At 52.2% G+C, this 101,133-nt stretch carries 98 protein-coding genes, 6 tRNA genes and 1 other RNA gene (1 of these 105 only partly in view); 46 read left to right on the forward strand and 59 right to left on the reverse strand.

Going from position 1 to position 101,133, the window contains the following annotated elements; genetic code table 11:
• Positions 1-319: the final stretch of an AraC family transcriptional regulator gene (locus tag ACJHWK_RS01270; RefSeq protein ID WP_001520966.1), read on the forward strand. Its footprint begins 539 nt before the window's first position; the window shows 319 of its 858 coding nt (coding positions 540-858); its start codon lies beyond the left edge, outside the window; the stop codon is at positions 317-319.
• Positions 320-321: 2 nt separating this feature from the next.
• Here the strand turns inward: ACJHWK_RS01270 and ptsP are convergent, their stop codons facing one another.
• The 6 genes from ptsP to glk form a co-directional block, all read right to left on the reverse strand.
• Positions 322-2,817: a phosphoenolpyruvate--protein phosphotransferase gene (gene ptsP, locus ACJHWK_RS01275; RefSeq protein WP_001520967.1), complete on the reverse strand. Its 2,496-nt coding sequence runs from the start codon at positions 2,815-2,817 to the stop codon at positions 322-324.
• Positions 2,818-2,841: 24 nt separating this feature from the next.
• Positions 2,842-3,879 (reverse strand): aminopeptidase, encoded by a 1,038-nt coding sequence (ypdE, locus tag ACJHWK_RS01280; RefSeq protein ID WP_001520968.1) that lies wholly within the window; start codon positions 3,877-3,879, stop codon positions 2,842-2,844.
• Complete coding sequence (gene ypdF, locus ACJHWK_RS01285) at positions 3,879-4,964, reverse strand: aminopeptidase (RefSeq protein WP_001520969.1); 1,086 nt, start codon at positions 4,962-4,964, stop codon at positions 3,879-3,881. Before ypdF ends, ypdE begins: the two co-directional genes overlap by 1 nt.
• A gap of 14 nt (positions 4,965-4,978) precedes the next feature.
• A complete protein-coding gene (locus ACJHWK_RS01290; protein WP_000985321.1) occupies positions 4,979-6,226 on the reverse strand; it encodes a PTS fructose transporter subunit IIC in 1,248 nt (415 codons plus the stop codon).
• A 21-nt stretch (positions 6,227-6,247) separates the two neighbouring features.
• Entirely contained in the window at positions 6,248-6,574 is a 327-nt protein-coding gene (locus ACJHWK_RS01295) for a PTS fructose transporter subunit IIB (protein ID WP_000038456.1), read from the reverse strand.
• A 218-nt stretch (positions 6,575-6,792) separates the two neighbouring features.
• Positions 6,793-7,758 carry a glucokinase gene (glk, locus tag ACJHWK_RS01300; protein WP_000170351.1) on the reverse strand — a complete coding sequence of 322 codons (966 nt, stop codon included), beginning with the start codon at positions 7,756-7,758 and terminating at the stop codon, positions 6,793-6,795.
• Positions 7,759-7,961: 203 nt separating this feature from the next.
• Here glk and ACJHWK_RS01305 point away from each other — a divergent pair, with 203 nt between their 5' ends.
• Together ACJHWK_RS01305 and ypeC are read left to right on the forward strand one after the other, a co-directional pair.
• Positions 7,962-9,218, forward strand: coding sequence for an ion channel protein (locus tag ACJHWK_RS01305; protein WP_064186613.1), 1,257 nt, complete (start codon positions 7,962-7,964; stop codon positions 9,216-9,218).
• 114 nt (positions 9,219-9,332) lie between these two features.
• A complete protein-coding gene (ypeC, locus tag ACJHWK_RS01310) occupies positions 9,333-9,659 on the forward strand; it encodes a DUF2502 domain-containing protein YpeC (RefSeq protein ID WP_000490072.1) in 327 nt (108 codons plus the stop codon).
• Between the two features lie 141 nt (positions 9,660-9,800).
• Here ypeC and ACJHWK_RS01315 read toward each other — a convergent pair whose 3' ends face one another.
• Positions 9,801-11,039, reverse strand: coding sequence for an Nramp family divalent metal transporter (locus ACJHWK_RS01315; protein WP_000186369.1), 1,239 nt, complete (start codon positions 11,037-11,039; stop codon positions 9,801-9,803).
• 335 nt (positions 11,040-11,374) lie between these two features.
• Here ACJHWK_RS01315 and nupC point away from each other — a divergent pair, with 335 nt between their 5' ends.
• A complete protein-coding gene (nupC, locus tag ACJHWK_RS01320; protein ID WP_000376337.1) occupies positions 11,375-12,577 on the forward strand; it encodes a nucleoside permease NupC in 1,203 nt (400 codons plus the stop codon).
• Between the two features lie 50 nt (positions 12,578-12,627).
• Here the strand turns inward: nupC and ACJHWK_RS01325 are convergent, their stop codons facing one another.
• The 3 genes from ACJHWK_RS01325 to ACJHWK_RS01335 all read right to left on the reverse strand — a co-directional run bounded on the left by ACJHWK_RS01325 (position 12,628) and on the right by ACJHWK_RS01335 (position 15,215).
• Entirely contained in the window at positions 12,628-14,817 is a 2,190-nt protein-coding gene (locus ACJHWK_RS01325) for a sensor domain-containing phosphodiesterase (RefSeq protein ID WP_170886220.1), read from the reverse strand.
• Positions 14,818-15,024: 207 nt separating this feature from the next.
• Positions 15,025-15,100: transfer RNA gene (locus tag ACJHWK_RS01330), tRNA-Ala, on the reverse strand.
• Between the two features lie 39 nt (positions 15,101-15,139).
• Positions 15,140-15,215: transfer RNA gene (locus ACJHWK_RS01335), tRNA-Ala, on the reverse strand.
• 220 nt (positions 15,216-15,435) lie between these two features.
• Here ACJHWK_RS01335 and ACJHWK_RS01340 point away from each other — a divergent pair.
• Both ACJHWK_RS01340 and ACJHWK_RS01345 read left to right on the forward strand, forming a co-directional pair.
• On the forward strand, positions 15,436-15,795 hold the full coding sequence (locus ACJHWK_RS01340; RefSeq protein ID WP_000472021.1) for a YfeC-like transcriptional regulator: 360 nt from the start codon (positions 15,436-15,438) through the stop codon (positions 15,793-15,795).
• Between the two features lies 1 nt (position 15,796).
• Positions 15,797-16,189 (forward strand): MerR family transcriptional regulator, encoded by a 393-nt coding sequence (locus ACJHWK_RS01345; RefSeq protein ID WP_410234790.1) that lies wholly within the window; start codon positions 15,797-15,799, stop codon positions 16,187-16,189.
• Between the two features lie 50 nt (positions 16,190-16,239).
• On the opposite strand, the gene gltX is transcribed toward ACJHWK_RS01345, so the two are convergent.
• Positions 16,240-17,655 (reverse strand): glutamate--tRNA ligase, encoded by a 1,416-nt coding sequence (gene gltX, locus ACJHWK_RS01350; protein ID WP_001520972.1) that lies wholly within the window; start codon positions 17,653-17,655, stop codon positions 16,240-16,242.
• 258 nt (positions 17,656-17,913) lie between these two features.
• Here gltX and ACJHWK_RS01355 point away from each other — a divergent pair.
• From ACJHWK_RS01355 to ACJHWK_RS01375, 5 genes are all read left to right on the forward strand, one after another.
• Positions 17,914-17,989, forward strand: a tRNA-Val gene (locus tag ACJHWK_RS01355).
• 44 nt (positions 17,990-18,033) lie between these two features.
• A tRNA-Val gene (locus ACJHWK_RS01360) sits at positions 18,034-18,109 on the forward strand.
• A gap of 46 nt (positions 18,110-18,155) precedes the next feature.
• A tRNA-Val gene (locus ACJHWK_RS01365) sits at positions 18,156-18,231 on the forward strand.
• 4 nt (positions 18,232-18,235) lie between these two features.
• Positions 18,236-18,311: transfer RNA gene (locus ACJHWK_RS01370), tRNA-Lys, on the forward strand.
• Positions 18,312-18,341: 30 nt separating this feature from the next.
• Positions 18,342-18,467: non-coding RNA, RtT sRNA (locus ACJHWK_RS01375), on the forward strand.
• A gap of 110 nt (positions 18,468-18,577) precedes the next feature.
• On the opposite strand, the gene xapR is transcribed toward ACJHWK_RS01375, so the two are convergent.
• The 4 genes from xapR to xapA are packed head-to-tail and all read right to left on the reverse strand — an operon-like array spanning position 18,578 to position 21,863.
• Entirely contained in the window at positions 18,578-19,462 is an 885-nt protein-coding gene (gene xapR, locus ACJHWK_RS01380; protein ID WP_001520973.1) for a DNA-binding transcriptional regulator XapR, read from the reverse strand.
• A 40-nt stretch (positions 19,463-19,502) separates the two neighbouring features.
• Positions 19,503-19,661: a DUF1427 family protein gene (locus tag ACJHWK_RS01385; protein WP_000651752.1), complete on the reverse strand. Its 159-nt coding sequence runs from the start codon at positions 19,659-19,661 to the stop codon at positions 19,503-19,505.
• A gap of 52 nt (positions 19,662-19,713) precedes the next feature.
• Positions 19,714-20,970 (reverse strand): xanthosine/proton symporter XapB, encoded by a 1,257-nt coding sequence (gene xapB, locus ACJHWK_RS01390; protein WP_001520974.1) that lies wholly within the window; start codon positions 20,968-20,970, stop codon positions 19,714-19,716.
• A 59-nt stretch (positions 20,971-21,029) separates the two neighbouring features.
• The gene (gene xapA, locus ACJHWK_RS01395; RefSeq protein WP_000283882.1) at positions 21,030-21,863 is read right to left on the reverse strand and encodes a xanthosine phosphorylase; all 834 of its coding nucleotides are present in this window, start codon (positions 21,861-21,863) and stop codon (positions 21,030-21,032) included.
• A 248-nt stretch (positions 21,864-22,111) separates the two neighbouring features.
• Between xapA and ACJHWK_RS01400 the strand changes: the two genes are divergently transcribed.
• Positions 22,112-22,876: an outer membrane protein OmpK gene (locus ACJHWK_RS01400; protein WP_001520977.1), complete on the forward strand. Its 765-nt coding sequence runs from the start codon at positions 22,112-22,114 to the stop codon at positions 22,874-22,876.
• A 38-nt stretch (positions 22,877-22,914) separates the two neighbouring features.
• Here the strand turns inward: ACJHWK_RS01400 and ACJHWK_RS01405 are convergent, their stop codons facing one another.
• Entirely contained in the window at positions 22,915-23,841 is a 927-nt protein-coding gene (locus ACJHWK_RS01405) for a LysR family transcriptional regulator (protein ID WP_001109809.1), read from the reverse strand.
• A gap of 89 nt (positions 23,842-23,930) precedes the next feature.
• Here ACJHWK_RS01405 and ACJHWK_RS01410 point away from each other — a divergent pair, with 89 nt between their 5' ends.
• Entirely contained in the window at positions 23,931-24,929 is a 999-nt protein-coding gene (locus tag ACJHWK_RS01410; RefSeq protein ID WP_000765603.1) for a bile acid:sodium symporter family protein, read from the forward strand.
• Here ACJHWK_RS01410 and ACJHWK_RS01415 read toward each other — a convergent pair.
• The 3 genes from ACJHWK_RS01415 to zipA form a co-directional block, all read right to left on the reverse strand.
• Positions 24,926-25,144 (reverse strand): DUF3820 family protein, encoded by a 219-nt coding sequence (locus tag ACJHWK_RS01415; protein ID WP_000410201.1) that lies wholly within the window; start codon positions 25,142-25,144, stop codon positions 24,926-24,928. The genes ACJHWK_RS01410 and ACJHWK_RS01415 overlap by 4 nt on opposite strands.
• A gap of 1 nt (position 25,145) precedes the next feature.
• A complete protein-coding gene (gene ligA, locus ACJHWK_RS01420; RefSeq protein ID WP_001520978.1) occupies positions 25,146-27,161 on the reverse strand; it encodes an NAD-dependent DNA ligase LigA in 2,016 nt (671 codons plus the stop codon).
• A 70-nt stretch (positions 27,162-27,231) separates the two neighbouring features.
• Entirely contained in the window at positions 27,232-28,230 is a 999-nt protein-coding gene (zipA, locus tag ACJHWK_RS01425) for a cell division protein ZipA (RefSeq protein ID WP_001520979.1), read from the reverse strand.
• Between the two features lie 229 nt (positions 28,231-28,459).
• Between zipA and cysZ the strand changes: the two genes are divergently transcribed.
• The 5 genes from cysZ to crr all read left to right on the forward strand — a co-directional run bounded on the left by cysZ (position 28,460) and on the right by crr (position 33,340).
• Complete coding sequence (gene cysZ, locus ACJHWK_RS01430) at positions 28,460-29,221, forward strand: sulfate transporter CysZ (RefSeq protein WP_170886219.1); 762 nt, start codon at positions 28,460-28,462, stop codon at positions 29,219-29,221.
• Between the two features lie 184 nt (positions 29,222-29,405).
• On the forward strand, positions 29,406-30,377 hold the full coding sequence (gene cysK, locus ACJHWK_RS01435) for a cysteine synthase A (RefSeq protein WP_000034402.1): 972 nt from the start codon (positions 29,406-29,408) through the stop codon (positions 30,375-30,377).
• A gap of 383 nt (positions 30,378-30,760) precedes the next feature.
• Entirely contained in the window at positions 30,761-31,018 is a 258-nt protein-coding gene (gene ptsH, locus ACJHWK_RS01440) for a phosphocarrier protein Hpr (protein ID WP_000487600.1), read from the forward strand.
• 44 nt (positions 31,019-31,062) lie between these two features.
• Positions 31,063-32,790 carry a phosphoenolpyruvate-protein phosphotransferase PtsI gene (ptsI, locus tag ACJHWK_RS01445; protein WP_000623136.1) on the forward strand — a complete coding sequence of 576 codons (1,728 nt, stop codon included), beginning with the start codon at positions 31,063-31,065 and terminating at the stop codon, positions 32,788-32,790.
• Positions 32,791-32,830: 40 nt separating this feature from the next.
• Entirely contained in the window at positions 32,831-33,340 is a 510-nt protein-coding gene (crr, locus tag ACJHWK_RS01450; RefSeq protein WP_000522247.1) for a PTS glucose transporter subunit IIA, read from the forward strand.
• 41 nt (positions 33,341-33,381) lie between these two features.
• On the opposite strand, the gene pdxK is transcribed toward crr, so the two are convergent.
• The gene (pdxK, locus tag ACJHWK_RS01455) at positions 33,382-34,233 is read right to left on the reverse strand and encodes a pyridoxine/pyridoxal/pyridoxamine kinase (protein WP_000096660.1); all 852 of its coding nucleotides are present in this window, start codon (positions 34,231-34,233) and stop codon (positions 33,382-33,384) included.
• A gap of 104 nt (positions 34,234-34,337) precedes the next feature.
• Between pdxK and ACJHWK_RS01460 the strand changes: the two genes are divergently transcribed.
• The gene (locus tag ACJHWK_RS01460) at positions 34,338-34,706 is read left to right on the forward strand and encodes a YfeK family protein (protein WP_001520980.1); all 369 of its coding nucleotides are present in this window, start codon (positions 34,338-34,340) and stop codon (positions 34,704-34,706) included.
• A gap of 2 nt (positions 34,707-34,708) precedes the next feature.
• Here ACJHWK_RS01460 and cysM read toward each other — a convergent pair whose 3' ends face one another.
• The 7 genes from cysM to murR all read right to left on the reverse strand — a co-directional run bounded on the left by cysM (position 34,709) and on the right by murR (position 41,513).
• A complete protein-coding gene (gene cysM / locus ACJHWK_RS01465) occupies positions 34,709-35,620 on the reverse strand; it encodes a cysteine synthase B (protein ID WP_001306253.1) in 912 nt (303 codons plus the stop codon).
• Between the two features lie 133 nt (positions 35,621-35,753).
• Positions 35,754-36,851, reverse strand: coding sequence for a sulfate/thiosulfate ABC transporter ATP-binding protein CysA (gene cysA / locus ACJHWK_RS01470; protein ID WP_000021036.1), 1,098 nt, complete (start codon positions 36,849-36,851; stop codon positions 35,754-35,756).
• Positions 36,841-37,716 (reverse strand): sulfate/thiosulfate ABC transporter permease CysW, encoded by an 876-nt coding sequence (cysW, locus tag ACJHWK_RS01475; protein WP_000852686.1) that lies wholly within the window; start codon positions 37,714-37,716, stop codon positions 36,841-36,843. Before cysW ends, cysA begins: the two co-directional genes overlap by 11 nt.
• On the reverse strand, positions 37,716-38,549 hold the full coding sequence (cysT, locus tag ACJHWK_RS01480; RefSeq protein WP_000458420.1) for a sulfate/thiosulfate ABC transporter permease CysT: 834 nt from the start codon (positions 38,547-38,549) through the stop codon (positions 37,716-37,718). Before cysT ends, cysW begins: the two co-directional genes overlap by 1 nt.
• The gene (cysP, locus tag ACJHWK_RS01485) at positions 38,549-39,565 is read right to left on the reverse strand and encodes a thiosulfate/sulfate ABC transporter substrate-binding protein CysP (protein ID WP_000290240.1); all 1,017 of its coding nucleotides are present in this window, start codon (positions 39,563-39,565) and stop codon (positions 38,549-38,551) included. The genes cysT and cysP overlap by 1 nt, the downstream gene beginning before the upstream one ends.
• A gap of 170 nt (positions 39,566-39,735) precedes the next feature.
• Positions 39,736-40,527 carry an SDR family oxidoreductase UcpA gene (gene ucpA, locus ACJHWK_RS01490; RefSeq protein WP_000517443.1) on the reverse strand — a complete coding sequence of 264 codons (792 nt, stop codon included), beginning with the start codon at positions 40,525-40,527 and terminating at the stop codon, positions 39,736-39,738.
• Positions 40,528-40,655: 128 nt separating this feature from the next.
• Positions 40,656-41,513 carry an HTH-type transcriptional regulator MurR gene (gene murR / locus ACJHWK_RS01495; RefSeq protein WP_001520981.1) on the reverse strand — a complete coding sequence of 286 codons (858 nt, stop codon included), beginning with the start codon at positions 41,511-41,513 and terminating at the stop codon, positions 40,656-40,658.
• Positions 41,514-41,676: 163 nt separating this feature from the next.
• Here murR and murQ point away from each other — a divergent pair, with 163 nt between their 5' ends.
• From murQ to pbp4b, 3 genes are read left to right on the forward strand one after another with little or no spacing between them, the layout of a single operon-like run.
• Positions 41,677-42,573, forward strand: a complete 897-nt coding sequence (murQ, locus tag ACJHWK_RS01500; protein WP_001520982.1) for an N-acetylmuramic acid 6-phosphate etherase — start codon at positions 41,677-41,679, stop codon at positions 42,571-42,573.
• Between the two features lie 3 nt (positions 42,574-42,576).
• Positions 42,577-44,001, forward strand: coding sequence for a PTS N-acetylmuramic acid transporter subunit IIBC (gene murP, locus ACJHWK_RS01505; RefSeq protein WP_001040492.1), 1,425 nt, complete (start codon positions 42,577-42,579; stop codon positions 43,999-44,001).
• A gap of 4 nt (positions 44,002-44,005) precedes the next feature.
• Positions 44,006-45,307 carry a penicillin binding protein PBP4B gene (gene pbp4b / locus ACJHWK_RS01510; protein WP_001520983.1) on the forward strand — a complete coding sequence of 434 codons (1,302 nt, stop codon included), beginning with the start codon at positions 44,006-44,008 and terminating at the stop codon, positions 45,305-45,307.
• A gap of 57 nt (positions 45,308-45,364) precedes the next feature.
• On the opposite strand, the gene yfeX is transcribed toward pbp4b, so the two are convergent.
• The 4 genes from yfeX to ACJHWK_RS01530 form a co-directional block, all read right to left on the reverse strand.
• Positions 45,365-46,264, reverse strand: a complete 900-nt coding sequence (gene yfeX / locus ACJHWK_RS01515; protein WP_000084590.1) for a porphyrinogen peroxidase — start codon at positions 46,262-46,264, stop codon at positions 45,365-45,367.
• Positions 46,265-46,359: 95 nt separating this feature from the next.
• Positions 46,360-46,935 (reverse strand): RpoE-regulated lipoprotein, encoded by a 576-nt coding sequence (locus tag ACJHWK_RS01520; RefSeq protein ID WP_001520984.1) that lies wholly within the window; start codon positions 46,933-46,935, stop codon positions 46,360-46,362.
• A gap of 60 nt (positions 46,936-46,995) precedes the next feature.
• Positions 46,996-47,445, reverse strand: coding sequence for a DUF2919 domain-containing protein (locus ACJHWK_RS01525; protein ID WP_170886218.1), 450 nt, complete (start codon positions 47,443-47,445; stop codon positions 46,996-46,998).
• On the reverse strand, positions 47,432-47,857 hold the full coding sequence (locus ACJHWK_RS01530; protein ID WP_000406000.1) for a GNAT family acetyltransferase: 426 nt from the start codon (positions 47,855-47,857) through the stop codon (positions 47,432-47,434). Before ACJHWK_RS01530 ends, ACJHWK_RS01525 begins: the two co-directional genes overlap by 14 nt.
• 213 nt (positions 47,858-48,070) lie before the next feature.
• On the opposite strand from ACJHWK_RS01530, the gene amiA reads away from it, so the two are divergent.
• Complete coding sequence (amiA, locus tag ACJHWK_RS01535; RefSeq protein ID WP_000102892.1) at positions 48,071-48,940, forward strand: N-acetylmuramoyl-L-alanine amidase AmiA; 870 nt, start codon at positions 48,071-48,073, stop codon at positions 48,938-48,940.
• Between the two features lie 3 nt (positions 48,941-48,943).
• A complete protein-coding gene (gene hemF / locus ACJHWK_RS01540) occupies positions 48,944-49,843 on the forward strand; it encodes an oxygen-dependent coproporphyrinogen oxidase (RefSeq protein WP_021523196.1) in 900 nt (299 codons plus the stop codon).
• A gap of 5 nt (positions 49,844-49,848) precedes the next feature.
• On the opposite strand, the gene eutR is transcribed toward hemF, so the two are convergent.
• From eutR to eutB, 5 genes are read right to left on the reverse strand one after another with little or no spacing between them, the layout of a single operon-like run.
• Complete coding sequence (eutR, locus tag ACJHWK_RS01545) at positions 49,849-50,901, reverse strand: HTH-type transcriptional regulator EutR (protein WP_000753709.1); 1,053 nt, start codon at positions 50,899-50,901, stop codon at positions 49,849-49,851.
• A 45-nt stretch (positions 50,902-50,946) separates the two neighbouring features.
• The gene (gene eutK / locus ACJHWK_RS01550; protein ID WP_001314924.1) at positions 50,947-51,447 is read right to left on the reverse strand and encodes an ethanolamine utilization microcompartment protein EutK; all 501 of its coding nucleotides are present in this window, start codon (positions 51,445-51,447) and stop codon (positions 50,947-50,949) included.
• A gap of 12 nt (positions 51,448-51,459) precedes the next feature.
• Complete coding sequence (gene eutL, locus ACJHWK_RS01555) at positions 51,460-52,119, reverse strand: ethanolamine utilization microcompartment protein EutL (protein ID WP_001111038.1); 660 nt, start codon at positions 52,117-52,119, stop codon at positions 51,460-51,462.
• A 9-nt stretch (positions 52,120-52,128) separates the two neighbouring features.
• A complete protein-coding gene (gene eutC / locus ACJHWK_RS01560; protein WP_000372328.1) occupies positions 52,129-53,016 on the reverse strand; it encodes an ethanolamine ammonia-lyase subunit beta in 888 nt (295 codons plus the stop codon).
• Between the two features lie 20 nt (positions 53,017-53,036).
• Positions 53,037-54,398: an ethanolamine ammonia-lyase subunit alpha gene (eutB, locus tag ACJHWK_RS01565; protein WP_000769965.1), complete on the reverse strand. Its 1,362-nt coding sequence runs from the start codon at positions 54,396-54,398 to the stop codon at positions 53,037-53,039.
• A gap of 188 nt (positions 54,399-54,586) precedes the next feature.
• Here eutB and ACJHWK_RS01570 point away from each other — a divergent pair, with 188 nt between their 5' ends.
• From ACJHWK_RS01570 to ACJHWK_RS01625, 12 genes are all read left to right on the forward strand, one after another.
• Positions 54,587-55,792: a tyrosine-type recombinase/integrase gene (locus ACJHWK_RS01570; protein WP_170886217.1), complete on the forward strand. Its 1,206-nt coding sequence runs from the start codon at positions 54,587-54,589 to the stop codon at positions 55,790-55,792.
• Between the two features lie 248 nt (positions 55,793-56,040).
• A complete protein-coding gene (locus ACJHWK_RS01575; protein WP_248422603.1) occupies positions 56,041-56,799 on the forward strand; it encodes a helix-turn-helix domain-containing protein in 759 nt (252 codons plus the stop codon).
• Positions 56,800-57,647: 848 nt separating this feature from the next.
• Positions 57,648-57,920 carry a helix-turn-helix domain-containing protein gene (locus ACJHWK_RS01580; protein ID WP_311395804.1) on the forward strand — a complete coding sequence of 91 codons (273 nt, stop codon included), beginning with the start codon at positions 57,648-57,650 and terminating at the stop codon, positions 57,918-57,920.
• Between the two features lie 37 nt (positions 57,921-57,957).
• Entirely contained in the window at positions 57,958-58,353 is a 396-nt protein-coding gene (locus ACJHWK_RS01585; RefSeq protein ID WP_170886216.1) for an HNH endonuclease, read from the forward strand.
• 17 nt (positions 58,354-58,370) lie between these two features.
• Positions 58,371-58,634, forward strand: coding sequence for a hypothetical protein (locus ACJHWK_RS01590; RefSeq protein ID WP_001533176.1), 264 nt, complete (start codon positions 58,371-58,373; stop codon positions 58,632-58,634).
• 17 nt (positions 58,635-58,651) lie between these two features.
• Positions 58,652-59,194 carry a hypothetical protein gene (locus ACJHWK_RS01595; RefSeq protein WP_170886215.1) on the forward strand — a complete coding sequence of 181 codons (543 nt, stop codon included), beginning with the start codon at positions 58,652-58,654 and terminating at the stop codon, positions 59,192-59,194.
• A 138-nt stretch (positions 59,195-59,332) separates the two neighbouring features.
• Positions 59,333-59,620: a hypothetical protein gene (locus ACJHWK_RS01600; RefSeq protein ID WP_001373377.1), complete on the forward strand. Its 288-nt coding sequence runs from the start codon at positions 59,333-59,335 to the stop codon at positions 59,618-59,620.
• A gap of 38 nt (positions 59,621-59,658) precedes the next feature.
• The gene (locus tag ACJHWK_RS01605; RefSeq protein ID WP_000806590.1) at positions 59,659-59,889 is read left to right on the forward strand and encodes a hypothetical protein; all 231 of its coding nucleotides are present in this window, start codon (positions 59,659-59,661) and stop codon (positions 59,887-59,889) included.
• Between the two features lie 288 nt (positions 59,890-60,177).
• On the forward strand, positions 60,178-62,361 hold the full coding sequence (locus ACJHWK_RS01610) for a hypothetical protein (RefSeq protein ID WP_170886214.1): 2,184 nt from the start codon (positions 60,178-60,180) through the stop codon (positions 62,359-62,361).
• A 735-nt stretch (positions 62,362-63,096) separates the two neighbouring features.
• Complete coding sequence (locus tag ACJHWK_RS01615; protein ID WP_137467961.1) at positions 63,097-63,285, forward strand: hypothetical protein; 189 nt, start codon at positions 63,097-63,099, stop codon at positions 63,283-63,285.
• A 19-nt stretch (positions 63,286-63,304) separates the two neighbouring features.
• The gene (locus ACJHWK_RS01620; protein ID WP_137467960.1) at positions 63,305-63,535 is read left to right on the forward strand and encodes a helix-turn-helix transcriptional regulator; all 231 of its coding nucleotides are present in this window, start codon (positions 63,305-63,307) and stop codon (positions 63,533-63,535) included.
• A gap of 152 nt (positions 63,536-63,687) precedes the next feature.
• The gene (locus tag ACJHWK_RS01625; protein WP_087935141.1) at positions 63,688-64,308 is read left to right on the forward strand and encodes a hypothetical protein; all 621 of its coding nucleotides are present in this window, start codon (positions 63,688-63,690) and stop codon (positions 64,306-64,308) included.
• A 473-nt stretch (positions 64,309-64,781) separates the two neighbouring features.
• On the opposite strand, the gene eutA is transcribed toward ACJHWK_RS01625, so the two are convergent.
• The 13 genes from eutA to maeB form a co-directional block, all read right to left on the reverse strand.
• Complete coding sequence (gene eutA, locus ACJHWK_RS01630; RefSeq protein WP_001097497.1) at positions 64,782-66,185, reverse strand: ethanolamine ammonia-lyase reactivating factor EutA; 1,404 nt, start codon at positions 66,183-66,185, stop codon at positions 64,782-64,784.
• A complete protein-coding gene (gene eutH / locus ACJHWK_RS01635; RefSeq protein WP_000512386.1) occupies positions 66,182-67,408 on the reverse strand; it encodes an ethanolamine utilization protein EutH in 1,227 nt (408 codons plus the stop codon). Before eutH ends, eutA begins: the two co-directional genes overlap by 4 nt.
• Before the next feature lie 169 nt (positions 67,409-67,577).
• On the reverse strand, positions 67,578-68,765 hold the full coding sequence (eutG, locus tag ACJHWK_RS01640; protein ID WP_001521012.1) for an ethanolamine utilization ethanol dehydrogenase EutG: 1,188 nt from the start codon (positions 68,763-68,765) through the stop codon (positions 67,578-67,580).
• The gene (eutJ, locus tag ACJHWK_RS01645) at positions 68,755-69,591 is read right to left on the reverse strand and encodes an ethanolamine utilization protein EutJ (RefSeq protein ID WP_001521014.1); all 837 of its coding nucleotides are present in this window, start codon (positions 69,589-69,591) and stop codon (positions 68,755-68,757) included. Before eutJ ends, eutG begins: the two co-directional genes overlap by 11 nt.
• A gap of 10 nt (positions 69,592-69,601) precedes the next feature.
• Positions 69,602-71,005 (reverse strand): aldehyde dehydrogenase family protein, encoded by a 1,404-nt coding sequence (locus ACJHWK_RS01650; RefSeq protein ID WP_001075662.1) that lies wholly within the window; start codon positions 71,003-71,005, stop codon positions 69,602-69,604.
• A gap of 11 nt (positions 71,006-71,016) precedes the next feature.
• A complete protein-coding gene (gene eutN, locus ACJHWK_RS01655) occupies positions 71,017-71,304 on the reverse strand; it encodes an ethanolamine utilization microcompartment protein EutN (protein ID WP_000762196.1) in 288 nt (95 codons plus the stop codon).
• A gap of 106 nt (positions 71,305-71,410) precedes the next feature.
• On the reverse strand, positions 71,411-71,704 hold the full coding sequence (gene eutM, locus ACJHWK_RS01660; RefSeq protein WP_000387713.1) for an ethanolamine utilization microcompartment protein EutM: 294 nt from the start codon (positions 71,702-71,704) through the stop codon (positions 71,411-71,413).
• A 38-nt stretch (positions 71,705-71,742) separates the two neighbouring features.
• Positions 71,743-72,759, reverse strand: a complete 1,017-nt coding sequence (gene pta, locus ACJHWK_RS01665; protein ID WP_000582995.1) for a phosphate acetyltransferase — start codon at positions 72,757-72,759, stop codon at positions 71,743-71,745.
• A complete protein-coding gene (eutT, locus tag ACJHWK_RS01670; protein WP_000651312.1) occupies positions 72,756-73,559 on the reverse strand; it encodes an ethanolamine utilization cob(I)yrinic acid a,c-diamide adenosyltransferase EutT in 804 nt (267 codons plus the stop codon). Before eutT ends, pta begins: the two co-directional genes overlap by 4 nt.
• Positions 73,556-74,257: an ethanolamine utilization acetate kinase EutQ gene (gene eutQ / locus ACJHWK_RS01675; RefSeq protein ID WP_000733922.1), complete on the reverse strand. Its 702-nt coding sequence runs from the start codon at positions 74,255-74,257 to the stop codon at positions 73,556-73,558. The genes eutT and eutQ overlap by 4 nt, the downstream gene beginning before the upstream one ends.
• Complete coding sequence (gene eutP / locus ACJHWK_RS01680) at positions 74,232-74,711, reverse strand: ethanolamine utilization acetate kinase EutP (protein WP_000820771.1); 480 nt, start codon at positions 74,709-74,711, stop codon at positions 74,232-74,234. The genes eutQ and eutP overlap by 26 nt, the downstream gene beginning before the upstream one ends.
• A gap of 12 nt (positions 74,712-74,723) precedes the next feature.
• The gene (eutS, locus tag ACJHWK_RS01685; RefSeq protein ID WP_000356956.1) at positions 74,724-75,059 is read right to left on the reverse strand and encodes an ethanolamine utilization microcompartment protein EutS; all 336 of its coding nucleotides are present in this window, start codon (positions 75,057-75,059) and stop codon (positions 74,724-74,726) included.
• A 292-nt stretch (positions 75,060-75,351) separates the two neighbouring features.
• Positions 75,352-77,631 carry an NADP-dependent oxaloacetate-decarboxylating malate dehydrogenase gene (gene maeB, locus ACJHWK_RS01690; protein ID WP_000342645.1) on the reverse strand — a complete coding sequence of 760 codons (2,280 nt, stop codon included), beginning with the start codon at positions 77,629-77,631 and terminating at the stop codon, positions 75,352-75,354.
• Positions 77,632-77,919: 288 nt separating this feature from the next.
• Between maeB and tal the strand changes: the two genes are divergently transcribed.
• Both tal and tkt read left to right on the forward strand, forming a co-directional pair.
• Positions 77,920-78,870: a transaldolase gene (gene tal / locus ACJHWK_RS01695; RefSeq protein WP_001003734.1), complete on the forward strand. Its 951-nt coding sequence runs from the start codon at positions 77,920-77,922 to the stop codon at positions 78,868-78,870.
• Between the two features lie 19 nt (positions 78,871-78,889).
• A complete protein-coding gene (gene tkt, locus ACJHWK_RS01700) occupies positions 78,890-80,893 on the forward strand; it encodes a transketolase (RefSeq protein WP_170886212.1) in 2,004 nt (667 codons plus the stop codon).
• A gap of 102 nt (positions 80,894-80,995) precedes the next feature.
• Here tkt and ACJHWK_RS01705 read toward each other — a convergent pair whose 3' ends face one another.
• From ACJHWK_RS01705 to aegA, 3 genes are all read right to left on the reverse strand, one after another.
• On the reverse strand, positions 80,996-82,039 hold the full coding sequence (locus ACJHWK_RS01705) for a DUF1176 domain-containing protein (protein ID WP_001270526.1): 1,044 nt from the start codon (positions 82,037-82,039) through the stop codon (positions 80,996-80,998).
• Positions 82,040-82,164: 125 nt separating this feature from the next.
• Positions 82,165-82,740: a GDP-mannose pyrophosphatase NudK gene (gene nudK, locus ACJHWK_RS01710; RefSeq protein WP_001389740.1), complete on the reverse strand. Its 576-nt coding sequence runs from the start codon at positions 82,738-82,740 to the stop codon at positions 82,165-82,167.
• Positions 82,741-82,807: 67 nt separating this feature from the next.
• The gene (gene aegA / locus ACJHWK_RS01715; protein WP_170886211.1) at positions 82,808-84,787 is read right to left on the reverse strand and encodes a formate-dependent uric acid utilization protein AegA; all 1,980 of its coding nucleotides are present in this window, start codon (positions 84,785-84,787) and stop codon (positions 82,808-82,810) included.
• A gap of 205 nt (positions 84,788-84,992) precedes the next feature.
• Here aegA and narQ point away from each other — a divergent pair, with 205 nt between their 5' ends.
• Positions 84,993-86,693 (forward strand): nitrate/nitrite two-component system sensor histidine kinase NarQ, encoded by a 1,701-nt coding sequence (narQ, locus tag ACJHWK_RS01720; protein ID WP_001307936.1) that lies wholly within the window; start codon positions 84,993-84,995, stop codon positions 86,691-86,693.
• 163 nt (positions 86,694-86,856) lie between these two features.
• A complete protein-coding gene (gene acrD, locus ACJHWK_RS01725) occupies positions 86,857-89,970 on the forward strand; it encodes a multidrug efflux RND transporter permease AcrD (RefSeq protein ID WP_001521020.1) in 3,114 nt (1,037 codons plus the stop codon).
• A gap of 98 nt (positions 89,971-90,068) precedes the next feature.
• On the opposite strand, the gene ypfM is transcribed toward acrD, so the two are convergent.
• Positions 90,069-90,128, reverse strand: coding sequence for a protein YpfM (ypfM, locus tag ACJHWK_RS01730; protein WP_001386977.1), 60 nt, complete (start codon positions 90,126-90,128; stop codon positions 90,069-90,071).
• Between the two features lie 380 nt (positions 90,129-90,508).
• Here ypfM and ACJHWK_RS01735 point away from each other — a divergent pair, with 380 nt between their 5' ends.
• From ACJHWK_RS01735 to ACJHWK_RS01745, 3 genes are read left to right on the forward strand one after another with little or no spacing between them, the layout of a single operon-like run.
• The gene (locus tag ACJHWK_RS01735; RefSeq protein WP_001521022.1) at positions 90,509-90,865 is read left to right on the forward strand and encodes an ArsC family reductase; all 357 of its coding nucleotides are present in this window, start codon (positions 90,509-90,511) and stop codon (positions 90,863-90,865) included.
• 3 nt (positions 90,866-90,868) lie between these two features.
• The gene (dapE, locus tag ACJHWK_RS01740; protein ID WP_001277801.1) at positions 90,869-91,996 is read left to right on the forward strand and encodes a succinyl-diaminopimelate desuccinylase; all 1,128 of its coding nucleotides are present in this window, start codon (positions 90,869-90,871) and stop codon (positions 91,994-91,996) included.
• A 27-nt stretch (positions 91,997-92,023) separates the two neighbouring features.
• Complete coding sequence (locus ACJHWK_RS01745) at positions 92,024-92,224, forward strand: YpfN family protein (RefSeq protein WP_000383836.1); 201 nt, start codon at positions 92,024-92,026, stop codon at positions 92,222-92,224.
• A gap of 80 nt (positions 92,225-92,304) precedes the next feature.
• Here ACJHWK_RS01745 and ypfH read toward each other — a convergent pair whose 3' ends face one another.
• The 6 genes from ypfH to dapA all read right to left on the reverse strand — a co-directional run bounded on the left by ypfH (position 92,305) and on the right by dapA (position 98,993).
• Positions 92,305-93,003, reverse strand: coding sequence for an esterase (ypfH, locus tag ACJHWK_RS01750; protein ID WP_001521023.1), 699 nt, complete (start codon positions 93,001-93,003; stop codon positions 92,305-92,307).
• A gap of 73 nt (positions 93,004-93,076) precedes the next feature.
• The gene (gene tmcA, locus ACJHWK_RS01755; protein WP_001521024.1) at positions 93,077-95,092 is read right to left on the reverse strand and encodes a tRNA cytosine(34) acetyltransferase TmcA; all 2,016 of its coding nucleotides are present in this window, start codon (positions 95,090-95,092) and stop codon (positions 93,077-93,079) included.
• Positions 95,093-95,106: 14 nt separating this feature from the next.
• A complete protein-coding gene (locus ACJHWK_RS01760) occupies positions 95,107-95,970 on the reverse strand; it encodes a neutral zinc metallopeptidase (RefSeq protein WP_001267498.1) in 864 nt (287 codons plus the stop codon).
• A gap of 167 nt (positions 95,971-96,137) precedes the next feature.
• Positions 96,138-96,851 carry a phosphoribosylaminoimidazolesuccinocarboxamide synthase gene (gene purC, locus ACJHWK_RS01765; protein WP_001295467.1) on the reverse strand — a complete coding sequence of 238 codons (714 nt, stop codon included), beginning with the start codon at positions 96,849-96,851 and terminating at the stop codon, positions 96,138-96,140.
• Between the two features lie 212 nt (positions 96,852-97,063).
• Positions 97,064-98,098, reverse strand: a complete 1,035-nt coding sequence (gene bamC / locus ACJHWK_RS01770; RefSeq protein WP_001297320.1) for an outer membrane protein assembly factor BamC — start codon at positions 98,096-98,098, stop codon at positions 97,064-97,066.
• 16 nt (positions 98,099-98,114) lie between these two features.
• Entirely contained in the window at positions 98,115-98,993 is an 879-nt protein-coding gene (dapA, locus tag ACJHWK_RS01775) for a 4-hydroxy-tetrahydrodipicolinate synthase (protein WP_001295469.1), read from the reverse strand.
• 145 nt (positions 98,994-99,138) lie between these two features.
• Between dapA and ACJHWK_RS01780 the strand changes: the two genes are divergently transcribed.
• The 3 genes from ACJHWK_RS01780 (at position 99,139) to hyfA (ending at position 101,036) form a co-directional block, all read left to right on the forward strand.
• Positions 99,139-99,711, forward strand: a complete 573-nt coding sequence (locus tag ACJHWK_RS01780; RefSeq protein ID WP_000176187.1) for a glycine cleavage system transcriptional repressor — start codon at positions 99,139-99,141, stop codon at positions 99,709-99,711.
• Positions 99,711-100,181 carry a thioredoxin-dependent thiol peroxidase gene (gene bcp, locus ACJHWK_RS01785; RefSeq protein WP_001068682.1) on the forward strand — a complete coding sequence of 157 codons (471 nt, stop codon included), beginning with the start codon at positions 99,711-99,713 and terminating at the stop codon, positions 100,179-100,181. The genes ACJHWK_RS01780 and bcp overlap by 1 nt, the downstream gene beginning before the upstream one ends.
• A gap of 252 nt (positions 100,182-100,433) precedes the next feature.
• On the forward strand, positions 100,434-101,036 hold the full coding sequence (gene hyfA, locus ACJHWK_RS01790; protein ID WP_101218078.1) for a hydrogenase 4 subunit HyfA: 603 nt from the start codon (positions 100,434-100,436) through the stop codon (positions 101,034-101,036).
• Positions 101,037-101,133 lie beyond the last annotated feature (97 nt).

The raw sequence follows: 101,133 nt of genomic DNA on the forward strand, positions 1-101,133 counted from the left end.
TTTTCTCTATCACAGCATTTGTAACTGGGTTCAGGATAATTATGCCCAGCCGCTCACCCGCGAGAGCGTGGCGCAGTTTTTTAATATCACGCCCAATCATCTGTCAAAACTGTTTGCCCAACATGGGACGATGCGTTTTATCGAGTATGTTCGCTGGGTGCGAATGGCGAAGGCGAGGATGATTTTGCAGAAATATCATCTGTCGATTCATGAAGTGGCGCAGCGTTGCGGTTTTCCGGATAGCGATTATTTTTGTCGCGTCTTCCGGCGTCAGTTTGGTCTGACGCCGGGAGAGTACAGCGCCCGCTTTCGGGGCTAACTTCAGAAGGTTAATTCCGTTTCCAGCAGCGTCAGGATGCTTTGCGCATCTTGCGCGGCGAACAGCGACTGGCGGAAGTTTTTATTCACCAGTTTACGCGCCAGCTGCGAGAAGACTTTCACATGATTCATCCCTTCGTTAGCGCCCAGTGTCAGCATGATCACCAGTTCGACTTCGCCCATTTCTGACTGCCAGTCAACCGGTTTCACCAGCCGGGCAATGCTGATACTGGAATGACGGATCCACTGAGATTTGGTGTGCGGGATCGCTACGCCAAAACCAACGCCGGTGGTAACAATCTCTTCCCGCTGCCAGACATCCTCTTCCAGCTCGAACGGATGTTCAGTACGCCCGTTAACGCCGAGGTTGCCGCACAGAAACTGGATCGCCTGCTCTTTATTACTAACGGCCTGATCAACGAAGATATTCTCCAGCGCCAGCAGCGGGCGAACGTCTTCTTCCGGCGTAAAGGCGGTGAGTAACGCTTCAATTTCCTGCGCGCTGCGACATTCACACGCCTGACGTGCCAGTTCCCGACACGCCTCGCTATCCAGTTGACGAAGCTGGCTTTTCACCGCCGGAATGCGCGGGCTACTCATACTCAGCTCATCCAGGCCCAGCCCAAGCAGTAGCGGCAGATAACGGCTTTCACCGCCCAGTTCACCGCAAATTCCTACCCATTTGCCCCGCTGATGCGCAGTGGTAACTATTTGCTGCAACATGCGCAGGAACGATGGCGTAATCGGGTTATATAGCGGCGATACACGCGGGTTATTACGATCGACCGCATACAGATACTGGGTCATATCGTTAGAACCGATACTGAAGAAATCGACCTCATCGCAGAAGTGATCGATGATGTAGCACACCGATGGCACTTCCACCATGATACCCAGCGTAATCGTCTCTGCATGACGCAGGCCATCGCGCTTAAGCTCAACGATCGCTTTTTGGATCTCGCCCTTCACCCATAAGATCTGATCGAGGCTGTGGACCATCGGGATCATCAACTGGGCGTTGCCGAAACTGGCGGCGCGCAAAATAGCCCGCAGTTGAGTGCGGAACAGGCCAGCAAATTCCGGGTAAATTCGTACCGCACGATAGCCGAGGAACGGGTTCTCTTCCTGGGGAATGTTGAGGTAAGGAATGCTTTTATCGCCGCCGATGTCCATTGTGCGGAAGATAATCGGCTTGTCGCCCGCGGCCAGTAGCACCTGCTGGTAGGCTTCAAATTGCTCCTGCTCGTCCGGCGCGCTGTCGCGATCCATATAGAGCATTTCGGTACGGAACAGCCCGACGCCTTCCGCGCCGTTGGCAAACGCGCCAGGCGCTTCCAGAGCGGTGCCAATATTCGCCGCGATATCAATACGCTTGTTATCACGGGAATAAGCCAGCTGCGCGGCAGCCTGCGCCTGTTGTTTTTGGCGTTTATCCGCCAGCGTCTGCGCGACCTGATAATAACCGCTCACCGCGTCATTCGGGTTAATCGCCAGCACGCCGCACTGGGCGTCAAGCACTGCCGGTTGCCCGGCATAACGGGCAATCGCATCCAGCGGCAGGCCGCTCAGTACCGGGATCGCCGAGGCGCGGGCCAGAATCAGGGTATGCGAGGTGCGCCCGGTTTTCTCCAGAATCATGCCCGCAAGATTTTTTAAATCGAGGCTCAAAAACTGGCTTGGGGTTAAATCTTCAGCCACCAGAATAGTCGGTTTTTCAAGCACCAGATTATTGCGCGGTTTTAGTTCCGGCCAGGTGATATGCAGTAACTGTTCGCTGATATCGCGAATGTCGCTGACCCGCTCGCGCAGATAATCGCTGGCAGAAGCAGAAAGTTTGGCACAAACCTGCTCCATATTGCTGATGATCGCCGCCCCCAGCCCCTGATGCTGTTCTGCCATCAGGTGACGGATATTGCCTGCAAATTCATCATCCTGAATCAGCGACAAATGGGCGCTGAGGATAGTTTTGCTTTCGCCGTCACGCTCACGCAGCTGCTGGTTCAGTTGCTCGGCAAGCGTTGCCAGGCTGTGCTCCAGCCGGGTGGAGTCTTGCGCACTGGCCGGGATGGCCCGATAACTGTCGAGGCTGTCGCTCTGTAACAGGGTCAGCGTACCCACGCCGACGCCGCTTGCCAGCACATTGCCGTACAGTAAATCAGGATTCAGACGGCTTAATGAACGCGGCAGCGGATGCGCCGTCAGTTCTGCCTGTGTTGGCTGGATGCTGTCGCTGTCGATAAAGCGCACCTGGATGTACTCTTCCAGCACGCGCCGCGCCTGCTCTTCATCGCTGCCGCTAATGTTCAGGCTGCAACTGTCATTAAATAAAGTGCCGGTGCCAATCAGCGCCAGCGAACTTTTCGCATCGGCCTTTGCGTTCTGGCGATGGTTAATAAAAGTGATTTCGCTTTGCCACTGGCTGCACTGTTCTTTAAGTTCCCACGCCGGACGAGCATGAATACCGTTAGGCAAAGGACAGAGAAATTGAATCGTTAACATAACCGCTCCGGGTTAATCAGGAGATCATCTGAAATCCGTCAGTTGAACAACCGTCTCACGCGTAAGACGTTGAATAAGGGCAGATAAAAGTTGCTGCATCTGCAAAATGTCGCGGCAATCGGCAATCGATGCCGCACAATGTCCGTGGCGCGTCGCTGGCCCCATCACCACCGTGGGTACGCCGGTGCCAGTTAAATGCACCGCTCCGCCATCTGTGCCGCCGTTGCTGAACATATCCGCCTGCAACGGTACGCCAATTTCTGCCGCCACGGTTTCAATCCACGCGGTAAGTTTTGGCGGCGCAATCAGCGACTTGTCGCTTAATACCAGCATCGGCCCGTTACCAATCTGGCGATGGTTAGCCGCGCCATAATCAAAGTTTTTCGCCCAGCAGGCGGTATCAAGCACAATGGCGACATCCGGCGACACCGCGCGGGTGGCAGTTTTCCCGCCGCGTAATCCCACCTCTTCGCTGGAACTTGCCACCAGCCACACTTCCGCAGGCAGTTCGGCGTCGTGCAGCTCACGCAGTAACGTCACCAGCAGATAGCAACCGAGGCGGTCATCAAAGGCTTTCCCCATCACTCGCTGGTGGGGTAGAACCTGAAAAGTTGTATCAAAGGTGACGCGATCGCCTGGACGAATTCCCGCCTGCATCACTTCGTCATACGAGCGAGCGCCAATGTCCACGCGCATGGTGCTGACGTCATTTCCCTGCCGGTCGCCATCAAGCAGACCGGGAATTTTGCACTCTTCACGGGTGGTGATGCGCACCGGCTGCAGCTGGCGGGCAGCCATGCGCACGTTACCAACTGGCAGCACATCAATCGCCCCTTCGCGGGAGATGCTGCGCACCATAAATCCCACTTCATCCATATGCGCACAGATCATCACCTTCGGACCTGTCGATTCATTGAGGCGGATCAGCACCGATCCCAGACCATCAAATCGCACCTCCTTTTGCAGGCGATCCGCTTCTTCCAGCAGGATCTGCCGCACTTCCTGTTCCGAGGAGGCGATCGCATCTGCCTCGCTCAACGCTTTTAATAGCGATAAATCCATTATGCCTCTCCCGTGAGCAACACTGTTTTCGGCATGGCGTAGAGCACTTCTGCGCCTTGCGGGGTGACCAGCACAACATCCTCGATGCGCACGCCCCCTTGCCCTGGCAAATAAATCCCCGGCTCCACGGTCAGTAACATGCCTGGCTGTAGCGTCGTGGTGTCCCGCGGTGAAAAACGCGGATCTTCATGGACTTCAATGCCGATAGCATGACCGGTGTTATGACCGAAATAGTCGCCATAACCGGCTTCTGTAATCACCCGGCGCGCGGCGTCGTCAACCTGCTGGCAACGCACGCCGGGGCGAATCGCGGAGATTGCCGCGAGCTGTGCCTGCAAAACAATCTGATAGACGTCAAACAGCGGGTGAGATTCGGCGCTCACCCCTTCGCCATTCACCAGCAAGGTACGCGTCATATCAGAGCAGTAGCCCTGATACAGCGCACCGAAATCGAGAGTGACAAACTCGCCCGCTGCAACAATCTTGTCGCTGGCTTTGCCGTGCGGTAGCGCCCCACGCCAGCCGCTGGCGACAATGGTATCGAAAGAGGCTTTTTCTGCGCCCTGCTGGCGCATAAACCACTCCAGTTCAGCGGCTATCTCGCGCTCGCTCATCCCCGCCTGAATAAAGCGGCGAATATGCTCAGCACCGCGATCGGCAATCCCACAGGCGAGGCGGATTTTCTCCACCTCCTCTGGCGTTTTGATTTGCCGCAGCACATCCGGCGTGGCGCTAACCAGTTTCGCATTGAGTTCAGACTGCCAGCGGTGCGCGGTTTCCCAACATACCTGCTGGCCTTCAAAACCGAGCGTTTGCAACTGCTCATCGGCAATGATTTGATTGACGATAGTGGTAAGCGTGTTCGTCGCGTCAAGCAAATGCAGCTGGTAGCCTTGCGTGCGGGCTTCTACATCCGCGTAATAGCGCGAGTCCACCAGAATGTGCGCACTTTCACGGCTAATCAGCACATAGCCTGATCCGGTGGAGATCCCCAGATGCGGCTGTTTGTTCTGCCGTGAGGAGAGAAGCACCGCATCCAGTTGTTGCGCCTTAAGCCAGTCACGCAGCGAAGCGAGTAATGTCATCTGGATTTTCCTTCTTACAGGCTATCGATTAACAATTTGCCTTTACGGAACATCATCAGACGCAGGAACACCACCATCAGCGCAGTTATGACTGCCCCCAGCGCGATCCCCGCCATGTAGACGCCGAGGTTAGTGACCAGCGGCCATGCCCAGATAGCGGACTCCGGGAACCATTGCACTGCGCCCAGCCAGACTGCAGCGGTTGAGCCGACAATCGCGCCGACCATATAGGACGGAATGGCGGTGATGGGGCTTTCCAATGCAAACGGAATCGCACCTTCACTGATCCCCATAAAGGCCAGGAACATGGCGGTTTTACCCTGCGGATAAAGCTGAGCGTTGAACAGGCGTTTGCCGGTTAAACGGCGGTCGATAATGGTCGCCAGACCCAGACCAATCGGCGGAATAACGATAGCGATAGAACGTGCGGTGACCGGTAATACGTGGTCCGTGGTAAAGCTGAAGGCAACGAAACCAGCTGCTTTGTTGATCGGGCCACCAAGGTCGATTGCTGTCGCCGCGGCGATCCCCATCGCGTACATCAGCGCGCCCTTCTCACCTGCGGCAGTCAGCACGGTACGGATACCGCCGTTGATCCAGCCGCCAAAGGGGGTGATGACGTAGTACATCGCCAGCATGACAAAAATGGCGGAAAGAATCGGTAGCAAAAAAGTGGTTTTGAACGCTAACAGGAAATCCGGTAACTGGATTTTCTGGTTCATCCATTTCACAAGGTAACCAGCAACGATAGAAATAATCAGGGCACCAATGAAGGTGGACGGCACCGGCGAAGAGGTCGCCCATTGCATAGTGCTGGGATCGAAGTTCAGCAGTTGCGTCGGCTGGGTAGACATCAAGCCGCCGATAAAACCAGCCGGGAACGCCAGTTTGCCACCGATAGAGTTCGCCACAAATGCAGCAAACATCGGAATGGCGAAACCAAACAACACGCCGCCGAAGGATTGCGACAGCCAGGCAAATTTCAGTAAGGAAAGGTCGAAACCGGAGAATTTCCCGCTATTAAGAGCATCCATGATGCCGATATCAGCAGGAATTTTAAGCCAGCTATAAGCAATCAGCTGGCTGAAAGCGAGGATCACACCGCCCATAATTAAGGTCGGCACCATGCGTGAAATCCCTGACATCACATGCTGCGGGAGTTCACCCCAGAAGCTGCTTTTAGAGGCCTGCGGATTCTTAACTGCCGCTGCCGCACCGGATGCGCCAGGCACAACGGTTGCACTGCGTTTTTTAATGGCCATAACAATTATCCCTGTCGAATATTACTGTTGTTCAGAGGCAATCATCTCTTCGATTTCTTTGATGATGCCCGCAGCGTTTTTAATTGCGTCCTGCAAAGTGATTTCATAAACGTCGCGTGATTCGAAACGTTCGTTATCTTCCGGGGTAACCGCCACGGAGTGGATGATGATGGTCGCTTCGGCGATATCCTGCGCGGTCAGACGATTCTGGATACCGTCCGCACCCTGGGTTTCAATTTTCACTTCATAACCGGCTTCTACCGCCGCTTCTTCCAGCGCCTGAGCGGCCATAAAGGTGTGAGCCAGGCCCATTGGGCAGGCACATAAGGCAATCAGTTTCTTACTCATCGTTAATTCCTCGTTCAGTGATAGTTGACGAGTGAAATTATGAACGTGCAAAACAAATCGCCGTTACCAGACAAATAATGCATTTACTGGAGAATTAATCCCGCTGCACGGAAGTGTGACGCAGGTCGGCCTTGTGAGGGGACACAAAGGAAAATTGAATTAACTGTATGATTTAAAAGATTATCGGGAGAGTTACCTCCCGATATAACAGGAAGGAGTTACAGAATGTGGCCTAAGGTCTGGCGTAAATGTGCGCCGGAACCGAGAAGGCCCGGATTGTCATGGACAATGAGATACACCGGAATATCATGGACATATTCTTTAAAGCGCCCTTTATCCTCAAATGCGGCACGGAAACCGGAGGCTTTGAAGAACTCAAGGAAACGTGGCACGATGCCACCTGCAATATAAACCCCACCGAAAGTTCCCAGCGTCAATGCAAGGTTGCCGCCAAAACGACCCATAATCACACAAAATAGCGACAACGCGCGGCGACAATCGGTGCAGCTGTCAGCCAGCGCGCGTTCAGTAATATCTTTTGGCTTGAGATTTTCTGGCAGGCGGTTGTCGGCTTTCACAATCGCGCGATACAAATTCACCAGCCCAGGACCAGAAAGCACGCGCTCTGCCGAAACATGACCAATTTCTGCACGCAGTATTTCGAGGATAATGGCCTCTTCTTCACTATTCGGCGCAAAATCAACGTGACCGCCTTCGCCTGGCAAACTTACCCAACGCTTATCGACATGGACCAGATGCGCAACCCCAAGCCCCGTTCCGGCACCGTAAACCGCAATAGGCTTACCTTCGACCGGTTCTGCGCCACCAAACTGAATCAGATGCTCTTTTTTCAGCATCGGGATCGCCATCGATACAGCGGTAAAATCGTTAATAATTTCCAGATGGCTAAAACCGAGATTCTTTTTCATTTCGGCAATTGAGAACGCCCAGGTATGGTTGGTCATTGCCACCCAGTCACCGGTAATTGGGCAAGCGATGGCAATACAGCCGTCTTTCACCTCGACCTTATGTTCTTCAAGATAAACGCGAATGACCGCTTCGAGGCTGGGGTAATCAAGCCCTGAATAGGTCTTAGCCTGCGAGATTTCACCACTGGCAATATCACACAGAGCAAGACGTGCGTTGGTGCCGCCCACATCACCGACTAATGCATACTTTGTCATTCTTCAACTGCTCCGCTAAAGTCAAAATAATTCTTTCTCACACTGTAAATACCTGGGGGCATAACAACAACGCCGGAAAGGCAGGCTCCCTGTAAATATCGATCTGGGTCACACAATTACTTTATCGTTTCAGCACCAATTGCAGCGATGCCTTTTTGCAAGCTGGGCAAACTAAGTATCTGACCCCGCATAAGGAATAGAACATGCTCCATCCGCGAGCCAGAACCATGTTGTTATTATCGCTCCCCGCCGTGGCAATTGGGATTGCGTCCAGTCTTATTCTGATTGTGGTGATGAAAATCGCCTCGGTATTACAGAATTTGCTCTGGCAACGACTGCCGGGAACTCTGGGGATAGCCCAGGATTCACCTCTCTGGATCATCGGTGTATTAACGCTAACGGGTATTGCAGTGGGGTTGGTTATCCGTTTCAGCCAGGGTCATGCCGGACCAGACCCCGCCTGTGAACCGCTGATCGGCGCACCAGTTCCGCCCTCTGCGCTACCAGGACTTATCGTAGCATTAATTCTTGGTCTTGCTGGTGGCGTCAGCCTGGGGCCAGAACATCCGATCATGACCGTCAATATCGCCCTTGCGGTTGCCATTGGCGCTCGTCTGTTACCGCGCGTCAACCGAATGGAGTGGACTATTTTAGCCTCTGCCGGAACCATCGGCGCGCTGTTTGGCACACCTGTTGCGGCGGCGTTGATATTTTCGCAAACCTTAAATGGTAGTAGTGAAGTTCCGCTATGGGATCGTCTTTTTGCGCCGTTAATGGCGGCAGCAGCTGGTGCACTTACTACCGGATTATTTTTCCATCCCCATTTTTCACTGCCCATTGCGCATTACGGACAAATGGAAATGACCGATATTCTCAGCGGTGCAATTGTCGCGGCGATTGCCATCGCAGCAGGGATGGTCGCCGTATGGTGCTTACCACGGTTGCACGCGATGATGCATCAAATGAAAAATCCGGTGCTCGTGCTGGGTATTGGCGGATTTATTCTCGGTATTCTGGGGGTTATTGGTGGACCAGTTTCGCTGTTTAAAGGGCTGGATGAGATGCAGCAGATGGTGGCAAATCAGGCTTTCAGCACCAGCGATTACTTTTTGCTGGCGGTAATTAAACTTGCCGCCCTGGTCGTTGCTGCCGCCAGTGGCTTTCGCGGTGGGCGAATCTTCCCGGCAGTGTTTGTCGGCGTGGCATTAGGGTTGATGCTGTATGAGCACGTACCCGCCGTTCCAGCGGCAATAACCGTTTCCTGCGCTATTCTCGGCATCGTGCTGGTGGTAACACGCGATGGCTGGTTAAGTCTTTTTATGGCGGCAGTCGTTGTACCCAATACCACATTGCTACCGCTGCTCTGTATCGTCATGCTTCCGGCTTGGCTGTTATTAGCAGGTAAGCCGATGATGATGGTCAATCGTCCGAAGCAACAGCCACCCCACGATAACGTTTAGCAAAAAATGCTCTCCTTTATGATTTAAGAGTTATGGCGATGATACAGGGCTTTACCTCCCCGTAACATTGCGTTAACAGGCCGCTGACGGCTTCGATCGTGAAGGAGAATAACAATGTTCAGGTCACTGTTTCTGGCGGCCGCCCTGATGGCATTTACCCCGCTTGCGGCAAACGCAGGTGAAATCACCCTACTGCCATCAATCAAATTACAAATTGGCGATCGCGATCATTACGGTAATTACTGGGACGGTGGTCACTGGCGCGACCGTGACTACTGGCATCGCAATTATGAATGGCGTAAGAACCGCTGGTGGCGTCATGATAATGGCTACCATCGTGGCTGGGATAAGCGTAAAGCGTATGAGCGTGGCTATCGTGAAGGCTGGCGCGATCGTGACGATCATCGCGGAAAAGGCCGCGGACATGGGCATCGCCATTAAACGCGTCCGTCAATGGAGCACAATGCCTGATGCGACGCTAGCGCGTCTTATCAGACCTACAAACCGTCTCTTTAACGCATAGGGCGGATAAGGCGTTTTACGCCGCATCCGCCAGTGATGCCTGGTACGACGCCAGTTGAACTATAGCCCCAGCGCCGTACCCACTAACAACCAGATATTCAGAGCCACTACCAGCACCACAATCACCCAGCCTGTCTGTTTTACGCGTTTGCTGTTCACCAGATCGCCCATCAACTTGCTGTCACTGGTGAAAATCAGCAGTGGAACCAGCGCCAGGGCGATACCAAAACTTAACAACACCTGACTCATAACCAGAATCCGTGTCGGATCTAATCCCATCAGAATGACAATAAATGATGGCAACATAGTGACTGTACGACGCACCCACAGCGGGATATGAAAGCGAATGAAGCCCTGCATCACCACCTGCCCCGCCAGTGTCCCCACCACCGTTGAAGACAGTCCGGCAGCAACCAGGCTTAATCCAAAGACCGTTGCCGCAGCATGGCTTAACAACGGTTGCAGCGTCAGATAAGCCTCATCAAGATCGGCAACACCAGTATGACCAGAAAAGTGGAACGCCGCCGCAGCTGTAGCCATCATCGCCAGATTGACAAAACCGGCAATAGTCATGGCGATAGCCACATCCCATTTGGTGGCGGAATAACGTTGTTGACGCGAACCGCCATGTAAATGCTGAGTGAGCGAAGAGTGCAAATAAATCACATGCGGCATAATCGTCGCCCCCAACACGCCTGCTGCCAGGAAGACCGCCTCCGAAGTAGGTAAACTCGGGATCACCATTCCTTTACCCAGCTGCGCCAGGTTAGGCTGGGAGAAAATCAACTCGACAATGTAAGCCGCGGCAACAAACAACAGTAACCCACCAATCACTTTCTCCAGCGGTTTTTGCCCGCGACGTTGCAGCATTAAAATCAGGAAAGTCGCGATCCCCGTCAGCACCGCGCCCTGCAACAACGAAACACCAAGAATGAGTTTAAAACCGATCGCCGCACCAATAAATTCCGCCAGGTCGGTTGCCATCGCAATAATTTCTGCCTGAACCCAATAGAACCACACTACGGGACGCGGATAGTGATCACGAATCTGCTCCGCCAGATTTTTACCGGTGGCAATCCCCAGTTTGGCAGAGAGGATCTGAATCAGCATCGCCATCAGGTTGGCCCAAACGACAACCCACAGTAGCTGATAGCCGAAGCTGGCACCCGCCTGAATATTGGTCGCAAAGTTACCGGGATCGATATAACCAATCGCCGCAATGAACGCAGGTCCCATTAATGCGAGCCTCATCTTGCGCGCCGCCCGTCCGCTGCTACTCTCAACGCGATAGTTCGTCATCTTGTGCCTCTAAAACATAGCCTTTGCTATGTTTCATGCTATGCCAAACGAGAATGATTATCAAATTCATTTAAATGGGTTGTGGTGATTTCTCTGATAGACCAGGATTATGACTACGAAAAGATTGATGACTTGAATGTTATGGTTATGTTTAATGTTAGCACATTTACATAACTTTCAGCTTCCATACACAACATAGCAGAAATGTATGACAGCTCACTATTTTTGAAGCTTGTCACAGGACGTCATTATAGTGTGTGTCAGATCTCGTTTTCCTTAACCATGTTACATAGAATGTGCACGGAAATTTAACCTGCCTCATATTTGGAGCAAATATGGACCGCGTCCTTCATTTTGTACTGGCACTTGCCGTTGTTGCGATTCTCGCACTGCTGGTAAGCAGCGACCGCAAAAAAATTCGTATCCGTTATGTTATTCAACTGCTTGTTATCGAAGTGTTACTGGCGTGGTTCTTCCTGAACTCCGACGTTGGTTTAGGCTTCGTGAAAGGCTTCTCCGAAATGTTCGAAAAACTGCTCGGATTTGCCAACGAAGGGACTAACTTCGTCTTTGGTAGCATGAATGATCAAGGCCTGGCATTCTTCTTCCTGAAAGTGCTGTGCCCAATCGTCTTTATCTCTGCACTGATCGGTATTCTCCAGCACATTCGCGTGTTGCCGGTGATTATCCGCGCAATTGGTTTCCTGCTCTCCAAAGTCAACGGCATGGGCAAACTGGAATCCTTTAACGCCGTCAGCTCCCTGATTCTGGGTCAGTCTGAAAACTTTATTGCCTATAAAGATATCCTCGGCAAAATCTCCCGTAATCGTATGTACACCATGGCTGCAACGGCGATGTCCACCGTGTCGATGTCCATCGTTGGTGCATACATGACCATGCTGGAGCCGAAATATGTCGTTGCGGCGCTGGTACTGAACATGTTCAGCACCTTTATCGTGCTGTCGCTGATCAACCCTTACCGTGTTGATGCCAGCGAAGAGAACATTCAGATGTCCAACCTGCACGAAGGTCAGAGCTTCTTCGAAATGCTGGGTGAATACATTCTGGCAGGTTTCAAAGTGGCCATTATCGTTGCCGCGATGCTGATCGGCTTTATCGCCCTGATCGCCGCGCTGAACGCACTGTTTGCCACCGTGACTGGCTGGTTTGGCTACAGCATCTCCTTCCAGGGCATCCTGGGCTACATCTTCTATCCGATTGCATGGGTGATGGGTGTTCCTTCCAGTGAAGCACTGCAAGTGGGCAGTATCATGGCGACCAAACTGGTTTCCAACGAGTTCGTTGCGATGATGGATCTGCAGAAAATTGCCTCTACACTCTCTCCGCGTGCTGAAGGCATCATCTCTGTGTTCCTGGTTTCCTTCGCTAACTTCTCTTCAATCGGGATTATCGCAGGTGCAGTTAAAGGCCTGAATGAAGAGCAAGGTAACGTGGTTTCTCGCTTCGGTCTGAAGCTGGTTTACGGCTCTACCCTGGTGAGTGTGCTGTCTGCGTCAATCGCAGCACTGGTGCTGTAAGACCATACATAAAAAAGCCGGGGATAATTCCCCGGTTTTTTTTACGCCTGTTAATCAGCTAATGGCTGCGGGCGACCAATCAAATACCCTTGCAGATATTGCACCCCGAGCTTATGCAATAGCGCCTGCTGCTGTTGCGTCTCGACAAACTCCGCGACCACACTCAATGACTTCGCTTTCGCCAGATCGGTAATTGATCTCACAATCATCGCATCCAGCGTATTCGTGACGATATCTTTCACAAAGACGCCATCAATTTTGATGATATCAGCCTGCAAACGCTTTAACCGTTCGTAGTTGGCATAGCCGGTGCCAAAGTCATCAATCGCAATCCGGAAACCAAACTTATGCAGTTGCTCGATGTTGTACATGCTGCTTTCTGCGTTAGAAAACGCCTGCTCCTCGGTGATCTCAAGAATGACCGCCTGCGGGGAGATGTGATAACGCTTAAACAGACGAATAATCCGCCCGGCAATATTCTTTTGCAGCAGCGTGAGCGGCATTAAATTGACTGAAAAGCGCGGGCCTTTTTTGTCGCAAGGATGTGTTGCCAGCCACTTCAACAGGGATTCCAGCACTTGCAAATCAAAACGCGCGCTAAGGTTAAACTGAGCAATAAGGGGCAGAAACTTATCCGGGGTCATAATGCCGCCGTCATATTTCAGTCGCGCGAGGATCTCATCATAACCTTCACCCTCTTTGTTGCGAATTGGCTGGGCGTAGAGCAGCAAATCACCCTGATCTAACGCCGTACGAATGGTATTCAGCAATAGCACCTGTTTAGTGGTCTGCCCGGAAACCATCTCCTCTCTGCTATCCAGCGCCAGCACATGGTGATGTGCGCAGGATTGCTCCGCCAGCCAGCTTAACTGCCCCAACAAGGGTTGCAGGGTTTCCTGATTTCCATCAAAACGCCCCCAGGCAGCACCATAGCCCATATCCAGCCCGGTATTGTTCCAATGAATTTGCCGACTATTCAGGATGTTAACCATATGCTGGAGTCGCCCTTCCGTTTCCGGCCCGCTCAGCACTAACAGCAGTTCACTACCCGGCAATTGATACAACTTTTCGTTTTCCTGCATCAACGGCAGCAGCGTACGGTAAATTGATCGGATACAGTGAACGCGCATCATTAAGCCGTAATGACGACTCATAAACTCAAGATTATCAATGCGCAGGCAGCAAAAACTCTTGCCCGCCTCTTGCTCCGGCGCTTGTTCTAACGCACGAAAGTTGGGTAGGAGCGTTAACGGATCGGTCAGCGCCTGCAAATGCCAGCGGCGATTAAGCCATTCACTGCGATGATAAATGCGCACCATATAGAGCAGGCAAACGCTAAAGGAAATCAGCACCGCGAGAATAAATGCCAGCGAATATTCGGTTAGTACCCCTTGCAAAAAGTTCTGGTTGTAATTCAGCAGGCAAAGCGTTGAAACAGCCCAGGTGAGATTTAAAAACGGATAGCGAAGCTTACCGACACCGAGGGTAAAGATGATAAAGAAAACAGGTACCAGGTAACCGGCAATAAAGTCATTCTCATACGATGTGCACATCAGAAGTAGCAGCACGCTAAGAGCTGCCAGCCAGCTTAAGGTAAATGCGCGTTTCTCTTTGCTCAACGACGGAGCGATATCCCTGCGCCACAATATCTGCGCAAAGTGGGGACTTACAATCATGCGAGTGAGATAGTAGAAAAGCATGTTGTAAATCAGCACAGCGGTGAAAAGGCTTAGTAAATCAACGACTGTGAAAATGGCATCCGCATCGCCGAAAAAGGTGGATATCTTTAGCGGGAAATCAAAAAAGCTTCCCACAAGATACATGCTGCATTTGATGCCGATCGGCGTCACCAAACCAAGCCAGAAAAGACGTTGCCAGACATATCGGCTGGTCAATCCATAACGCCAACGCGTCCCCAGCTGCCAGCGTAATATTGCGCAGGCACACAACACAACAAACGTCTGGCTGCCGAGCATGACCGCGGTCTGTAAAAAAGAGAGATGAAAGTTCCACAGATTGGCGCAAAACATCCCGCATAAAACGGGAACGACACCGCGCCAGCCAAAGATAAACAAGATTGACAGCATTACGCACAGTGGCATCCACGCCAGAAAGATATAACTGGAATGGATAATGGCAAGTGGCGAAATAAAACGGGATAGCTGAATAAGTACCACGGTGAGCGTAAACGCTAGTGTGAATATCTTGATATTTTTTATCAGGTTATGCTCCACAAACATGAGTACACTACTCTCACTGATCGGGGTTTTCAGGCACACAAATAATAAGTTTATTCGCATCGCGAAGCAAACAGGGGCCAGCCTGTTGCCGATTTTTCATCCAATGATGCTTTCACCAGGCGGCGCTAACCCGGACGTAGACTGTATTACAAAAGCGGCAAAAAGCAGAGACAAAAAACCCCCGCTTTACAGCGAGGGTTTGAAATTTGGTGGAGCTAAGCGGGATCGAACCGCTGACCTCTTGCATGCCATGCAAGCGCTCTCCCAGCTGAGCTATAGCCCCACGAGGCGTTTACGTACCAAATTTGCTGGGTGCAAAATTTGGTGGAGCTAAGCGGGATCGAACCGCTGACCTCTTGCATGCCATGCAAGCGCTCTCCCAGCTGAGCTATAGCCCCGTCACGTAAAGCTTGTCGAGTTGACGGGCGGCATCATATGAATTCCGCCCGAATGTGTCAACGGCAAATTGCAACGTGTAGTTTCAATCGCTGAAAAATCAGGCAAATGAACAATTTTGGAAAACCGCTCGCATTCAGTAGTTATTCATGTCACGGTTTCCTGTAAAGTGGTGTTATAAAATGAACTACTAATAGACCCACATACATTCAGGGAATTGTTATGTTCAAGGAGAGGATGACGCCAGATGAACTTGCCAGACTGACCGGCTATAGCCGCCAGACCATTAATAAATGGGTACGCAAGGAAGGCTGGACAACGTCACCAAAACCTGGCGTCCAGGGTGGCAAAGCCCGACTGGTTCACGTCAATGAACAGGTTCGTGAATATATTCGCAATGCTGAACGTCCAGAAGGTCAGGGAGAAGCGCCTGCCCTGTCTGGTGATGCGCCGCTTGAAGTGTTGCTGGTGACACTGGCGAAAGAGATGACGCCAGTTGAACAAAAACAGTTTACATCCTTGCTTCTGCGGGAAGGGATTATCGGATTATTACAACGCTTAGGGATTCGCGATAGCAAATAATATGAAAAGATTACGCAATAAAATGACCACCGAAGAACTGGCTGAATGCCTCGGTGTGGCTAAACAAACTGTTAACCGTTGGATCAGAGAAAAAGGCTGGAAAACGGAAAAATTTCCTGGCGTGAAAGGCGGTCGTGCCAGACTTATTCTGGTCGATACGCAAGTTTGCGAGTTTATTCAGAACACGCCAGCCTTCCATAACACGCCGATGCTTCTGGAAGCCGAAGACCCCCTTGCCGAATACGCACCGGGGATTCGCACTCCTGCTTATCGGCAAATCATCAGCGCAATAGACAACATGACTCACAGTGAGCAGGAAAAAGTTGCGCAATTTTTGTCACGCGAAGGAATTCGTCATTTCCTTGCTCGTCTCGACATAGATGAATCAGAATAAATAAAAAACGGCAGGGGTATCTCTCCTGCCGTTTATCTTTTATGCGCTAATTACTGCTGATTTTCGCGTTCAGCAATAAAAGCCAGCGCTTTGTTGATACGCTCGATACTGCGGGTCTTACCGATTGCGTGAACGGTAACATCCAGTGCCGGAGACTGCCCCGCACCGGTAACGGCGACACGCAGCGGCATACCAACTTTACCCATACCCACTTCCAGCTCATCCGCCGTCGCCTGAATAGCGTGATGAACGTTTTCAGTGGTCCAGTCAGTAATCGCGGCCAGTTTGTCACGAACCACTTCCAGCGGCTGACGCGCTACCGGACGCAGATGTTTTTTCGCGGCGTCGGCATCGAACTCAGCAAAATCTTCGTAGAAATAACGGCAGCTCTGTGCCATCTCTTTCAGCGTCTTGCAGCGTTCGCCCAGCAGTTTCACCAGATCAGCCAGCTGCGGGCCGTTACGGGTATCGATATTTTCCTGCTCAATGTGCCACTGTAAGTGAGTAGCAACATACTCCGGCGGCAGCGCGTTAATGTAGTGATGGTTCAGCCACAGCAGCTTGTCGGTGTTGAACGCACTGGCAGATTTGCTGACGGCATTCAGGGTGAAGTATTTGATCATCTCTTCACGAGTGAAGATTTCCTGATCGCCGTGGGACCAGCCCAGACGCACCAGATAGTTCAGCAGTGCTTCTGGCAAATAACCATCATCACGATACTGCATTACGCTGACCGCCCCGTGACGTTTGGACAGTTTTTTGCCGTCATCGCCGTTGATCATAGAAACGTGCGCGTAAACCGGTACCGGCGCTTTCAGTGCTTTAAGAATGTTGATCTGGCGTGGCGTGTTGTTGATATGGTCTTCGCCACGGATAACGTGGGTGATTTCCATATCCCAGTCATCGACAACCACACAGAAGTTATAGGTTGGAGAACCATCGGTACGACGGATAATCAGATCATCCAGCTCCTGGTTGCTGAATTCGATCGGACCACGGATCTGATCGTCAAAAACAACAGAACCTTCCTGCGGGTTAGCAAAACGTACAACACACGGTTCATCATCAGCATGATGCTCATGGCTGTGGCGGCAGCGACCGTCATAACGCGGCTTCTCACCTTTCGCCATTTGCTCTTCGCGCAGCGCTTCCAGGCGCTCTTTAGAGCAATAGCATTTATAAGCTGTGCCCTCTTCCAGCATCTGATCGATCACCGCGTTGTAGCGATCAAAACGTTTGGTCTGGTAGTACGGACCTTCATCCCACTCCAGGCTCAGCCAGTTCATGCCATCCATAATGGCTTCGATAGCTTCCGGCGTGGAACGCTCAAGATCGGTGTCTTCAATACGCAGCACGAACTCACCGCCGTGATTACGTGCAAAAAGCCAGGAGTAAAGAGCAGTACGCGCGCCGCCAACGTGCAGATAGCCTGTTGGGCTTGGCGCGAAGCGAGTTTTGATTTTCATGAAATGGCCTTACGTTTAGAAAGATGCCGACAACCGGCAAATCCTGGAAAAATTGAGTGGGCGATATTCTATCACTCCCGCCTGATTCCTCAATGTAGTTCGGGTTGCAACCTTACGCATTATTGTTTTCGTTGACAAATTGCGCAACACGGTCTGTTTTGCGATCATCTTGCTTAAATTTACGACGAACGAACAATTTCTTTAGAAAATGCGTTGACTCATTTTGAACTCTCCCTATAATGCGACTCCACACAGCGGGGGTGATTAGCTCAGCTGGGAGAGCACCTCCCTTACAAGGAGGGGGTCGGCGGTTCGATCCCGTCATCACCCACCAACTACTTTATGTAGTCTCCGCCGTGTAGCAAGAAATTGAGAAGTGGGTGATTAGCTCAGCTGGGAGAGCACCTCCCTTACAAGGAGGGGGTCGGCGGTTCGATCCCGTCATCACCCACCACTTTCTCGCCAGCTAAATTTCTTGTAAAAATGTGAAGTACCGAAGTGGGTGATTAGCTCAGCTGGGAGAGCACCTCCCTTACAAGGAGGGGGTCGGCGGTTCGATCCCGTCATCACCCACCACTTCGGGTCGTTAGCTCAGTTGGTAGAGCAGTTGACTTTTAATCAATTGGTCGCAGGTTCGAATCCTGCACGACCCACCAATGTAAAAAAGCGCCCTAAAGGCGCTTTTTTGCTATCTGCGATACTCAAAGATTCGAACCTGCAGCAGGTTCGAGTTGAGCGCGGCGAAACAACGGAGCCGCTCGCGGCGACGGCCCGAAGGGCGAGTGAAGCGAGTCATCCTGCACGACCCACCAATGTAAAAAAGCGCCCTAAAGGCGTTTTTTTGCTATCTGCAATTTGCGAAATTGCCTGATGCGCTTCGCTTGTCAGACCAACTATGTCCGGCAGTTCCCGTGCCTCTCATCTACTGCGCCAACGCCGCCAGCAGTTTAACCAGCGCGGGCGTCACCTGCTGCGTTTCATAAACAATATATAAGTCTGCCGGGATGCGTTCTTTGAGCGGACGGAATATGACACCGGGCCAGTTCATCTGCGCGTAGCTGTCCGCTATCAATGTGATACCAATACCCATACTGACCATGGCGAGTACCGTTTGCGGTTCATTAACTTCGCGAATAACAACCGGTGAAAATCCCACCTGCTGGCAAACTCGCTGCAAAAAATCCCAGTCAGTGTACACGGGCGGCATTGTAACAAAATACTCGTCACGTAGCGCTTCCAGCGGAACGGTGGAAAATGATGAGAGATGATGCTCTTCAGGCATCGCCACCAGAAACGCCGATTCATGCAACCGTAAGCTGGTAAAACCTGCCGGTGGTTCTGTCGCCATTCTCCAGATTCCGGCATCGAGTTCACGTCGTTCCAGCAGGGCCATTTGCATCGCGGGCATCTTTTCGCGAAAAAGAACGTCAACGTTAGGATTTTCCCTGAGGAATCGCCGCATAACCGGACGCATCCGTCCCCACATTGCCGTTCCCACAACCCCGAGTTCAATCCGCCCTGCTTCTCCCCGACCTATTTGTTCAACCCGAGCCAATACATTATTTGCATTCACCAGCAATCGACGCGATTCTTCCATCAAGATTTTGCCCGCGTGTGTCAGTACGACGCTGCGCGAATGGCGAATAAAAAGCTGCGTGCCGAGTTGATTTTCCAGCTCTTTAATATGAATACTGAGCGGAGGCTGAGACATATTTAAACGCGCTGCTGCGCGACCAAAATGCAACTCTTCCGCTACGGCAAGAAAATAACGGAGTAACTTAAGATCTGTTCTATATACGCGTTCCATAATTAAGTGCTCCATATAATAAATACATCGTATTAAATTATCATGGCATAAAGTATTTCACCACCAGATATCCGACATACATAAACACGATGGATAATATACCCGGCAATACATTTGGAACAGGAATAGGTAATCGCACGATTGTAAACAAAGCACCAATGCCAAAACCAACGCCAGAAGAAAATAAAATATCTTTCACTAATTAACCTTTATCATAAAAGCAGCCCCAAGGAACAGAGCTGCGAATCCTTTTAATGTGTAACTGAACGATGCGTTATCTTTTCAGGGTCATGGTTATATTTAAACCCAAAGAAAAATATCACTGCGAGGAAAAGAGCATACCCTGCAAACATCAGCCAAATGGTATGCCAGTCTTTTACGCCATCCACCGAGAAGTAATCCACTGCCATACCGCTCAGAATCGAGCCAACCCATGCGCCGACGCCATTTACCATCGTCATAAAAAGGCCCTGCGCGCTGGCACGAATGCTGGAATCAACTTCCTGTTCGACAAATACCGAACCAGAAATATTGAAGAAATCGAATGCACAGCCATAAACAATCATCGACAGCAGCAGCAAAATAAATCCGGTTGTTGACGGATCGCCATAGGCGAAGAAGCCAAAGCGCAGCGTCCAGGCCACCATACTCATCAGCATGACGGTTTTAATGCCAAATCGCTTTAAAAAGAATGGGATAGTCAGTATAAAGCCCACTTCTGCCATCTGTGAAACTGACAGTAAAATGGAGGGATATTTCACCACAAAACTGTCAGCAAACTCAGGATTACGGGCGAAATCATGCAGGAACGGGTTGCCAAAAACGTTGGTAATTTGCAGCACCGCGCCCAGCATCATGGCGAAGAGGAAAAAGATAGCCATGCGTGGATTTTTAAACAGCACGAAGGCATCCAGACCCAGCTTGCTGGCAAGCGATGTAGTCGCTTTTTTCTCCGCAACCGGAATCTTCGGCAAAGTCAGCGCATAAGCCGACAGCAGCAATGACGCACCGGACGCGATATACAGCTGCAGACTACTCAATTCCAGATGCAGCAGGCTTACTGCCCACATGGCGACAATGAACCCCACCGTACCAAAAACGCGAATGGGCGGGAAAGCGGTCACCGGGTCAAGCCCTGCCTGGGCAAGACAGGAATAAGAGACGCTGTTCGATAACGCAATAGTCGGCATAAACGCCATCGCATTGACTAACATCACCCAAAACATCATATCCGGATCAGTTACGGATGCCGCATAAAAAAGTACGCCCGCACACACCAGGTGACACAGCATGTATGCACGTTCTGCACGCAGCCATTTGTCTGCGATGATCCCCATTATACCAGGCATAATAATCGCGGCGATCCCTTTGGAACTGTAAACCATGCCAACATTAGCGCCGGTGAAATGAAGGGTATTAATCATGTAAGAACCGAGGGTAACCAGCCAGCTCCCCCAGATAAAATATTGCAAAAAGGACATTACCTTTAAGCGCAAAGCGATGCTCATAATCGTTTCCTTGTCGCATCATTTGGCCTCACCCGCGAGGCCGTTTCTTATTGTTTTTCTCAGGCAATTTTGCGCAGAAAGCCACAAATAAGGTTGATGAAGTTCTGCTTAGAGAGCTCCGCAGCCGCCAGCGTTTGCGCATGTGACAATTTCACATCGCTTAAACCTTCCGCCATGTTGGTAATCGCAGAGACCGCAACGACTTTAAGTTCGCAATGGCGAGCAGAAATAACCTCAGGCACCACAGACATACCAACAACATCCCCACCAATAATTTGCATCATGCGAATTTCCGCCGCAGTCTCGAAATTCGGACCCGGATACGAGACGAACACGCCCTCCGTCAGAGGGAACCCCTCTTCTTTCGCCACTTTTTGTAACAGTGCGCGGTATTCCGCATCGTAGGCATTCGCCAGCGAGAAGAAGCGCTCACCAAAACGTTCATCATTAAGACCCACCATCGGCGTTCCCGGCATGGTGTTGATGTGATCTTTCAATGCGACCAGACTGCCGGCCCCCACTTCAGGACGCAGTGAGCCAGCCGCATTGGTGCTGAACAGCAACTCGCAGCCCAGCAACTTAAAGGTACGGATTGCATCCGTCATGATGGTCATCCCACGACCTTCGTAGAAATGTCCGCGACCTTTCATGCACACCACTGGCACCCCCTGGAGATAACCCAGCACCAGCTCACCCGCATGGCCATGTACGGTACTTACCGGGAACCCAGGCAGCTTTTCGTAGGAAATTGCGACCGCGTTCTCAATCTGATCGGCCAGCGCGCCCAGCCCGGAACCTAAAATAAAGGCCACTCGTGGCGTGAAATCAGGTTTATAAGTCTTGATAATATCTACGCAATACAGTGGGTTATGAGAAAACTGAGCCTGATACATATATATCCTTTTTTTGTAGGGTGGAATCTAACGCCTTTTTATAACGAGATTGCCCTAACTCATACCAATACACTTTTTTCATGTATCCGATAGTTATTCGATATCGATATATTTATATTTTTTCACTATTAATAGGCGGAAAAAACTGTATTGGTACTCTCCTTTCCATTGCATTAACAATATGCCGCTTTTAATCAACCTTTTTATTAAGCAATCAACTAATAACGATCGGCATAGGGAATTATGCTATGAAAAAACATCTTTTTACTCTGACACTCTCTTCTGTATTGGCGATACCAGCAGTATCTCATGCAGAATTTAAAGGCGGTTTTGCAGATATCGGCGTGCATTATCTGGACTGGACCAGCCGGACTACCGAAAAATCGTCGACCAAATCACACAAAGATGATTTTGGTTATCTTGAATTTGAAGGTGGCGCTAACTTTAGTTGGGGAGAAATGTACGGGTTCTTCGACTGGGAAAACTTCTATAACGGTCGCCATAATAAACCAGGTAGCGAGCAGCGTTATACCTTTAAAAATACCAACCGTATTTACCTGGGTGACACCGGATTTAATTTCTACTTGCATGCGTATGGCACCTACGGTTCTGCGAATCGCGTGAATTTCCACGACGATATGTTCCTGTACGGTATCGGCTACAATTTCACCGGCAGCGGTTGGTGGTTCAAACCGTTCTTTGCAAAACGCTATACAGACCAAACCTATTATACCGGCGATAACGGTTATGTCGCCGGTTGGGTTGCAGGTTACAGCTTTATGCTGGGCAGTGAGAAATTCACCCTCACCAACTGGAACGAGTACGAGTTTGATCGTGATGCCACCTACGCGGCAGGTAATGGCGGCAAAGAAGGTCTGAACGGTGCCGTCGCACTTTGGTGGAATGCAACTTCACACATCACCACAGGGATTCAGTATCGTTATGCGGATGACAAACTGGGCGAAGATTTTTACCAGGATGCGATAATCTACTCCATCAAATTTAACTTCTGATTGATTACTGCCGGGGCTCCCGGCAGTATGAATTCACTCTATATCTGATACAAAGGATCCCCTTCCCGCCCAGCCATTAGCGCACGGCCCTGGCCTCGTACCACGTCCCATAACGCTTGTGCGGCGGTGGAAAGTGAACGGTTCTTCCTGCGCACCAGCATCAACTGGCGTTCCACCACCGGCGTAATGCGCTTTACCACCAGCGGGCTACCTTCAGGCAATGGTAGCGCCAGTGCGGGAAGAATACTGATGCCGATGCCTGCGGCTACCATCGGGAACAGCGTCGCCGGATGACCAATCTCCTGCACAATATTCGCCTGAATACCGTTGCGCGCCAGAGCTGCGTCAATCAGCGGTCGGCTGCCTGACGCGTAATCCTGCAACACCAATTTCGCTCCCTGTAATGCCTGCCAGGGTACATAATCTTCCGCGGCCAAAGCGCTATCGCGATGGCAAAGCAAGAAGAAAGGCTCGGAAAGAATCGCTTCACATTGCAGATCGCTCACTGGGCCTGGATCGATGACGATGCCAAAATCGACATCTCCCTGGCGAATACTTTCCATCACCCACTGCTGCGGACGATCGTGCAGGACAAACTGAATATCTGGATAGCGGCGATGGCTTTCAGCAATGCATTGCGGAATAAGATGCGCGGAAATGGTCTGGCTGGCAGCGACCCGAACTTTTCCGCTCAGTTGTTGCCCCATACGCCCGGTATCGCGCAACGTGCTGTTAAGTTCATCCAGCAGTCGCTCAAGACGCAAAGCCAACTGCTGCCCTGCATCTGTAAGCACCACTTCACGCGTGGTTCTGTCCAGCAGGCGAACACCAGTATGATTTTCCAGCTCCTTCACACTGTGACTTACTGCCGACTGACTCAGGCCGATACGCTCTCCTGCACGACTAAAACTTTTCTCCTGCGCTACTGTGACGAAAACCTTTAATTGCTTTAAAGAATAATTCATCTGTTTTCTTCATGAATGGATGCAATAAATCAATTTTATTTCTCAAACTGGAAGAAGCACAATAGAACCATCGATCATCTGGAGTCTTTATGAAACTTTTTCGTATCCTCGATCCTTTCACCTTAACCCTGATCACGGTGGTGTTGCTGGCCTCTTTCTTTCCGGCCAGAGGCGATTTCGTCCCCTTCTTTGAAAATCTGACCACCGCAGCTATTGCCCTGCTGTTCTTTATGCACGGCGCGAAGTTGTCACGTGAAGCGATTATTGCTGGCGGTGGTCACTGGCGACTGCATTTGTGGGTAATGTGCAGCACCTTTGTACTGTTTCCGATTCTGGGCGTGCTGTTTGCCTGGTGGAAACCGGTAAATGTCGACCCGATGCTCTACTCCGGTTTTCTCTACTTGTGCATTCTCCCCGCTACCGTGCAGTCTGCAATCGCCTTTACTTCAATGGCGGGCGGTAACGTCGCGGCAGCGGTTTGTTCTGCGTCAGCATCCAGCCTGTTGGGGATTTTCCTTTCACCATTGCTGGTTGGTCTGGTGATGAATGTTCACGGTGCGGGAGGCAGCCTTGAGCAGGTCGGTAAAATTATGCTGCAATTGCTGCTGCCGTTTGTATTGGGGCATCTTTCCCGGCCGTGGATTGGTGACTGGGTGTCGCGCAATAAAAAATGGATTGCGAAAACTGACCAGACGTCCATTCTGTTGGTGGTTTATACAGCGTTCAGCGAAGCCGTCGTTAATGGTATCTGGCATAAAGTTGGCTGGGGATCATTGCTGTTTATCGTGGTGGTCAGCTGCGTTCTTCTGGCTATCGTGATTGTAGTTAACGTCTTTATGGCACGCCGACTGGGCTTCAATAAGGCAGATGAAATTACTATCGTCTTTTGTGGTTCGAAAAAGAGTCTGGCAAATGGCATCCCGATGGCAAACATTCTGTTCCCCACATCGGTGATCGGTATGATGGTGCTGCCTCTGATGATTTTCCATCAGATCCAATTGATGGTCTGTGCGGTGCTGGCGCGTCGATACAAACACCAGACCGAACAGTTACAGGCGCAGCAGGAAAGCCGCGCCAATAAAGCTTAAAGAGGACGCTTCAGGGGCTGGACCAGTTGCGTCAGCCCCTCAGTTTTAATCAGCAGCGTGATTTGCATTAGCTCACCGAGCTTCCCTGCCGGGAACTCATCTTTGCGGGCAAACCACAGAAGATACTCCTCCGGCAGGTCGATTAAGCGACGCCCTTTGTATTTGCCAAACGGCATTATCGTATTGGCTATTTCAATCAGCTGCTCTTTTTCCATCTCAGCTACCCAGCAAACGCAGCATTTCCGCTTCGTCGATAACTTCTATGCCCAGTTCCTGCGCTTTCGCCAGTTTAGATCCTGCAGCTTCACCCGCTATCACCAGATCGGTTTTCTTCGACACGCTGCCCGCGACTTTCGCGCCCAGTTCGACCAGTCGAGCTTTAGCGTCATCACGCGACATCTGGCTTAAGCTGCCCGTAAGCACCACGGTTTTACCAGCAAACGGGCTGTCAATCTCTTCCGCGTTGATAATGATCGGCTCAGGCCAGTGAACACCTTCCGCCAACAGCTCGCTGATGACATTGCGGTTGCTTTCTTCGGCAAAGAAGTTGTGAACGTGGGAGGCAACGACAATTCCAACATCAGGCACCTTTTGCAGCTCTTCAATCGAAGCGGCTTCCAGCGCTTCCAGCGTGCCGAAATATGCCGCCAGACCTGCTGCGGTGGCCTCGCCGACTTCACGGATGCCAAGTGCATAGAGGAAGCGAGCAAAGGTGGTTTCTTTCGCTTTTTCCAGCGCGTTAACCACGTTTTGTGCCGATTTTGGCCCCATACGCTCCAGTCCGGTAAGTTTGCCTGCGGTGAGTTTGAACAGATCCGCCGGAGTGTGGACATATTCTTTTTCAACCAGCTGATCGATGATTTTGTCGCCCATACCGTCAACGTCCATCGCACGGCGGGAAACAAAGTGTTTCAGCGACTCTTTACGCTGCGCACCGCAAATCAGGCCACCGGTACAGCGGGCAACCGCTTCACCTTCCACACGCTCGACGTCAGAACCACATACCGGACAATGCGTCGGGAATACAACCTCACGGGTATCTTCCGGGCGTTCAGAAAGCACGACGTTCACCACCTGCGGGATCACGTCGCCTGCGCGGCGAATCACCACTTTATCGCCAATGCGTAAACCAAGACGTTCGATTTCATCCGCATTGTGTAAGGTTGCGTTACTCACCAGCACGCCAGCAACATGGACAGGTTCCAGACGCGCAACAGGCGTAATCGCGCCAGTACGCCCAACCTGAAACTCGACGTCACGCACAAAGGTCATCTGTTCCTGCGCCGGGAATTTAAACGCTACCGCCCAACGCGGGGCACGCGCGACAAAGCCAAGCTGCTCCTGCTGTGTCAGTGAGTTGACCTTAATCACCACGCCGTCGATATCAAAGCCCAGCGTCGGGCGGTCTTCTTCCACTTTGTGATAGAACGCCAGCACTTCTTCCGCCGATTCACAAAGCGTTACCCGGTCGCTGACCGGCAAACCCCACTTTTTAAATTGCAGTAAACGTCCAAGATGAGTATCCGGCAGCTCACCACCTTCCAGAACACCGACGCCATAGCAGAAAAAAGTGAGCGGTCGCTTCGCTGTAATACGCGGATCAAGCTGACGCAGTGAACCAGCTGCCGCATTACGTGGGTTAGCAAACACTTTCCCGCCCGTACGTCGCGCATCTTCGTTAATCTTTTCGAAGCCCGCCTGTGGCAGGAACACTTCACCACGTACTTCCAGACGCGCCGGGATATTCTCTCCGTGCAGCTTCAGCGGAATGGCGCGAATAGTACGCACATTAGACGTGATATCTTCCCCGGTGGTGCCATCGCCACGAGTCGCGGCACTGACTAAAACGCCATTTTCATACAGAATACTGACAGCAAGGCCATCCAGCTTCAGCTCACAGCACCAGGTGACTTTCTCGTTGCTTTTCAGACGGTCCTGCACACGTTTGTTGAAAGCAAGAAAGCTTTCTTCATCAAAAACGTTATCCAGCGACAACATTGGTACTTCATGGCGGATCTGGCTGAAAGCCGCCAGCGGCGCAGCACCTACACGTTGGGTAGGCGAATCAGGCGTAATCAGTTCTGGATGTTTGGTTTCCAGCTCGCGCAGTTCGCGCATCAGCCTGTCATATTCAGCGTCGGGAATTTCCGGCGCATCCATCACATGATAAAGGTATTCATGATGGCGAAGCGTCGTTCGCAGTTCTGTCAGTTGTTGTTCGATTGATTCCATATCGCACCATCAATGCTAAAAACCCCCGACAAGCGGGGGTTCGAAGAGGAGTTAATTTGCCTTAAGTGTATCAGGCGTTGGCGTCTTTGACTTCGCGGATGATGTCCTGGTACTCGCGCAATTTCTGCGGAGTCATCATACGGCGCTGATCGTCAAGCACTACACCGCCCACTTCATCGGCAATATGCTGCGCAGATTGCAGCATCAGCTTGAAGTTCTGCAGCTCGTCACCGTAAGACGGTACCTGCATAAAGATAGTGACACCCGGAGTAGTGAAATCCTTCATTTCAGGATCAAAGGTTCCCGGTTTCACCATATTCGCCAGGCTGAATAACGCCGGGCCGCTGCCATCCGGGCTAAGATGACGATGGTAAATATTCATATCGCCAAAAATGAAGCCCGCTTGTTGAATGCTGTTAAGAAGCAGTTCACCGTTTAGCTCGCTACCGTGATGCGCCGCGACGTTCATGATAATCACCGCTTCTTTGCGCTTCGGTTTATCCATAACTGGAGCCGGTTCCGCTACAGGCTCAGGCTGTGGTGCCGCTACGGGTTCTGCAGACTGGAAAGCCTGTTGTGCCGGTTGCGGTGCTGAATGCACTGGCTGCGGCGCTGACGCGACCTGTGGCGAAACTGGCTGCTGCAACGGCTGTTCAGGCTGCGGCTGATAGGCAGGCTGCTGCACGGGTTGCTGCACCGGCTGCGCTGGACGCGGAGCATGTTGCGGCGGTACCTGCGCTTCAGGCGGCTGCTGGACCGGTTGACGCGGCTGCGCAGACGCATAAGGCGGTTGGTACTGGTGTTGCGGCGACGGACGAGCAGCCTCATGCTCCTGGGCGTTAGCCGGGGCATGATTCACGCGGTGAACACGAACCTCACCAACGCCCTCATCATCTTCGACATCCTCGTCATAAGAATCGTCGTCACGTTTTGACTTCATTCGTTTTAATGGCCGATCGCGGAACATAGAAGATCGTTCTTTACGGCTGGTCCAGAAACCATGTACCAGTAAAGCGATTATGGCGATCGCGCCAACAATGATTAATATCAGACGCAAATCCTGCATCATTATATTCTCTGTTGTTCTAACACCTTGCCACCACGGCAAACATTTACTCACTAAGAGTATTTGCCGATTACCTCAAGTGCAAGTGCACTATTAACTTTCACAGCACAAAGATAGATGAAATCGTGCTTTTTGCTGTTTTTTCGAACATATCCTAACTGTCCATTGCGCAATTACCCGGTAAAATACGCAGAATTTTCCTGGGATTGGTCAAAAGGAGCTCATCCTGATTATGGTTTCATCATTCACATCTGCCCCACGCAGCGGTTTTTACTATTTTGCGCAAGGCTGGAAGCTCGTCTCGCAACCTGGGATTCGGCGTTTCGTTATTTTACCGCTGCTGGTCAATATTTTGTTGATGGGGGGCGCATTCTGGTGGCTATTTACGCAACTCGATGTCTGGATCCCGACTCTCATGAGTTATATTCCGGACTGGTTACAATGGCTGAGCTATCTGTTGTGGCCTCTGGCAGTCATCTCTGTGCTGTTAGTGTTTGGCTATTTCTTCTCAACGATTGCTAACTGGATTGCCGCTCCGTTCAATGGTTTATTGGCTGAACAACTGGAAGCACGATTGACTGGCGCTACACCGCCAGATACCGGGATTTTCGGTATCATGAAAGATGTGCCGCGAATCATGAAACGCGAATGGCAAAAATTTGCCTGGTATCTGCCGCGCGCAATTGTATTACTAATTCTTTACTTCATCCCTGGTATTGGGCAAACCGTCGCGCCGGTACTGTGGTTCCTGTTTAGCGCCTGGATGTTAGCCATCCAGTATTGCGATTACCTCTTCGATAACCACAAAGTGCCGTTTAAAGAGATGCGCACCGCCCTGCGCACACGCAAAATCACCAATATGCAGTTTGGTGCTTTAACCAGCCTGTTTACGATGATCCCGCTGCTTAATCTGTTCATCATGCCCGTTGCCGTTTGTGGTGCGACGGCGATGTGGGTCGATTGCTATCGCGATAAACACGCGATGTGGCGGTAACAATCTACCGGTTATTTTGTAAACCGCTTGTGTGAAACAGGGGTGGCTTATGCCGCCCCTTATTCCATCTTGCATGTCATTATTTCCCTTCTGCATATAGATATGCTAAATCCTTACTTCCGCATATTCTCTGAGCGGGTATGCTACCTGTTGTATCCCAATTTCATACAGTTAAGGACAGGCCATGAGTAAGATTTTTGAAGATAACTCGCTGACTATCGGTCACACGCCGCTGGTTCGCCTGAATCGCATCGGTAACGGACGCATTCTGGCGAAGGTGGAATCTCGTAACCCCAGCTTCAGCGTTAAGTGCCGTATCGGTGCTAACATGATTTGGGATGCCGAAAAGCGCGGCGTGCTGAAACCAGGCGTTGAACTGGTTGAACCAACCAGCGGTAATACCGGGATTGCACTGGCCTATGTCGCTGCCGCTCGCGGTTACAAACTTACCCTGACCATGCCAGAAACCATGAGTATTGAACGCCGCAAGCTGCTGAAAGCGTTAGGTGCAAACCTGGTGCTGACCGAAGGTGCTAAAGGCATGAAAGGCGCAATCCAAAAAGCAGAAGAAATTGTCGCCAGCAATCCAGAGAAATACCTGCTGCTGCAACAATTCAGCAATCCGGCAAACCCTGAAATTCACGAAAAAACCACCGGTCCGGAGATCTGGGAAGATACCGACGGTCAGGTTGATGTATTTATTGCTGGCGTTGGGACTGGCGGTACGCTGACTGGCGTCAGCCGCTACATTAAAGGCACCAAAGGCAAGACCGATCTTATCTCTGTCGCCGTTGAGCCAACCGATTCTCCAGTTATCGCCCAGGCACTGGCTGGTGAAGAGATTAAACCTGGCCCGCATAAAATTCAGGGTATTGGCGCAGGTTTTATCCCGGCTAACCTCGATCTCAAGCTGGTCGATAAAGTCATTGGCATCACCAATGAAGAAGCCATTTCTACCGCCCGTCGTCTGATGGAAGAAGAAGGTATTCTTGCAGGTATCTCTTCTGGAGCAGCTGTTGCCGCGGCGTTGAAACTACAAGAAGATGAAAGCTTTACCAACAAGAATATTGTGGTTATTCTACCATCATCGGGTGAGCGTTATTTAAGCACCGCATTGTTTGCCGATCTCTTCACTGAGAAAGAATTGCAACAGTAATGCCAGCTTGTTAAAAATGCGTAAAAAAGCACCTTTTCAGGTGCTTTTTTGTGGCCTGCTTCAAACTTTCGCCCCTCCTGGCATTGATTCAGCCTGTCGGAACTGGTATTTAACCAGACTAATTATTTTGATGCGCGAAATTAATCGTTACAGGAAAAGCCAAAGCTGAATCGATTTTATGATTTGGTTCAATTCTTCCTTTAGCGGCATAATGTTTAATGACGTACGAAACGTCAGCGGTCAACACCCGCCAGCAATGGACTGTATTGCGCTCTTCGTGCGTCGCGTCTGTTAAAAACTGGCGCTAACAATACAGGCTAAAGTCGAACCGCCAGGCTAGACTTTAGTTCCACAACACTAAACCTATAAGTTGGGGAAATACAATGTTCCAGCAAGAAGTTACCATTACCGCTCCGAACGGTCTGCACACCCGCCCTGCTGCCCAGTTTGTAAAAGAAGCTAAGGGCTTCACTTCTGAAATTACTGTGACTTCCAACGGCAAAAGCGCCAGCGCGAAAAGCCTGTTTAAACTGCAGACTCTGGGCCTGACTCAAGGTACCGTTGTGACTATCTCCGCAGAAGGCGAAGACGAGCAGAAAGCGGTTGAACATCTGGTTAAACTGATGGCGGAACTCGAGTAATTTCCCGGGTTCTTTTAAAAATCAGTCACAAGTAAGGTAGGGTTATGATTTCAGGCATTTTAGCATCCCCGGGTATCGCTTTCGGTAAAGCTCTGCTTCTGAAAGAAGACGAAATTGTCATTGACCGGAAAAAAATTTCTGCCGACCAGGTTGATCAGGAAGTTGAACGTTTTCTGAGCGGTCGTGCCAAGGCATCAGCCCAGCTGGAAACGATCAAAACGAAAGCTGGTGAAACGTTCGGTGAAGAAAAAGAAGCCATCTTTGAAGGGCATATTATGCTGCTCGAAGATGAGGAGCTGGAGCAGGAAATCATAGCCCTGATTAAAGATAAGCACATGACAGCTGACGCAGCTGCTCATGAAGTTATCGAAGGTCAGGCTTCTGCCCTGGAAGAGCTGGATGATGAATACCTGAAAGAACGTGCGGCTGACGTACGTGATATCGGTAAGCGCCTGCTGCGCAACATCCTGGGCCTGAAGATTATCGACCTGAGCGCCATTCAGGATGAAGTCATTCTGGTTGCCGCTGACCTGACGCCGTCCGAAACTGCACAGCTGAACCTGAAGAAGGTGCTGGGTTTCATCACCGACGCGGGTGGCCGTACTTCCCACACCTCTATCATGGCGCGTTCTCTGGAACTGCCTGCTATCGTGGGTACCGGTAGCGTCACCTCTCAGGTGAAAAATGACGACTATCTGATTCTGGATGCCGTAAATAATCAGGTTTACGTCAATCCAACCAACGAAGTTATTGATAAAATGCGCGCTGTTCAGGAGCAAGTGGCTTCTGAAAAAGCAGAGCTTGCTAAACTGAAAGATCTGCCAGCTATTACGCTGGACGGTCACCAGGTAGAAGTGTGCGCTAACATTGGTACGGTTCGTGACGTTGAAGGTGCAGAGCGTAACGGCGCTGAAGGCGTTGGTCTGTATCGTACTGAGTTTCTGTTCATGGACCGCGACGCGCTGCCCACTGAAGAAGAACAGTTTGCTGCTTACAAAGCAGTGGCTGAAGCGTGTGGCTCGCAGGCGGTTATCGTTCGTACCATGGACATCGGCGGCGACAAAGAGCTGCCATACATGAACTTCCCGAAAGAAGAGAACCCGTTCCTCGGCTGGCGCGCTATCCGTATCGCGATGGATCGTAAAGAGATCCTGCGCGATCAGCTCCGCGCTATCCTGCGTGCCTCGGCTTTCGGTAAATTGCGCATTATGTTCCCGATGATCATCTCTGTTGAAGAAGTGCGTGCACTGCGCAAAGAGATCGAAATCTACAAACAGGAACTGCGCGACGAAGGTAAAGCGTTTGACGAGTCAATTGAAATCGGCGTAATGGTGGAAACACCGGCTGCCGCAACAATTGCACGTCATTTAGCCAAAGAAGTTGATTTCTTTAGTATCGGCACCAATGATTTAACGCAGTACACTCTGGCAGTTGACCGTGGTAATGATATGATTTCACACCTTTACCAGCCAATGTCACCGTCCGTGCTGAACTTGATCAAGCAAGTTATTGATGCTTCTCATGCTGAAGGCAAATGGACTGGCATGTGTGGTGAGCTTGCAGGCGACGAACGTGCTACACTTCTGTTGCTGGGGATGGGTCTGGACGAATTCTCTATGAGCGCCATTTCTATCCCGCGCATTAAGAAGATTATCCGTAACACGAACTTCGAAGATGCGAAGGTGTTAGCAGAGCAGGCTCTTGCTCAACCGACAACGGACGAGTTAATGACGCTGGTTAACAAGTTCATTGAAGAAAAAACAATCTGCTAATCCACGAGATGCGGCCCAATTTACTGCTTAGGAGAAGATCATGGGTTTGTTCGATAAACTGAAATCTCTGGTTTCCGACGACAAGAAGGATACCGGAACTATTGAGATCATTGCTCCGCTCTCTGGCGAGATCGTCAATATCGAAGACGTGCCGGATGTCGTTTTTGCGGAAAAAATCGTTGGTGATGGTATTGCTATCAAACCAACTGGAAACAAAATGGTCGCGCCTGTAGACGGCACCATTGGTAAAATCTTTGAAACCAACCACGCGTTCTCTATCGAATCTGATAGCGGCGTTGAACTGTTCGTCCACTTCGGTATCGACACCGTTGAACTGAAAGGCGAAGGCTTCAAGCGTATTGCTGAAGAAGGTCAGCGCGTGAAAGTTGGCGATACTGTCATTGAATTTGATCTGCCGCTGCTGGAAGAGAAAGCCAAGTCTACCCTGACTCCGGTTGTTATCTCCAACATGGACGAAATCAAAGAACTGATCAAACTGTCCGGTAGCGTGACTGTGGGTGAAACCCCGGTTATCCGCATCAAGAAGTAATTCTTGCCGCAGTGAAAAATGGCGCCCATCGGCGCCATTTTTTATGCTTCCGCCAGCGGCGGCAAAATCAATTCATCGCTCTCATGCTGCTGGGTGTAGCGCATCACTTCCAGTACGCGCAACCCCGCACGGTGCACCGCATCGTTTAACGCCTTCCCTTTCAGCAAACCACTGATAAGCTGAGCACAAAACAGGTCGCCAGTCCCTTTCAGGTCGGTTTTTACCCGTGAATGGGAAATGACATTCACGCTGTCGGCACTGACCACCACCACCTGCATCTCCTGATTTTCTTCATTACCGGAGGCGCTGGTAATCACCACCCATTTTAATGTGTCTGAAAGCAGACTTTTTGCGGCAGCAATGGCACTGTCGAGATCGCGGCAATTTTTACCGGTCAGGATTTCCAGCTCAAAGATATTGGGGGTAATTCCCTGCGCCAGCGGCAGTAAATATTGTCGATACGCCTCGGGAAGGTCAGGTTTGACATAAATTCCGCTATCAATATCGCCAATCACTGGATCGACCATGATCAATAGGTCAGGATGATCTTTGCGTAGCGCAGTCAGCCACTCGGCAAGGATTTTGATTTGCGATGCCGTTCCCATATAGCCCGTGGTTACAGCACGAAGTTGGCGCAACGCATCACGCTCCTGAAGCGCACGCAAATAGCCGCTAAACCATTCGTCCGGAATCGCACCACCGTAGAAAGTGTCATAATGCGGTGTATTGCTCAGCAATACCGTCGGCACGGCAAAGACATTCAGGCCGTTCTGTTTGATAGCAGGCACGGCAATGCTGTTGCCTACGCTGCCGTACACTACCTGCGACTGCACGGCGACGATATCTGCCTGCAATGCCCTGCTCTTATCGTTAAACAACAACAAACTACTCATTTAATTTTTTCTCCTTGCCGATGATCCTCATCGTATTCCAACCGAAACTTTACCTGATTCTGGCAGTCAAATCGGCTATCACAAAACAAGGATAAGGTAATTCAATGAAGAAAATCATTTGTCTGGTCATTACGCTGCTAATGACACTCCCCGTTTACGCGAAGTTAACTGCCCATGAAGAAGCCCGTATCAACGCCATGCTGGAGGGATTAGCACAGAAAAAGGATTTGATATTTGTGCGTAACGGCGATGAACACACCTGTGATGAAGCGGTTTCCCACCTGCGTCTGAAGTTCGGCAACACGCGCAACCGCATTGATACCGCCGAGCAGTTTATTGATAAGGTGGCCTCGTCGTCATCGATTACCGGGAAGCCGTATATTGTGAAGATGCCCGGTAAGAGCGATGAAAATGCGCAACCTTTTTTACATGCGCTGATTGCGCAGACGGATAAAACGGTGCCTGCGCAATAATCTTAAATCCCCGCCCCCTGGCTAAAATGCTCTTCCCCAAACACCCCGGTAGAAAGGTAGCGATCGCCGCGATCGCAGATGATCGCGACCACCACCGCGCCGGGGTTAGCTTTTGCCACGCGCAGTGCTCCGGCAACCGCGCCGCCGGAGCTGACGCCACAGAATATTCCTTCCCGCACTGCCAGTTCGCGCATGGTGTTTTCCGCTTCTCGCTGATGAATATCCAGCACCTCATCCACCAGAGAAGCGTTGAAAATCCCCGGCAGATATTCCGCAGGCCAGCGGCGAATGCCGGGAATGCTACTGCCCTCTTCCGGCTGCAGGCCAACAATGGTCACCGGTTTGGATTGTTCGCGCATAAAGCGTGAAACGCCGGTGATAGTGCCGGTTGTTCCCATGCTGGAGACAAAATGGGTAATGCGCCCGCCAGTTTGCTGCCAGATTTCCGGCCCGGTGGTGGTGTAATGGGCGTAGGGATTATCAGGATTATTAAACTGATCGAGCAGCTTTCCTTCACCACGATTCGCCATTTCAAGCGCCAGATCGCGCGCACCTTCCATGCCCTGCTCTTTGGTGACAAGAATCAGTTCCGCACCATAAGCACGCATCGCCGCACGGCGTTCCTGGCTCATGTTGTCGGGCATCAGCAATTTCATGCGATAGCCTTTAAGCGCGGCAATCATTGCCAGCGCAATGCCGGTGTTACCACTGGTGGCTTCGATCAGCACGTCCCCCGGTTTAATTTCCCCGCGCTTTTCCGCCTCGACGATCATCGAAAGTGCCGCACGATCTTTTACCGAACCTGCCGGGTTATTGCCTTCCAGTTTCAACCAGATTTCACTGCCGTTATTAGGCCCCATTCGCTGCAACTTCACCAGAGGCGTATTGCCAATTGTTTGTTCTAATGTACTCACGATCTCTGTCCATACGTGGTGTTGCCTGATGCGACGCTTGCGCGTCTTATCAGGCCTACAGGTTACAAACCTTGCCATTAAAAAGCCCGGATCGCGGGAAGCGCCTCCGGGCGTTTAACATTCACTCAACCTATCAGGCGCTTTGTGCGAGAGCAAGTTCCTCATCGCGGGTTTCAATACGCTCGTCGCCGTTATACAGCCGCGCATGTTGCAGACCAACGAATAAACGCTCGCCACGTTGCGGGGCGTCGTCGCCGTGCATCACGACCGTCAGCGGTTCGTTGTACCACCCCAGCGGCTGCACGACTAATTGGGTGTAGTGGCCTTTCGGGCTGGCTTCCAGTACCTGTACCGGCAGCGGCGAATCGAGGCTGGTACGGCGGCTGATATCCACTTCCCACGGACGCAGGAAGAGATCCACTGGCCCCTGATACGCAGGTGTATAGCCCAGCGGCCAGCGATGTGCGCCAACATGGAACTGCCCGCCGCGAATGGTTCCCTGCAGGCGGTTCACTTCGCCCATAAATTCGAGTACAAAACGGGTCGCTGGTTCGCGCCATACCTGGTCCGGTGCATCAGCCTGCTCGATATTGCCCTGGCTCATCACCACTACACGATCGGCTACTTCGGTCGCCTCTTCCTGGTCATGGGTCACGAACACGCTGGTGAATTTCAGCTCTTCATGCAACTGACGCAGCCAGCGACGCAGCTCTTTACGCACCTGAGCATCCAACGCGCCAAACGGTTCATCAAGCAGCAGAATTTGCGGTTCTACAGCCAGCGCACGCGCCAGTGCCACACGCTGTTTCTGGCCGCCGGAAAGCTGCGCCGGATAACGATCCGCCAGATGGGCAAGCTGGACCATCTCGAGCAATTTTGTCACTTTCGCTTTGATAGCTGCGGCATTCGGGCGCTCGCGACGCGGCAGCACCGTCAGGCCGAAAGCGATATTGTCGAACACCGTCATATGGCGGAACAGCGCATAGTGCTGGAACACGAAACCAACTTTACGATCGCGCGCATGCAGGCGGCTGACGTCGGTGCCGTGGAAGCGAATATGCCCGCTGGTTTGATGCTCCAGCCCGGCGATAATGCGCAGCAGCGTGGTTTTCCCGGAACCGGACGGCCCCAGCAACGCGACCATCTGACCAGAAGGAATATCCAGTGAGATATCGTTCAGCACCTGGGTGCGACCAAAAGACTTCTTAATATTGGCAATCTCAATGCTCATGATGTTCCTCCTGCTGCGCGCGTTTTTCCTGATTCTCCAGACGCCACTGCAACATACTCTTTAAAAACAGGGTGATAATCGCCATCAGCGTCAACAACGCGGCAGCGGTAAAGGAGCCGACGGTGTTGTAGTCTTGCTCCAGCAATTCAATCTGTAACGGCAGCGAAAGTGTTTCGCCGCGAATCGAGCCGGAAACCACCGACACCGCACCAAACTCGCCAATCGCGCGGGCGTTGGTCAGCACCACGCCATAAAGCAGCGCCCAGCGGATGTTCGGCAGCGTGACGCGGCGAAACATCTGCCAGCCAGATGCGCCCAGCAAAATCGCCGCTTCGTCTTCCTGGCTGCCCTGGCTTAACATCACCGGCACCAGCTCACGCACCACAAACGGACACGTCACGAAGATGGTGACCAGCACCATTCCCGGCCAGGAGAACATAATTTGCAGATTATGTTCATCCAGCCAGCCGCCGAGCGGGCCGTTAGAGCCGTAAAACAGCAGATACACCAGACCGGCAACCACCGGCGACACGGCAAACGGAATGTCCAGCAGCGTCAGCAGCAACTGGCGTCCGGGGAAGTTAAAGCGCGTCACCAGCCATGCCAGCAGAATGCCGAACACCAGGTTCACCGGCACGGCAATCAGCGCAATCATCACCGTCAGCCAGATGGCGTGCAGCATGTCCGGATCGGCCAGATTCTGTAAAACTGGCATCAGCCCTTTACTGAACGCCTGCACAAAGATGTAAATCATCGGCACCAGCAGGATGAACGCCGAAACCAGCATCCCGATGCCAATCAGAAACCATTTGCCCCAGTTAATCGGGCGCGCGTCATAACGCTTCAACTGTGTCACTTCCGCCATTAATGACCTACCACACGCCGACCAAAGCGACTTTGCAGAGTGTTAATTGAGAACAGCAGCAGCAGGGATGCCGCGAGGATCACCGAAGCAATCGCGCTCGCCGCCGGGTAATCAAACTCCTGTAAGCGAACAAAAATCATCAGCGACGTCACTTCTGTCTTCCAGGCGATGTTCCCGGCGATAAAAATCACCGCGCCAAATTCACCAAGACTACGGGTAAACGACAGCGCCACGCCCGCCACCAGCGCCGGAGATAGCTCCGGCAGCACCACTTTGCAGAAACTCTGCCAGCGCGTTGCGCCGAGCGTTTCCGCCGCTTCTTCATATTCCGGGCCTAACTCTTCCAGCACCGGCTGCACGGTACGCACCACAAACGGAATGCTGGTAAAGGCCATCGCCACCGCAATCCCCAGCCAGGTATAGGTGACTTTGATATCAAACTTCGCCAGCCATTCACCGTAAAAACCGTTCACGGAAAAGAGCGAGGCCAGCGTCAAACCGGCTACCGCCGTCGGTAGCGCAAAGGGTAAATCCATCAGCGCATCAAGCAGCGTGCGGCCCGGAAAGCGATAACGGGTTAAAATCCACGCCATCAGCAGGCCGAAAACGCCGTTAAAAATTGATGCCACAAACGCCGACAGCAGTGTCACTTTGTAGGCCGCGACTACCTGCGGGTTGGTGATCACCTCCCAGTACTGCGCCCAGCTCATCTCAGAGAGCTGCATCACCAGCGCGGAGAGCGGCAGCAGCAAAATCAGGCACACAAACAGCAGACTGGTGCCGAGGCTTAAGGTAAAGCCCGGCAGCACGCGTCTTGATGAAACTGCAAACATTAATTACGCCCCGCCGCTAACAGCTTGTCCAACTCGCCGCCGCTGGTGAAGTGGGTTTTCATCACTTCCGGCCAGGAGCCAAATTTGTCTTCCACGCGGAACAGTTCGGTCTGCGGGAATTTGTCTTTCAGTTTGTCCATGACTTCCGGGTTATTTACGCGGTAGTAATAGTCGGTGATGATGGTTTGCGCCTGCGGGCTGTAGAGCCAGTTCAGGTAAGCTTTTGCTGCTTTTTCCGTACCGTTGGCCTGCACGTTTTTATCGACCCACGCCACCGGGAATTCCGCCAGAATATTGGTTTTCGGAATCACCACTTCAAAGCCCTGCGCTTCATACTGTTTACGAATGTTGTTTACTTCCGATTCAAAGCTAATCAGTACATCGCCCAGCCCGCGCTCGGCAAAGGTGGTGGTCGCGCCACGACCGCCGGTATCGAACACTTCAACGTTTTTCAGGAACTGGGTCATAAACTGTTCGGTTTTGGCTTTGTCGCCACCGTCAGCTTTATCCGCTGCACCCCATGCCGCCAGATAGGTGTAACGTGCGTTACCCGACGTTTTCGGGTTCGGGAAAATCAGCTTTACGTCGGAGCGCACCAGATCGTTCCAGTCGTGGATATTCTTCGGGTTACCCTTACGCACCAGGAAGCCCATGGTGGAGTAGAACGGCGAGCTGTTATTCGGCAGGCGCGTTTGCCAGTCGGCCGGGATCAGCTTGCCTTTGTCGTGCAGGATTTGTACGTCAGTCACCTGGTTATAAGTGACAACGTCGGCTTTTAAGCCCTGCAAAATCGCCAGCGCCTGTTTTGATGACCCGGCATGAGATTGTTTTATCGTCAGTTTGTCGCCGCCGTTATCTTTGGCCCATTGTTGCTCAAACGGCGGATTCAGGGCGGCAAACAGCTCGCGGGAGACGTCATAAGAACTGTTCAGCAGTTCCGTTGCCTGTACATGGCCCGCCAGCAGCAGAGAAGCGACCAGCGCGAGTGAGTTCTTTTTCAGTAAGTTAACGGCCATTGCGCACCCTTATAAATTTAATGACTTTCTAATAGCCATCATATTTATAACGGACGTGAAAGGAGTAACGGTTTTATATACCGTTTGGTGATTTGGAAGTTGAAAAGGGAATAAGAACCGGGTTCAAGACGAAATCCTCCCCACAAATGCAGGGAGGAAACAGAGGTGAATCAGATGCCGACGCTAACCGTCTCCGGCAGTGTGCTGCCGCCATCAATCACATTCTGTGTACCGGTTAAATAACTTGATTCATCCGATGCGAGGAAGGCTGCCAGTTCGCCGACTTCCAGCGGATCGGCGAGGCGACGCATCGGGATTGCTTTTGCCATTTCAGTCAGCACCGATTCTGGATCTTCCGGGTTCGACTGGCGGGCAATGCTTTCCGCCATTGGCGTGCGTACGTATCCCGGGCAGATGGCGTTAACGCGAATACCAGACTGCGCGTACTCCACCGCCAGCGATTTAGTCAGGCCAACAATCGCCGCTTTCGTTAAGGCATACGCCGTTTCACCCGGATCGGCCACCATATCGCCAGTGACTGAAGACATCATCACAATGCGACCATCTTTGCGGGCAATCATCTCCGGCAGCACCGCCTTCGTGACGTTCCATACGCCTTTAATATTGATATCAATATGGAAATCGCGATCTTCATCGCTCATATCGAGGAAACTGCCCAGACGACAAACGCCTGCGTTATTCACCAGGATATCAATGCGCCCTTCTTTTTCCTTCGCGCGCTTGATAGCTGCGGCGACCGACGCCGGGTCACGCACATCGGCGACAACCGCCGTACAGCGATGACCACGACCACACAGTTCGTCCGCCAGCTTTTCGATCTCAGGGGAGATATCCAGCAAGATTAGGTTTGCGCCATGACGCGCAAAAGTTCTGGCAATTCCTTCGCCAATTCCCTGCAATGCGCCCGTAATCAGTGCTGTCTTGCCCGTGAGTTTACCCATTTTAATGCTCTCCTTGTTAATACAGAGCGTTACACTCCATTCCCTCTGAAAATACAGGATAAACAAAATATTGCTGCGGATCAGCTCACTAATTCAGGAAAATCTCAATCCAGTCGCTGCTTTATGCATCATTTCAGGCGTTGCGTTAGCTCACTGCTGCGCTCAATCATTTTCAATGACTCCACATCATTGAGTTGCACAAGGCCAACAAACAGTAAATCGGTAACAGAATTTTGCGCCGTGCGGGTGGACATCGACGAGCTGCGCCATTCGGTTTCGCCAGAAACGGTATCGAGAGTGTAATGCGCCAGCCGCCGCAGCGGGGAATCGGTTAATGAGGTAATGGCAATCACCGTTGCCCCCTGCTTTCGCGCTGCCTCGGCGCACAAGACAATCTCTTTTTTACTGCCGCTGTAAGAGATAGCGATTTGTACATCGCCTTTTTTCAGCGCCTGGGAAACGGTGGCTTGTACATGCGTGTCAGCTTCACAGGCCACACGATAACCAATTTTCATCAGTTTGAATGAAAGATCGCGCCCCACCAGCGCCGACCCGCCCAGGCCCGTTATCTGGATAAATGGCGCTTTACTGATGACCTCAATGATTTTTTGCAGCCGCGCGTAGTCGAACAACGCGCAGGTTTGCTCCAGCGCCAGCTCTTTTTCGCGATTCAGTTTGCGGGCAATCACTTCCAGCGAATCATCACTGGTAATCGAACTGTGCAGGTGCAGCGCCGTGGCATTCGTTTTCTCCCGGCTGGCACTGTATTCGCCAATTAACGCCATACGCAATTCAGTAAATCCTTGCGCGCCGAGCTTCTGGGCAAACTTCACAATACTCGACTGGCTGATGCCGAGCAGTTTCGCCATCTTGCGCGAAGAGACAGATTTCAGCTCACTCACATTAGCCCGCAGAAAGTCAGCAATTTTTTGCTCGTTCCCGGTAAATTCACTTTCCGCATTGCGTATTTTCGTCAGGTACAACATCTTCCACTCTCCTGGGCTGGCAGCAAAAATTCCGCTTAAGTTCTTATGACGCTCTTCACACTCTGCGAGTGTAGACTCAATGATTCCTTTAAGTCTGTCAATTCGGGATATATGATTCCATACATCTGCAATTATTTGATCGTAAATAGTAAGGTCACCACCGATGCAACTTGAAAAGATGATTACCGAAGGCTCGAACGCCGCCTCAGCTGAAATTGACCGCGTATCAACGCTGGAAATGTGCCGGATTATCAACGATGAAGATAAAACCGTGCCGCTTGCCGTTGAGCGCGTACTGCCGGATATCGCCGCGGCGATCGATGTTATCCACGCCCAGGTAAGCGGCGGCGGGCGTCTGATTTATCTCGGTGCGGGAACATCCGGTCGTCTGGGTATTCTTGATGCCAGTGAATGTCCGCCGACCTACGGCGTGAAACCGGGCCTGGTAGTTGGTTTGATTGCTGGCGGCGAATATGCCATTCAGCACGCGGTGGAAGGCGCGGAAGATAGCCGGGAAGGCGGCGTTAACGATCTGAAAAATATTAATTTAACGGCACAGGATGTGGTGGTCGGTATTGCCGCCAGCGGTCGTACGCCGTATGTGATTGCCGGACTGGAATACGCCCGCCAGCTCGGTTGCCGCACAGTGGGAATTTCCTGTAATCCCGGGAGCGCCGTTTCAACCACCGCTGAGTTTGCCATTACGCCAGTTGTTGGGGCCGAAGTGGTCACAGGTTCTTCGCGAATGAAAGCAGGTACGGCGCAGAAACTGGTGCTCAATATGCTCTCCACCGGGCTGATGATTAAATCCGGCAAAGTGTTCGGCAACCTGATGGTCGATGTGGTCGCCACCAACGAAAAATTGCATGTGCGCCAGGTCAATATCGTCAAAAACGCTACCGGATGTAGCGCAGAGCAAGCGGAAGCGGCATTGGTTGCCTGCGAGCGCAACTGTAAAACGGCCATTGTGATGGTGCTGAAAAATCTCGATGCCGCAGAAGCTAAAAAACGCCTTGATCAACACGGCGGCTTTATTCGTCAGGTTTTAGACAAGGAATAACCCATGGCCAAAGAGATCAGCAGTGAACTTCTGAACACCATTCTTACCCGTGTCGGCGGACCGGGAAATATCGCCAGTTGTGGTAACTGTATGACGCGCCTGCGTCTGGGTGTACATGACAGTTCACTGGTTGATCCCAATATCAAAACGCTGGAAGGCGTGAAGGGCGTCATTTTGACCAGCGATCAGGTGCAGGTGGTTTTTGGGCCGGGCAAAGCGCATCGTGCCGCAAAAGCCATGAGCGAGCTGCTGGGAGAAGCACCGGTACAGGATGCCGCAGAAATCGCCGCCCAGAACAAACGTCAGTTAAAAGCCAAACAAACCTCCGGCGTGCAACAATTTCTCGCCAAATTCGCCACCATCTTCACGCCGCTGATCCCCGGTTTTATTGCCGCCGGTCTGCTGCTGGGGATAGCGACGTTAATTGCCACGGTGATGCACGTTCCGGCAGATGCTCAGGGCACGCTACCCGACGCGCTGAATTTTATGAAGGTGTTCAGCAAAGGTTTGTTCACCTTCCTGGTGATTCTGGTGGGCTATAACGCCGCCCAGGCATTTGGCGGCACGGGCGTAAATGGCGCGATTATCGCCGCGCTCTTTTTGCTCGGTTATAACCCAACTGCAACCACCGGTTACTACGCCGGTTTTCACGATTTCTTTGGTCTGCCCATCGATCCGCGCGGCAATATTATCGGCGTGTTGATTGCCGCGTGGGCCTGCGCCCGCATCGAAGGCATGGTGCGCCGCTTTATGCCGGACGATCTCGACATGCTGTTGACCTCGTTAATCACCCTGCTGATCACCGCTACGCTGGCCTACCTGATCATTATGCCGCTGGGCGGCTGGCTGTTTGAAGGCATGTCGTGGCTGTTTATGCACCTGAACAGTAATCCGCTCGGTTGTGCGGTTTTAGCCGGGCTGTTCCTGATCGCCGTGGTGTTTGGCGTGCATCAGGGCTTTATTCCTGTTTACCTCGCGTTAATGGACAGTCAGGGATTCAACAGCTTATTTCCCATCCTTTCGATGGCAGGCGCGGGCCAGGTGGGCGCGGCGCTGGCACTCTACTGGCGGGCGCAACCGCACAGTGCATTACGCAGTCAGGTACGCGGGGCGATTATTCCCGGCCTGCTGGGCGTTGGCGAACCGTTGATTTATGGCGTCACCCTGCCCCGCATGAAACCGTTTATTACCGCCTGTTTAGGCGGCGCGGCGGGCGGTTTGTTTATCGGATTGATAGCCTGGTGGGGTCTGCCGATGGGCTTAAACAGCGCCTTTGGGCCGTCTGGTCTGGTGGCGCTGCCGCTGATGACTTCCGCACAAGGCATCCTTCCGGCAATGGCGGTTTATGCAGGCGGGATTCTGGTGGCATGGGTTTGCGGGTTTATTTTCACCACGCTCTTTGGCTGCCGTAACGTCAATCTGGACTGATAATATGAAACGGACAATGCTCTATCTTTCTCTGCTGGCTGTCAGCTGTAGCGTCAGCGCCGCAAAATACCCTGTTCTGACAGAAAGTTCGCCAGAGAAAGCAGGGTTCAACGTCGAACGGCTTAACCAGATGGATCGCTGGATAAGCCAGCAGGTGGATGCCGGTTATCCCGGCGTAAACCTGCTGATTATTAAAGATAATCAGATTGTGTATCGCAAAGCCTGGGGAGCGGCGAAAAAGTACGATGGCAGCGTATTGATGGAACAGCCTGTCAAAGCCACCACCGGGACGCTGTATGACCTGGCTTCCAATACCAAGATGTACGCCACTAACTTTGCTCTGCAAAAGCTAATGAGCGAAGGCAAGCTGCATCCTGACGATCGGATTGCGAAATATATTCCGGGATTTGCCGATAGTCCAAATGACACCATCAAAGGCAAAAACACGCTGCGGATTTCTGACCTGCTGCATCACAGCGGCGGTTTCCCGGCGGACCCACAATATCCGAATAAAGCGGTCGCGGGCGCGTTATATTCCCAGGATAAAGGCCAGACGCTGGAGATGATCAAGCGCACGCCGCTGGAGTATCAGCCCGGCAGCAAGCATATCTACAGCGATGTCGATTATATGCTGCTTGGATTTATCGTCGAGTCGGTTACCGGTCAGCCACTTGACCGCTATGTTGAAGAGTCGATTTATCGCCCGCTCGGCCTGACGCATACGGTGTTTAATCCGCTACTGAAAGGCTTTAAACCGCAACAAATTGCCGCCACGGAACTCAACGGCAATACCCGCGATGGCGTGATCCATTTCCCGAATATCCGCACCTCCACTCTCTGGGGTCAGGTGCACGATGAAAAAGCCTTTTATTCGATGGGCGGCGTTTCCGGGCATGCAGGGTTGTTTTCCAATACCGGCGATATTGCGGTGTTAATGCAAACGATGCTGAACGGCGGCGGCTATGGCGATGTGCAGTTGTTCAATGCAGAAACGGTGAAGATGTTCACCACCAGCTCTAAGGAAGATGCCACTTTTGGCCTTGGCTGGCGCGTGAATGGTAATGCCACCATGACGCCGACGTTTGGCACGCTGGCAAGCCCGCAAACCTACGGTCACACTGGCTGGACCGGGACGGTGACCGTTATCGATCCGGTGAATCATATGGCGATTGTGATGTTAAGCAACAAGCCACATTCGCCAGTTGCCGATCCACAAAAAAATCCCAATATGTTCGAAAGCGGTCAGCTACCGATTGCAACTTATGGTTGGGTAGTTGATCAGGTGTATGCGGCGTTAAAGCAGTAATAAAAAGGCCAGTCAGTTGTGATACTGGCTGGCCTTAAATCATCGAATCAGAAACGATTACAACGCCATCAACTTGTCCAGCGACGGCGCGAAGTAATAGCCGCCAGTGACCGGTTTGGTGAAACGCAACATCGCATCACGTTTGCCATCGGTATCGCCAAACATGCTCAGCAGTTGCTGCTCAATGTTATGCAGACGCGCGCAGTAGGCGCAGAAGTACAGACCGTGAGTGCCACTGGCGGTGCCGTACGGCAGGCTCTGGCGAACAATCTTCAGCCCTTTGCCATCTTCTTTCAGATCAACGCGGGTCAGGTGAGAGGTTTCCGGACGCTCGTCGCCGTCGATCTCTTCGTTGGCCTCTTTGGTGCGCCCGATCATCATCTCCTGATCGTGAACGCTCATCCGGTTGAGCTGCTTCAGGTTGTGCTCCCAACGCTGCACAAACACATAGCTGCCGCCCGCATCCACGCCGTCTTTGATAACCGCCACTTCACGGCGCGTCTCTTCACCCGCCGGGTTTTCAGTACCGTCAACGAAGCCGCTCAGGTCACGCTCTTCAACCCAACGGAAGCCGTGGATCTCTTCTTTCACTTCAATGCAGTCACCAAAGGCTTCCATCGCCGCCTGAGCGACAGAGAAGTTTACGTCGTGACGCAGAGAAAGAATGTGGATCAACACATCGAACTGGGTCGTCGGCGCAAGGCCTTTACCGTAGCCCGGAAAATCTTTCAGCTCTTCGGCCCCAACGCCGCCGCTCAGAGCGCGCCAGGTGTTGTTACCAAAGGCAACCACCGCACCAAGATGCGCGTCCGGGAATTTCGCTTCAAAAGTTGCCAGTTTATCGGCAAATGTTTTACTGGCCGCACGCAGGGCGTCAACTTCCCCTTTCACGTTGGCTTCGATCCAAATCGCCGCGCGGCAATGTTCTGGCAAAATGCCACTCTGAACCTGAGACATTATTCCTCCTGAAAATAAGAATGCCACGCAATCCGTGGCATTGTTGGGCGCTATTTTACGTGTTTTTTCGCGGCGGCGGTTTGTTCAGACGCAAATTAACGCCGCCAGATAATTTTACTGACTTTCCAGTTTTTCAGGGTATCGTCCGAAGGCATTAACCCTTCAGGACCACTCCATTCCCCGCTGAACTGGTAGCTAATATGTTGACTGCCTTCGGCTTTACATTCGACGGCACGATTATCATCACCATCAGCTTTTTGGCAATTGCCAAATGCTTTGCTGTAAAGGTCGCTAAACGGTGTACCGATTTTAACACTGGAGTCAGCTGGAATATCGCTATCCAGCACATCAATGCGGCTGATCGTGCCCTGATCGCCGTTAATCACCATCGCCACGTTGTCGCCTTTCATCACTTCAAAAAAGCGCACCACGTTGCCGTTCGCGGTTTTCATTCCGCTGCGCAGGCGATAATCGCCATCAAGCGCATCAGCAATGGCTTGTTCTTGCAGTGGTGTGGACGCCGTTAATTCACCAACGCCCTGCTCGCTCACTTTGGTGGACGACCCAAACCAGTTCCACGGGTTAGCGGCAGACCAGTTAACTGACGACATCGTGGAACAGCCGGTCAGCATCAACGGCATAGCGCATAACATTAAACGCAGCGATATCATGTCACTTCCTTTGGTTATTCAATAACGTTGCTTGGAGTGCAAATTCACCAAAAAGTGCCGTTATTCTTTTTCTTCATTAAAACAAGCGCGTAAACGTCGATTGGTCAGCAGCCAGATTAACGCCACAATATCCGCCACTACCAGCGCCAGCCCGATACCGCTAACGGATTCACCGTTCAGCCACAGCCACGGTTGCCAGCAAAGTAAAACCACCTGCGCCAACAGCAACAGAAAATAGAGCACATGCCAGATACGGGGAAATGAAGCCCGCCGACCACTCAGCAAAAACGCCAGCACCGCCGGAATGCCGGGAATCAACCCCAGCCAGAAATTATCGTGATCGGGATAAAACAGATTTAGCAGTGCAGTACCCTGCTCGCGCGACGCACCGGCAATGACAAACAGCACCCAGGTTCGCGCCTGAAGCAATAGCACAAGCCAGAAGAACAAGGGTAAACGCAGGCGACCGTGCGCATCATAATGGACAGGATGAAACTCAGTACTCTTCATCTTCAATCAAACGCTTACCCAAACTCAGCACGTCGGCGTGTTCATATCCCAGGCGTTCATACATTCCGAGCACCATGTCGTTATCTTCCGGCACGTTGATCTGAATTTTCGGGCAGCCGCGAGCAATCAGCTTTTTCTCCAACCGATTAAGCAACGCATTGGCAATCCCACGCCCACGAAACTCTGGATGCACGCCAAGATAATAAGCAGACCCGCGATGCCCGTCATAACCGCCCATCACCGTTCCGACCACTTCACCGTTTACCTCAGCGACCAGAAACAAACTGACGTCATGGTTCATCTTACGCTCGATGTCCATTTCCGGATCGTTCCACGGACGCAGCAAGTCGCAACGCTCCCAAAGGGTGATGACCTCTTCGAAATCTTCCTGGCGAAATACGCGTATCTCCATGGTATTCGTTACCTTTTTGCGGGTTAAAAGGCTGATTATGGCGTGAACGGTCGAATTAGCCAATATCTGACGAAAATCGGTTGAAAAAGTGGCATAATGGGGAGTTGTCAACTATTGAAATGAAAAGTAAAACAATTCTCATCAGCAAACGGTCGTAACGGATTACGCGATACGATATAACATCTGGAACTTTATTATTACAACTCAGGCCGTATGAGCACTTTTAAACCACTAAAAACACTCACTTCGCGCCGCCAGGTGCTGAAAGCCGGTTTGGCTGCCCTGACGTTGTCAGGAATGTCGCAAGCCATCGCCAAAGACGAACCTTTAAAAACCAGCAACGGACACAGCAAGCCGAAAGCCAAAAAATCTGGCGGCAAACGTGTCGTTGTTCTCGATCCAGGCCACGGAGGGATTGATACCGGAGCGATCGGACGCAACGGTTCGAAAGAAAAACATGTGGTGCTGGCGATTGCTAAAAACGTCCGTTCCATTTTGCGTAATCATGGCATTGATGCGCGTTTAACGCGTTCTGGCGATACGTTTATCCCACTATACGATCGCGTTGAAATCGCCCATAAACATGGCGCAGATCTGTTTATGTCAATTCATGCCGACGGCTTTACCAACCCGAAAGCTGCCGGTGCTTCGGTATTTGCCCTCTCTAACCGTGGGGCAAGTAGCGCAATGGCGAAATACCTGTCTGAACGCGAAAACCGCGCCGATGAAGTTGCTGGTAAAAAGGCGACTGACAAGGATCACCTATTGCAGCAAGTGCTGTTTGATCTGGTGCAAACCGATACTATTAAAAACAGCCTGACGCTCGGCTCGCATATTCTGAAGAAGATTAAGCCGGTGCATAAACTGCACAGCCGCAACACCGAACAAGCCGCGTTTGTGGTGTTGAAGTCGCCGTCGGTTCCTTCGGTGCTGGTGGAAACTTCGTTTATCACCAACCCGGAAGAAGAGCGGCTGTTAGGCACGGCGGCATTTCGCCAGAAAATCGCCACAGCGATTGCCGAAGGCGTGATCAGTTATTTCCACTGGTTTGACAACCAGAAAGCACACTCGAGAAAGCGGTAAGTGATGAAACCCGACGCACACCAGGTTAAACAGTTTCTGCTCAACCTTCAGGATACGATTTGTCAGCAGTTGAGCACCGTCGATGGCACAGAATTTGTCGAAGATAGCTGGCAGCGCGAAGCTGGCGGCGGCGGACGTAGCCGGGTGTTGCGTAATGGTGGTGTTTTCGAACAGGCGGGCGTTAACTTTTCGCATGTCCACGGTGAGGCGATGCCTGCTTCCGCCACCGCTCATCGCCCGGAACTTGCCGGGCGCAGTTTCGAGGCGATGGGCGTTTCACTGGTAGTGCATCCGCATAATCCGTATGTTCCCACCAGCCACGCGAATGTGCGCTTTTTTATTGCCGAAAAACCGGGTGCCGAACCCGTCTGGTGGTTTGGCGGCGGCTTCGACTTAACCCCTTTCTATGGCTTTGAAGACGATGCTATTCACTGGCACCGCACCGCCCGTGACCTGTGCCAGCCATTTGGCGAAGACGTTTATCCGCGTTACAAAAAGTGGTGCGACGAATACTTCTACCTCAAACATCGTAACGAACAACGCGGCATTGGCGGCCTGTTCTTTGATGACCTGAACACGCCAGACTTTGACCACTGTTTTGCCTTTATGCAGGCGGTAGGCAAAGGCTACACCAACGCTTATTTACCAATTGTAGAGCGACGTAAAACGATGGCCTACGGCGAGCGCGAGCGCAATTTCCAGTTATATCGTCGTGGTCGTTATGTCGAGTTCAATCTGGTCTGGGATCGTGGCACACTGTTTGGCCTGCAAACCGGCGGGCGCACCGAGTCTATCCTGATGTCAATGCCGCCGCTGGTACGCTGGGAGTACGATTATCAGCCAGAAGCAGGCAGCCCGGAAGCGGCGTTGAGTGAGTTTATTAAGGTCAGGGATTGGGTGTAACTCCCTCACCCCCATTCCCGCATCCGCTGATGCAACGTCAACGACGGCTTCTCGGCAAACAGCTGCTGGTAATCCGTGGCAAATTGCCCCAGATGCCAGAATCCCCACTGCATGGCGGCGTCTTTTACCGTTGTGCTTTGCGACCACGGGCTTATCAGTTCGCGGCGTACGGCGTTCAGGCGAATGCGTTTCAGCCACGCGTTCGGGCCAATGCCTAAAATAGCGTGAAACGCGTTTTGTAGCGTGCGGCGACTGACATGCAGTTGATTACACAAGTCCAGCACCGTCACCGGTTCGGACATGTTTTCCAGCACATATTCACGGGCGCGGGAAAGTAATCTACGGTAACTCTGATGACTGATGCTTTCCGCCGTCACCATTGGCTGCGCTTCTTCCAGCATCGCCCCCATCGCCATGAGCAAATTATCCCCCAGCACTTTTCGCACCGCAGGCTGATGCAAATTCTCGGGATTCTCGCAAAACGTCGCCAGCGCCTGTTGGACAAAGCCCCACAGCGCGGCTTTATGCTGTTCTTTCACTTCCAGCGCCGACTGGCTACGCAGCATATGTAATACCCGATCCGGATTATGCAAAAAGTTAGCCTGACGGGTGATGACATCTTCAGAAAGCACTACGCCCAGGATCGTGTAATCGTCCGGCGTACTTAATTCAAACTCGGTTCCACCAGGGCGCGTCGCTATTTCTGCGCTTCCCAGACATTGCGAACCGATAAATCCCTGCTCACCGCGCGTCGCCGGAATGCCAAACCAGAACGAGTTCGGCCAGACCAGGCACGACTGACGCAGCGCCAGACCGGTGTATTCACGAAAAACCTGAATATCATCGAGTAGAATTTCCGTAAATTCACCATGAAACTTGCCCGGATGCAGCTGATCGTAAATCTGCTGCCAGGCGGTAATCGTCAAAGCATGTTCATAGACATCCGTTGTCTGTCGTTGATGAACATTATCCACTTCGACCTTCGGCGTGAGCTTCAGGTTTTCGGGTAAGGGTTCATGATAAAGATGGTGCAAATTGGCTGTACGGGTCTTTTTCATGATGTTAATGCCGGGTGTTGTAGGACACCCGGCACCTCCGACAGGTTAATGGGGCTTGAGACGATAACGACTACTGCGTTTACGTAACGTCCCGGCAGAAAAGAGCTGTTCGAGCGCATTTCTGGCTTTTTCCAGCGGCCAGCCAAAGTGGGCAGCCACTTCTCCTGCCGTCATTCCCTGACGTACTGATGTTAACAGCGCCAACAACTCGTCAGCAGATTCCACGACGATAACTGGCGCGTCGGGTTCCTTTACGGGTTGCTTCGGCTGGCGGTTAAAGCCAGTAACCAGCCACTGGGTGTCATCGTCTGGCCGACCGATCTCCTTACGGCTGATGACACGCCCGGTACGCATCGCGGCAGCACAACCTGCGTCCAGCGCCGCACGACACGCCGCCAGATCGCCTTCCACCACCAGCGTTAGGCGACCAGGGTCAAGCACTTCGTGACTGAGCAGACGAACGTTAGCTGCTTTGAGCATGGCATCCGCTGCATCTATCGCGGCGACCATGCCGTCCACTTCCAGCAATCCCAGTGCATTGATCATCGGCAACCTCCGTTACGCACGCTGGATTGGATTACGCGCGATTTCCAGCACTGCATCGGTAAAAGCGTTACAGGCTGCTTTACACGCGGCCTGGCTACCGGTTAAAAATGCTGCCGAGTAGTTGGTTTCAGACGGCGGCGGGACATAGGTCACCAGCTGCACGTCGGCAGATTTCAACGCCGCATCAATGCCGTAGGTCGCTTCCAGCGGCGGTGCCACCAGATACGCCATCGGATCGCCAAGCGTGATCCCGGCGGTTGATGAGAGATAAGAACCGGTACGCGAAACTACATGTGCCAGGAAAGCTGTGTTTTCTGCGTCATTAGCCCACTGGAAAGCCGCGCCATTTTCAATATGCGCAACCATCGCATCCAGACCAGCACGCACTTCCGCCGGGTTTGGCCCACCGAGCATAATCAGCACTTCACCGGCAGTCGGTGACGGTCCGTGTGCAGCTCCCGCATACAGCGAGCGGCCATACACCACTTCGACCATCGCCTGCTTGGTCGCTTCGTCAGCCGCAATGTAGGTGACGTCATCGGAATCAGCAGAAATCAGCCCAAGGCTACGAATATGCGGCGGCAATTTCAGTTCACGCGCAAATTCGGCGTTAACAGAGGCAATCACCCGCATGGCGGTGACCGACGGTCGAATCAAATCTAAAGCTGGCATGATGCCTCCTTATCGGGTCATGTTGATGCCGGATGCTTTCTGCTCCAGCATACGTTTCGCCAAATCCACAATGACGGCTGCGGCTTCAACCGGCGGCGTGCCGCCCTGGTGAATGTTAGAGATACAGGTACGGTCGGCCTCAACGGTGGTTGCCATACGCGGCGAGTAAACGGCGTAGCAGGAGAGGCTTTCTGACTGCCCTAATCCCGGGCGTTCCCCCACCAGTAGGATCACTACTTTCGCGCCGAGGATCTCACCGATCTGATCTTCAATCTTCACGCGACCATAACGAACAAAGAATGGCGTACCGACTTTCAGCCCGGCCTGTTTCAGGCCCGCCATCAGCGGTGGCAGGATCTCTTCGTAGTTCACGGTGATCGCATCAGTTGACAGGCCATCAGAAATAACGACCTGTACGTCCGGATTAGCAACACACTGTGCTTTCAGCGCTTCAACAGCTTCTGCACACAGGCGGCGGCCCATATCCGGACGAGTCAGGTAAAGATTTTTGTCGCTAATTTCAGAGCGGACTTCCAGCAAGCCCTGCGCTTTCACCCACTCTTCCGGCACTTCTTTCAGTACGGTATCTTTCGAACGAGAGTGATCGGCCAGGAAACGCAGCAACGCCTGGGTACGCGGACGCGGACCGGCACGACCGGTACAAACGCGGGCCACGGTGCTGCGACGCAGTTCTGTTAACACATCCGCACGATGTGGGTTTTCCACACCAATCCACGCTTTTGCTTCCGCAGAGCCTAAATCCAGCGCGCAGCTTTCCGAGGTCACTGGTGTCGTACAGGTGGTGGTGGCGCACTTTGCTTCTGACGGCGCGGGGGCCGCTTGTCCCATTGACGCCATCACGCTGCGTACAATTTCTTCAATCTGTTTTTGATCCATGATGTGTTATCTCCGCGTCATCAGAAGAACAGTGACGGATCGCCCGCCCATTTGGTCAGGCGACCGTTTGCCATAATGCCCATGCTTTCCAGCCAGCGTTCAAACTCCGGTGACGGGCGCAGGTTGAGTAACTGACGCACAGTGGCAGTGTCGTGGAATGCTGTGGTCTGATAGTTGAGCATGATGTCATCGCCCAGCGGCATCCCCATGATGTAGTTGCAGCCTGCGGTGGCGAGCAGGATCATGAGGTTTTCGTTGAGGTTCTGGTCAGCGTCAGCGTGGTTGGTGTAGCAGCAGTCACAGCCCATAGAGATGCCGCTCAGCTTACCCATAAAGTGATCTTCTAAGCCCGCACGGATAATCTGGCGGTCGTTGTAGAGATACTCCGGCCCAATAAAGCCGACCACGGTGTTGACGATAAACGGATCGTAATGACGCGCCAGCCCGTAGTTACGCGCTTCCATCGTCACCTGGTCTGCGCCGAAGTTAGCGCCAGCAGACAGCGCCGAACCTTGTCCGGTTTCGAAGTAGAGGCAGTTTTCCCCGGCGATACGATTGAACTCTGCGCCCACTGCGCGCGCTTCGTCGAGCATCGCCAGCTCCACGCCAAATTCTTTCAGCCCTTTTTCGCTGCCGCAGATACTCTGGAAAATCAGCCCGCCTGGTGCGCCACGACGGATCGCTTCAATCTGGGTGGTGACGTGCGCCAGCACGCAGCCCTGAGTTGGGATGTTGAATTTGTCGATCACGCCGTAGATGGTGTCCAGCACGCGGCTTAAGTTTTCCACGTCGTCCGTCACCGGGTTGACGCCGATCACCGCATCGCCCACCCCGAAGGAAAGCCCTTCGTAGATTTGCGCAGCGATACTTTGCACGTCGTCACGGGTGTCATTTGGCTGCAAACGGGCGCTGAAGGTGCCCGGAATACCGATGGTGGTATTGGCCTTTTTGATTACCGGCATTTTCTTCGCGCCGTAGATCAGGTCCGCGTTGGAGCAAATCTTCGCCACCGCCGCGACCACTTCCGAGGTCAACCCTTTGCGGGTAAAGGCAATGTCGTCCACGCTGGTTTCATCGCTCAGCACATACTCACGCAGTTCGCTGATGCTCCAGTTTTTAATCTGGTTGTAGGCCGTTTCGTTAACATCGTCCTGAATCAGCCGCGTCACACAGTCATCTTCATAGGCAATCACCGGATTATTGCGGATGTCCGCTACGGTCATTTCCGACAACACCTGCTTTGCCGCCACGCGCTCCTGTGAGCTTGCCGCTGCAACGCCCGCCAGCACATCCCCCGAACGCAGTTCGTTGGCTTTAGCCAGCACCTCTTTTACATCCTTAAACTGATATACATTGCCGAACAATGTGGTCTTTAGTTTCATAAGTCGTTCCCTCAGGAAGAAGTGATGAGTAACATTTTTCACAGCATTCGAACAATTCTATTTCATCGTTATCCCTTGTCCTGTAAGGTGTTCCCCTTAATACGCCCGTTACTTATCCTGCCGAACGCAACCGAACGCGCCGGATACATGAGCGGGGTTATCGAGTCGTTAGATCGAGGTATCCGGTTTTGAGCAAGACACCACTGACAGCAAAGGCCATAGAGGCCGCCCAGCCGAAGGACAAGCCCTACAAACTCACCGATTCATTGACGCCAGGCCTTTTCTTGCTGGTCCATCCCAATGGGTCACGGTACTGGCGATTTCGCTATTGGGTAAGTAAGAAGGAGCGGTTGCAGGCTATTGGGGTGTATCCGCTGATTAGCCTAAAGGAAGCCCGCAAACGAGCCACAGAGAGCCGTTTACTCATCGCGCAGGGAATTGATCCAATGGAAGAAGCGCGCAAGGAGAAAGCCATTGATGCGCTCAACATGGCGGCAAGTTTTAAGACGGTAGCGGAAGACTGGTTTGCTACCAGAGTGAGCGGGTGGTCAGAGTCCTACACGAAACAGGTCAGATCGGCACTAGAAAAGGATGTTTACCCCGTGCTGGGTAAGCGTTCAATCGTTGATATAACCGCCCGTGACGTGCTGGCATTACTCCAGAAGAAAGAACGTACCGCACCGGAGCAGGCCCGCAAGCTACGCCAGCGCATCGGTGAGATCTTCAAGTTTGCCGTTATCACCGAACTGGTAACGAGGAATCCGGTTGCAGATCTTGATACGGCACTGAAGGCCCGCCGACCTGGTCACAACGCGTGGATACCGATTAGTGAAATTCCGGCCTTCTACAAAGCCCTTGAGAGGGCCGGGAGCGTCCAGATTCAGACGGCAATACGTTTGCTTATATTAACGGCATTAAGGACCGCAGAACTGCGTTTGTGCCGTTGGGAATGGATAAACCTGGAGGACGCAACAATCACATTGCCCGCTGAAGTCATGAAGGCCCGCCGCGCGCATGTAGTACCGTTATCCCGGCAGGCGGTCGAGCTATTACAGGACCAGTTTACCCGCAGCGGATACAGTGCTTTCGTCTTTCCGGGCCGATTCATGGACAAGCCACTTTCAGCCAGTGCCATCCTTAAGGCCCTGGAGCGTATCGGATACAAGTCGATAGCCACGGGCCACGGCTGGCGGACAACCTTTTCAACGGCGCTTAATGAGTCCGGCAGGTACTCACCAGACTGGATCGAAATCCAACTGGCCCACGTTCCGAAAGGTGTGCGCGGCGTTTATAACCAGGCGGCCTATCTGAAGCAACGGCGGGCCATGATGCAGGACTACAGCGACGCCATCGACCAGATATTGGCTGGTGGCGGTAATCCGCTGGAGCCGTGAACTATAAGGCCGGATTCGTCCGGCTTTTCTTTCGCCTTACTGGTATAAAAGGTTAACAGGTTACACAACCTATTACCCTTTTATCCTGTTATCCTTTTATACAACTATACCAATGAAATCAAAGATTTGCTCAAACTTGCAAATAACAGATCCGGGGATCGAAAATGTGATCAACATAATAAAAAAGCCCGGAAAGGCGGCAACCAGTTCCGGGCGACGTGGAAACAAGCTAAAAGGAGAAATTCCACATGAATATTTTACCAACAGCCTACGCCCCACGGCAAGGCGAATCACTCGGTAAACACAGCCTTCAGAAAATCGACGCGATCCCGGAAGAAGTACGGAGCGCCATTGATGATGGCCTGAATGATATCCGCTTTAATGGTTATCGCTGGGAATGCAACGCCAAAACAGGCTGGGCGCGTGTATCACCGATTTCATCACCTGCCAATGCAGAACCGGAATCACCCGAACAAAGCCAGGCAAACGCCCGCGCTGACTTCATGGCGTTACAAGGTGAGTATTTATCGGTCAAACCAGAAGGCAAAAGCGAGAAGAAATCCGCCGTAGATATCGTGAATGAGCTACGCAGTAAAGCCGCCGCTAAAACTTCGCAGACAGCACCACAGCAGGAAGCACCGGAAGAACCGGAACAAGCGGAAGCTACGCAGGACGACCAACCGCAAGGTGATAAGGCTGATAGCAGCAGCGATAACCTTGATAAAGTCAGGAGCTACCGCAAATTTGAAACAGAACGTTACGTTAATGATCGCCTGTTTCGTGATGGCTTCCTGGAAGTGCTTTCACCCGCAGCGGTAAAACTACTCCTGTTTATCGGCAGCAAGTGTAATGATGATGGCGTCTGCTTCCATGCTCACGAAACGATGATGCAGTTAACCGGACTGAGTAGAAACACAATCAAGCGAGCAATAACAGAACTCACAGAGAACAAACTTATCGAGACAAAAGCGGTGGCGGGCAAATCAAACCATTACAGATTGTTATAGTCTGATTAAGAAATACACTGAGGGGACCGAAATGGTCCTCTTTTTTTATCCACACCCCCACCAAATTTGGGCTACCTACCCCCACCAAAAATGGGCTGGGTATATATACACCCCCACCAAATTTGGTCTACCACCCCCACCAAATTTGGGCTACGAAATACTCTTTTATTACTCATAAAATAAATACAGTTAGCTTCGCTCGATTTTTGAACGAACAAGATTTGATGATTTTTCTTGCTGGACCTTCGAAAGACATTCAGGTGATGCCAGTTTAAAAAGACCGGCCTAGCAGGGGCAGGAAGCTCGCGTTGCTCGTTCCTGGTGGACCAATGCTCAATGTAACCATGCAAAGCACGGAGCGCCCACCAGTGGCAGACAATGAGACTTCAGAGAGCGCACCTTCTATCGCGCTACGCGCTCAATAAAACCAACGACGCCGCCATCCTGCCAGACTGATGGTTTTTATCGCGTATACAGACCAGACAGTACCATCACACGACGCACGTCAGGCTAGGGTGAATACCCTTCCAAGTGTATTGCCAGAACTTAAGGCCGTTATATTGCGATTGGGAGCGTTTAAGAGGCATCGAATTTTAATTAGTTTTTGATGCGGTGATTTGCAGGCAAAAAAAATCCCGCGAGTAGCAGCGGGAAACTAGAGACATATCGTTGTAGTTATTAACAGATCACATTTTGAGGCTGAGTATTTACCTCACTAATATTATCGCGCCTTTATGTGGCTGGTACAAATTGTTTTTTGCCAATCACAAAAACGTCATATTCGACAATGAAGCCGTGTTTGCACACGTAGGACAACGGGAATAAAATAATTACATAAGGTTTTTTTCTTGGCCTATTTTTTCGTTCAGCGGCGGTTGTTTTCCTCCATATTTCCAGCCGCCGCTCCTTTTTTCGAAGAGGTGATGAAAATGAACAGCTTTCCAGAGCTAATGACGAGTGATGAAGTCGCTAAGCTCTTCGGCGTTTCAAAGCGTACTGTCGCAAGGTGGGTTGATACAATTCCATCATTCCCGATCCCCGTTAGTCCTGAGGGAACGCCGCTGCGCTTTATTCGCGAGGAAATTTTTAACTACTTCTATCGTGGGCGTAAACATGAATAACGAAATAAAATTCCATCACATTTTGAGGTAAGACATCATGACCAATATTGAAAGATTAGAACGCGCCGCTGAAATTATGCGCCGCAAATGGATCTACGAAGCTGAAACGGGTTTATTCTTTAACCGTGATAACAAGAACGTCATTAAAGGCAGCCTGACAAGTAAAGGTTATTTAATCGTAACTGTGCAGGAAGATAATTTTAAGGTGGCGCTGAGTTACCAGAAAGCGGCCTATGTTTATTGCTACGGAGCCTATGATGAAACGCTGTTTGATGTCCATCATATCAATCTGCAAAAACAAGATAACCGCATCAAGAATATTCGCCTGATGCCGAAAGAAAAGCACCGCCGGATACATAAAAACGTCCGCAAACTTATTCGGCTGGGCCACACACAATGGCTTCAACCGCAATTAATTGAACAATCACTATAAACACAGGAGTAAATACCATGCATTCATTAGACAGTTATTTTCAGCGCACGACAGCCCCTAAATCAGCCGCCCAGGAACGCCGTGAGGAATTCCAGGAAAAAGTGATGCGTTCTGCTGATTATATTGCGGACAAGTTCGTGGAAACGGTTCGGCCACTTGTTGATGAAGTAGCTGATAAACTTCAGTCTGAAATGCCGGAAGACATGGAAGGCACTGCAAAGGCGCGACTCCTTTTTGAATTAAGTCGTCGTTTCGGCGTGTCAATAAGCACTTTTAAATAATCGGAAGAGGAAAGACAATGGACGCATTTGATGTACTGACAAACAAAGGCGATGAACTGGTAGCACAGCGTGATAAAACCGCCAACGAAGGGGAACGCGCACTGTTAAATAAGCAGATTAAAGCGATCCGTATGGCCCAGTTTAAATTAATCAGCAATGAAGTTATCGAAATAATTAAACCGCAGATCCCACAAATCGTTGCTGACGCTATTAAAGCCGCCGGACTGGAGAAACGCATTGCCGGGCTGAAAACGAACGCAGAGAAAATGGAGATGCACAAACAGAGCGGTGCTCCGACTCCGGATGAGTACTTCTCACCGGATGCTGAGTTTATGGCGCAGGTTGAGGAACGTCTGGGTAGCTGTCTCACCGAGGAACAGCATCGCTATTTTGATGGAGTGGATAGTTCGGCAGGTATTGACCTGAACTCGTATTTCGGTCGTGAAATTGAGCATTTTGATGCCGCCCCGTCTATGCCGGAGCCAGAACCAGAAATGGCCGCCGATCCTGAAGCTGAGCAACGGAAACGCGTATTCAATGCGATAGGGATTCGGTACTGATCGGATAAAAGAAAGCCGGGAATTACCCCGGCTGACTTAACAATGTGACCAATGAACAAATCGGACAAGACAAACAGGATAAGCAGTCTCGAAACAATGTTCGGGAACTATATTAGCACAAGTCCGGAGAAAATCATCATGTTGGCACTACGCATCATGCAGGGCATCGCTAAGACCCTCGCAGAACATGTCTTAGACCTGAAACATTCGCCACTGAGCAAACAGGCCATGAAGCGCCAAACGCTTCGTCTGTGGGCTGAATATTCGCTTGGAACTATCAATAAAATCATCGACATGAAATCGGGGCCGAGCAACCAGAGCGCGGAGGAAATGGAGTTCATCAGGCGTTTAATTCTCATTCGCAGAGACATTCATAGCCAGTTACACAGCGTGGGAATCGATATTAATGATGGGACGGGCGATTAATTTTCGGACAAGTACTATGCGCGCGCGAGGAGCTGAACATGAAGCAAGATATTGCAGACAGGCTGGAGATACTCGAAGGCCAGCGGGCAGAAGCAAAACAACTACGTAAGCAGGCCAGAAGAGCGCACAGGAACTACGAAGCAGAATCACTGACCGCTTTCATCAACTTCACAAACCGTTGCATCCAGGAGTGTTACAGGGAGGATGCAGAAAACTGGCTGGATTCATTGCCAGAACAGACTCTGCATGAACTGAACGGCGACCAGTAAATAAATCCAGTACGTTTCCCGCAGTGCGCATAACGTACATTATGTGAAAAACGATATGGATGTATATCAGTATTGATTTCATTGGGAAAACTGGGTTTTCAGTGGCACAGACAAAGAAGCATAGCTGATACAGCTTTATAAGCCATTGATTCTATTAAGTGATGTTTTTTGTGATTGGTTGAAGCAAACCAAAACAAGATGCCACTGAAGCGTTAATAAACTGTTTCAATGTGAAATTATCAGAGTAAGGAACAATTTGGAGGGTCCGCAAACGCGGATAACAATATCATGAGTGGAAATCTCGGGACCATATACTACGAGGTCGATGCCCGCACTGGGAAACTTCTTATCGCGCAACAGCAGGCGGAAGAGGCGTTCGATCGCATTGAACGAGGAGCGCGGAAGGCTGATAGCGGCGTCAAAAAGTTAAATACGCAGATGACTAAAACATCAGCCGCAGTCAAAACTAGCCTGACACCGGCGATTCGTAACGCATCATTTCAGATTGCGGATTTAGCTACCCAATTGCAGATGGGCGGTAATGCGCTTCAGGCGTTCGCTGTACAGGGCGCACAGTTATTAGCTGGCTTTGGCACGATGGGCGCGGTAGCTGGCGCGGTGCTGGCTATCGCTGGCGCTATGGGCGGAAGCCTGGCACAAGGCGCTGATAGTGCAGCCGGATCGGTTGAGTATCTGGACAAGGCGATCACCAAACTGAACGAAGTCATTGCTGTAAATGAGCAAGGCGTTACGGTGATGAGTGATAGTTACGCCAATCTTTCTAAGGTTAACGCTGAAGTAGCGAAACAGATGCGGAACATGGCTGAAATCCAGGCAATTGCAGCACTGCGTGACCTGAAAGAACAGGCAAGCCAGGCACAGGGGGAAATGTCGTCATTCTGGCGCAGCTTGCAGGGCGGTAAAGCTGATGCACAAGCGGCAGCGCAGGCGCTTGATGACCTGGGAATCACAACCAACGACTACAAAGAGGCGATAGCCATACTTAACGCCAACCAGCCCACCACACAGGCGCAGATGGCAACGCTGGCTAAGTCCGTGATGTACATAGGCGAGGAATACAACCTGACAAACCAGCAAGCCTACGAGTTCATCCGAGCACTAAATAGGGCCGCGACAACGAGAACGCCGGAAGCCATGCAGGAACTATCGGGCTTCATGCAGGTATTGCTACAGGACACAGAAAACGGTAACGAGGCATTCCGTGAACTGGCTATCAAATTCGTCGATGCACAAACCAAAGGCGCAATGCTGGAAGACCAACTAAACCGACTGAAAGGCGCTATCAGTGACGCAGCAACAGAAGCCAGAAACGCCAACTTTACCAGTATGCTCGACACCGTCGCCGCACGCCTGGCAACCATAGAACAAGGTTGGGAAGCAGGTGTACGAATGCAGATGAAAGCCCAGGGCTACACCGAAGAGCAGATTGATGAATATGTAAACATGGAAACGGCATACCGTGATGCAAAAGCCGCCCTGGAAGAGAAGAACAGAGCAGACCGTGAAGCCATTGCGCTATCCAAACGCCAGGCCGCAGAAGCTGCCCGTAAAGCAAAACAGGAAGAGGCAGAGGCACAACGTAAGGCTAAGCAGTTAGCAGCGCAGAAAGAACAGGCCGGACGCTTTACGCAGCAGGTAATGACCGAATATCAAACGACCGTGGATCCGGCAACAGGCCAGGCATTGAATCCGGCGGCACAAGTAGAAATGCAGGAACAGCAGAAGAAAGCGGCGTTGGATAAATACAGGCAATTGGGTGTTTTGGGTGAGCAGGAATATCAGAACACGCTAAACGCCATCCAGAAAACCGCGTCAATGCGACGGCAGCAAATCATCAAAGACGAGGCTGACACGTTGTTCAACAATCAGCAGCAGTTGATTGGTTCATTTGGCGACTTCTTCGGTGAGCTTGCCGGGGTGATTTCTGACGGTGCAGGTGAGCAAAACGCGGCATATCGGGCGCTGTTCGCCGTGCAGAAGGGTTTTGTATTGGCATCGGCAGCTTTAAGCCTTCAGAAAGCGCTCGCTGAGGCAAACGCCTTGCCTTTCCCGGCTAATCTTCCGGCCTATGCGCAAGCTATGTCAGCGGGTACGCAGATCATTTCAGCTATTCGTGGAATAGCTTTCGGCGGTGGGCGCTACAACGGCGGCGCGGTTAACGGTGGCAATCTTTATAGGGTTGGTGAGCACGGTGTCCCTGAGTTATTTACCTCTACTGGCGGGAAACAGTACATGATCCCCGGCGAGGGTGGACGAGTTACACCGGGCCGCGATCTGGTTGGCAGTGGTGGCGGCATCACACTGAACGTAACAAACAACATCCAGGCGACAAACGGCTGGACTGAAGACGACTCAAAAGCGTTGCAACAAACTATAGAGAACACAGCAATGCGCCTGATGCAGCGTGAATCTTCACGACCTGGTGGCATGTTGCAACCGCGCCGCCGTTAACCAAATCCACGCCAGGGAATAGACTGGCGGACCTTCAAAGACGGTCGCACACCGTGTTTAACATAATTTATTGTTTTTTGCTTGCTCTTATTATTGCAGCCGTTAGAGTTGGCGTGGTAGTTTTTCACCTGTTTCGCGTGTTGCTGTGTTTTTGGGGAAGAAAAACAAATGAGAAGGCTTATATACCTGGTATTTATGCTATTTGCTATCGGGCAAGCCATAATTTTTATCACAATGCTGATCTGTCTGATGCTCTTTGGTTAACTCCACCAGGACCCGCGCCGGGTTTTGCTATACAGACCAATCACTCTTAATATAAGCTATTGATTCTTCTTAATTATAACCGCGCGTTAGAATTAACCTTCCCGCCTTAAACGCCCATACGCGAAAAATCCCTCACAACTTACCCTGCCAAATTTCTATTTTTCACGTACACGCGCCAAACAAAAGCCCAGGCAGTTAGCAACCTACCCAGGCCTTTCTCACAATCCCCGCTGGCACTATAACTGCAATCAATCCACTTTCGCAAAAACAATACGTAATTGTATCGATTAACGAAACCGTGACCTATGTCACGTTTTCCCGCCGCACTGCCAGGGTATAAATGAGCCAGAAACAAGGAATGGAATAGTAAATGGACTTAAATTGGGTGCGAAATGAAACGCTGGGAAGTGATTTTGCTGATGGTGATGATGTTCGTTATGTACATTGATTGAATGTTAAAAGGAGGATGTTATGACACACAATAGAGCGGAAATTATCTTCGATATGGCGCGTGAAAGAGTGTGCGCTATGGATACTAAGATTGCGCTGATAAGAGCGGGCGTGCCAGCCACCGCACAAGAACTAATGGAAAGCATAGAAAAACGTGAATACGAACTAAGTAAAGCCAAGAGGGCATTTGCACTAATCTATGCAAAATAAACACACGGGAGATTAAACAATGGATAAAAATGAAATAATCCTTCTTAGCCGCCCCGCTATTTGTCAGATGTTAGGCGGAATCAGCCGGGGAACGTTTTACAATTGGCGTAAGAAGTGGGATGAAAACGGCACACCCTTTCCGGCCCCGGTTGATGTGCTGGGAACAGGGAAAGGCGTTATGTATCGCTATCAGGATGTGATGAATTTCTTTAAATCGATTGGACTGCTTTCTGACAGCGATAACCAGTAATCATATAACTTGCTAAGACCCGGCCCAGCGCCGGGGTTTTTGTGATCTGCGTCAACATTCCCACCTATTACACTTATCCACCAGCCGCCGCGCCTGTTATCGTACCAATAGCGAGTAATTACAATGTTTCTGGATTGATTAAGGGGCAAAGGATGAACGATTTAATCAAAATGCTACAACAGCGGGCCGATGATAAATACAGGGATAAGCGCGGTCACATTCATAGTAATATGGCTGGGGTGTTAGGTGTCGCCAGCGATGAAATAAAGGCCGTATTCAAGCGCCAGAAGACGCCCAAATGGGAGGTCTTTGTTCAGGTCGTGAATGAGCTTAATTGCGGGCGTGGGGTTATCGGTTTCCTGTACGATGGGGAAGTTAGCGAGGCCGTGGAAGAGATGGACGCCAGAATCGCAGAACTGAAAGGCATAATTGCAGACAAGGACGCGCAGATCCGGGAACTGGAAGCACGCCTGATGGTAATCGGTACAAAAGCCGCGCAGGACGTAGGCAAGGCGAAAAAAGCGGTCGTAGCTGGTACAAATAGGGAGTTTAAAAAGCCTGTACGCTTTAAGGCTGACACTGTACTGGATTATCTGAAGGCTAACGCGCCGCTACATGGCGTCAATCATGCCGGACTGATTAAGGCGATCTGGCCTATTGGTGCACCGGGCCGCAATACTTTTCTGGCATTGTTGAAACAACTCAAAGAAGATGGCCTGATAACCATCACGCAGCACGGACGCGCCGGGATGGATATTCATGTGAACGGGTAACGAAAACCCGCCATCAAACGAAGCCCGTCCCCGCGACGGGTTTTTATGCCATCATTATTAAATCCATTAATACTCATCAAACCATAATTATCACAACTTATAATCGAACAAAAATCACACAACCTTGATAAGTTGAGCTAATGGATATATGTTTTTCTGATGAAATTCTAATGGCGAAAACTTGCGACGATACCGAAAAACACGCGAAAATCAAAGTGTTCTTTCTTTTTTTGTTTTTTATTTTTTTATTTTCTCTTTTTCTTCTCTTTCCGGTTCTCTTCTTTTTCTGGTTTTGGTTTTTTCCTTTTTTATTTTTATTCTTTCTTCAGGGTGGTGCTAAAACACACCAAAACATTTGCGCCACAAAAGCGTTAATTTCACCCTGCCAGACCATTCACTTTCACCGGATACACAGCCGGATATAATCCCACTAACACCCAGCCACCCCGCACCACGCCTGATAACTAACGTATTCAGGAAGGAAATGCGAGTGATTTCACCGTCACCGGCACAACCGATCCGCCAAAAAGAGGCGTACCAATGTCGATATAGTCCCCCGCGCGGACAATCACTTCGTCAATGACTGCCAACGGGAGTTGTTGTAGCTGTGGGCGCAACAACATGCCCAGAGCTTTACCAAAGTCCTGCCCGGCCACCACCAGCAGGGGATGCGGATTCGGAAAACGCGCGACGAAATCGACCAGCGCGTTGATGACCGTCAGTACCGCGGCGTAACGCACAGGCAGCGAGGCGGGAAGCGCCAGCACGTACGCGTCAGAATTGGGATCAAGATCCAGCTGAATCAGCGCCTGTTGCCAGGCACTCACCAGATCCGTTTCATCAATTGGGATCGCCACCGGCAAATTGCGCAGCGGCAGTTGTACGCCCTCCAGCCAGATTGTGCTGCCAGAGAGCGAAAGGGTATGTGCACCCGCGCCAATCACCGTGGCGCGTACGGTTTGCGCCGGAAACTGCACGTTCATCTCACGCAGGCGCGGATGGTCATGCAGCGCCGTTGCCAGAAGCGGGCCAATATCGGCAAAACAGAACGGGTCGGCGGGCTGGTGGCGATAACATTCGCCCACGCCGCCAGAAAGCGTAATGATTTCGGGCGTAACACCTGCGGGCAGCAAACCGGTTTGCATCAATGCCTGCGCGAGCGGCGAGAGCGTTCCGTCAATCACTTCGACAATCAGCTCTGCCATCCGCCGGGTAACCTGCACCAGCTGCGCGCCGGTCAGCGAACGGGCGTCGGTGCCTGCGCCGAAGCACTCATCCACAATCATCTGCCCCGGTTTATGAGCGTAAACCACGCGCCCCTGGCTGTCGGTTTCCAGCAGGCGACCACCGACGTTGAGGCAGGCAGTGCCGCTGATTTTTCCGGCATCGAACAGGGCGTAGTTCGCGGTGCCACCGCCGATGTCGATATTCAGTACCCGACACAGCCGTTGTTCAGAAAGGGTTTGCGCCCCGGCACCGTGACCGGCGATCACGGATTCGAGATGCGGCCCGGCGCTGGCGACGACAAAATCGCCCAGCGACTGGGAGAGCGTCATCACCGCCGGGCGAGCGTTGCGGGTTTTCGCGCTTTCACCGGTGATGATGATGGCACCAGAATCAACGCTTTCCGGCGCAATGCCCGCAGCCTGATATTGCTCGAGGATTAAGGTTTTCAGTTCCGCTTCTTTTAAACCACCCTGTTTATCGACAGGGGTAAAGAACACCGGGCTTTGCCAGCTAATTTCGCGTTTGATGAATTCGTAGCGCGGCACCTGCGACACCGCCGCACGGTTAACCAGCTCCAGGTGGGAGAAGATCACCTGGGTGGTGGTGGTGCCGATATCGATACCGACGCTCAGTAGCTGGCGAGTGTTCACGATTGTGCCTCCGCTTCGGTTTTAGCCGCGGTCGCGTCTTCTTTTGGCACCAGCATCATCGCCACGCCAATCGCCGTTACGCCGCCGATCAATTTGCCGACAATCATCGGGAAAATCATGGCGTTCATGTTGGCAGCGGCGAAGCCTAAGTGGTCGCCCAGGGCGAAAGCAGCGGAAACGGCGAAGGCGCAGTTGATCACTTTGCCGCGGGTATCCATCTGCTTCATCATGCCAAACATCGGGATGTTGTTGGCAAGCGTTGCCACCATGCCGGCTGCCGCGATGTTGTTCATATTCAGCACTTTACCGACGCTCATCAGCGGTTTTTCAAACCAGCGGGTCAGCAGCAGTACCATCGGGTACGCCCCTAACAGAACGCAGGAGATAGAACCGATAACTTCAATGGCGCGCATCACTTCACCGGGTTTGTCGCCAGGGGCCATAAAGATAGGATCCAGACCGGGAATCAGTTCCCAGCCAAGGAGGAATTTCACTACCGCGGCAGCAAGACCGAGGGTGATCAATGCAACGAGGAATTTGGCGAAGATCTGGAAGCCGTTGATCATTTTTTCCGGGATGAATTTCAGCCCCAGCGCCACCAGCACCGCAACGATAAGTACCGGGATCATGTTCATCAGGATCAGCGCAAAGGTGAATTCCACCGGCTGACCGTTGATCTGCACACCGGAGTACATAGCAACCAGACCACCAGCAATACAGCCAATCGGAATGGTCACAATGCCCGCCAGCACGCCGAGCGCCAGATAACGACGGTCAGAAGGTTCGATAATGCCGAGCGCCACCGGAATGGAAAACACAATCGTTGGCCCCATCATCGACCCGAGAATTAACCCAGAGTATAGCCACGCTGCTACGTCGCCGCCCGCCAGCTCTTTGGCGAGGAAGAAGCCGCCCATATCGCACGCCAGCAGTGTTCCGGCGAACATCGATGGGTTAGCGCCGAGCATTTCGTAAACCGGGATAATCACCGGTCCGAGTACGTGGGCCAGAACAGGTGCCAGCGCGGTCATACCAACCATCGCCAGGCCCAGTGCGCCCATTGCCATAAAGCCTTCTTCGAACTGCCCGCCGGATCCTTCGATACTTTTACCGAACTTACCGAGGAAACGAGCAGAACCGCCGAACTGCGACAGGATCCTGTCTACGGCAGCTATCAGCATAAAGAACATCATGATGTACATGATGATTTCGTTAATTCCCATCGCCTTTACTCCCTGTTAGTTGTTATTTATTGCCAATGCTGAAAGTGGGTTTTTCCCTCACTCTGGAAGCCGAGGGGCCGGGGTGAGGGTAATTGTTTGCACCGGCGCGACTCTGTTCCCCTCACCCTAACCCTCTCCCCAAAGGGGCGAGGGGACTGTCCGTACACTTTTATTGCGCCGCTGCGTACAGGCCGACAATCTGCTCCAGGCTGGCGGTACGCGGGTTGCTGCGCAGACAAATATCTTCCAGCGCGGCCTGCGCCCATGCACCGTAATGCGCAGATGTCGCACCAATATCGCCCAGTCGTTTACCAATCCCGACTTCCGCAATCAGCTCACTTACCGCGTTAATAGCGTCACGATCGTCGGATTTTTTAGTTCGCAGCGCCCGACCAATCTGACTAAAGCGTTCACGACAAACCATCCGGTTAAATTCCATCACCGTTGGCAACAACATGGCGTTCGCCAGACCGTGCGGAATATGCAGCGCCGCCCCCGGCTGATGCGCCATCGCGTGGCATAACCCAAGCCCCGCACTGGAAAACGCCATTCCCGCCATGCATGAAGCCAGCAACATGCTCTCGCGCGCGGCAAGGTCATGACCGTAGCCCACCGCTTTCGGCAGTGATTTACCAATCATCGCGATTGCGCCAATCGCCAGACTGTCGGTAAACGGTGTGGCGTTCAGCGCGCTGTACGCTTCAATAGCATGGGTTAACGCGTCGATACCGGTCATCGCCGTGACATGCGACGGCACGCCTTCGGTCAGCGCAGCGTCGAGAATCGCCACATCCGGCATCAGCGAGGCGTGGGCTAACACCTGCTTGCGCCCGCTCACCGCGTCGATAATCACCGTTACGTTGGTGGTTTCAGAACCGGTTCCGGCGGTCGTTGGAATGGCAATCAACGGCAGGCGCGGTTGCAGAACGCTGGTTTCTGACATTTCTGCCAGCGTGCTATCCGGGTTTGTCACCAGCAACGCCACGGCTTTCGCCGCATCCAGCACCGAGCCGCCGCCAAACGCGATCACCCCGTCACAACCTGATTCACGCAACTGCGCCACGGCTGCACACACGTCGGTGATGCACGGTTCGCCCACCGGACATGGCCAGAGCGTCATGGCGATACCTTTAACGGCCAGGCTACGCGTCAGCCCGGCGGTCATCCCCGCCTGATGCAAAAAGCTGTCTGCCATCACGAACAGATGTTTCAGCCCACGCGTTTGCGCTTGCTGCCCGCAACTGCTCATCGCGCCCGGACCGCAAAGCGTCACCGGTGGAACGCTAAATGTTTTTACCCGTTGCAGATTCAGGGTATCGAACGCCTGAAAGAGCGCGGTCTGCAATTCATTTTGCATAGATCCCCTCCGCTTTCTCTCGCCCGCTACTGGCGATCGCCAGCGGGGTCATAAACAAACTGTGCTGCGGTAAATGCACCTGTAACGCCGGGAATTGTTTGCAAAACAGTTCCGCAACGCCCGGTTGCATACAGGAGCCGCCCGCCAGCCATAAATCAGTAATGCCCTGCCCTTCAATATGCCGGGCGACAATGTCCGCCATTTTTTCGTACACCGGTTTCACCGCGGGCCAAATCTCTTCACCGTGACCGCGCTTGTACTGCTCCGCCTCTTCCAGCGAAATACGGCGATTTCCGGCGAGAGTCAGAGAGATATGATGTCCGCCGGTGGCTTCATCTGCCGAGTAAGTCACCTTGCCCTTTTTCACGATGGCAATGCCGGTGGTGCCGCCGCCGATATCCACTACACCGGCGTTGTCCAGTTGCAGCAGATCCGCGACTGCGGTTGGCTCATCCAGCACATGGCTCACTTCCAGCCCGGCAGACTCCAGCACGTTGATGGAAATACGCGGGTCCGTACCTGGAGGAAAAGAGGTCGCCGCATGGCTAAAACGGCGACCGAATTGCTGCTCGAGGGTGTCGAGATGGCGACGAACAATGGTGACCGCACCGAAGAAATCCCAGACGATGCCGTCGCGGACCACATCAGCCCAGTCGAGGCATACCGCCACCGGCTGACCGTCGCGGTCAACAACCATCGACACCACATCGCAGGTGCCCAGATCCACCCCCAGCCACAGCGGAGATTCCGTCGCGGCAGGCGTCTGGTTACACAGCGTTGCTGCTATGTGCAGACGTGGGGTGAGCCATTGTTCGTCGTGCGCCATCTGTTACTCCTTAAACAATGCGAAACGCATCGACTAATACACAGCGACGCAGACGGACAAACGTCCGCGCGCTGGTTACCCCTTCACCGGTTGGCGTGGTGATGGTCATGGTGGTCCAGCCTTCCCCGCCCAGCCCCAGCCCGGCAATACACGGTCCGTTCTTAACGAAAATGCTGGTATCAATGGCATTCGCCATCTGGTTCATGTTTTCGATGTTGCGCGAGTGCATTGCCGCCGTGTGATGGCAACCGCCTTCCAGTTTCACCGCCAGCGCAATGGCATCCGCCACGTTGGCGACGCGCACGACGGGCAGCACCGGCATCATCAGTTCAGTCACAGCAAACGGATGTTCTGCGGTGGTTTCTACAAACAGCAGTCGCGTTTGTTCCGGAACTTTAAGGCCGATTGCCGCCGCGATTTTCGCCGCATCGCGACCAACCCAGTCACGGCTGACGGTGCCTTTTCCGCGCTCGTCGATATTTTTCAGCAACACCGGTTGCAGCTGCTGCGCCTGCTCTGCGGTCAGTTTCACCGCGTGCTGGCCTTCCATCAGACGCATCAGTTCATCGGCTACGCTATCCACAACAATCAGTACCTTTTCGTCGGCACAAATGATGTTGTTATCGAAAGACGCGCCTTTGACGATGGACTGAGCAGCACGGGCGAGGTCAGCGGTTTCATCCACCACTACCGGCGGGTTGCCAGCGCCTGCGGCAATCAGACGTTTATTGGTGTGTTTACGCGCCGCTTCTACTACCGCTTCGCCGCCGGTCACCACCAGCAGGCCGATGCCCGGAAACTTGAACAAACGTTGAGCGGTTTCGATATCCGGATTTGCCACAGTAACCAGTAAGTTTTCCGGCCCGCCTGCGGCAACAATCGCCTGGTTGAGCAGCGTAATCGCCCGCTGGGAGACTTTTTTCGCCGCCGGATGCGGGGCAAAAATGACGCTGTTGCCCGCGGCAATCAGGCTTATGGCGTTATTAATTACGGTTGCCGCCGGGTTGGTGGACGGAGTTACCGAAGCCACCACGCCCCAGGGCGCGTTTTCAATTAAAGTCAGGCCGTTGTCGCCAGTCAGCACCTGCGGAGAGAGGCACTCAACGCCCGGTGTGCCGCGCGCCTGAGCAACGTTTTTGGCAAATTTATCTTCGACGCGGCCCATGCCGGTTTCACTGACGGCAAGCTCCGCTAAATCTCTGGCGTGTTTTTCGCCTGCTTCACGAATGGCAGCAATGGCTAACTGGCGCATTGCCACGCTCTTTAACCCTTGCTGGGCAATTTTGGCTGCCGCAACGGCGTCATCCAGGGACGCGAAAACGCCCATCTCATGAACGGCGGCGGGCGGCGTATCACTGCTTTGCATTTTCAGCAGTACCGCTTTCACCACCTGTTCAATATCCTGTTGATTCATGATGTTCTGCCTTATTTGTGGAAAATTACCTGACCGCCAGACACCACCTCATCGACAATGCCAATCACGCACAGATCGACCGGTGACGTTTCGCTTTTATGCGCCTGGCGGGCGGAACTGCCACTCACCAGCAACACCCACTCCCCGGTTCCCGCGCCAATATTGTCGATGGCGACGGCGCATTGCCCGTCAGGATTACCTTGTGGATCAATCATTTCCACCATCAGCAATTTGTCATGCGCCAGTCCGTGATGGCGTACGGTACAAACAATTTGTCCAGTGACGACTGCCAGTTTCATACCCGCCTCCGTGGCGTATTTCAGGTAAAAGCTCCCCCTACCCTCCGCGGAAGGTAAACTGAAAAAGGAGAGAGCGTGACGCCCGAATCGACGTCACACAGGGTGATTACAGGTTGCTGCTATCGCCTTTCAGGCCGATCGGGAAGACTTCTTCCAGGTCGCCGTGCGGACGCGGGATAACGTGTACAGATACCAGCTCGCCGATACGCTGTGCCGCGGCGGCACCTGCGTCGGTCGCGGCTTTACAGGCTGCAACATCACCACGAACCATGGCAGTACACAGGCCGCCGCCAATCTGCTTAACACCAACCAGCTTGACGCGCGCAGCTTTCACCATCGCGTCAGAAGCCTCAATCAGTGCAACCAGGCCCCGGGTTTCGATCATTCCTAATGCTTCCATTGTGCTTTCCTCTTTATCAGGGTCCAGAACGGGACCGTTCATTCAACCAGTGTTTGTAAACTGCTTTCGCGGTTCACTTCTGTCTGACGCGGCACAGCTGCCACCAGCGCCAGCTCGATAATTTCCTGCACGCTACAACCACGAGAGAGATCGTGCATCGGCGCGGCAAGCCCTTGTATCAATGGCCCGACGGCACGATATCCGCCGAGTCGTTGTGCGATTTTGTAGCCAATATTTCCGGCTTCCAGCGACGGAAAAACCATCACATTGGCCTTGCCTTGTAGCGGGCTGGCAGGCGCTTTTTGCGCCGCCACTTCCGGCACGAAGGCGGCGTCAAACTGCAACTCGCCATCCACCACCAGCTTCGGTGCGCGCTCACGGACGATTTCTGTCGCCTGCTGGACGTTGGCAACGCAGGGGTGACGGGCACTACCGTTGCTGGAAAACGACAGCATCGCCACGCGCGGTTCTTCTCCGGTGATGGCGCGCCAGGTTTCGGCGCTGGCAAGCGCGATATCCGCCAGTTGCGCCGCCGTCGGCTGTGGCACTACGCTGCAATCGGCAAAGCCCAATGCGGGGCCACTGTACTGTGGCAGCATCAGGAAAATGGAGGAGAGCGTTTTACAGCCTGGCTGTAAGCCAATAATGCGTAATCCGGCACGCAGCACATTCGCCGTGGAAGAGAGATTGCCCGCGATACAGACATCCGCTGTCCCGGCGCTGACCATTGCGGCAGCGAACATCAGCGGATCGGTGAGTTTTTCCAACGCATCCGGCGGCGTTTTTTCGCCCGCACGGGCCAGCCAGCGGAGAGCAAATTCTTCCCGCATTGCGAGGTTGCCATGCGGATCTATCACCTGTAGCCCGTCCATCGCCACGCCGTGACTGAGCGCAAACTGACGAAGTTCAAACGGATTGGCGACCAGAATGGGCGTTGCCAGACCTTGTTGATGTAAATATTGCGCGGCTTTCAGCACACGTTGATCTAACGCATCCGGAAAAACCACTCTGGCGGGCGCTCGCAACGCCAGTTCACGACAACGTTCAATAATCATTGCGTTTCCCCCAGTCGTTGTTGGATCTGCTTCACCGTTAGCGGCTGCTTCGTTACGCTCAGGATCATCATCACGTAGACCGTGCTCGAAAGGCGGTTCAGCGCCTGCAAGATGTCCGGGCGTAATACTTCAAAACTGCGGGTTATAAACACCTGCGCCGCTACGGTTTCGGTTTCCCGCACTTTGGTGCGTAGCAGATTGAGTAACGCCGCATCGCGCCCGTGGCTGGCTTCCGGCACCAGATGATCGTGACCAAGATAGCGCAGCGGCTGATGAGAAAGCCGATGCAGATCTTCGTCAGAAAGCCCGACAATCGCTTGGCAGGCCAGCGGTTCCCCCAGCGCATCGGCGCGCATAATGTTGCCAAGACGCGAGCGGATGTCCGCCAGCCACGGCTGCCACGGTTCCGCCAGTTCAATTTGCAGCCACACTGCCAGCGCAATGGTGCTGTCGAGAACCGCGCGAAAACCCAGACGCGGATCGCTTTTGGCGACCATTTTTTCCGCCGACAGGTGAGTCAGCGTGTCCGGCTTTTTCGCCACCGGCTGGCGGCACAGTTCGCAGCACGCCTGCCGATGTTCATCACTACTGGTCAGCCCGTGAACGGGCTGCGGCTGCTGCTGTTCATCGTCAACAAACAGGCGGCCCTGCTCGTCAATAAACTTGATGCGCAGATGGCGGCTTTCCAGCAACTCCCGGGCAGAGGGCGTCAGGCGACTGTCCGCAGGGAGATGGATCTCTGCGCCTTCGCTAAGCGTATGATTCGCTCTTAGCCATGCTTCGGTGATGAAATCTTTCATAGGGATTGCCAGTTAGCCGGCCAGGCGACATACAGGAATTTCACGCTGGATGTCGTACCAAATTCGATGCTGGAGCCTTTCGGGATAAACATTACGTCGCCTGCTTTGGCGATCATGGTTTCGCCTTCGTGGCGAACATGCAGCTCCCCTTCCAGCACCATGTCGATTTCGTCGTAGTTCAGGGTCCACGGGAAGAATGCGTTCTCCCACTGCATAAAACCGGCGGCCATGCTGCTGCCGTCGTCTCCGGTCACAAGATCAGTCAAGCCCACGCAATGCGGCTCTGCGCCGTCGAAACGACCAAACTTGACGCTGCTGCCATCAATAACTTTGATGCCGCCTTTGCCGGTCACCGATTTGAAACTCGGCTGCATTGCACCCTGCTCCAGTGACTGTTTTTCCTTCATCACTTTTTCCATCAGCTGCGCGACCAGGCTTTCGGTAAACTGGCCTTCCGGTAGCTGGGCGATGATGGTTTCGCGGATACGCTGGCTTTCGGTTTTATCGGCTGGCACGCAGGCGGGAACGGACGCCGTTACCGGGGTCGATTCATCACATTCAGTGATGGTAAAACCCAGTAGATCTGCCACTTCACGGGCTTCCGGGGTAATAATGCTGGCGCGCAGAACCACGGACATTGCCTGTTCGCCGCGCGCGTGTGCTTCACGAATATCATTCGCTGTGATGAGTTTTTTCACCTGCTTCCTCCTGTTTGGTGAGAGATGCCAGATAATCCACCAGTTGCTGCACGCTTTGCGGGTCGTGGCTGTTTAGCTCGAAAATCGGCTCTTCGAAGCCCGTCTCAAGCAATAACTTTCGCGTTGCGGCGACGTCAGCATCTGGCATGTCCGTTTTACTGATGACGGCGATTTGCCGTTTGCTGACGCCAATATCCAGCAACCCGGCAGGCAACCGACTTTCCGGGTCATTCGCGCCGTGGACATAGATCAGCATGTCCACATCCTGTAGCGTGGTAATTAAGGCGTGATACCAGCGGGGATGGCTAAAATATTCACCCGGCGTATCAATATCACCCTTATCATTAAATTCTACGGCCTGCGTTTTTCTGGCGAGGGTATAATCTCCCTGCAACGCATTAAATAACGTTGTTTTTCCTGCCCCGACGGTACCCACAAACGCAATTCGTTTCATGAATGCCTCGTATTAACTTTTGGTCATTTCACAAAGCGTATAATTTAATAAACGCCCTAAACCGCTGACGGTTTGTGATAACGCTTCTTCTACTGCACCCACCGAGCCATAAATCACCAACGCGCCGCTAAAACGGTCGAGAAAACCGATATGCACATCGGCGGCTTTTAGTGCTAAATCACCGGCGATCATCGCCGTTTCGCCGGGAGTTAGCGTCATAATGCCGATTGCGCCCGCATCAGGAACGCCGATTTTCTTCGCCAGTTCCTCGCCGGGATGCGCGATGAGATGCGCCAGTGTGACCTGTTTACCGGGCACAAATTCCTGAATGATGCGTTCTTTATCCATGAGTCGCCGCCTGTGAAAAACTTTCGTGTATCGTGACAATTTTTCGTCAGAGTAAATAACAAAATTCGGCAAGCGCGTTTAAAAGGTGAGGTAGATCACTAAGAATGGAGAGATATTTACTGTTATGAATAAACTTTCATATGCGACGCATGAATATAAATAAAATAATATCGAGATATTTCATATACTGCTTTTTTTATTATTCGTAAACTCAGTAATAAGCTTTACTAATATATTTCAGGAAAACCGCTTACCCTGAATATTCAGGGTAAGCGTGAGAGTTAAGAATGAATTACAGCGGTTGGGTTTGCGCTTCAACCACAGCCAGCGCCACCATGTTGACGATACGACGTACCGATGCGATCGGCGTTAACACGTGAACCGGTTTCGCCACCCCCATCAGCACCGGGCCGACAGTCACACCTTCCGAGCTGGAAACGCGCAATAAGTTGTAACTAATGCGGGCAGCTTCCATGTTCGGCATCACCAGAATATTAGCGGAACCTTTCAAAGGGCTGTCCGGCATACGGTCGCTGCGAATCGCTTCCACCAGCGCTGCATCGCCGTGCATTTCACCATCAATCATCAGTTCTGGTGCACGTTCCCTGACCAGTTCCAGCGCCTGACGCATTTTGCTCGAAGACGGGCAGTCAGAAGAACCAAAGTTGGAGTGCGACAATAGAGCAACGCGCGGTTCAATACCGAAACGACGGACAGTTTCTGCCGCCATCAAGGTGATCTCCGCCAGCTCTTCTGCGTCTGGTTCGTCATTAACGTATGTATCGGCAATAAAGGTGTTACCACTCGGCAGCAGCAGCGCGTTCATGGCACCTGCGGTGTGAACGCCATCGCGATAACCAAAGACATTTTTCACCACGCTAAAATGTTCATGATAATCGCCCACCGTACCGCAGATCATTGCATCGGCTTCGCCACGCTGAACCATGATCGCGCCAATCACTGTCGGATTACTGATCAGCGCACGCTGCGCCTGCTCCTGAGTGACACCGCGACGCTTCATGATCTGGAAGTATTCAGTCCAGTACTCTTTAAAGCGCGGATCGGATTCGTTATTGACGATCTCAAAATCAACACCCGCTTTGATCTGCAAGCCCAGTTTCTGAATGCGCATTTCGATCACGTTCGGACGACCGATAAGGATCGGTTTCGCCAGCCCCAGCGTTACCAGTTCCTGAGTGGCATGCAGAACGCGCGCCTCTTCACCTTCCGGCAGAACGACGCGCTTCGGCGCTTTGCGAGCCTGGGAAAAAATCGGCTTCATAAACAGGTTGGTTTTGTAAACGAACTCAGTCAGCTTGTCGATGTAGACGTCGAAATCAGCAATCGGACGCGTCGCAACGCCCGACTCCATCGCTGCTTTCGCGACCGCAGGAGCGATCTTAACGATCAAGCGCGGATCAAACGGTTTTGGAATGATGTATTCCGGACCAAAGCTCAGATCCTGATCGCCATAAGCTGAAGCCACCACTTCACTCTGTTCCGCATGGGCCAGTTCTGCAATCGCGCGTACCGCCGCCAGTTTCATCTCTTCGTTGATGGCGGTTGCGCCAACGTCCAGCGCGCCACGGAAGATGAACGGGAAGCAAAGAACGTTGTTCACCTGGTTCGGGTAGTCGGAACGGCCGGTACAGATGATGGCATCCGGACGCACTTCTTTCGCCAGCGGCGGCAGAATTTCCGGTTCCGGGTTCGCCAGCGCCAGGATCATTGGCGCACGGGCCATTTTCTTCACCATTTCCTGGGTCAGCACTTTCGGGCCGGAACATCCCAGGAAAATATCCGCGCCTTCAATCACATCATCGAGGGTACGTTTGCCGTCATCCACCACCGCATATGCGGCTTTGGTTTCCGCCATGTTTGGTTCACGGCCCTGATAGATAACGCCTTTTGAGTCGCAAACCACGATGTTATGTTTTTGCAGACCCAGCGCTACCAGCAGGTTCATACAGGCGATTGCTGCGGCACCCGCGCCGGAAACCACCATCCGCACGTCAGAGATGTTTTTCTCCACCACGCGCAAACCGTTGAGGATGGCGGCAGTGCTGATGATTGCCGTGCCGTGCTGATCGTCGTGGAATACCGGAATATTCATCCGCTCGCGCAGTTTCTGTTCAATATAGAAACATTCTGGCGCTTTAATGTCTTCGAGGTTGATGCCGCCGAAGGTCGGTTCAAGCGCGGCGACGACTTCAATAAATTTGTCCGGGTCGAGTTCATCAACTTCAATGTCAAATACATCAATCCCGGCGAATTTCTTAAACAGAACGCCCTTGCCTTCCATCACCGGTTTGCCTGCCAGCGCGCCAATGTTGCCTAACCCCAGCACCGCCGTACCGTTAGAGATCACCGCTACCAGGTTACCGCGCGCGGTATATTTGTAGGCTTTTAACGGGTCTTTTTCGATTTCAAGACAAGGTGCGGCAACGCCTGGTGAGTAGGCCAGCGCCAGATCGCGCTGCGTTGCCAGAGGCTTGGTTGGAGAAACCTGGATTTTCCCTGGAACTGGAAATTCATGGAAATCAAGTGCACTTTGTTTTAACTGGTCATCCATTTGGTTGTTCCTTTCACGTAACGTTCACAAATAAAGTGTGTGGGCAACAGCCCCTGCCCACAACGTGGCGCACATTATTACCCTGCCGGAGTCTACAGACTTTGAGCAAGTCCAAACTATCACCATTAATATAATGTTTTGGTAATAATCCTATAACACTGATGTTACCTGCTTAATCCAGCAATACCATGCCTGTCTGCTATGCTTTTTTGATGCGTTTAGCGAAATTTCTCAGAAGTGTGAATTAACGCACTCATCTAACACTTTACTTTTCAAGGAGTATTTCCTATGAACGAGTTAGACGGCATCAAACAGTTCACCACTGTCGTGGCAGACAGCGGCGATATTGAGTCCATTCGCCATTATCATCCCCAGGATGCCACCACCAATCCTTCGCTGTTACTCAAGGCTGCCGGATTATCACAATATGAGCATTTAATAGACGATGCTATCGCCTGGGGTAGAAAAAATGGCAAAACCCAGGAACAACAGGTGGTCGCAGCGTGTGACAAACTGGCGGTCAATTTCGGTGCTGAAATTCTCAAAATCGTACCCGGTCGCGTGTCAACAGAAGTTGATGCACGCCTCTCTTTTGATAAAGAAAAGAGTATTGAGAAGGCGCGCCATCTGGTGGACTTGTATCAGCAACAAGGCGTTGAGAAATCACGCATTCTGATCAAACTGGCTTCGACCTGGGAAGGAATTCGCGCGGCAGAAGAGCTGGAAAAAGAAGGTATTAACTGCAACCTGACGCTGCTGTTTTCTTTTGCACAGGCGCGGGCCTGTGCAGAAGCAGGCGTTTTTCTGATTTCGCCGTTTGTCGGGCGTATTTATGACTGGTATCAGGCACGCAAGCCGATGGACCCGTATGTGGTGGAAGAAGATCCAGGCGTTAAATCAGTACGCAATATCTACGACTACTATAAGCAACACCACTATGAAACCATTGTGATGGGCGCGAGCTTCCGTCGCACCGAACAAATCCTCGCCTTAACCGGCTGCGATCGACTGACTATCGCACCGAATTTGCTGAAGGAGCTGCAGGAAAAAGTTTCGCCAGTGGTACGTAAATTAATCCCACCTTCTCAGACGTTCCCACGCCCCGCTCCCATGAGCGAAGCGGAGTTCCGTTGGGAGCACAATCAGGATGCGATGGCGGTAGAAAAACTGTCTGAAGGCATTCGTCTGTTCGCCGTTGATCAACGCAAACTGGAAGATCTTCTTGCCGCCAAACTATAAACCAGCCACGGAGTGTTATATGTCCCGAAAAGACCTTGCCAATGCGATTCGCGCACTCAGTATGGATGCGGTACAAAAAGCCAATTCTGGTCATCCCGGCGCGCCGATGGGCATGGCTGATATTGCCGAAGTGCTGTGGAACGATTTTCTTAAACATAACCCCATCGACCCAACCTGGTATGATCGCGACCGCTTTATTCTTTCCAACGGCCACGCGTCGATGCTGCTCTACAGTTTGCTACATCTGACCGGTTACGACCTGCCGCTGGAAGAGCTGAAGAACTTCCGTCAGTTGCATTCAAAAACCCCAGGTCACCCGGAGATTGGCTATACGCCAGGTGTTGAAACCACCACCGGTCCACTTGGACAAGGTTTGGCGAACGCCGTCGGACTGGCGATAGCAGCGCGTACACTGGCGGCGCAGTTTAACCAGCCGGATCATGAAATTGTCGATCACTTCACCTATGTGTTTATGGGCGACGGTTGCCTGATGGAAGGTATTTCCCACGAAGTCTGTTCGCTGGCGGGCACGCTGGGACTGGGCAAGCTGATTGGTTTTTACGATCACAACGGTATTTCCATCGACGGTGAAACCGAAGGCTGGTTTACCGACGATACAGCAAAACGTTTTGAAGCCTATCACTGGCATGTGATCCATGAAATCGACGGTCACGATCCGCAGGCGGTGAAGAAAGCGATCCTTGAAGCGCAAAGCGTGAAAGATAAGCCGTCGCTGATTATCTGCCGCACAGTAATTGGCTTTGGTTCGCCGAATAAAGCAGGTAAGGAAGAGGCGCACGGCGCACCGCTGGGGGAAGAAGAAGTGGCGCTGGCACGGCAAAAACTGGGCTGGCACCATCCGCCATTTGAGATCCCTAAAGAGATTTATCACGCCTGGGATGCCCGCGAAAAAGGCGAAAAAGCGCAGCAGAGCTGGAATGAGAAGTTTGCCGCCTATAAAAAGGCCCATCCGCAACTGGCAGAAGAGTTTACCCGTCGGATGAGCGGCGGTTTGCCGAAGGACTGGGAGAAAACGACTCAGAAATATATCAATGAATTACAGGCAAATCCGGCGAAAATCGCTACCCGTAAGGCTTCGCAAAATACGCTTAACGCTTACGGGCCGATGCTGCCTGAGTTGCTCGGCGGTTCGGCGGATCTGGCTCCCAGCAACCTGACCATCTGGAAAGGTTCTGTTTCGCTGAAGGAAGATCCGGCGGGCAACTACATTCACTACGGGGTGCGTGAATTTGGCATGACCGCTATCGCCAACGGCATCGCGCACCACGGCGGCTTTGTGCCGTATACCGCGACGTTCCTGATGTTTGTTGAATACGCCCGTAACGCCGCGCGGATGGCGGCACTAATGAAAGCGCGGCAGATTATGGTTTATACCCACGACTCAATTGGTCTGGGCGAAGATGGTCCTACGCACCAGGCTGTTGAGCAACTGGCCAGTCTGCGCTTAACGCCAAATTTCAGCACCTGGCGACCGTGCGATCAGGTGGAAGCAGCGGTGGGCTGGAAGCTGGCCGTTGAGCGCCACAACGGACCGACGGCACTGATCCTCTCCAGGCAGAATCTGGCCCAGGTGGAACGTACGCCGGATCAGGTTAAAGAGATTGCTCGTGGCGGTTATGTACTGAAAGACAGCGGCGGTAAGCCAGATATTATTTTGATTGCCACCGGTTCAGAGATGGAAATCACCCTGCAAGCGGCAGAGAAATTAGCGGGAGAAGGTCGCAATGTACGCGTAGTTTCCCTGCCCTCGACCGATATTTTCGACGCCCAGGATGAGGAATATCGCGAGTCGGTGTTGCCTTCTAACGTTGCGGCTCGCGTGGCGGTGGAAGCAGGCATCGCCGATTACTGGTACAAATATGTTGGTCTGAAAGGGGCAATTGTCGGGATGACCGGCTATGGGGAATCTGCTCCGGCAGATAAGCTGTTCCCGTTCTTTGGCTTTACCGCCGAGAATATTGTGGCAAAAGCGCATAAGGTGCTGGGAGTGAAAGGTGCCTGATGGTGATCGCCGGATGCTGTATGTTCCCCTCACCCTAACCCTCTCCCCAGAGGGGCGAGGGGACAGTCCGTGCGCTTTTTAGGGGCGCATCTGGGATTTTGTTTAACGGGTGATCCACAACGTGGGCCAGGCGTCTGGCCCATGCCAGTTATCGCAGGTGGGTTCTGCGGCATAACGCACCAGGCGAAAACGCTGACCGTCAAAGCGCCAGCGCGCCTGAATGCCACAATCGCTTAATCCGCGCCCTTTTGCTAAGGTCACCAGTTCACGCGATTTTTCATCGAATGTTGCGTTCATCAGTTCCAGTTCATTCGTCTCCTGACCGCTGTTGAACGGCAAACGTAACCGAACCGGGCGCGAGGCCAGTGGCTTTTTACGCGACACAATCCAAGCCAAATCAATGGTGTTATAGGCCCCTGCCTCACAGCTAATCATCATCAGCGCTTTATCATCGGTCAGCGCAGTGACATTCACCTCACGACGTAACGGATCAAGCGAGCAGCGCAGACCATTCATCCGCCAGTTTCCATAATCCAGCAAATCGTTGCGTTCTTCGAGTGAGAGTGGCGTCGGCGTTGGGTTAACCACCGCGACCTCTTTCAGCGCAGGCGCGGGCGGTACGCTGAGCGGCGGTTCATCCCCTTTCTTTATCCACGCGGTTTCACTGCCAACGCGCTTTTGCTGAGCATCTATAAACAACAACGCCGCTTTTAAGCCACTCAGAGAAATGGTCTGATTGCCGTCGCGTAAGGTGATCGCCTTCCCTTCCTGAATCATCTGCAAAAACGCGGTGATGGTTGCCGTATCATCGGTTACTAATAACCATGGTGAAATCCGCCACTTGTCACCACTTAACGCCAACGGCTCGCCATCTAACAGCAGCCGTGGCGCTATCTCCCCTTCAGACGCATCCGGCGACTTCAACCCGCCGCGCTCAATACGTAAAACGGCATCCGTATGCGCCCCGGCGCTGCGGCTCAGGGTCATCACCAGTCCGTTATGATCGCCCGTATTACGCGCCACGCAGAAGTTTTGGTTATTACAGGTGACCTGCCAGTCGGAAAACGCCCGTTGCGCTGGTGCCGCCCACACCAAAGACGTCGGCAACAAAGCGAAAAAAAAGAGAAGGAAAATGCGATAGCGCATGGACGGTACGACCCCAGAAGTTCAAACAAACAGCACAAGTCGTATCTTCGTTGCGCAGGTAGCGCGGCTCAATCGGATTTATCGGATTGAGCCAATAATAAACAACGAAATATTATTGTTATTTTTCAGTCCATTAAATGTGACATTTGCAAATAGTTAAGCAATAACACCGTCTTACCGTCACGTATCTCGCCAGTTTTGATCATCTCCAGCGCCTTGTTGAACGGCAGCTCGAGCACTTCAATATCTTCATCTTCGACACCACCACCGGCGTTAGCGCGCTGGCTGTCACTGTATTCGGCGATAAAGAAGTGGATTAGCTCAGTCACACCGCCTGGCGACATATACAGTTCAAATAATTTGCGCACTTCGCCCACTTCATAACCCGTCTCTTCAATCGCTTCTTTACGAATACACACTTCCGGTTCGTCGTTATCCAGCAGCCCGGCGCAGGTTTCAATCAGCTGCCCGCTTTCATTGCCATTAACCCAGGTAGCGACGCGGAACTGACGAATCAGAACCACGGTCTTTTTCTTCGCGTTGTACAGGAGGATCGTCGCACCATTACCGCGATCGTAAACTTCACGTTTATGGCGGATAACTTCGCCATCTTTGCGCGTGAGATCGTAGGTAATGTTGTGCAGGGTGAAATAGTTATCGGAGAGAATTTTGTCTTTAATGAGGGTGATTTGTTGCGTCATACCGACTCCACAGCGCGAAATGAACAATTATCTTACGCTGTGAAGTCGGGTTTGTCTGCGCAGGCTATCAGTGAGATTTGACTGATTTTACCCCCAGCCAGTCAATAATCCCCTGTGCCGCATGACGTCCTTCTGCCATTGCGGTAACCACCAGATCCGCACCACGCACGGCGTCACCACCAGCGAAGATTTTCGGATTGGTGGTCTGGTAACGGTACTGGCTTTCCACATCCGCGATGATGCGGCCCCATTTGTCTACCATTACACCGTGCGACTCCAGCCACGGCATCCCGTGCGGATTGAAGCCAAACGCCATAATCACCGCGTCGGCTGGCATGACAAATTCACTGCCTTCCACCGGTACTGGACGCCGACGCCCCTGGGCATCCGGCTCGCCAAGACGCGTACGCAGGAAACGAATCCCGCAAACGTGACCTTGTTCATTCAGCTCAAGCGCCACCGGCTGGACGTTAAATTCGAAGTTGGCCCCCTCTTCGCGGGCGTTCTTCACCTCTTTCTTCGAGCCTGGCATGTTAGCTTCATCACGACGATAAGCGCAGGTGACGTTACTCGCGCCGTGGCGCAGCGCAGTACGCACACAGTCCATCGCGGTGTCGCCGCCGCCCAGTACCACGACGTTGAGTCCGGCGGTATTGATAAACGGCTCTTCCGGTAGCTCTTCGAGTCCCATCACCTGTTTAGTGTTGGCAATGAGGAACGGCAGCGCGTCATAAACGCCCGCCGCATCTTCATTGGGTAAACCCGCTTTCATGGAACGGTAAGTGCCTACGCCAACGAAGACCGCGTCGTATTGTTCCAAAAGCGAATCCAAAGAGACATCTTTACCCACTTCACAATTGAGTTCGAAGTGAATCCCCATCGCGCTGAAGATTTCCCGACGGCGTGCCAGCAGGGATTTATCCAGTTTGAAAGAAGGAATGCCGAAAGTGAGCAAGCCACCGATTTCTGGATGGCGATCGTACACCGTCACCTCTACGCCATTGCGGGTCAGAACATCCGCACAGGCCAGCCCTGCCGGACCCGCACCGATAATCGCCACCCGCTTGTCCACTTTGGTGACATGGCTTAAGTCAGGACGCCAACCTTTCGCCAACGCCTGATCTGAAATGTAGCGTTCAATGTTGCCGATAGTTACTGCGCCGTGCTCATCGCGAATAGTACAGGCACCTTCACACAAACGGTCTTGCGGACAAACGCGTCCGGTAATTTCCGGCAGGGTGTTGGTCTGGTGAGAAAGCTCGACGGCGGCGTCGATGTTTCCGGCTTTCACCAGTTCAATCCACTGCGGAATATGGTTATGCAGCGGGCAGGTCCATTCACAAACGCTGTGCTCGCCGCATTTAAGGCAGCGCGAGGCTTCCCGTTGTGCCTGATCGACACGGAATGGCAGATAAATTTCATCAAAACCGGTTTTGCGCGCTTCAATCGCCAGTTTATCCGGCTCGCCACGCGCGGGCGTTGCCTGCATTTGCTCGACTTTACTCATTACCGGCATTTCTTGTGCCGCGGTACTGGCATGCCACGGTTGATGTTCCTGACGTGCGGTGCGCAGGCGGCGGGATTTCGCCATGCCGGAGAGTGCGGCATCAGTGACCAGTTGCAGCGCGTCCGCCGGGCAATTCTCGACACAGGCAGGACCGTTTTCGCGCCCTGCACAAAGGTCGCATTTATGCGCCGTGGCTTTTACTTTGCCCGCCGCGACGGGTGTCAGGACGATTTGCATCGTACCAAATGGACAGGCCACCACGCAGGATTTACAGCCAATACACTTTTGCTGATTGACCTGAATGCTGTCATCAACGTGGCTGATTGCGCCATTAGGGCAACTACGGGCGCAGGGCGCATCTTCGCAATGGTGACAGGTCACTGCACTACGTTGCTGCTGATGTTTGATAACCGTAATTCGGGGATGAAAATGGTGTTGGCTCAGGACATGTTGCTCATCATTGTGAGCCATGACACAGGCGATTTCACAAGCATGACAACCCAGACATTGCTGACTGTTGGCCATAATAAAACGATTCATAACGACCTTCTTTTTTGGTTGTAAAAACCTTATGCTTTATATGAGTGTTGTTATTACCCGACTTACAGGGGAATCGGCAATGTTCATGTGCCCAGAATAAGTAACTATTTCGCTATAAACTGTGGCAGATCAAATAATCCCATCACTGACTAAATTGCGTTTCAGCGAACTGGAACATTAATGATTTTTTGTGGAGAAGACGCGTGTGATTGTTAAACGACCCGTCTCGGCCAGTCTGGCCCGGGCCTTTTTTTACATTGTGCTGCTGTCGATTCTTTCCACGGGTATCGCTCTGCTAACGCTGGCGAGCAGTTTACGCGACGCTGAGGCTATCAATATTGCCGGATCGCTGCGTATGCAGAGTTACCGCCTGGGCTACGACTTGCAAAGTGGCAGTCCACAACTCAATGCACATCGCCAGTTGTTTCAGCAGGCACTGCATTCACCGGTATTAACCAATCTCAACGTCTGGTATGTGCCAGAGGCAGTAAAAACCCGCTACGCGCATCTGAATGCCAACTGGCTGGAGATGAATAATCGGCTCAGCAAGGGCGACTTGCCGTGGTATCAGGCCAATATTAATAATTATGTTAATCAAATAGACCTGTTCGTGCTGGCTTTACAGCACTACGCTGAACGCAAAATGCTGCTGGTGGTGGCGATTTCCCTGGCTGGCGGCATCGGTATTTTCACGCTGGTCTTTTTTACTTTGCGCCGCATACGCCATCAGGTGGTTGCCCCGCTGAATCAGCTGGTTACCGCCAGTCAGCGTATTGAACACGGACAGTTCGACTCGCCGCCGCTGGATACCAGCCTGCCGAATGAGCTTGGCCTGCTTGCCAAAACCTTTAACCAGATGTCGAGCGAGCTACATAAATTGTACCGTTCGCTGGAGGCGTCAGTAGAAGAAAAGACCCGCGACCTCCACGAGGCCAAGCGTCGCCTGGAGGTGTTGTATCAGTGTTCGCAGGCGCTGAACACCAGCCAGATTGATGTGCATTGTTTCCGCCATATTTTGCAGATTGTGCGCGACAACGAAGCGGCTGAATATCTGGAGTTAAATGTCGGTGAAAACTGGCGGATTAGCGAAGGGCAACCAAACCCGGAATTGCCGATGCAGATTTTACCAGTGACAATGCAAGAGACGGTTTACGGCGAACTGCACTGGCAAAATAGTCACGTTTCATCATCAGAACCGCTGCTTAACAGCGTTTCGTCGATGCTGGGACGCGGTTTGTACTTTAATCAGGCGCAGAAGCATTTTCAGCAGTTATTGTTGATGGAAGAACGTGCGACCATCGCCCGCGAATTGCACGACTCGCTGGCTCAGGTACTTTCTTACTTACGTATCCAGTTGACGTTACTGAAGCGTTCGATACCGGAAGATAACGCCACCGCACAAAGTATCATGGCCGATTTTTCCCAGGCGTTGAATGATGCTTATCGGCAGTTACGCGAGCTGTTGACTACTTTCCGCCTGACGCTGCAGCAGGCAGATCTCCCCTCCGCGTTGAGGGAAATGCTGGATACGTTACAAAATCAAACCAGCGCTAAACTGACCCTCGACTGCCGCCTGCCAACCCTGGCGCTGGATGCGCAAATGCAGGTGCATTTGTTGCAAATTATTCGCGAAGCGGTGCTGAATGCGATGAAGCACGCCAACGCCAGCGAAATCGCCGTTAGCTGCGTCACCGCGCCGGATGGCAATCACACGGTCTATATTCGCGACAACGGGATTGGCATCGGTGAACCGAAAGAACCCGAAGGCCATTATGGTCTGAATATCATGCGCGAACGCGCGGAAAGATTGGGTGGGACGCTGACTTTTTCGCAACCTTCCGGCGGCGGCACGTTAGTGAGTATTAGCTTTCGCTCTGCGGAGGGTGAGGAAAGTCAGCTGATGTAATGCCTCTTATTGACCAAAGAATAGTGGCACTTAAGGTTCAGTATAAAAGGGCATGATAATTTACATTAACTCCTTTTTTTCTCCACGATTGGCTCGTACCTTGCCGCTACAGTGAAGCAAGTCAAGCCTACAACGATACGCAGAAACACGAGGTCCTCTTTTAATGGCGAATTTCTTTATTGATCGCCCCATTTTTGCCTGGGTGCTGGCAATCCTGTTGTGTCTGACAGGGACCCTGGCGATTTTCTCATTGCCCGTTGAACAATACCCCGATCTCGCGCCACCGAATGTGCGAGTGACCGCTAACTATCCCGGCGCATCGGCCCAGACGCTGGAAAACACCGTGACCCAGGTTATCGAGCAAAATATGACCGGTCTCGATAATCTGATGTATATGTCGTCTCAGAGCAGTGGCACCGGCCAGGCATCTGTCACTTTAAGTTTTAAAGCAGGCACCGATCCGGACGAAGCCGTGCAGCAAGTACAAAACCAGCTGCAATCAGCCATGCGAAAGTTACCGCAGGCGGTGCAAAATCAGGGCGTGACGGTGCGTAAAACCGGCGATACCAACATTCTGACCATTGCCTTCGTCTCTACCGATGGTTCGATGGATAAACAGGATATTGCCGATTACGTTGCCAGTAATATTCAGGATCCGTTAAGCCGCGTGAATGGCGTCGGGGATATCGATGCCTATGGTTCGCAATATTCCATGCGTATCTGGCTGGACCCGGCGAAACTCAACAGTTTCCAGATGACGGCTAAAGATGTCACTGATGCCATTGAGTCACAGAACGCGCAGATTGCGGTTGGGCAACTTGGTGGTACGCCTTCCGTCGATAAGCAGGCGCTCAACGCCACCATTAACGCCCAGTCACTGCTGCAAACACCAGAACAGTTCCGCGATATCACCTTGCGGGTGAATCAGGACGGCTCAGAGGTAAGGCTGGGCGATGTCGCCACCGTCGAAATGGGGGCGGAGAAATACGATTATCTTAGCCGCTTCAATGGTAAGCCAGCCTCCGGGTTGGGGGTAAAACTGGCCTCCGGCGCGAACGAAATGGCGACAGCGGAGCTGGTGCTCAATCGTCTCGACGAGCTGGCGCAGTATTTCCCGCACGGACTGGAATACAAGGTGGCGTATGAAACCACCTCGTTTGTTAAAGCCTCCATTGAAGACGTGGTGAAAACGCTGCTGGAAGCTATCGCTCTGGTTTTCCTCGTTATGTATCTGTTCCTGCAAAACTTCCGCGCCACGCTGATACCCACTATCGCCGTGCCGGTGGTGTTGATGGGAACCTTCTCCGTACTTTACGCCTTCGGTTACAGCGTCAACACCTTAACCATGTTCGCAATGGTGCTGGCGATCGGTCTGCTGGTGGATGACGCCATCGTGGTGGTGGAAAACGTCGAACGTATTATGAGTGAGGAAGGACTCACTCCTCGCGAAGCCACACGTAAATCGATGGGGCAGATCCAGGGGGCACTGGTCGGGATTGCGATGGTGCTTTCGGCGGTATTTGTACCAATGGCCTTCTTCGGCGGCACCACCGGTGCCATCTATCGCCAGTTCTCTATTACCATTGTTGCGGCGATGGTGCTGTCAGTACTGGTAGCGATGATCCTCACTCCGGCTCTGTGTGCCACGCTACTTAAGCCACTGAAAAAGGGTGAGCATCACGGGCAAAAAGGCTTTTTTGCCTGGTTTAACCAGATGTTTAACCGCAACGCCGAACGCTACGAAAAAGGGGTGGCGAAAATTCTCCACCGTAGCCTGCGCTGGATTGTGATTTATGTCCTGCTGCTTGGCGGCATGGTGTTCCTGTTCCTGCGTTTGCCGACGTCGTTCTTGCCACTGGAAGACCGGGGCATGTTTACTACCTCGGTACAGTTGCCCAGCGGTTCAACCCAACAACAGACCCTGAAAGTCGTTGAGCAAATCGAGAAATACTACTTCACCCATGAAAAAGACAACATCATGTCGGTGTTTGCCACCGTTGGTTCTGGCCCTGGGGGTAACGGGCAAAACGTGGCGAGAATGTTTATCCGCCTGAAAGACTGGAGCGAACGCGACAGTAAGACCGGCACCTCGTTTGCCATTATCGAGCGTGCAACGAAGGCGTTTAACAAGATTAAAGAAGCTCGCGTTATCGCCAGCAGCCCGCCAGCAATTAGCGGTCTTGGTAGTTCTGCGGGTTTTGATATGGAGTTGCAGGACCACGCTGGAGCGGGTCACGATGCGCTGATGACAGCACGAAACCAGTTGCTGGCGCTGGCAGCGGAAAACCCGGAGCTAACCCGTGTGCGCCATAACGGCCTCGACGACAGTCCGCAGTTGCAGATTGATATCGACCAGCGTAAAGCTCAGGCGCTGGGCGTTGCTATCGACGATATTAACGACACACTGCAAACCGCCTGGGGTTCGAGCTATGTGAATGACTTTATGGATCGCGGTCGCGTGAAGAAAGTCTATGTGCAGGCAGCTGCGCCGTATCGCATGCTGCCAGATGACATCAATCTCTGGTATGTCCGAAATAAAGATGGCGGCATGGTGCCCTTCTCTGCTTTCGCGACCTCACGCTGGGAGACAGGCTCGCCGCGTCTGGAACGCTATAACGGTTATTCTGCGGTTGAGATTGTTGGGGAAGCCGCACCGGGGGTCAGTACCGGTACGGCGATGGATATTATGGAATCGTTAGTGAAGCAGCTGCCAAACGGCTTTGGTCTGGAGTGGACGGCGATGTCGTATCAGGAGCGGCTTTCCGGCGCGCAGGCTCCGGCGCTGTACGCTATTTCCTTGCTGGTGGTATTCCTGTGTCTGGCGGCGCTGTATGAAAGCTGGTCGGTGCCGTTCTCGGTAATGCTGGTCGTGCCGCTGGGGGTTATCGGCGCGCTGCTGGCAACCTGGATGCGCGGGCTGGAAAACGACGTTTACTTCCAGGTGGGCCTGTTAACGGTCATTGGTTTATCGGCGAAAAACGCCATCCTGATCGTCGAGTTTGCTAACGAGATGAACCAAAAAGGCCACGACCTGTTTGAAGCGACGCTCCACGCCTGCCGTCAGCGTTTACGCCCAATTCTGATGACCTCGCTGGCATTTATCTTCGGCGTATTGCCAATGGCAACCAGCACGGGTGCCGGTTCCGGTGGTCAGCATGCGGTGGGTACTGGCGTAATGGGCGGGATGATTTCGGCCACTATTCTGGCTATTTACTTCGTGCCGCTGTTCTTTGTGCTGGTGCGCCGCCGCTTCCCGCTAAAGCCGCGCCCGGAATAAGCAATAAAAAAGGCGACATGCCAATGTGTCGCCTTTTTCAACTTTCCGATTAAGAACCTGCTCAGCGGGTTCTTGCTGTTTGTACTTTGTCTCAGGAATTACTTACGAAGCATAACTTCGATAAAGTCTTTCCAGTTCCCCAGTTCACGTTCAATCATAACAACCTCTCTTATAATTATGGGTATTCTACGGAAACAATATACCGTGGTGAAGCTAATTTACTCGATTGCTGCGATGACTACCTCCGGGGGACAAACCTTATGTAAATACTATGGTCCTGCGGTGATGATTTGTATGTGATACACAGCAACATTTCGAGATATTCATACGGCATCTAATACTGATTTAATTCTGGTTAAAATACAGGCAGATAACAAGATGAATATTCTTAATGTTTACGTTAAAAATGTTTAATATTATTTAATAGTTGTTAATTTGAATACTTCGATAATGTTATATTTCCTGATAATCATTTGCAGGCAAAATGTTTTCACCCTTAAATGAGTATTTATTCTCATAAATCGAAAAAGGATTCATTATGGTTACACTTTACGGCATCAAAAATTGTGACACCATTAAAAAGGCTCGCCGTTGGCTGGAAGCCAATAACATCGACTATCGTTTTCATGATTACCGCGTCGATGGGCTGGACAGCGAATTATTGAACGGTTTTATCAACGAATTAGGCTGGGAAGCGTTACTCAACACCCGTGGTACAACCTGGCGTAAACTGGACGAAACCACCCGCAATAAAATCATCGATGCGGCCTCTGCGGCGGCATTAATGACTGAAATGCCTGCAATTATCAAACGTCCATTGCTCTGCGCGCCTGGTAAGCCTATGCTGCTGGGTTTCAGTGATTCCAGTTATCAGCAATTTTTCCATGAGGTGTAGTCTATGTCGTGCCCGGTTATTGAGCTGACACAACAGCTTATTCGCCGCCCTTCCCTGAGTCCTGATGATGCAGGATGCCAGGCTTTGTTGATTGAACGTTTGCAGGCGATCGGTTTTACCGTTGAACGCATGGACTTTGCCGATACGCAGAATTTTTGGGCATGGCGTGGGCAAGGTGAAACGTTGGCCTTTGCCGGGCATACCGACGTGGTGCCGCCTGGCGACGCCGATCGTTGGATCAATCCGCCGTTTGAACCCACCATTCGTGACGGCATGTTATTCGGGCGCGGTGCGGCAGATATGAAAGGCTCGCTGGCGGCGATGGTGGTAGCGGCAGAACGCTTTGTCGCACAACATCCCAACCATACGGGGCGACTGGCATTTCTGATCACTTCTGATGAAGAAGCCAGTGCCCATAACGGTACGGTAAAAGTCGTCGAAGCGTTAATGGCGCGTAATGAGCGTCTCGATTACTGCCTGGTCGGCGAACCGTCGAGTATCGAAGTGGTTGGTGATGTGGTGAAAAATGGTCGTCGCGGATCGTTAACCTGCAACCTCACCATTCATGGCGTGCAGGGGCATGTTGCCTACCCACATCTGGCTGACAATCCGGTACATCGCGCAGCACCTTTCCTTAATGAATTAGTGGCTATTGAGTGGGATCAGGGCAATGAATTCTTCCCGGCGACCAGTATGCAGATTGCCAATATTCAGGCGGGAACGGGCAGTAACAACGTTATTCCGGGTGAACTGTTTGTGCAGTTTAACTTCCGCTTCAGCACCGAACTGACTGATGAGATGATCAAAGCGCAGGTACTTGCCCTGCTTGAAAAACATCAACTGCGCTATACGGTGGATTGGTGGCTTTCCGGGCAGCCATTTTTGACCGCGCGCGGTAAACTGGTGGATGCGGTCGTTAACGCGGTTGAGCACTATAATGAAATTAAACCGCAGCTACTGACCACAGGCGGAACGTCCGACGGGCGCTTTATTGCCCGCATGGGGGCGCAGGTGGTGGAACTCGGGCCGGTCAATGCCACTATTCATAAAATTAATGAATGTGTGAACGCTGCCGACCTGCAGCTACTTGCCCGTATGTATCAACGTATCATGGAACAGCTCGTCGCCTGATGAGTGGTTCTGCAAGAGGAAATAAGCATGGACTGGCTGGCTAAATATTGGTGGATTCTGGTGATTGTCTTTTTGGTAGGCGTCCTGCTGAACGTGATTAAAGATCTCAAGCGCGTCGACCATAAGAAATTTCTCGCCAACAAGCCGGAGCTTCCCCCGCATCGTGATTTCAACGATAAGTGGGACGATGACGACGACTGGCCGAAAAAGGATCAACCGAAGAAGTAAGCTGAGCGGCCGGATAAGGCGTTCACGCCACATCCGGCCATGATGCCTGATACAGTCTTATCAGGCCTACCCGGCTATTATTACATCATTTCAATCACATCATCATCGCCAGGCTTACCGCCGCTTAGCGCTTCGTCGAAATAATGTTTCGGAATGGTATAACGCAAGTGATCCAGGGCAAATTGCATACTGCGATTGTCGATCGCATGGCCTAAATCCTCCACGATATCCAGCGTCACGTCACCACCGGCACTGATTAACGCTTCCTGCGCCGCAACCGCATGCGCCAGATCGATAACCGGATCTTCACCGCCATGAATCAAGTGAATTGTCGTGGCTGTAGACGCGGTTTCCGGCAGGCTCGCGTAGCGTCCGTTGAAGGCAATGACGCGCGAAGCAAGGCCCGGTTCGGCTTTAATGCTCTCCAGCGCCATAATCGCGCCTTGTGAGAAACCGATTAGCGCCGTGGCGTTAGCCCCTACTCCGCTTTGTTTCTGCCAGTAGCGTACCGTTTCAATAAACGTCGACATGATGGCATCCACACGCTCCTGGCGATTATCTTCCGTAATACCCTGCACCGAAAACCACTGACGCCCCGCCGGATTACCGCTCGGCTCCGCGCCACCGACACTCACCACCAGCGCATCAGGAAACAGCGGTGCAAACCAGCTACCTATTTCCCCCATTGCCACCGGGTTATCCCCGACACCGTGGAAAAGCAGTAACAACTGTTGCGCAGGTTTATCCGGGCTTTGAACAACAAAATGGTCATGTTTCATGGCGAACTCCTTAACTGATGTCATTAATTTTACGCCGCTGACTCACAATGACCATGGGAGAAAATTGAAGGAGTCAGTGAAAAAATTGCCATTGCGTTATGCGATCGCGCAGACGCTCAGTGCGAACATCATCAAGTGCGTATAGCGCCTGCGCGGCTTCTTCGCGTTGACGGACCAGTAACAGCTTACGGCCTGAAAGTTTAAGTGTGGTACATAACTGCGCGTCACTGACGTTTTTCTGTAAACGCCCACGCAGCGCCGGTAATGCCAGTTCACTGGTTTGTAGCAGACGCAATAAGCAACCTAACGATGTTAATAGCGGACGATGAGCGAAAGCAAAACCGGCCAGTTCAAGCCAGTCGTCGTCAGAAAGGACGGCATCGTTTAGTGGATCAACAGGAAGCGTTTCGCCATTCCACTTTGCGAGAGCTTGCGCATCGCGACGTAAACGGTAATGCTCACCTTCAGCCAGTTGTTTACCCGCATCACTCATCGGCAACAGCGCCATCGCCGTATAGCAACCGCTGCTGGCTTCACGATGATTACCCATTCGCACCAGCACAAAACCGCAGCGTTGCCAGAAACGCCATAATTCCCCGGTGTAACCAAAACTCACCGAAAGATAGTCGAGGTCCTGCGTATATTGCAAAGCACCAGCAATAAGTTGCCGCCCTGTGCCTTCCCGCTGACGAGCCGGATGAACTGCTATCCGGCTAACCCGCCGTCCGCGCAATGTCGCCGCCAGTGGATTGCTGCCGTGCGCCGCCAGCGACTGGGCCACCAGATTACCCCGCGGGCGACGAAAACCCGCCCATACCGCCTGACTGAGTTCTTGAGATAATCCGCCCTCATCCACCAGCCACAGCGCTCCGGCAATCTCGTTTTCGCCAGCCGCCTGTAAAAAATGTTGCCCTGGTGCATCCATCATGCGGCGTAAATCCAGCGGCGAAGTCCGGTAGTGCGCGCCAGACAATAGCTGATATACCTTTAACGGCGTTTCTGGTTCGCTTCGCCATAACGTCTGTTCAAAAGCAGAAATGACGATGTCACCTTGTGGTTCGTGAGTGAAGTTTTCGTCGTCAAAAACCAGTGCCTCACTAACCATTTTTTCCAGCGGGCATCCCTGCGCCCAGCGGATCGGTTGTTGCAGTTCAAAACGGTGTAAATGTGGAAAGCGAGCGCAAAATTTCAGCAAAAAACCACGTCCGGTGCCTTCATAGCCCTGCACCGTAGTGGTTAACAACGTTCGAGGAAAACGCGATACCAGTTGATGCAACAACGGCGCAGGTATGGCTGCGGCTTCATCGACCACCAGCCAGTCGGCTTGCTCATCGCTGGCTAACAAGGCATCCGGTGCAATAAAGCGAAACTTCTCGCCCGCAAATTGTGCCAGTACATCCGTTGCCGCTTTTGCGGGCGCGGTGACAATCGCACTGCCCGCAATACGAGAAATGAGTTGCCCTGCCAACGCCGATTTACCGCGCCCACGCGCAGCCGTTACCGCTGCCACGCCCGGCGGCATGGTCAGTAACTGCTGTAAGAGTTGCTGTTGTTCTGGTTGTGGTGTGCCGGTCGCGGGGTGCCAGTCAGTACGGGGAGCAAAATGCACCAACGTGAACGGCTGGTTTTGCCGCCAGAGGATGGCGTCGTTATTCGCCGTAAGTACACGTTTGAGATGCTGGACAAAATGCGGCGTCGCAATAGGGTCAGGGCAATCACTCCAGCGCAGCGAGTCGGCATCAGGTTGGTTTTCCCACTCTTCCCATACAGGGAGTAACAACACCAGCCAGCTTCCCGCTTTCAACGTTCCGCTAAGTGCTGCAAAGGCAGCGGCATCAAAGCCGTGGCGGGCGTCGAATACCGCATGCCGGAATTCGCGCCCAAGTAAAGTTTGTAGCGCCGAGGGAAAACAGTGGTTTTCAGCGACTGGCTGCGGCGAAATCCACAGCCAGTCGCCAGGTAAGGCATCACGCAACTTAAGCGCATGATCAAAACACCAACCCTCTTCCCCGCTCAACACCAGCAAGCGGCGGATCCCTTCACGTTTCATTTGCGCTGTTAATGTGTGAAGCGCAGTCAGTTCAGCCATCCCTGCCCCGGAAGTTAAATGCTTTTACCAAAAGTATTGCATTGTGCCGGATCACCGCTGTCGAAACCACGTTTAAACCAGCTGTAGCGTTGCTGAGAAGTGCCATGAGTGAAACTGTCTGGTACTACTCGCCCCTGACTTTGCTGTTGTAAACGGTCATCGCCGATGGCCTGCGCCGCGTTCAGCGCCTCTTCCAGATCGCCGGTTTCCAGAACACCTTGCTGCTGCATACTATGCCCCCAGACACCGGCAAAACAGTCGGCCTGGAGTTCCATACGCACAGATAAGCGGTTCACTTCCGCCTGCGTCGCGTTTTGTTGCAGTTGACGAACTTTCGGCTCGATGCCTAACAGTTTCTGCACATGATGACCGACTTCATGGGCGATAACGTACCCCTGGGCAAAATCGCCATCCGCGCCAAGTTTGTCTTTCATGTCATCATAGAAGGAGAGATCGATATAAACCGTGCCATCCGCCGGGCAATAGAACGGTCCCATAATGGACTGGCCCGCCCCGCATCCGGTGCGCGTCATTCCACGGTACATGACCAGCTTCGGTTGCTGATAGGTCTTACCCATCTTCTCGAACTGCTGTCCCCAGGTGTCTTCCGTGGTTGCCAGAATCACCGAGGTGAATTTTGCGGCTTCGTCTTCATTTGGGCTAATTGACCGCGTTGATTGCTGTTGAGAAACCGGCTGTCCGGTCATCAACCCGGTTAAATCAACGCCATAGTAGCCTGCAACCAGCACGACAATCAGTAAAATCAGCCCGCCTTTACCGCTTGGCAGGCGAAAACCGGGACCGCCCATAGACGGACCACCAGAGCTGTTGCGCCTGTCTTCAACATTGTCACTTTCACGTCGCCCTTGCCAACGCATAGATACCTCAACAATATATTCATTATAGAAATGATCGTAGGTGGTTCAGAGGAAGATTACCACAGGAAAGCGGGATGAAATGGCGGAGGAATGAGCGTTCAATGCACATCTTATGAGAGCGGTTGTCTTGCCGTGCCAGCTGCACGGCAAGATGATGAGCAGAAAAATCAGTCCAGCTGTACACCCAGGCGGCGGGCGACGGCTTCATAGGCCTCGATCAGGCCACCGAGGCTCTGGCGGAAACGGTCCTTGTCCATTTTCTCCAGCGTTTCTTTGTCCCACAGGCGGCTGCCGTCCGGGGAGAACTCATCGCCCAGTACCACTTCACCTTTGTACAGGCCAAACTCCAGTTTAAAGTCGACCAAAATCAGACCAGCATCATCGAACAGTTTTTTCAGCACGTCGTTCGCTTTGTAGGTCAGCTCTTTCATACGCGCCAGGTTCTCTTTACTTACCCAGCCAAAGGTTTCGCAGTAAGATTCGTTGACCATCGGATCGTGCATGGCGTCGTTTTTCAGGAACAGATCGAACAGCGGCGGGTTCAGCTCAATACCTTCTTCGATTCCAAGTCGTTTCACCAGAGAGCCAGCAGCACGGTTACGCACGACACACTCAACCGGCACCATATCCAGCTTTTTCACCAGACATTCGGTATCGGAGAGCAGACGCTCCATTTGAGTCGGGATACCCGCTTCAGCCAGTTTGCTCATAATGAAGTAGTTGAACTTGTTGTTCACCATACCTTTGCGATCAAACTGCTCAATGCGCGCGCCATCCCCTGCTGACGTATCATTGCGGAATTCGAGCACCAACAGGTCCGGGTTTTCCGTGCTGTATACGGTTTTCGCTTTACCACGATACAACTCAGCTTGCTTTTGCATCTTTATCACTCCTGGGTGTGAATTAACGTTTTAAAATCTTTTGCTGTCTGGTGTGCCGGATGTTTTGTCAGATGCGGCAAGAACGCCTTATCCGACCTACGTCCGACAAACAAATTTTGTGCGAATTACCGCTAAAATCGCATTTTTCTGCCGACGCACACGTTTGCGTATCATATCAGAAAAAAGGGCCGGATGACTCCAGCCCTGTATTTTTACTTGCTAAACGCAGCCTGGAAGACAGCTACCAGCGCGTCGTTCTGACTCTGAGTCAGAGTATGACCTTTCGGATCGATGAACTGTAGGCTGCTGCGGTTATCTAAATCGCCAACCTGCAGTTTATAGTCACCGGATGCCAGGCCTGGATCGCTCGCGCCCAGTTCCTGCCAGTCGCTGTCAGACAGCGGCTTGTAAGTTACGGCCATGTTACCCTGCGAACGGGTGCTGTCGGTCACTTTCATGCCCACTTTTTCCAGCGCCGCTGGCAGACGTTGCCAAACCACATTGAACGGCCCGCGTACGACCAGCATCGGTAAACCGGTGTCATCAGCTGCACTTTGTACGTCCATAGTGGTGGAGGCACGATTTTGCGCAGCGTTCGCGGCGTCAGTGGCAGATTTATCCAGACCGGCGGAAATAACGTTCATCATCTCCGTGCTGTAACGCTGCATGGAAGCCGCGTCTGCAACCGGTTTGCCCGCCTGTTCCAGGTTCAGCAGTTTAACCGTAACCGCCTGCTGATAACCCTGCGGCTTAACAGAGATTTGATAACGACCACGATACTGCTCGTCTTCGTCCAGACGGTTCCATTGTACCCAATCGGTGGTCAGTGTCTGACCAGCATCATCACGTTGGGTGATGGTGTAGTTTTTCGCCTGCAGCACGCTAACCACCTGCGGCCACAGAGTATTGCCACGACCATTTTCCACCAGCAATGAAGCGGTATCGCCCGTGAACTGGGTACGCGCGCCAGAAACCAGTGCCAGCGGCTGGGCTGGTGGACGAATGTCCAGCGCCTTACCGACAGCACCACTACCGTTGGTCACCGGGATTGCATAATCACCGGAGGTCACCGGCAAAATCATTCCAGCCGGGGCATGAAGCTCCGCAAGCGGTGCCGCTTCCAGGTAGGCTTCATCACCACTGACCTGACGCTTATAGCGTGAGTCAGAACTACAGGCAGCGAGTAATAAAACAAGCGAAACACCCGCAACCTTTGCCAGGCGCGACTTTTGAACAGAGTAAGCCATCAAATCTCCCTAAACTTTACAGCAAACCGGCATGCTTAAGCGCCGCTCTGACCGTCTCACGACCACTGTCGGTGATAGGTGTCATTGGCAGGCGCAGCGTATCGGTCGCCACAAGACCCAGTTCCTTACATGCCCATTTCACCGGGATTGGATTGGGTTCGACAAATAGTTTGTTGTGTAATGGCATCAGACGCTGATTAATAACGCGTGCCTCGGCAAAATGCCCTTCTGCTGCCAGTTTGCACATCTGGGCCATATCACGCGCTGCGACGTTAGCCGTAACGGAAATAACCCCATGACCGCCTAATTGCATGAAGTCCAGCGCGCTCGCATCATCGCCGCTCAGCAGAACAAAATCATCTGAAACCAGCTCTTTGATCTGGTTTACACGCGTTAAGTTCCCTGTTGCCTCTTTGATTCCGATAATATTTTTTACTTTCGCCAGACGGCCCACCGTTTCCGGGAGCAGATCGCAGCCAGTACGGGACGGCACATTATACAGAATTTGCGGCAGGTCAGTATGTTCAGCGATGGCTTTGAAATGCTGATACAAACCTTCTTGCGACGGACGATTGTAGTAAGGGGTTACCGTCAGGCAGCCGACGATACCACTGTCATTGAAGCGCTGCGTCAGGCTAATGGCTTCCGCAGTAGCGTTAGCGCCGGTCCCGGCAATCACCGGAATGCGCCCGTCAGCCAGCTCCAGCGTCATCATCACCACATCAGCATGTTCGTCATGATTTAAGGTAGCGGACTCGCCAGTGGTGCCAACAGAAACGATCGCCGAAGTACCGCTGGCGACATGATAATCAATCAGTTTTTTCAAGCTAGCCCGACAGACATTACCTTTTTCATCCATCGGAGTAACAATCGCGACAATACTTCCCGTGAACATGGGCCATCCTCTGTGCAAACAAGTGTCTCAATGGTACGTTTGGTATGGCATTAAAAGCAAGCAGACAGAACCGTTCTGATTGTTGTATGCATGTTTTTTTTATGCTTTCCTTAAGAACAACTCACCCCTTAAAGGAATAACCAGTTTGACACTGTCATCGCAACATTATCTGGTGATCACTGCGTTGGGTGCCGATCGCCCTGGAATTGTGAACACCATCACCCGTCATGTCAGTAGTTGCGGCTGTAATATTGAAGACAGTCGCCTGGCGATGCTGGGAGAAGAGTTCACGTTTATCATGCTGCTTTCCGGTTCATGGAATGCCATTACTCTGATTGAATCAACGTTACCGTTGAAAGGTGCAGAACTGGATCTTTTAATCGTGATGAAGCGCACGACGGCGCGTCCGCGTCCGCCAATGCCAGCATCTGTCTGGGTTCAGGTCGATGTGGCAGACTCCCCGCATTTAATTGAACGCTTCACAGCACTTTTCGACGCGCATCATATGAACATTGCGGAGCTGGTGTCACGCACGCAACCTGCTGAAAATGAACGGGCTGCGCAGTTGCATATTCAGATAACCGCCCACAGCCCCGCATCTGCGGACGCAGCAAATATTGAGCAAGCGTTCAAAGCCCTATGTACAGAACTCAATGCACAAGGCAGTATTAACGTCGTCAATTATTCCCAACATGATGAACAGGATGGAGTTAAGTAATGAATCCACTGAAAGCCGGTGATATCGCACCGAAATTTAGCTTGCCGGATCAAGACGGAGAACAAGTTAATTTGACCGACTTCCAGGGACAGCGTGTTCTGGTTTATTTCTACCCGAAAGCCATGACCCCCGGCTGTACCGTACAGGCCTGCGGCTTACGCGATAACATGGATGAGTTGAAAAAAGCGGGCGTTGATGTGCTGGGTATCAGCACCGATAAACCCGAAAAACTCTCCCGTTTTGCGGAAAAAGAGCTGCTTAACTTTACGCTCCTGTCTGATGAGGACCACCAGGTGTGCGAACAATTCGGCGTCTGGGGTGAAAAGTCCTTCATGGGCAAAACCTACGATGGTATTCATCGCATCAGCTTCCTGATTGACGCTGATGGCAAAATCGAACATGTCTTTGACGATTTCAAAACCAGCAATCACCACGACGTTGTGCTGAACTGGCTGAAAGAACACGCCTGATTACTTTGCTCCATTCCGTGCTGGCTGCGCTTGCGGTCAGCACACCTCACTTCTCGTGATCAAGATCACATTCTCGCTTTCCCCTGCGACACGGGTGTCGAATTCATTTTTTGCTGAACGTTAATGACCATCATTTTTGTACCGTTCAGAATACAGTTAATTCATAACTTATTGAATACATTAAATTAATCAGACTGGCATCCTTTATGCAATATGAAATGCAATGTTTCATATCATTTTCAAGGAGCCGACATGAACCGCTTTGTGGTGGCCGAACCACTGTGGTGTACAGGATGTAATACCTGTCTCGCTGCCTGTTCGGACGTGCATAAAACGCAAGGTTTACAGCAACACCCGCGCCTGGCCCTGGCGAAGACGTCAACACTCACTGCCCCTGTCGTGTGTCATCACTGTGAGGAAGCCCCTTGCCTGCAGGTCTGCCCGGTCAATGCCATCTCCCAGAGGGATGATGCGATCCAACTCAACGAAAGCCTTTGTATTGGTTGCAAGCTTTGCGCCGTGGTCTGCCCATTTGGTGCAATCAGCGCTTCAGGAAGCCGTCCGGTGAATGCCCCGGCGCAATATGTTTTTCAGGCTGATGGCTCACTCAAAGACGGCGAAGAAAACGCGCCGACCCAACATGCTTTGCTGCGCTGGGAACCGGGTGTCCAGACCGTCGCGGTGAAATGCGACCTGTGTGATTTCTTGCCAGAAGGTCCGGCCTGCGTTCGCGCTTGCCCGAATCAGGCGTTACGGCTGATCACCGACGATAGCCTGCAACGTCAGATGAAAGAAAAACAGCGCCTTGCCGCAAGCTGGTTTGCCAATGGCGGGGAGGATCCCCATAAGCGCTAACTTAAGGGTTGAACCATCTGAAGAATGCGACGCCTCGGTGCCTCGTTAAGACGATGCCTCGCGTTCTTCAATTGCGTTTTGTAGGCTGTCAGGGATA

Origin of the sequence: Escherichia sp. WS547 (assembly GCF_046486065.1) — a bacterium.
Classification (GTDB): Bacteria; Pseudomonadota; Gammaproteobacteria; order Enterobacterales; family Enterobacteriaceae; genus Escherichia; species Escherichia coli.

Bases quoted from the DNA above. Each gene is read 5' to 3' on its own strand.
- ptsP (WP_001520967.1), bottom strand. From the start codon at position 2,817: ATGTTAACGATTCAATTTCTCTGTCCTTTGCCTAACGGTATTCATGCT.
- ypdE (WP_001520968.1), bottom strand. From the start codon at position 3,879: ATGGATTTATCGCTATTAAAAGCGTTGAGCGAGGCAGATGCGATCGCC.
- ypdF (WP_001520969.1), bottom strand. From the start codon at position 4,964: ATGACATTACTCGCTTCGCTGCGTGACTGGCTTAAGGCGCAACAACTG.
- ACJHWK_RS01290 (WP_000985321.1), bottom strand. From the start codon at position 6,226: ATGGCCATTAAAAAACGCAGTGCAACCGTTGTGCCTGGCGCATCCGGT.
- ACJHWK_RS01295 (WP_000038456.1), bottom strand. From the start codon at position 6,574: ATGAGTAAGAAACTGATTGCCTTATGTGCCTGCCCAATGGGCCTGGCT.
- glk (WP_000170351.1), bottom strand. From the start codon at position 7,758: ATGACAAAGTATGCATTAGTCGGTGATGTGGGCGGCACCAACGCACGT.
- ACJHWK_RS01305 (WP_064186613.1), top strand. From the start codon at position 7,962: ATGCTCCATCCGCGAGCCAGAACCATGTTGTTATTATCGCTCCCCGCC.
- ypeC (WP_000490072.1), top strand. From the start codon at position 9,333: ATGTTCAGGTCACTGTTTCTGGCGGCCGCCCTGATGGCATTTACCCCG.
- ACJHWK_RS01315 (WP_000186369.1), bottom strand. From the start codon at position 11,039: ATGACGAACTATCGCGTTGAGAGTAGCAGCGGACGGGCGGCGCGCAAG.
- nupC (WP_000376337.1), top strand. From the start codon at position 11,375: ATGGACCGCGTCCTTCATTTTGTACTGGCACTTGCCGTTGTTGCGATT.
- ACJHWK_RS01325 (WP_170886220.1), bottom strand. From the start codon at position 14,817: ATGTTTGTGGAGCATAACCTGATAAAAAATATCAAGATATTCACACTA.
- ACJHWK_RS01340 (WP_000472021.1), top strand. From the start codon at position 15,436: ATGTTCAAGGAGAGGATGACGCCAGATGAACTTGCCAGACTGACCGGC.
- ACJHWK_RS01345 (WP_410234790.1), top strand. From the start codon at position 15,797: ATGAAAAGATTACGCAATAAAATGACCACCGAAGAACTGGCTGAATGC.
- gltX (WP_001520972.1), bottom strand. From the start codon at position 17,655: ATGAAAATCAAAACTCGCTTCGCGCCAAGCCCAACAGGCTATCTGCAC.
- xapR (WP_001520973.1), bottom strand. From the start codon at position 19,462: ATGGAACGCGTATATAGAACAGATCTTAAGTTACTCCGTTATTTTCTT.
- xapB (WP_001520974.1), bottom strand. From the start codon at position 20,970: ATGAGCATCGCTTTGCGCTTAAAGGTAATGTCCTTTTTGCAATATTTT.
- xapA (WP_000283882.1), bottom strand. From the start codon at position 21,863: ATGTATCAGGCTCAGTTTTCTCATAACCCACTGTATTGCGTAGATATT.
- ACJHWK_RS01400 (WP_001520977.1), top strand. From the start codon at position 22,112: ATGAAAAAACATCTTTTTACTCTGACACTCTCTTCTGTATTGGCGATA.
- ACJHWK_RS01405 (WP_001109809.1), bottom strand. From the start codon at position 23,841: ATGAATTATTCTTTAAAGCAATTAAAGGTTTTCGTCACAGTAGCGCAG.
- ACJHWK_RS01410 (WP_000765603.1), top strand. From the start codon at position 23,931: ATGAAACTTTTTCGTATCCTCGATCCTTTCACCTTAACCCTGATCACG.
- ACJHWK_RS01415 (WP_000410201.1), bottom strand. From the start codon at position 25,144: ATGGAAAAAGAGCAGCTGATTGAAATAGCCAATACGATAATGCCGTTT.
- ligA (WP_001520978.1), bottom strand. From the start codon at position 27,161: ATGGAATCAATCGAACAACAACTGACAGAACTGCGAACGACGCTTCGC.
- zipA (WP_001520979.1), bottom strand. From the start codon at position 28,230: ATGATGCAGGATTTGCGTCTGATATTAATCATTGTTGGCGCGATCGCC.
- cysZ (WP_170886219.1), top strand. From the start codon at position 28,460: ATGGTTTCATCATTCACATCTGCCCCACGCAGCGGTTTTTACTATTTT.
- cysK (WP_000034402.1), top strand. From the start codon at position 29,406: ATGAGTAAGATTTTTGAAGATAACTCGCTGACTATCGGTCACACGCCG.
- ptsH (WP_000487600.1), top strand. From the start codon at position 30,761: ATGTTCCAGCAAGAAGTTACCATTACCGCTCCGAACGGTCTGCACACC.
- ptsI (WP_000623136.1), top strand. From the start codon at position 31,063: ATGATTTCAGGCATTTTAGCATCCCCGGGTATCGCTTTCGGTAAAGCT.
- crr (WP_000522247.1), top strand. From the start codon at position 32,831: ATGGGTTTGTTCGATAAACTGAAATCTCTGGTTTCCGACGACAAGAAG.
- pdxK (WP_000096660.1), bottom strand. From the start codon at position 34,233: ATGAGTAGTTTGTTGTTGTTTAACGATAAGAGCAGGGCATTGCAGGCA.
- ACJHWK_RS01460 (WP_001520980.1), top strand. From the start codon at position 34,338: ATGAAGAAAATCATTTGTCTGGTCATTACGCTGCTAATGACACTCCCC.
- cysA (WP_000021036.1), bottom strand. From the start codon at position 36,851: ATGAGCATTGAGATTGCCAATATTAAGAAGTCTTTTGGTCGCACCCAG.
- cysW (WP_000852686.1), bottom strand. From the start codon at position 37,716: ATGGCGGAAGTGACACAGTTGAAGCGTTATGACGCGCGCCCGATTAAC.
- cysT (WP_000458420.1), bottom strand. From the start codon at position 38,549: ATGTTTGCAGTTTCATCAAGACGCGTGCTGCCGGGCTTTACCTTAAGC.
- cysP (WP_000290240.1), bottom strand. From the start codon at position 39,565: ATGGCCGTTAACTTACTGAAAAAGAACTCACTCGCGCTGGTCGCTTCT.
- ucpA (WP_000517443.1), bottom strand. From the start codon at position 40,527: ATGGGTAAACTCACGGGCAAGACAGCACTGATTACGGGCGCATTGCAG.
- murR (WP_001520981.1), bottom strand. From the start codon at position 41,513: ATGTTGTACCTGACGAAAATACGCAATGCGGAAAGTGAATTTACCGGG.
- murQ (WP_001520982.1), top strand. From the start codon at position 41,677: ATGCAACTTGAAAAGATGATTACCGAAGGCTCGAACGCCGCCTCAGCT.
- murP (WP_001040492.1), top strand. From the start codon at position 42,577: ATGGCCAAAGAGATCAGCAGTGAACTTCTGAACACCATTCTTACCCGT.
- pbp4b (WP_001520983.1), top strand. From the start codon at position 44,006: ATGAAACGGACAATGCTCTATCTTTCTCTGCTGGCTGTCAGCTGTAGC.
- yfeX (WP_000084590.1), bottom strand. From the start codon at position 46,264: ATGTCTCAGGTTCAGAGTGGCATTTTGCCAGAACATTGCCGCGCGGCG.
- ACJHWK_RS01520 (WP_001520984.1), bottom strand. From the start codon at position 46,935: ATGATATCGCTGCGTTTAATGTTATGCGCTATGCCGTTGATGCTGACC.
- ACJHWK_RS01525 (WP_170886218.1), bottom strand. From the start codon at position 47,445: ATGAAGAGTACTGAGTTTCATCCTGTCCATTATGATGCGCACGGTCGC.
- ACJHWK_RS01530 (WP_000406000.1), bottom strand. From the start codon at position 47,857: ATGGAGATACGCGTATTTCGCCAGGAAGATTTCGAAGAGGTCATCACC.
- amiA (WP_000102892.1), top strand. From the start codon at position 48,071: ATGAGCACTTTTAAACCACTAAAAACACTCACTTCGCGCCGCCAGGTG.
- hemF (WP_021523196.1), top strand. From the start codon at position 48,944: ATGAAACCCGACGCACACCAGGTTAAACAGTTTCTGCTCAACCTTCAG.
- eutR (WP_000753709.1), bottom strand. From the start codon at position 50,901: ATGAAAAAGACCCGTACAGCCAATTTGCACCATCTTTATCATGAACCC.
- eutK (WP_001314924.1), bottom strand. From the start codon at position 51,447: ATGATCAATGCACTGGGATTGCTGGAAGTGGACGGCATGGTCGCCGCG.
- eutL (WP_001111038.1), bottom strand. From the start codon at position 52,119: ATGCCAGCTTTAGATTTGATTCGACCGTCGGTCACCGCCATGCGGGTG.
- eutC (WP_000372328.1), bottom strand. From the start codon at position 53,016: ATGGATCAAAAACAGATTGAAGAAATTGTACGCAGCGTGATGGCGTCA.
- eutB (WP_000769965.1), bottom strand. From the start codon at position 54,398: ATGAAACTAAAGACCACATTGTTCGGCAATGTATATCAGTTTAAGGAT.
- ACJHWK_RS01575 (WP_248422603.1), top strand. From the start codon at position 56,041: ATGAATATTTTACCAACAGCCTACGCCCCACGGCAAGGCGAATCACTC.
- ACJHWK_RS01585 (WP_170886216.1), top strand. From the start codon at position 57,958: ATGACCAATATTGAAAGATTAGAACGCGCCGCTGAAATTATGCGCCGC.
- ACJHWK_RS01590 (WP_001533176.1), top strand. From the start codon at position 58,371: ATGCATTCATTAGACAGTTATTTTCAGCGCACGACAGCCCCTAAATCA.
- ACJHWK_RS01595 (WP_170886215.1), top strand. From the start codon at position 58,652: ATGGACGCATTTGATGTACTGACAAACAAAGGCGATGAACTGGTAGCA.
- ACJHWK_RS01600 (WP_001373377.1), top strand. From the start codon at position 59,333: ATGTTGGCACTACGCATCATGCAGGGCATCGCTAAGACCCTCGCAGAA.
- ACJHWK_RS01605 (WP_000806590.1), top strand. From the start codon at position 59,659: ATGAAGCAAGATATTGCAGACAGGCTGGAGATACTCGAAGGCCAGCGG.
- ACJHWK_RS01610 (WP_170886214.1), top strand. From the start codon at position 60,178: ATGAGTGGAAATCTCGGGACCATATACTACGAGGTCGATGCCCGCACT.
- ACJHWK_RS01615 (WP_137467961.1), top strand. From the start codon at position 63,097: ATGACACACAATAGAGCGGAAATTATCTTCGATATGGCGCGTGAAAGA.
- ACJHWK_RS01620 (WP_137467960.1), top strand. From the start codon at position 63,305: ATGGATAAAAATGAAATAATCCTTCTTAGCCGCCCCGCTATTTGTCAG.
- ACJHWK_RS01625 (WP_087935141.1), top strand. From the start codon at position 63,688: ATGAACGATTTAATCAAAATGCTACAACAGCGGGCCGATGATAAATAC.
- eutH (WP_000512386.1), bottom strand. From the start codon at position 67,408: ATGGGAATTAACGAAATCATCATGTACATCATGATGTTCTTTATGCTG.
- eutG (WP_001521012.1), bottom strand. From the start codon at position 68,765: ATGCAAAATGAATTGCAGACCGCGCTCTTTCAGGCGTTCGATACCCTG.
- eutJ (WP_001521014.1), bottom strand. From the start codon at position 69,591: ATGGCGCACGACGAACAATGGCTCACCCCACGTCTGCACATAGCAGCA.
- ACJHWK_RS01650 (WP_001075662.1), bottom strand. From the start codon at position 71,005: ATGAATCAACAGGATATTGAACAGGTGGTGAAAGCGGTACTGCTGAAA.
- eutN (WP_000762196.1), bottom strand. From the start codon at position 71,304: ATGAAACTGGCAGTCGTCACTGGACAAATTGTTTGTACCGTACGCCAT.
- eutM (WP_000387713.1), bottom strand. From the start codon at position 71,704: ATGGAAGCATTAGGAATGATCGAAACCCGGGGCCTGGTTGCACTGATT.
- pta (WP_000582995.1), bottom strand. From the start codon at position 72,759: ATGATTATTGAACGTTGTCGTGAACTGGCGTTGCGAGCGCCCGCCAGA.
- eutT (WP_000651312.1), bottom strand. From the start codon at position 73,559: ATGAAAGATTTCATCACCGAAGCATGGCTAAGAGCGAATCATACGCTT.
- eutP (WP_000820771.1), bottom strand. From the start codon at position 74,711: ATGAAACGAATTGCGTTTGTGGGTACCGTCGGGGCAGGAAAAACAACG.
- eutS (WP_000356956.1), bottom strand. From the start codon at position 75,059: ATGGATAAAGAACGCATCATTCAGGAATTTGTGCCCGGTAAACAGGTC.
- maeB (WP_000342645.1), bottom strand. From the start codon at position 77,631: ATGGATGACCAGTTAAAACAAAGTGCACTTGATTTCCATGAATTTCCA.
- tal (WP_001003734.1), top strand. From the start codon at position 77,920: ATGAACGAGTTAGACGGCATCAAACAGTTCACCACTGTCGTGGCAGAC.
- tkt (WP_170886212.1), top strand. From the start codon at position 78,890: ATGTCCCGAAAAGACCTTGCCAATGCGATTCGCGCACTCAGTATGGAT.
- ACJHWK_RS01705 (WP_001270526.1), bottom strand. From the start codon at position 82,039: ATGCGCTATCGCATTTTCCTTCTCTTTTTTTTCGCTTTGTTGCCGACG.
- nudK (WP_001389740.1), bottom strand. From the start codon at position 82,740: ATGACGCAACAAATCACCCTCATTAAAGACAAAATTCTCTCCGATAAC.
- aegA (WP_170886211.1), bottom strand. From the start codon at position 84,787: ATGAATCGTTTTATTATGGCCAACAGTCAGCAATGTCTGGGTTGTCAT.
- acrD (WP_001521020.1), top strand. From the start codon at position 86,857: ATGGCGAATTTCTTTATTGATCGCCCCATTTTTGCCTGGGTGCTGGCA.
- ACJHWK_RS01735 (WP_001521022.1), top strand. From the start codon at position 90,509: ATGGTTACACTTTACGGCATCAAAAATTGTGACACCATTAAAAAGGCT.
- dapE (WP_001277801.1), top strand. From the start codon at position 90,869: ATGTCGTGCCCGGTTATTGAGCTGACACAACAGCTTATTCGCCGCCCT.
- ACJHWK_RS01745 (WP_000383836.1), top strand. From the start codon at position 92,024: ATGGACTGGCTGGCTAAATATTGGTGGATTCTGGTGATTGTCTTTTTG.
- ypfH (WP_001521023.1), bottom strand. From the start codon at position 93,003: ATGAAACATGACCATTTTGTTGTTCAAAGCCCGGATAAACCTGCGCAA.
- tmcA (WP_001521024.1), bottom strand. From the start codon at position 95,092: ATGGCTGAACTGACTGCGCTTCACACATTAACAGCGCAAATGAAACGT.
- ACJHWK_RS01760 (WP_001267498.1), bottom strand. From the start codon at position 95,970: ATGCGTTGGCAAGGGCGACGTGAAAGTGACAATGTTGAAGACAGGCGC.
- purC (WP_001295467.1), bottom strand. From the start codon at position 96,851: ATGCAAAAGCAAGCTGAGTTGTATCGTGGTAAAGCGAAAACCGTATAC.
- bamC (WP_001297320.1), bottom strand. From the start codon at position 98,098: ATGGCTTACTCTGTTCAAAAGTCGCGCCTGGCAAAGGTTGCGGGTGTT.
- dapA (WP_001295469.1), bottom strand. From the start codon at position 98,993: ATGTTCACGGGAAGTATTGTCGCGATTGTTACTCCGATGGATGAAAAA.
- bcp (WP_001068682.1), top strand. From the start codon at position 99,711: ATGAATCCACTGAAAGCCGGTGATATCGCACCGAAATTTAGCTTGCCG.
- hyfA (WP_101218078.1), top strand. From the start codon at position 100,434: ATGAACCGCTTTGTGGTGGCCGAACCACTGTGGTGTACAGGATGTAAT.